A 112,021-nucleotide genomic window follows, 5' to 3' on the forward strand; every position below is an offset into this window, starting at 1 on the left:
CAGCACGTGCCGCAACAGCAGGTGCCGCAACAGCCCACTCACCAGCCGCTTCCGGCAGCTGCGCACAACTCTGCGCCCCAGGACGCGGTTCCTCAGCAGTCCGGATACCAGCAGCCGGCCCAGCAACCGCAGTACGCCCAGCAGCCGAGTGACCAGCAGTCAGCTCCGCAGCACCCGGGCTCACAGCAGGCCCCGCAACAGCAAACGCCGCATCATCAAGCCCCACAGCAGCAGGCACCACAGCAGCAGGCACCCCAACAGCAGGCACCCCAACAGCAGGCACCCCAACAGCAGGCACCCCAACAGCAGGGGCAGCCCCAGCAGGGGCAGGCGCCGGCGGTTACGGATCTTGGGGAGGCTTGGGCTCGGGTGCTTGCGGGTCTGCCGCCGAACCAGCGGGCCTGGTTGACCAACTCGCGTCCGGTCACGTTGCACGAGAGCACCGCGATCGTCGCCGTACCCGACGACTTCACCCGCGGTCAGCTCGAGACGCGCCTCCGTCCCGACCTGGAGCGGATCCTCACCGAGAGCTTCGGTCGCGACATCCGGATCGCAGTCACGGTCGACCCGTCCCTCGACCCGGAGGTCCGCGAGCAGCAGGCTCCCCAGCAACCGCAGTACACGCAGCAGCCGGTGCAGAACCCACAACAGCACCCCCAGCACGCACCACAACAGCAGCCGATGCAGCAACAACCGATGCAGCCGGCTCAACAGCAACCCGCCGTACGCGAACCGCTTCGCACAGACGGAGCGTTCCAGCCGACCATCCAGTCCGCCCTGACGGATCCGGACAACCAGTTCAGCCAGCCCCCGGCCCAAGCGCCGCAGCACTACCAGCAGCAGCCGCAACAGTCCTCGTTCGGCCAGCCGCTCGGATCGGTCGCCCCGCCGCCGAACGGCTCGACGCAGTCAGCCACCGAGGCGCAGGGGGAAGCTCGGCTCAACCCGAAGTACACCTTCGAGACCTTCGTCATCGGCAGCTCGAACCGCTTCGCCCACGCGGCCGCGGTCGCCGTCGCGGAAGCGCCGGGCAAGGCCTACAACCCACAGCTGATCTACGGCGACTCCGGTCTGGGCAAGACCCACCTGCTGCATGCGATCGGGCACTACGTCCGCAGTCTCTACACCGGCGCCCGCGTGCGGTACGTCTCCAGCGAAGAGTTCACCAACGACTTCATCAACGCGATCCGCGACGACAAGGCCTCCCAGTTCCAGCGCCGGTACCGCGATGTCGACGTACTACTGATCGACGACATCCAGTTCCTGGAAGGCAAGATCCAGACCCAGGAAGAGTTCTTCCACACCTTCAACACGCTGCACAACGCGAACAAGCAGATCGTGATCAGCTCCGACCGCGCGCCGAAACGCCTGGAGGCGCTGGAGGACCGGCTGCGGAACCGGTTCGAGTGGGGCCTGATCACCGACATCCAGCCGCCCGACCTCGAGACCCGGATCGCGATCCTGCGGAAGAAGGCCGCCACCGAGCGGCTGACGGCGCCGCCGGAGGTGCTGGAGTTCATCGCGTCGAAGGTGCAGACGAACATCCGGGAGCTCGAGGGCGCCCTGATCCGCGTCACCGCGTTCGCCAGCCTGAACCGGCAGCCGGTCGACCTGAGTCTCGCCGAGATCGTGCTGAAGGACCTGATCCCCGAAGGCAGCAAGCCCGAGGTGACCGCGAGCATGATCATGGGCCAGACCGCGTCGTACTTCGGTCTCTCGATCGACGACCTGTGCGGTTCGAGCCGCAGCCGGGTGCTCGTGACGGCCCGTCAGATCGCCATGTATCTGTGCCGCGAGCTGACCGATCTGTCGCTGCCGAAGATCGGCCAGCAGTTCGGCGGCCGCGACCACACGACGGTGATGCACGCCGAACGGAAGATCCGGCAACTGATGTCGGAACGGCGCAGCGTCTTCAATCAGGTCACCGAACTGACCAACCGGATCAAGCACCAAGCCAAGCAGCAATAACCACACAGGCTGGGGACACAGCTGTGGAAAACTGTGGGTATCGCCGTGGAAAGGTCCGGTCAGGGTGTGGATTCGCTGTGGGGACAGATTTCGCCGTCCACGGCCGTCCCCAGCACAAGCGAGCGTCGTCCACACGGCGTCCCCACCCCGAAACAGGGTCTGACCTGCGAAGTCGGAGCTTTTCCACAGTATCCACCGGTGCGAAGAACACTATGGAATCTGTAGAGAGATCGAAGGCCACAAAACGATCGAGCGGCCCGATCTGGGGAAAACCCCGATCTCGCGCCGGCTTGCCGGACCTGTCAGGCTGTTCCCGGAAGCACGAAAAGCACGACCGGTACGACGACGACGCGACCCGCCCGAAGCGCCACGTCTGGCCCGATTGGCGCACAGCACACTTGTCCGTGGCAGGATCTGCCTGGCACACAGCCGAAACAGGAGGCACCCAGCGGTGAAGTTTCGCGTCGAGCGCGACGTACTGGCCGAGTCGGTGGCCTGGGCCGCGCGCAGTTTGCCCAGTCGTCCCAGCGTCCCGATCCTTGCCGGCCTTCTGGTCGAGGCCGAGGACGGGCAGATCACCCTGTCCGGCTTCGACTACGAGACCTCGGTCCGGGTGACGGTCCCCGCGCAGGTGGCCGACGCCGGCAAGTGCCTGATCTCCGGCCGGCTCGTCGCCGACATCTCCAAGAGTCTTCCGAACCAGCCCGTGGACGTCGCGGTGGACGGCGCGAAGGCACAGGTCACCTGTGGCAGTTCGCGCTTCACGCTCCAGACGCTTCCCACAGAGGAATATCCGGCCCTTCCGGAGCTTCCGGCGGCCAGCGGCACGGTGAAGGCCGACGTCTTCGCCCAGGCCGTCTCGCAGGTCGTGACCGCGGCCGGCCGTGAGGACACGCTGCCGGTGCTGACCGGTGTCCGGGTCGAGATCGAGGGCTCCACGATCTCCTTGCTGGCCACCGACCGTTACCGGTTGGCGATCCGTGAACTGGAGTGGAACCCACAGTCCCCCGATGCCTCGGCCGCTGCGCTGATTCCGGCGCGTGTGCTGTCCGAGACGGCGAAGGCGATGACCGGCTCCGACGTGATCGTCTCGCTGGCCGCGCCCGGTACCGGTGACGGCATCGTCGGCTTCGAGGGTGAGGTGGCCGGCGGCAGTCGCCGTGCGACCACCCGGTTGCTGGACGGCGAGTTCCCGAAGGTCCGCGGCATCATCCCGACCGACGCGGCGATCGCGACCCGGGTCCGGATCGACACTGCGACCCTTGTCGAGGCCGTCAAGCGCGTCGCCCTCGTCGCCGAGCGCAACGCTCCGGTCCGGTTGACCTTCGAGGAGGACACCGTGACGCTCGACGCCGGCAGCGGTGACGAGGCGCAGGCGTCCGAGTCGCTCGAGGCGCGGGTCGTCGGCGAGCCGGTGACCGTAGGCTTCAATCCGACGTACCTGCTCGACGGTCTCGGCGCGATCGGTACGCCGGTTGCGCACCTGGCCTTCACGCAGGCCACGAAGCCGGCCGAACTGACCGGTGTGAGGGACTTCGACGGCGAACCGATCAGCGAGTTCCGCTACGTGCTGATGCCGGTCCGCCTGAACAGCTGAACACCAACAGAACAAGGGGATTCACGATGGAGCTCGGCCTTGTCGGTCTCGGCAAGATGGGCGGCAACATGCGCCAGCGGATCCGCAACGCCGGTCACACGGTGGTCGGATTCGACCACAACCAGGACATCTCCGACGCCAAGGACCTGGCCGACATGGTCGGCAAGCTGACCGCGACCGACCAGCCGAAGGTGGTCTGGGTGATGGTCCCGGTGCAGGCGATCGACCCGGTCGTCACCGAGCTGGCCGAGCTGCTCTCCCCCGGCGACATCGTCATCGACGGCGGCAACAGCCGCTGGACCGACGACACCCGTCGTGCCGCCCAGCTCGCCGAGAAGGACATCCGCTTCGTCGACTGCGGCGTCTCCGGCGGAGTGTGGGGTCTGGAGAACGGCTACGCGCTGATGTGCGGCGGTGACCAGGAGACCGTCGACATCGTGATGCCGATCTTCGAGGCATTGAAGCCCGAGGGCGACTTCGGGTTCGTGCACGCCGGCAAGGTCGGCGCCGGACACTTCTCGAAGATGGTTCACAACGGCATCGAGTACGCGATCATGCAGGCGTATGCCGAGGGCTTCGAGCTGCTCGAGGCCGCGGACATCGTGGACAACGTGCCGGAGACGTTCGAGTCGTGGCGCGAGGGCACCGTGATCCGGTCCTGGCTGCTGGACCTGATGGTCAACGCCCTCAAGGACGACACCCACCTGGACAAGATCCGCGGGTATGCCGAGGACTCCGGCGAGGGCCGGTGGACCGTCGAGGCCGCGATCGACAACGCCGTACCGGTGCCGGCCATCGCCGCGTCGCTGTTCGCCCGGTTCGCGTCCCGGCAGGACGACTCGCCGGCGATGAAGGCGATCGCCGCGATGCGCAACCAGTTCGGCGGGCACGCGGTGAAGGGCGCCGAGGCGGCCGACCCGTCGTACGCGACACCGCCGACCAAGCACTGAGGTGTACGTCACCGCCCTGGGTCTGCTCGACTTCCGGTCCTACCAGCAGGCGGAGGTCCAGCTCACTCCGGGCGTGACGTCCTTCGTCGGGCCGAACGGCCACGGCAAGACCAACCTGGTCGAGGCGATCCACTACACCGCGACCCTCGGTTCGCACCGGGTGGCGAACGACGCACCGCTGGTGCGGGCGGGCGCCACCCGGGCGATCGTGCGGACGGAGATCCGCAGCCAGTACGACCGCGACGTGGTGGTCGAGCTGGAAATCAATCCTGGGAAGGCAAACCGGGCCCGGGTCAACCGCTCGCCGGTGCCGCGGCCACGCGAAGTGCTCGGACTGCTCCGCACGGTGCTGTTCGCGCCGGAGGATCTCGCGCTGGTGAAGGGCGATCCGTCCGAGCGCCGGCGGTTCCTGGACGAACTGCTGACGCTGCGGTCACCGCGGATGGCCGGCGTACGGCAGGACTACGACCGGGTGCTGAAGCAACGGAACTCGTTGCTCCGGAGCGCATCGCAGGCCCGCCGGCAGAACCGCTCGAGTGCCGCCGAGAGCCAGTTGCGCACGCTCGAGGTCTGGGATTCGAACCTGGCACGCGCCGGGTCCGAGCTGCTGGCGACCCGCCTGGAGTTGCTGGAGGCGCTGCGCCCGTTGGTGTCCAGCGCGTACGACGCTGTTGCCCGGGGCAAGGGTGATGCGCGGCTCGAGTACAAGTCGTCCGTGCTGCTCGAGCCCGGCGTGGTGTCGCGGGAGCAGCTCGAGGAGGTGCTGCTCGCGGCGGTGCGGGACAAGCGGCAGGACGAGCTCGACCGTGGTGTGTCGCTGGTCGGCCCGCACCGCGACGACGTCGTACTGGGGCTCGGGGACTTGCCTGCGAAGGGGTATGCGAGTCACGGTGAGTCCTGGTCGTTCGCGCTCGCGCTGCGGCTGGCGTCGTACGACCTGCTGCGCGCGGACGGAGGTGAACCGGTGCTGATCCTCGACGACGTTTTCGCCGAGCTCGACTCGCAGCGCCGGGACCGGCTGGCCGAGCTGGTCGCGCCGGCCGAGCAGGTGCTGGTGACCGCGGCGGTCGGTGCGGACGTGCCCGATGAGCTGAGCGGGGCGCGCTTCGAGGTGGGTGAAGGGGTCGTTCAGCGTGCCTGAACCCCCGGATTCCTCTGAGAGCGGCTCCGAGAGCGAGCAGGTTCACGACAAGCAGGGCCTGGAGCTGGCGAAATCGCTGGCAGCCCGGCTGAAGCAGCAGGCGGCGAAGGGCGGCATCATTCCGGTCAAACGCCGCCGGCGGCCGCGGATCGGCGGCGCCCAGATCAGCAGCGCCCGCCCCGACGACCGTGACCCACAGCGGCTGACCAACACCCTCGGCCGGCTGATGCGCGACCAGGGCTGGGAGGTCGACGTCGCCGTCCACGGTGTGATGGCTCGCTGGCCGTCCATCGTCGGCCCGGAAATGGCCGAACACTGCAAGCCGGAGTCGTACGACGACACAGTGCTGACCGTCCGTACGTCGTCGACCGCGTGGAAGGTCCAGCTCGACCTGCTGGTCCCGCAACTACTCTTCCGGCTGAACGCCGAACTCGGCGAAGGGACCGTCTCCCAGGTGAAGGTCCTCGGCCCCAACACGTACACCTGGCGCAAGGGTCCCCGCACCGTCCGCGGCGGCCGCGGCCCCCGGGACACCTACGGATAACGGCCTGAATTGCTGGGAGGACCCGGCCCTCCCCTAGGATCAGGCGCGATGCGTACGCTCGTTGACGGCTTTCGCGAGATGGTCCACCTGATCGGAGATACCTTCCGGCTCTGGTGGAAGAACCTCCTGCCCATGACCACCTGGTGGCTCGCCGGCTTCGTCGGGTTCACGGTGTGCGCGCAGGGCGCGATCTGGCTGGCACAGCACCTGCACTCGAGTCTGGGCACCGGCCTGTTCGCGGTCGGCGTACTGCTGCAGATCACCGCGTCGGTCGGCATGATCCGGACCTGTGCGATGTCGCTCTACCGCTGGCGGGACGCGGCGAGCAACGAGGCCGAGGAAACGTCCGACCCGACGCAGCGTGGCCTGCTGGAGTTGCTGGCGGTGACGCTGCTGCCGTTGGTCGCGGTCTGGTCGGCGTGGGGCTTCTTCGACGAACAGGTCAGTCAACTGAGCGCGACGTTCATGGTCCAGAACGGGACGCAGCCTGGCTCGTCCTTCTTCAAGCTCGGCAATCACAACTGGCACGGGTACTTGCCCGCGCTCGCCGTACTGCTGGTGCTGCGCCGGGTGTTCCAGGCCATCGACGACCGGTGGCCGAGCCGTCCGGTGAAGTTCGCCCAGGTCTGGGCCGAGGCCTTCTTCGTGCTGCTCACGTTCGTGATCACGCCGTTCGCGATCGGCCAGGGCAAGGAGTGGTTCAAGGACCGCTCGTTCTGGTACTGGTCGCTGGACTGGTGGGACGGCTTCAAGGGTTTCTTCGAGAAGATCCACATCCCGATCCCGGCCGGCATCGAGTTCCTCTGGGGCTTCTTCTGGGAGTCCCTCTGGCCGCTGTTCAAGCTGGGCGTCGCGGAGCCGCTGACGTGGCTGGCGATCACCACCGTGGTTTTCGGTCACCGCGTGCTCTCGGGCGGCGGTGTGTTCCGGGGTACGCGGCTGGAACGCCGACTCGGCGCGCACGTCGAGCAGCAGGAGGCGCCGCAGCGGGGCCGGCTGGTCGGCCTGACCTACAAGGCCCCGGACCTGCTGCTGGCGGGCGTGCGGGAGAAGTTCTACCCCGCGATCAACGCGTTCCGCCTCCTCGTCCGGGTCGGACCGGTGTTCCTCGGCGTGGTCTGCCTCGTCTACACGTTCTGGGTGCTCGGTAACGACTGGGCGTTCGTGGTGTTCCAGCGGATGCTCGGCATCCACGGCCAGTACTGGGGCCTGATGAACCACGAGATCGCGAACCTGATCCAGCGGCTGCTGTTCGAGCCGCTGCGGATCGCGCTTCTGGCGGCCGCCTTCGACCTGTGCATCTCGGTCGGCAACGAGCGGCGCGCCGAGGCGGCGGCGATCGCCGAGGCCAAGGCGCCGCCGCCGGCCAAGCAGCCGGTTCCCGTGAACGCCTGACCGCAGCCGCGGTCAGGGAGTGATCAGGACCCGCCGGTGGACGTAAAAGTCCTCGACGGTCAGGCCGATCAGGTTCGGTACGGCGCTCTTCGGGACGATGTAGACCTTGGCGACCTTCCCCGGCTTGTCGATCGTGAACGGGTGGTCGTCGTCGCCGCAGAAGGTCGGCAGCGGGTAGCCGGTCGCCAGGGTGTCGTCCCAGGTGTTGCCCTTGCTGTCCCGCAGCAGCGCGTCACAGCTGAATCCCCGGTCGTCGAGGTGGAGTCCCTTGCGTGGCGTCACGGTGAGCGTGGCCAGCACGAAGATCGACCCGGCCGGTGCGTCGAGCTGGATCGCCTCGCCGTCCTCGTTCAGGATCGACGTGTAGGCCTTCATCGAGTCCAGTTTCCACTCGATGTCCTGGACCGTGACCGGGCCTTGGCTGACGACCTCGTCGATCCGTCCCTGGTTGTAGATCCGCTCGCCGTCGCTCAGATACGGATGGAGCACGGTGAACGTCCCCACGCCCAGCAGGGCGATCAGCAAAGCGATCTGAACGGCCAGCCGGCTCGCCCGGCTCGCGAGGTTCACGACGCCACCCGGGTGACGTCGTCGTTGACGACGTACTGGTCGACGGCGCCGTCGACCATCTGCTGGGCGATGGCCTCGGTCGGGACACCCAGGTCGACGCGGATCTCGGAGTTGTACACGTTGAAGAACATGGTGGGCTTGAGTCTCAGGGTCAGGCCCTTCAGATCGGCCGGGTTGGCCTCGAAGACGACGGTCCCGGTGCTCGCGAAGCCGGCGTCGGGAAAGTCGATTCGGCTCTCGCTGGGGTCGCTGACCTTCTGGTACACGCTGCCCCCGTCGGTGATCAGCGTCGGGGTGAACGAATCGGGGTCCTTCACGCCGCGGATCGCGTCCCATTCGACCGCCACGAAGACGCCGTTGGTGTCGAACGGCTTGTCGTCGTCACCCGCATCGGCGCTGACGATCGATTTGGCGAACTTGATCCGGATGACCTTCATCGTCGACCCGCTGCCGGCGTACGGGAGCGCCTCACCGATGGTGCCGTGGACGACCTTCAGGTTCTGGTCTTCGCCGTAGACGTGGTCGGGGCCCGCCAGTCGGGTCACCCCGCCGAGGAGGACGAACAGCAGGCCGACCAGGACGGTCGCCGGGCGGTAGAGCTTCATCGATTCTTCCCGTCGTCGACGACAACGGTCGGCTTGAGCCGTACGACGGCCGCCGCATCCTCGTTGTGCCAGTACGGCTTCTCGTTCAGTCCGAGCGAGCCGTTGTCACCCTCGTAGTGCTCCTGGAGGACCCCGATCTCGACGACGTCGGCAGTGAAGTCCGGATCGACGTCGAACTTGGTGCTGCACTCTTCCGGCGGCAGTCCGTAGACCAACTCCCAGTTCAGGCCGCCGTGGCAGTCACCGCCGTTGGACTCGATCAGGTCCTTGCCCCCGCCCGGAACGAACTTGAGCAGGCGGCCGCTCACCGACTCGCTCTTCTGTTCCTCGGTGTCGATGTTCTTCGCGGTGAAGTACACGCGCAGTGTTGTCTCGGCCTTGCTGTAGTCGGTCTTCGGCTTCCGGACGATCTCCGCCTTGGTGAAGTTGAACTCGAACCGGCCGGCCGTCACCGTCGCCGGGGCATCCAGGGTCGGGACCGTGCGGCCCTTCTTCTCCTTCCAGCCGCCGGTGGCCAGAATCACCAGGGCAGCCGCCACGATGAGGGCGATCAGCAGCAACCAGATCCGCCGGTGCCGGTGAATCACCCGGTCGGCGATCATCGCGTCGATGACCTCGTCGAGACTTTCCACGGCTGCGATCCTAAGGGGCGGTGGGTGCGCGCCGGGCACCCGTCGTCCCGGGCCGCCTCGAACGGGCCTGAGCGGTCTGGACCGGTGAGTGCCGCAACGGTCAGTGGCGAAACAGCCGGAGGCCACTGAGTGCCCGTGAGCGCTTTCTGGCCCCCCACCCGCGAGAGGGGACATGGAGATGAGGGAGAAAAGACGCCCTGAGGTGAGTTTCGGGCGGCTGGTGGCAGGTTCTGCTTCGGTCGACGGGTAGAATGGACGGAGTAGAGCGAGCCGCACCTCTGCCATCACCGTGGAGGGCGGCTCAACTGTGCCGCGATGCCTCGCGAACGCGGGGTCCGAGGAGGACAACAGCCGGTGACCGACGAGCCGACCGAGATCGACGCCAACCAGTCCGCCGACCCCATCGGCACCGCCGCAACCAGCGAGGAACTCCCCGCGTTGGTCGACGCCATCCCGTCGAACCTCGTTGAGCGCGAGTACGACGCGAGCGCGATCCAGGTGCTCGAGGGTCTGGACGCGGTGCGCAAGCGTCCGGGGATGTACATCGGGTCCACCGGTGAGCGCGGCCTGCACCACCTCGTCACCGAGGTGGTCGACAACGCCGTCGACGAGGCGATGGCCGGGTACGGCGATCGGATCGTCGTCACCCTGCTGCCCGACGGCGCGGTCAGCGTCGAGGACAACGGCCGCGGTATTCCGGTCGACATCGTCGAGTCCGAGGGCAAGCCGGCCGTCACCGTCGTACTGACGGTCCTGCACGCCGGCGGCAAGTTCGGCGGCGGTGGCTACAAGGTGTCCGGTGGTCTGCACGGCGTCGGTGTGTCCGTCGTGAACGCGCTGTCCACCCGGCTCAAGGTCGACGTGCGGTTGAAGGGCAAGCTGTACACGCAGTCCTTCACGCACGGCGTCCCGGACGAGGACCTCGCCGAGATCGGTACGTCGGAGTCGAACGGGACGACCGTGACTTTCTGGGCGGACCCGGACGTATTCGAGACCACGACGTACTCGTACGAGACGCTGGCGACCCGGTTCCGCGAGATGGCCTTCCTGAACAAGGGCCTCGAGATCGTGATCCGGGACGAGCGTCCGGACCACACCGAGGACGGCCACCCGGTCGAGCAGTCCTTCAAGGCCGAGAACGGCCTGGTCGACTACGTGAAGTACCTGACCGGCATCCGCGAGACCGTGCATCGCGACGTGATCTCGTTCGAGGCCGCGGCCAACGGCGAGAACAGCATGAGCCTCGAGGTCGCGCTGCAGTGGAGCGGCTCGTTCCAGGAGTCGGTGCACACCTTCGCGAACGCGATCAACACGCACGAAGGCGGTACCCACGAAGAGGGCTTCCGCGCCGCTCTCACCTCACTGGTCAACTCGTTCGGCGAGGACCAGGGCATGATCAAGAAGAAGGAGGACAGACTTACCGGTGACGACATCCGGGAAGGTCTGACCGCGATCATCTCGGTCAAGCTCGCCGAGCCGCAGTTCGAGGGCCAGACGAAGACCAAGCTCGGCAACACCGAGGTGAAGGGCTTCGTCCAGCGAGTCGTGAACGACCGGCTCGGCGCGTGGTTCGAGCAGAACCCGGCCGAGGGTCGCGAGATCATCCGCAAGGCGACCGCCGCGGCGAGCGCCCGGATCGCGGCCCGCAAGGCCCGCGACCTGGCCCGCAACCGCAAGGGCCTGCTGGGTGGCGGCGGCCTGCCGGGCAAGCTGGCCGACTGCCAGTCGACCAACCCGGAAGAGTGCGAGGTCTACATCGTCGAGGGTGACTCGGCGGGCGGCTCCGCGAAGGGCGGCCGGGACCCGAAGTTCCAGGCCATCCTGCCGATCCGGGGCAAGATCCTGAACGTCGAGAAGGCCCGGATCGACAAGGTCCTGCAGAACAACGAGGTCCAGGCGATCATCTCCGCGCTCGGCACCGGGATCCACGAGGACTTCGACGAGGAGAAGCTGCGGTACCACAAGATCGTGATCATGGCCGACGCCGACGTCGACGGTCAGCACATCCGGACGCTGCTGCTGACGCTGCTGTTCCGCTTCATGCGCCCGCTGATCGAGCGCGGTCACGTGTACGCCGCGCAGCCGCCGCTGTACAAGATCCGCTGGAGCAACGGGCCCGACGAGCTCGCGTACACCGACCGTGAGCGCGACGGACTGCTCGAGGCCGGCTACGAGGCGGGCAAGAAGCTGCCCAAGGAGAACCCGATCCAGCGCTACAAGGGTCTGGGCGAGATGAACGCGAACGAGCTGTGGGACACCACGATGGACCCGGCCAACCGCGTGCTGCTGCAGATCACGCTGGACGACGCGATCCGTGCCGACGAGACGTTCCAGACGCTGATGGGCGACGACATCGAGGCGCGGCGCAGTTTCATCCAGCGCAACGCCAAGGACGTCCGCTTCCTCGACATCTGATCTCGCCGCTGCTCACCGACGTACTGATCTGAACGGGACTTTTTCATGACCGAGACCCCCACCACGCCGGGCCACGACCGCGTCGAGCCCCTCGACCTGCAGACCGAGATGCAGCAGTCGTACCTCGACTACGCGATGGCGGTCATCGTCGGCCGCGCGCTGCCCGAGGTCCGTGACGGCCTGAAGCCGGTGCACCGCCGCATCCTTTATGCGATGTACGACGGCGGTTACCGGCCGGACCGCGGCTTCAACAAGTGCTCCCGCGTCGTCGGTGACGTCATGGGTCAGTACCACCCGCACGGCGACTCGGCGATCTACGACACCCTGGTCCGGCTGGCGCAGCCGTGGGTGATGCGGGCGCCGCTGATCCAGGGCCAGGGCAACTTCGGTTCGCCGGGTAACGACCCGGCGGCCGCCATGCGGTACACCGAGTGCCGGATGGCGCCGCTGGCGATGGAGATGGTCCGCGACATCGACCAGGAGACGGTCGACTTCCGGCCCAACTACGACGGCAAGTCGCAGGAGCCGGTGATCCTGCCGGCCCGCTTCCCGAACCTGCTGGTCAACGGCTCGTCCGGTATCGCGGTCGGCATGGCGACGAACATCCCGCCGCACAACCTGCGCGAGGTCGCGGCCGCCGTCGACTGGGCGCTGGAGCACCCGGACGCGACCCGCGAGGAGCTGCTCGACGCCTGCCTGCAGAACATCAAGGGCCCGGACTTCCCGAACGGCGCGCTGATCGTCGGCTACAAGGGCATCGACGACGCCTACCGCACCGGCCGGGGCTCGGTCACGATGCGCGCGGTCGTCGACATCGAGGAAGACGCCAAGGGCCGCACCAGCCTGGTCGTCACCGAGCTGCCGTACATGGTCAACCCGGACAACCTGGCGCTGAAGATCGCCGAGCTGGTGAACACCGGGAAGATGAGCGGCATCGCCGACATCCGTGACGACAGCTCGTCGCGGACCGGTCAGCGACTCGTCATCGTGCTGAAGCGGGACGCTCAGCCGCGCGTCGTACTGAACAACCTCTACAAGCACACGCCGCTGCAGGACACCTTCGGCTGCAACATGCTCGCACTCGTCGACGGCGTACCGCGCACGCTCAGCGTGGACCTGTTCATCAGCCACTGGATCGACCACCAGATCGAGGTCATCCAGCGGCGGACCCGCTTCCGCCTACGCGAGGCGGAGAAGAACGCGCACATCTACCGCGGGTACGTGAAGGCGCTGGACGCCCTCGACGAGGTGATTGCGCTGATCCGGCGTAGCCCGGATGTCGACGAGGCGCGCACCGGCCTGATCCAGCTGCTCGAGATCGACGAGATCCAGGCGCAGGCGATCCTGGACATGCAGCTGCGCCGGCTGGCGGCCCTGGAGCGGCAGAAGATCATCGAGCGGTTGCAGGAGCTCGAGGCGATCATCGCGGACCTCGAGGACATCCTGGCCAACCCGGTGCGCCAGCGGTCGATCGTCAAGGACGAGCTGGCCGAGATCGTCGACAAGTACGGCAACGAGCGGCGGACCGAGATCATCGCGGCCGATGGCGACCTGTCGGTGCAGGACCTGGTGCCGGACGAGGACGTGGTCGTCACGATCACCCGCGGCGGGTACGCGAAGCGGACCAAGACCGACCTGTACCGGACGCAGAACCGCGGCGGCAAGGGCGTCCGGGGTGCGCAGCTGCGGGCCGAGGACGAGATCAGCCACTTCTTCGCCACCACGAACCACCACTGGATGCTGTTCTTCACCACCAAGGGCCGGGTCTACCGGGCCAAGGTGTGGCAGCTTCCCGAATCCGCGCGGGACGCGAAGGGCTCGCACGTCGCCGGCCTGCTCTCGTTCCAGCCGGACGAGGAGATCGCGCAGGTCCTGACGCTGCGCGACTACGAGCAGTCCGACTACCTGGTGCTCGCGACGAAGCGGGGCCTGGTCAAGAAGACCGCGCTGCGGGACTACGACTCGGCGCGGCAGAGCGGCATCATCGCGGTCAACTTCCGCGAGGAGGACGACGAGCTGATCGGCGCCGACCTGGCCACTGCCGAGGACGACCTGCTGCTGGTGTCCCGGAAGGGCCAGTCGATCCGCTTCACCGCGAACGACGAGCAGCTGCGGCCGATGGGCCGGGCCACCTCCGGCGTCACCGGGATGAAGTTCCGGGCCGGCGACGAGGTGCTGTCGATGTCGGTGATCCGGGCGGGTGCGGACGAGGACTCGCAGTTCGTCTTCACGGTGACCGACGCCGGGTACGCGAAGCGGTCGAAGGTGTCGGAGTACCGGCAGCAGGGCCGTGGCGGTCTCGGCATCAAGGCGGTCAAGCTGAACGACGAGCGCGGCTCGCTCGTCGGCGCGATCATCGTCGTCGACGAGGACCAGGTGCTGGCGATCAAGGCCAGCGGTCAGGTCGTCCGCAGCCGGGTCGACAGCGTCCCGGTCAAGGGCCGCGACACGATGGGCGTCCGGTTCGCCGGCGTCGGCGAGTCCGACGCGGTGGTCGCGATCGCCCGGAACACCGATCTGACCGTCGTCGGGGAGGAATCGGAAGCGGCCGAGGAGGGTACTGTCGCTGAAGGTGCCCAGAATGTGGACGGATCGACAACCGAATCCACCTCTCAGAGCGTCCAGTCTGATGACGAGCGTTCGACGGATGTGGACGGCGCGGCTACCGTCGAAGGCGACGAAGCCGGCCAGGAGGGTGACTGATGACCAACCGCGCGAGGCCGACATGGCCTGAAGGTGCGGCCGACAGCTCCAAATCCCAGCGCGCCGCGCAGGGTGGGAAGCCGTCAGCTGCCCCGGCCAACCCGGCTTCCAACGGTCGTTCCAACGGCGTTCCCGGCGCCGGCGGCCAACGGACAGGTACACCGAACGGCCAGCGGCCGTCCGAGTACCGCCCGCAGGCACGCCCCGGTACGCCGGGTGTCGCGCCGGTGCGTCCGCAGCAGCCGGCCCCGAGCACGCCGGGCCGCCCCGAGCCGTGGTCGCCTCCGTCGACAACCACGCCCGCCGCCGGCACCCCGTCGTACGAGGGGAACGAGGCGAAGACCGAGTCGTTCGGTGACCGGATGAACTCGGCGCGTCAGGCCGTCCTGGACAAGGCCGCCGCGGTGAAGTCCGACAAGGCCGAGCGTGCCGAGGCCAAGCAGGAGCGGCACGCACAGAAGGACGCCAAGGCGTCGGGCCGGCCACAGACGCGCAAGGCGCGGCTGCGGATGTCCCGGATCGACCCGTGGTCGGTGATGAAGACGGCGTTCCTGCTGGCGATCGCATTCGGCATCGTGACCTGGGTCGCGGTCTTCATCGTCTGGTCCGCGATCGGCGCGGCCGGGGTGTTCGACAACATCAACTCGACCGTCCAGGAGGTCCTCGGGACGCCGGCGGGTGAACCGTTCCGGGTCGAGAACTACGTCAACACCGGCAAGGTGATGGGTTTCACCACGCTGCTCGCGTGCGCCGACGTACTGATCATCACGGCACTCGCGACCCTCGGATCGTTCCTCTACAACATCGCCGCCACGCTCCTCGGCGGCCTCGAAGTCACGCTGGCGTCGGAGGACTGACCGGGATTTTGTGCTCTGGCCGGGGCTACTGTGGGCCCGGCCGGAACCGGTTTGGGAGTAGGGCACTTGGTGCGGTAATCTCTCCCGGGTTCGACACCGCAGTACGCGGGCCTATAGCTCAGACGGTTAGAGCGCTGCCCTGATAAGGCAGAGGTCACTGGTTCAAGTCCAGTTAGGCCCACTTTTTGTTTCGAAGCCCGATCCAAGGAGTCCCAGTGCTGCGAAAGATCATGCTGGTGCTGCTGGCCGGCGTCGGCGGATACTTCGTCTACAAGAAGACCCAGCAGTCCCGCGCCGAGAAGGACCTCTGGGCCGAGGTCGCCGACCCGGTAACCCCGGGCCACTGACCACCCCAACGGGGGCGTAGCTCAACTGGCAGAGCACTGCCTTTGCAAGGCAGGGGTTAGGGGTTCAAGTCCCCTCGTCTCCACCAAGAGTCGGTTGCTCCCGAGCAACCGACTTTCGTGCGTACGGCGCCGCAGCGCTCCAGGCAAACTGTGGTCAGCCCACTGCGGTGCTACGGGCCGCTCCTCCGTCGCCGTCCCCCGCGCCGCTCCCACCCACCCCGCGCTCAGCGCGCGTCGACCGCCCCGCACCACGCGATCCCGCACCGCTCGAAGCAGCTTGTGAACCCCGGATCGCCCCGCGCCCGCCGGCCGCATCGCCGACCAGACCACCGACGTACAGGCCGCCCGAGATCGGACCCGCCAGCATCGGCGACGCCAACAAGCCCGGCAAGTCCGACGACCTAACCGTCGCCGGAGCCGATGCCGTCCTCGCCTGGCCGACGAACGGATCGCTGCACTGATCACGCGACCCCAACTGCCTGGAGCCGACGTCCTCGGCGTCTGACCGTCGGCTAGCCCCGTGTGGAGTCCGCGGCCGGGCGAGTTGGATGCAGCACCATGTGGGAGTTCTCTCTCGTGGCCAACATGATGAATGAGAACGCATTCAGATCCAGGCAGAGGTCCACGTCGTCCGGATGGATGCCCTCGTAGCCCTGCAGCACGCCGTCATTCAGTCTGGCAGCCGCAGTGGAGTTCCTCGCACGTTCGATGTACGGCGCTGCCTGAACCACCGAGGCTGTTACTCGCTCTGCGATGTACTCCGCGCACGCCAAGTCTTCCTCGGCATGGCCACCGTCACCGGTAACAACGAATGTCACCTCGTCGGGCCGATGATCAAGTAGGAAGAGGGCTGTGGCATCTGCGACGACAAAGCTCGCGCACAAGACGACGTCGGCATCGGCCACCGAGAGAGCGCCAACAGTCCCCGCCGTGGTCTTCTGAATGACCGTCCGACCTTGAAGGTCGACTGATCGCAGCAGCCCAGGGGAGTTCACTAGGTCAAAGCCCGGTAGTGGCGCACCATCCTGCAACGCCAGCCAGTCCGGATGCCGAGTCTTCAGCTCGCGAGCGGAAGCCAATGTCTCCGCAAAGACGATCCTCTGTGCACCTCGGGCGAACGCCCACGCAGCGACCGTGAATGCTCGCATCACATCGATCACGACGGCGGTCTTCGGCGCCTCGCGGATGTCATCGATACCAACGAAGGTCGAACGCACGGGCACATCATGCCTCGATATCCGGCCGCAGCAGGCCGTGCCTTCCACGTGCCCTAAGGAGAACATGCGATCGGGCTCGACCGGTCACTCATGGTGGAGCCGGTCGAGCCCGGGCTCAGCGAGCTAGCGCTCAGCCAGCGGGAGCGCCACAACCGCTTTTGCAAAGCAGGGGTTAGGGGTTCAAGTCCCCTCGTCTCCACTTTCGTGCGTACTTTGGGCAGCCCATCGCGGTGCTACGGGCGGCTCCTCCGGCGCCGTCCTCCGCGCCGCTCCCACCCACCCCGCGCTTAGCCCGCACTTGTCGAAGGAGCAGACAAGCAGTGAAGGAATCGCGCTTTACCGCCTCGTCTCGTATCTGGTCAGGAGCACGTCGCCGGGGAACGTTCGTGTCTCCACCAGGTTCAGGTTCACCCAGCTGTCCAGCGTGCTGAAGAACGGTTTGCCGCCGCCCACCAGCACCGGATGGGTGACGATCTCGTACTCGTCGATCAGCCCGGCCCGCATGGCCGCCGCAGCGAGCGTGGCGCCACCGACCCTCATCGGCTCGCCGTCGCCGGCCTTGAGTCGGGTGATCTCCGCGACAGCGTCGCCGGTGACCAGGCGGGTGTTCCAGTCGACCTTGTCGATCGTCGAGGAGAACACCACCTTCGGCGTGTCCCGCCAGTTCCGCGCGAACTCGATCTGCGCCGGGGTGGCGTCGGGCTGCTGGTCGCCGGTCGGCCAGTGGGAACTCATCGCCTCCCACAGCCTGCGCCCGTACATCAACAGCCCGATCGCCAACTCCTGCTCGAGCCACCACTGAAACAGCTCGTCGCTCGGCACGCCCCAGCCGATGTCGTCACCGGGCGCGGCGATGTAGCCGTCCAGCGTCAGGTTCATGCCGTAGACCAGTTTCCGCATGGCGCCATACCTTCCTGTCAGTCCGGAGGCCCTTCTCCGGCCGCCCGTCACCCCTACTACGAACGCCCCACTCCGGATCCGACAGTTCGGCGGTAGATATTCGTGCTCGATGCGTGCAGCCGGTCCACCCTGGCGGGTCAGTTGCGGTTCGACGCCGGGCCAACTCGACCCGTGCTGTGGTTCAGCAACTCCAAGTCCACCATCACCATTGCGACCCTGTCAGAGGCGTCGCGCCCGATTCGGATCGGATAGAACCCATCGCCCATGCCGCAGCTGATGAATACAGCGGCTGTCCCACCTGAGGCGTCGGGAATGGCTGCGAATCCGGCATCGCCGGCTTCGCCTAGAGCGGCGTCGACCCGGTCCTCGTCCTCACTGAGCAGCGCGAGCAACTCTCGCTTGGAAGCGTCGTAAAAACAGGCCGTTCCGGCGTCGACGCCGACTCCAAGGACCTTGCCATCCGCTCGCTCGTCGACCCAAGCCCACTTAACGACTGGGTTGTCGCTGATCTTGAGTGTGGCCGCCGTTACGGCACGGCGAGGTCGGTCAGTCTCCTCGGTCGAGGGCCATGCAACGACGGAGAGCAGTATCGGGTAGGTGCCCGGAGGCACCTCGGCTACCACCGGCCGAGCATCATCGAAGCTGTTGAAGTAAGCGGGATCTACGGCGACGACCCGCCCGGTGGCAAGGTCCAGATGGCAAACCTCGGCAACCTCTAGCGTGGATTCGTACCCCTCGCGCCATTGATGGCGCGCTCCCTGTTCCAGGAGTGCCTCGGCATCCAGCCACTCGTCAAAAGCCATCCGCCCACCCTCCCTAGTGGCGCCTCAAGCTACCAGGACAGTGCGCGGCCGTTCCGGACACCGAGGATCCCGCTGGGGTGATTCAGGGGGTGAGGCGGTGAGGGCGGTAGGTGTGGCCGTTTTTGGTGAGGGTCCAGCGGGTCCAGTGGTTGGGTGAGAGTCGGAAGGGGAGATGGTCCTGGAGCCACGGGATGAGCGTGGCCAGGTCGTCGTCTGTTGCTTCTGGAATGGAGAGGCGTAGGCCCATGGATCGCTTGGCTTCGATGTGCAGGCTGGTTCGCGAAATGCCGAGGCTCACGCCGGTGGGGGTCTCGAAGGCGCCAAAGGCCGTTGGACGCTGATGGGGCCAGATGTCGCCGGCGGGTGTCTTCAACCTGACTGCGCCGTCCGCGCTGAGCCAGACCGGAGCCATTCCCCACGGGTTGGTGGGTAGAGGTTCCAGTGAAGCCAGCAGGTCGAGAGCCTCGCGGATTCGGTCCTGCGGGACAGGGAAGCGGTGGCCCTTCGCCGGGAATGCCTTGCGGATCTCCCGCACCGTCTTCCGGGCAGGTTCGAGCTCCGGGGTGTGCGGCAGGTGGAAGTAGTAGGACACGTCGTCTGTGACGGTGCAGGATTCCAAGAATCCACGCCAGGACGAGAACGCGTCGTGTACCGACGTACGGCCCAGGCCATGGGCGCCGCCGGACGAGATCGGCAGGCCGTCGTAGACCACCGCTGACTGAATTTGCTGCACCGTCCGACACTACGATCCTGTCGGTCGGGGCCCATCTGCGAGGCTGCCTGGATGAGCGCACGGTTGAAAGGCAGGCGACTTCGTGCGGAGGCGGCTATCGACGGCATCACCGCCTGGGCACAATCGCAGGGCGACGTACAAGGGCTCGCCTTGGTTGGTTCGTATGCATACGGTCGACCCCGGATGGCGAGCGACGTAGACATCGTCCTGGTTACAGCGACAAGGACCGCCACATCAGCGGAATGGAGTGGGCACGTTCCATCGACCGCAGACCTCGACTGATTCGTCGCCAGGACGCCCTCCGCATGCTCTAGCGAGAATCTGCTGGCTCAGGCGGTGGTGTTCCACTCGTAGTAGTCGGGTTCAGGGTCGACTCGGAAGCGGACGGCGTTGATTGTTTTCTGGCCGTTGATCCAGGCTTTGGAGATTCTGTGGCCGCCGTCCATCAGGCGGCCGTCTGCGGACAGGATCACTGGGTAGCTGAGGTCGGCTTCCTGGATGAGGGCGGCGTGGCGGGCGACCATGCGGCAGGTGACGGGCCTCCCGCCGAACCAGCAGTCCTGGTCGAACTCCGGGATTGAGTCGATCGGTACGGATTCGACAGGAAGACCTTCGGACAACTTCCAGAGGCGTTCGGTCAGGTAGAAAGCCCGGCCGCCGGGCACGGGACGTGAGTGCTTTTCAGGCATCGGGTGATTATCACCTGTTCACCCTCTGACAGCAGGCCCTTTGCTCGTCCGCGGGTCTGTCCACAGGGTTCCTCACAGGGGTGAACAAGTCAGGACAGTGCGGCGGCCTTACGTAGGAGGATTGCGCGTTCGGGTTGGTTGGTGCACAGGCGGGCTGCTATTTCCAGTTCGGCGCGGGCCTCGGCGTGGCGGCCGAGGCGGGTCAGGAGTTCGCCGCGGACGGTTGGGACGAGGTGTGAATTGGGGAGTCGGTCCAAGGCGACCAACTCGTCGACGATGGCCAGGGCTTGGGCCGGGCCTGAGGCCATGGCTACGGCGACGGCTCGGTTGAGCTCGACCACGGGCGAGGGCGCGACCCGGCCGAGTGCTTCGTACAGCACGACGATTCGATCCCAGTCGGTCTCCTCGACCGAAGGCGCCGACGCGTGGGCGGCGGCGATCGCGGCCTGCAGGCCGTACGGGCCGAGGCCGCGGGCGGATGCCTTGACCAGCGCGGCCAGCCCACGGTGAATGGCCGACAAGTCCCACCGCCGCCGGTCCTGGTTCTCCAGCAGGATCGGCGTACCGTCCGGGCCGGTCCTGGCCGGGAAGCGCGCGGCCGTCAGCTCGAACAACGCCAGCAGGCCGTGCACCTCCGGTTCGTCCGGCTGCAGCGCGGCCAGTGTGCGGGCCAGCCGGATCGCCTCGTACGCGACGTCGGGCCGCACCAGCCGCTCGCCCGATGTGGCCGTCGATCCCTCGGTGAAGATCACGTAGAGCACGCTGAGTACGCCGCTCAATCGTTCCCGGCGTTCGTCGGCGGCCGGCAGTTCGAAGGGCACCCCGGCCGCGGCGATCGTCTTCTTGCCCCGGGTGATGCGGGCCTGCACGGTCGGCACGGGTACGAGGAACGCGCGGGCGATCTCCTCGCTGGACAGGCCGCCGACCACGCGCAGAGTCAGGGCGACCTGGGCCTCGCGGGAGAGCACCGGATGGCAGCTGATGAACATCAGGGCCAGGACGTCGTCATCGATCCGGTCCGGGTCGATCTCGTCGTCGACCACCGGTGCCGTTGCCAGCAGCGCGTACCGGTCCTTCAGGGCGGTACGGCGGCGGATCGCGTCGATCGCCCGCCGCCGGGCCGTCGCCATCAGCCAGCCGGCCGGGCTGGCCGGTGCGGAGAGTGGCCACGACACCAGTGCCTCGGCCACCGCCTCCTGAGCCGCATCCTCGGCCAACCCGAAATCACCCGTGAACCGAGTCAGCGCGGCGACGATCCGCGCCGACTCGATTCGCCAGACGGCCTCGACGCCGGCTGCATCCATCAGCTCTGGCCGTTGCTCTCGCGGTAGGCGTCTGCCTTGCCGAACTTCGCGCTGTCCTGCGGGACCTCGTCCTCGCCGGGCACCCGCCGTACCTCGATCTTGGACCCGGGCACCGCCGGAACCCGCTTGGCCCACTCGACCGCCTCCTCCTTCGAGGCGACGTCGAGCAGGAAGTAGCCCCCGAACAGTTCCTTGGTCTCGCCGTACGGACCGTCCGTGACGATCGGCGCCTCGTCGGTGAAGTGCACCACGACGCCCAGGGCCGGATCGTCCAGACCCTCGGCCGCGACGTACACCCCGGCCTTGTCCATCGCCTCGATGAACTGGCGGGTCGTGGTCATCATCTCGTCGATGTTGGCCATCATGGCCGCGTTCGACTCGTCGGTGCCCCGCATGATCAGCATGTACTGCGCCATCACGTACTCCTTGTCCGACGGGGCCGCCTCTCGGCCCTCGCACCCCCAGGTCGAACGAGCGACCCGCGGATCGACAAGAACCGGAAGAAACTTCTCGCCGTCCCGACAGCTTCCCGCCACCACTCTTGCCGATTCAAGGACAGGCTGCACAGATTTGTTGTGGGATGGTGTCGGATCGGGGCGTTGGCGTTCGTGGAGTTGGTGTGGCGGCCGTTCGGGTCGTCGCGCTGAGAGGAGACGGCAGTGGCTGAGTATCTGATCACGTTCAACGACGAGTGGGTGCCGGATCAGACGGAGGAGGACCTGCGCACCAAGAGTGCCGGTGGTAGGGCGGTGATCGCGGAGATGGAGGAGGCCGGGATCTTCATCTTCAGCAACGGCGCGCTCGACGCCTCCACTGCGATCTGCAGCGTCGAGGCGAAGGACGGGGAGCCGATCTTCAGCGACGGTCCGTACGCCGAGACCAAGGAGCACCTCGGTGGCTTCGCCGTCATCGACGTACCGGACGACGAAACGGCGCGCTACTGGGCGGGCCGCCTGGCCGTCGTACTCAACTGGCCGCAGGAGGTCCACCGCTTCCCCAACCACGAACGCAACAACCAGCCGACCGAAACCGCCTGATCGCGCGGGTGGGCGAGCCACATCCGCTCGCCCACCCCGCACGGAGGTAGGGTCACCGGAATGTCGGTCTGGAGTGTGCCTGAGCGGGTTGAGCCGCCGAACGATCCGGTCGACGAGCGGGCTGCGCTCGAGGATCGACTCGAGTTCCACCGGACCACGCTGCTGCTGAAGTGCGGTGGGCTGACGCCGGAGCAACTGGTGCTGCGGTCGGTGCCGCCGTCGGCGATGTCCCTGCTCGGCCTGGTTCGGCATCTGTCCGGAGTCGAGGCCTGGTTCCATGCGTACGACGGCCAACCGGACCACCTGTACTTCTGGGACTACGTGCCAGGGTCGAGCGACGGATTCGTCGTCGATCCCACGCGGGCCGACGACGACCTGGCCAGCTATCAAGCGAGTGTCGCCCGGTCGCGGGCCGCCGTGGCAGGTCTCGGGCTCGACGAAGTCAGTCCCGGCGAGGACTACACGCTGCGGTGGATCTACCTGCACCTGATCGAGGAGTACGCGCGCCACAACGGCCATGCGGACCTCCTCCGCGAACGCATCGACGGCGCTACGGGCGAATAGCTTTCAGCTTGTGAAGGCCCAGGAGGCCATGAGGGGGAATTCGGCCCGCCAGAACGGGTCGCCGTGGTCTCCCTCGCGTTCGGTGATGACCACGTCTGCGTCGGCGTCGCGGAGGGCGTAGGCCCAGCGGGTGGCGTTCTCCATGAACCAAGGTTCCAGCGTGCCGGCGACAAGGTACGCGCGCGGGGGCGGGCTCGGCATGACCTCCGGCGGCCGGTAGCCGCCGCCAGGTGAGGCGGCGAAGATCGAGCCGTAGATATCCGGGTGGCGAACGCCCATGGCCAGCGCGAGTTCCGCGCTCGCCGAGACGCCGCACACCGCGGTCCGTTCGGGCGGCAGGGCGACGCCGAAGCGGGATCGCACCCAGTCGCGGACGTCCTCGACGAAGAACTTCTCGTGCGCCGCGAACCGCTCCTCGTTGAACGACGGCGAGTACTCCTCGATCCGCACCATCTCGTCCGAGTCGTCCGTACGGTACGCACCGACCACCATCGTCGGCGGTACGTCGGCCTGCTCGAGGTCCCCGCCCCACGGGGCGATCAGTTGGCCGTCACCCGCGAACACGATGGCTTCCGGTGGATCCGCCGGCACGTAAACGGCCACCTGCCGCCCACCGTCGTACTCGAACGTCTCAGTGACGACCATTGATCTCACCGTTCCAGTAGGCACAGCGTCGCGAGGGCTCGTCGATCGGACACAGATCGCACGTACATGGGCCACGAGTGTTGCAAGACTGGGGGCGTGAGTGAAATGGATTTCAGTGGTTATCAGCAGGCGGCGGCGCGGACCGGTGGGGTGGTCGCGACCGATCATCCGATCGTGTACCCGACCTTGGGGCTGGTGAACGAGGCGGGCGAGGTCGCCGGCAAGGTGAAGAAGATCTTCCGCGATCGGCAGGGTGTGATCACCGACGCGGACCGGCAGGCGCTGACGCTCGAGCTCGGCGACGTGCTCTGGTACCTGTCCGAGCTGTGCACCAGGCTCGAGATCCGGCTCGAGGACGTTGCCGAGCACAACATCGCGAAGCTTGCCGACCGGGCGTCGCGCGGTGTCCTCGGCGGCGACGGAGACCTGCGCTGAGTTTCAGGGCCGGAAGCTGTCGGCTGCTGCCTGCACCTGAGCCCTTCGCTCGTCCCAGAACGCCGCGTCCGCGGCAACGGTCGTGCCGTCGCCGAGCCGACCGTCGAGTTGTTCGCGGAGGATGTCGGCATGGCCGGCGTGTTGGGACGTCTCGGCAACCATCCTGATCAGCAGCACACCCAGCGTGGTGTCACGGTGCCCGTCAGCCCAGTGCGCGACGTACCCCGGGCTGTTCAGCTCGAGCGAGGCCACGGTCGTGTCGGCGTGCGCGCACGCCTTCCGATACACGTCGACGACGTACTCCCGCGACTCGTCCGGCGTCGCCCACATGTCGATCTCGGTGAACGGGTCGTTCCGGAACCACGAGGGCTGCTCCTCCGGCGGCCGCCCGAACGCGTCACCGAGGTACCCGTACTCCAGCCCAGCCAGATGCTTGACCAACCCGAGCAGATTCGTCCCGGTCGGAGCCAAAGGCCGCCGTACGTCGTACTCCGACAACCCGTCCAACTTGTCCAGCAGCCCTCCGCGACTGACCTGCAAAACCCGCAACAGCTCAGTCTTCGGATCCATGAACCGGAGTCTAGGTCGACAGGGCTAATACTCGATCAGGCCGCCGGCTTTGACGGGTGGGACGTGGCCGGTGGGTGGGCGGGACTCGGACAAGGCGACGCCGATGTCGACCAGGGCGGCGCGGCGGAGGGTCGGGACCTCGGGGATCGGGGTCCAGACGGATTCGGCGGTCTCGCCGTTGGGTTCGGGGCGGGTGGTGCCGGCGGTGATCCGGACGGCGTAGAAGATGCCGATGTTCTGATGGTCGTCGGGCCCGGGACGACGACGTACGGCGGCCGGCACGATCCGCGAGTCGACCCCCAGCAGCCGCTCGACGACCGACTCGTATCCCGTCTCCTCGGCCACCTCCCGCGTCACGGTGTCGAACGGATCCTCACAAGGCTCGACACCACCACCCGGCAGGGTCCACCAACTCCCATCGCCGTACGGCGAGACATACCGCGCCAGCAGCACCCGCCCGTCCTCAACACACACCGCATAAGCAGCCACCCGTCGACTCATTCCGGGACCCTAACCCGGCTCAGGTGAGAAACCTCCGCTGAGACGTACCTAACGACAGGTAGTGCACCTGCGAGACGCCGTACGCGCGGACTCGGCCACGCTCAGGTGCACTACCTGACGGACTGATACCTCCTGTCCTTAACGCACACCGGAATAGGTTCCGTGGGGTTGGAGGTTGGGGCGGGTATGACAGTTGAGATCGGGGTCATTCTGCCGACGTCGTCGCCGGATCCGGCGCGGGCGATCCTCGGGGATGTGCGGGAGAGTGCGCGGTACGCCGAGGAGATCGGGCTGGACTCGGTCTGGTCGACGGACCATCTGATCGCGAGTGCGCCGATGCTGGACAGTTCCGTCGTACTGGCGACCGCGGCCGCGGTGACCGAGCGGATCACAGTCGGGTACAACGTGATGTTGCTGGCGTTGCGGCCTGTCGCGTGGGCGGCGAAGCAGATCAGCACGTTGCAGCTGGTGTCGAACAACCGGCTCGTGCTGGGAGTCGGGACCGGCAATCCCGCGCACGGTGACATCGGCTGGCGGGCGGCCGGTGTCGAGTTCGCGGACCGCGGACGGCTGACGGACGAGGCCCTCGCCGTACTCCCGGATCTCATCGCGGGCAAACCCACGACAGTAGGGACGGACCTCGACGTGACGATCGCGCCCGGGTCGCCGGTGCCGCCGATCTTCGTGGCCGGGAACGGTGTACGGGCGCATCGGCGAGCGGCGGCGTACGCCGATGGATGGGCGACGATCGCGGCCTCGCCGGCCGAGGTACGGACGAACCTGGAACGGATCAACGAACTTGCCGACGGCAAGCAGTTGAGGGCGACCGTGGTGGCACCTCAGCTCGACGGCGACCCGCTCGAGCAACTGGCCGCGTATGAGGCGGCCGGTGTCGAGCGCATCATCCTGCCGCCCACCGGTGACTGGCACGACGACTACGACCGGGCCGCCGCCCTGAAAGCGGGCTGACGAAAACTGCAGGGATTGGACCTGTCGAGGGTTCGCCTGCCTGGGGAGACTGGATCTCATGTACGTTCCTGCGCACTTCGCCCCTGACGACGAGGCCGTTCTGGAGTTGCTGGCCCACCACGGGGCGGCGGATCTGGTGACGATGACGCCCGACGGGTTGACGGCGACGATGCTCCCGTTCATCCACGATCGCGAGCGGAACGTGCTGCTCGGGCACCTGGCGCGGAACAACGAGCACTGGCGCCTGCCCGTGATCGGCGATGCGCTGGTGATCATGCGCGGGCCGGACGCCTACGTCTCCCCGACCTGGTACGCCTCCAAGCGCGACCACGGCCGCGTGGTCCCGACCTGGAACTACATCACCGCCCACTTGCACGGAACGATGACCGTGTACGACGACCCTGCCTGGGTGGAGAACGTCGTACGGCGTTTGTCGGACCATCACGAGGCGGGCCGGGCGGAGCCGTGGTCGGTGGACGATGCGCCGGCGAAGTACGTCAGCGGGCAACTGCGGGCGATCGTCGGCGTCGAGATCGGGATCAAGCGGATCGAGGCCAAGTTCAAGCTCAGCCAGAACCGTCCGTCCGCGGACGTCGACGGCGTGATCGACGGTCTCCGGGCCGATGGCGACGACCGGTCCGCCGCAGCAGTCGCCCAGCACCGCCGCGCTTGACCTTGACCTGAAGGGCAAGGCTTACGATCCCGTCATGTCTGGAATTGTCGTGGTGGGAGTAGGGCCTGGGATCGGGCTCGCGGTGGCGCGCCGGTTCGTCCGGGAGGGGATGAGCGCCGGGCTGATCGCGCGCTCGGAGGCGACGGTGAAGGCTGCGGCCGAAGAGCTCGGGAGTGCCGAGGTACTGCCGATCACGGCCGATGTGACCGACGAAGCCGGCCTCCGTACCGCGCTCGATCAGGTGGTCGAGGCGTACGGCGTACCCGAGGTGGTCGTCTACAACGCCGCACTGATCCAGCCGGACCGGATCGGCGAGCTCACCGCGCAGCAGCATCTCGACGCCTTGTCGGTGAACGTGGTCGGCGCGATCACCACCGCGGCGCAGCTCGTGCCCGCGATGGCCGAGCGCGGCAGCGGGTCGTTCCTGATCACCGGCGGCATGCCGCTGCCGAAGCCCGACTACGCGAGCCTCTCCCTCGGCAAGGCCGGCGTCCGCGCGGTCGTCACCCTCCTCCACCAGCAGTACGGCGCGGCCGGCGTCCATGCCGCGAGCGTCACCGTCAGCGGCGGAGTCTCCCCCGGCAGCGGCTGGGACCCGGACGACATCGCGAACCACTACTGGCGCCTGCACACCCAGACTCCGGCGGAATGGATCCACGAGATCGTCATCTGACCCCTTGTCGTATTGTTGAACAATCTCTACCGTGAGATCACCCGAGAGGGGGTCTCATGACGACGACTGCAACGCTCAGTCCGGCCCAGGCACGGTCGCTGTTCCGGGACGACTACAGCGGACCGACCACCGGTTGGGCCGGCGGGTACACGCAGACCAACCTGATCGCAGTCCCCGCGGACTGGGCGTACGACGTGTTGCTCTTCTGCACCCGCAACCCGCAGGCCTGCCCGGTGCTCGACGTGAGTGATCCGGGCGACCCGACGACGCGGCTTGCTCGGGGCGCGGACCTCCGGACCGATCTTCCGCAGTACCGGATCTGGCAGGACGGCGAGTTGGTGGCCGAGGTGGCGGATGCGACCGAGGTGTGGCGTGACGACCTGGTCGCGTTCTCGCTCGGGTGCAGTTTCACGTTCGAGTCTGCGCTGGCGGCTGAGGGAGTTCCGCTGCGGCACGTCGATCAAGGGCGGAACGTGGCGATGTACGTGACCGATCGCGACTGCGAGCCGGCCGGGCGGTTGCACGGTCCGCTGGTGGTGTCGATGCGCCAGATTCCGGCGGACCGGGTCGACGACGCCGTACGGATCACGCGAGCGATGCCGGCCGTGCACGGCGGGCCGGTGCACATCGGGGACCCGAGCGGGTTGGGGATCACCGACCTCGCGCGGCCGGACTTCGGCGATCCGGTCGACGCGGCCGACGGCGACGTACCGGTGTTCTGGGCGTGCGGTGTGACTCCGCAGGCGGCACTGATGGCGTCCCGGCCGCCGTACGCGATCACGCACTCGCCCGGCTACATGTTCATCACCGACCGCCGCGACAGTGACTATCGCGTTTAGAGCAGCTTGCGCCTGAAGCCCTCGGCAACGGCGGCGGCGCGGTCGGAGACGTCGAGTTTGGCGTAGATGTTGAGCAGGTGGGTCTTGACCGTCGCCTCGCTGATGAACAGGTGGCGGGCGGCCTCGCGGTTGGTGTTGCCAGCAGCAACCAACTGCAGGACCTCGAGTTCGCGTGGGCTGAGGAGGTCGGCGGCCGGCGGGGTACGGACATGGTTCATCAGCGTGCCGGCGACCGAGGGAGCCAGGACCGTCTGGCCGTCCGCGGCGGCCCGAACGGCGCGCAGCAGCTCGTCGCGCGGCGCGTCCTTGAGCAGGTACCCGGTGGCGCCGGCCTCGATCGCGGGTACGACGTACCCGTCCGTGTCGTACGTCGTCAGCACGAGGACTCGTGCCCGTACGCCGCGATCGGCCAGCTGACCGATCGCCGCGACGCCGTCGACGCCGGGCATCTGCAGGTCCATCAGGATCACGTCCGGCCGCAGCGCCTCGGCCAGCCGGATCGCCTCGGCCCCGTCGCCTGCCTCGCCGACCACCTCGAAGTCGGGATCGGCTGCGAACATCCCGCTCAGCCCGTCGCGGACGATCGGATGGTCGTCGGCGATCACCAACCGGATCATGCCGGCCGTCCCGTCAGCGGCAACGTCGCGGAGATTGCCGTACCGAAGCCGGGCTCGGACTCGATCTCGAGCGTTCCGTCCATCGCTTCGACCCGCTGCCGCATCGCGACCAGTCCAAACCCGCCTGCCTCCGAGGAGGAGATCCGGGCCGGATCGAAGCCGGCACCGTCGTCCCGGACGTCCAGCGCGACCTTCTTCTCCATGTAGGACAGCGTCACACCCACCCGGGACGCCTGCGCGTACTTCGCCACGTTCGCCAACGCCTCCTGAGTTGCCCGCAGCAGAGTTGATTCCGCCTCGGGTGTCATCACCCGCGGCGTGCCGGTAGTGGTCAGCCGTACGTCGACTCCGTGCACCGCCGACCAGCGCCGTACGACGTCTGCGATCGCCCCGCTCAACGTCGCCGACTGCAGCGGTTGTGGACGGAGCGCGTGCACCGAGCGGCGTGCCTCGGTCAGACTCTCGCGCGCCAGCCCGACCGCGGTCGACACGTGCCGGCGCCAATCGGAGCCGTTCTCGGCGGCCTGGAGTTGGGTGACGATCCCGGTCAGTCCCTGCGCGAGGGTGTCGTGGATTTCGCGGGCCATCCGCTGCCGCTCGTCGATCACGCCGGCTTCGCGGGCCTGGGTCAGTAACTGCTCGTGCAGGATCGCGTTCTCCGCGAGGCTGGCCTCGAGCCGGCGGTTGGTCTCGGTGAGCGCGTCCACGGCGTCCTTGCGCTGCTGACTCAGCACCTCGGCGCGCCTGCCGAGCCAGGCCGCCAGGCACATCCCGATCACGTTCACCCCGATCACCGCGCCCGAGCCGAGAACCCCGACCACGTCGGTCTTCGGAATGTCGTACGACTGCGCGACGCCGGCAAGCACCGCGACCGCCCCGACACCGAGCAGTTCACCGGGCCACGGCAGCAGAATGAACGTGTAGAAGTAGCCGGCCGGAGTGAGGAAGCCGAACCACGGATCCCGCACCACCAGGACCGCGAGCAGCACCACGAAGCCGGTCACGAAGATCGCCATCGCGCCGACCTCGGTCCGGTGGGCCGGGCGAAGCGTGAACATGCCGAGGATCCACAGCGCGACCAGTGCGCACAGCATCAGGTCGACGGTCAGTGACCCGGGCTGGTCGCGCTTGATCAGGATCGTGACGGCGGCGAGGCACGCGAGCAGCACATACGGCACCACGGTCAACCGCAGCGGCCAGACCTGCTCACTCATGTCACCCAGTGAACACCGAGCGAAGGTGCTTGCTGTTCACCTGCAGCGTGACCCCCAGAAGCAGCAGGCCGCAGACAGCCTGCTCGCCCTTCATCCACAGCGGGAAGGTGCCCGGCAGCGCGATGATCACCACGATCGCGACCAGCATGACCGCCGAGACGATCCGGAGCCGGAGGTAGCCCCTTCGCGAACCCCTGGCCGCGCTACGGGCGAACAGGACGGTCAGCAGGGCGCTCGCGACCACGATCGTCCCGCGGACCCAGACCGCATCGTTCACCACGGTTGCATGGTGGCGCAGGGCAACGATGGCGACGAGTGTGAGCACGCTGATCGCGAGATAACCGCCGGTCAGCAATTGCACGCTCCGCAACGCGGCCGTACTTCGCGGGTGTTCGACATTCACCGGAGGAGTCATGTGTCGACTGTCTCGTCGGGGGTCGGGTGGGCGCATCGTCCACTCGGCCCCACTCAGCTCAACCGATCGGTGGATCCGTTCGGTTGCGCCAGCGGAAGTCGCAGACGACGGCACGGTGGTCGGACGGATAGGTGCCGTCGACGGCGTCACCCGCGATGACGGCCGACTCGACGTTGACCAGCTGATCCTCGTGGCCCGGGCGGTAGAAGATGTGGTCGATCCGCTGATCGACCAGTTCCGGACCGGCCTCGAGCGGCGCGGACGGATGCGTCGACGGCAGCGTGACCGCATCGGACGCACCGTTGCCCGACGTCCAGGCGTCGATCAGTACCTCGCGCAGTGGACGCAGTACGGCGCTGTCCGCCGCCGCGTTCAGATCGCCCATCACCAGGGACGGGCACGGCCCGTCGGCGGCTGGATCGGTACCGAGGTCGGCGAGCAGCGCGGCCTGGGCGAGCCGGTCGTCGCTGAAGGTCGTCGCATGCTCCAGGCACGCCACCACGATCGGCAGCGGACCGGCCGGATGAGCGACCCGGGCACGCAGGGCGACCGGATCCCAGGACCGATGGCGGGCCGGCATCGGGATCGCCTCGTGCTCGACGATCGGCCACCGACTCAGCAGCGCGATCCCGAGTTCTACGCCGTCGTGATCGGGCGTCAGCACCGGCTCGGGGGTCCGCGGGTACGACGGCGACGCGAAGACCGCGTGGAACCCGAGCGCATCGGCGAACTCGTCCGCCTGCGTCGTGCCGTCGGCGCCCCACACCTCCTGCAGCGCGATCACGTCCGGAGTGAACCGCTCGATCGTCGCGAGGATCCCGGGCTGCCGTTCCCGCCAGCGTGGCCCGAATCGCCACCAGATGTTCCAGGTCATCGCACGAAGTTGCGGGTCAGCCACGACGTCTCCTTCCGGCTCGGGGTGCGAACCCCTGGTACCCACCACCGGCAGGCACACGATCGTTGCCCTGAGCACCTTGCTTCCGTGTCAGTTTGTGCACGGACTGTCACAGACTGTCACGACGCGTTTACGGCTGCGTGCAGATGTCCGGACAAGGCTGGCGGCGGCGGGAGCGGTCGGCCGATCGTCGATTCAGGAACACGAAGTCCAGAAGAGTTCGAGTCAGGTCGACCACGGGAGGGTCCGGACACGTGCTCGAGACTTATCGCGGAATCCCACACCTGTCGGACACCTGGCTCGTACTGACCGGCATGACCCTGCCGGTCGCCCTTTCCTCGCTCCGCCGCCCGGGCGACCTGGTCCCCCGGCTGGCCGCGTTCTGCCTGCCGGCCGCGTTCGCGCTGGTGATCGCGGCGACACTCAGCCCGACGACGCATCGCCTCGGTCAGATCGGCGAGTGCGGCACGCACCTGACCACGACCGGCGGACTGACGTCGCTCCAAGGTCTGCTCAACGTCGTGCTGTTCGTGCCGGCCGCGGTCATGCTCACGCTGGCCAGCGGCCGTCCGGGCGACGGCATCGCCGCCGGGATCGGGATGTCGGCCGCGGTCGAGGCGGTGCAGGCGCTGCTGCCGCAACTCGGCAGGTCGTGCCAGTTGCACGACCTGATCGCGAATTCGGTCGGCGCCTTCTGCGGAGTCGGCCTGGCCGCCGGCCTCCAGACGCTGATCCGGAGCCTGGTCGCGCGGCCGGGCTTCCTGGTCGTCAGCCCGGCGGTGGTCGAGCACGCCGCGATGCTCGTCGTACGGCGGCCGCGGCATCCGGCCCGGCACCGACGCGAGACCCTGGTGTCGGCCGGTCGTCCGGCGAGATATCACAGTACGAACACACAGTTATCCGGATAGTTATCCACAGGCTGTGGATAGGACCGTGGATGACCGCCTGACTACCTGGGGATATCCACAGCGAGGTCAGGGTCGCACGTCGAGGCCGAGCGTGGCCGCCACGACCATCGCCTGGGTGACGTCGATCCGGGCGTCCTTGAGGGTGACGGTCAGCGGATCGAGCGTCGACAGGTCGGAACCGCGCAGATCGGCACCGGTCAGGTCGGCCTTCTGCAGGGACGCACCGGACAGGTCGAGGTCCCGGAGCACGGCCTTCTGGGCCCGCAGACCGGTCAGATCCGCCTCGCGCATCTTCACCCCGGTGAACTCGGCGCCCTTGAGATCCGCTCCGGGCAGGCCGGTGAACGACCAGTCGCCGCCGACGACCTTCATCAGGCTGTGGGCGCAGTCGTCGAACAGACTGCCGACCATCTTGGACCGGGTGAACGTCGTGTCGAACAGCGAACACCGCACGAACGTGCAGTTCACGAACGCGGCGTCGGTGTGCGTCGACGCGTTGAACCGGACCCCGCGGAACGCGCACTCCTCGAACACCCCGGCGCGGTTCTCCACCTCGGTCAGGTCGGAGTCGATGAACAGCACCCGGCGGTACGTCTGCCCGGACGGGTCCTCGTCGTCCCAGTCCCGGATCGTCGACTCGGTCTGCGCCGCCGGACGCCCGCCCCTACGGTCAGCCATGACTCTCCCTCGCTCGATGAGCCCCCACACTGCCACGCCGTGCCGACACTGTGATGCTGACGACGGAGAACGTACGGCGGACCGACAAATAACGGCCGCACGATGGAGGGGTGACCGGAACTGAGCGGGTGATGGTGTTCGGCGCGGGAGGTTTCCTCGGCGCCAGGATCTGCGCGCTGCTCGCCGACCGGGGTATCGAGTACCGCGGACTGAGCCGGACCCGCAGCGAGCCGTACCGGCGCTGCGACCTGGCCGCGATGCACCCGTACGCGCTGGACACGCAGATCGGAATGTACAAGCCGACCGTGATCGTCAACGCCGTCGGCGCCACGTTCGGCGAGCCGGCCGATCTGGTCCGGGCGAACGTGATCGCCGTGGAGGCCCTGCTCGGCTCGGTGCGCGACCAGGCCGGCCATGCCCGGTTCGTCCAGCTCGGCTCCGCGGCGGAGTACGGCGGTGCTCCGCACGGCACCAGCCTGTCCGAGGACAGCGCGCCGCGGCCGCTCGGTCCGTACGGGATCACCAAGCTGGCCGGGTCCGAGCTCGTGCTGCGGGCGCAGCGAGCCGGCGCGGACGCCGTCGTACTGCGGATCTTCGATGCGATCGGGCCGGGAGCGCCGGACAGTACGCTCACCGGGCGGGTGATCCGGGACCTGCGGTCGCGTCAGCTGATCGAGGTCGGGTCGCTGGACGTGTGGCGCGACTTCGTCGACGTACGGGACGTGGCCGAGGCGGTACTCGCGGTCGCGCTCGCGGACGGGAAGCTGCCGCCGGTGCTGAACGTCGGGACCGGCCGGGCCACGCTCGCGCGGGACATCGCCGGGCAACTGTTCGAGCTCAGCGGTCAGCCGGCGACGATCGTCGACGACGCCGAGCAGGAGACCGCGCTCGGCGCGCCGTGGCAGCAGGCCGACCCCACCCTGATCGGGGACACGCTCGGCTGGTCCCCCAAGGTCGCCCTGGAGCAGTCCCTGGCCGACAGTTGGTCGGAGCCCGTCTAGCACAATCGGCCTGTGGAAATCCGAGCTGTTAGTGAGGCTGCTCCGGATCGGCGACCGCCGGCTGTCAACGAGGACCTCGTCCTGACCGGGCCTGACTTCGCCGTCGTGCTCGACGGTGCCACGGCTCCGGCGGGCGTCGAGTCCGGCTGCCGGCACGACGTCCCCTGGCTGGTCATGCGGCTCGCCCGCGAACTGGCCCCTCCACTTCTCACCCGATCGCCCACACCGCTTCCCGACCTGCTCGCCGAGGCGATCGCCGGCGTCCGCGCGACCCATGCTGATACCTGCGACGTCAGCAACCCAGACAGTCCGTCGTCCACTGTCTCGATGGTTCGGCTGCACCCGGACCACGTCGAGCATCTCGTCCTGGCCGACTCACCCGTCGTCCTGCGCTCACCGGACGGAAAGATCACTGTCCACAGCGACGACCGGATCGAGCGTCTCCCGGAGCGGACCCTCGAGGCCGTACGCCGGTTGCGCAACCAGCCAGGCGGCTTCTGGGCGGCGAGTACCGAGCCCCAAGCGGCGTACGAGGCAGTGGTCGGGACCACGGACCGGGCCGACATCGACGTGATCGCAATCCTGTCCGACGGCGCGTCCCGCTTCACCGAACGCTACGGGCACCCGTGGGAAGAACTGCTCGACGTACTCACGACCGACGGCCCGCGACGGCTGATCGACCTGGTGCGGGAACACGACGCCGCGGCGACCACCCCCGGCTGGAAGCGGTACGACGATGCGAGCGTCGTACTGCTTCAGGGGCCGTAGGTCGGGAAACCCTGGCCGGGATGCTGCTGGCGCGGGGCGTACTGCGGTGTCTGAGGCGGCGGCTGCACGAAGTCCTGGACCGGTGGCGGCGGAGCGAGCCGCGACTGCTGCCAGCCGCCGATCTGCAGCATCAGCAGTGACGCCGTGACCGCCGCGACGATGAGCAGGACCGTCGCGACCGTGAACCCGATGTCGACGGCCAGCGCGACCCGGACCATGTAGTCCTGCAGGTCGTAGATGTCGACGTACTGACCCTCGACGTCGCTTTCCGCCACCTCGACCAGCCGGACGATCCAGATGACGAACCCGATCACCGCGGCCGATCCGCCGCCGACGATGACGACCCAGAAGCCGCTCCAGGACACCCACCACGTGTACAGCAGGGCGCGGATCCGGCCGGATCGGGCGATCCCGGGCCGGTCCCGGGGCTCGCTGGCGCGGGCGACGTCCTCGACGACCTGCAGCGGGTACCAGAACTGCACGATCGGGCAGATCCACGCGCCGACGACCCACCCAGGCGACCGGCGGTGCGCGCCGTGGGTCGGGACGGTCGGGTTCGGGGCGAACGGCGAATAGAGGAAGTCGACGTTGTCGCGGGCGCGCCACAGCCAGACCAGGAACGCGATCCCGGTCCCGATCAGCAGGTAGCTGACCAGGTTGAGCAGCGGGCCGGTGCCGGCGATCGACTCCATGCCGCGCTCGATCTCCTCGTCGGAGAGCAGCCCGTACACGAACCGCTTGACCTCGCCGTACGACCGCCAGAGCAGCACGCACTGGATCACGGCGCAGAGAGCGGTCACCCCCATCAGCGCGATGCTGACGATCGCGAGCGCCCGCAACGGCCGGTACTGCGGCACCACCGGCATCGGCTGGTACGGCATCGGCTGGTAGGGCCCCGGCCCCTGATACGGCCCTGGTCCCTGGTACGGCTGCGTCACCTTCTACCTCCCCGCAGCCAAGTTAACCCCAAGACCGGAGTCACACCGCCGCAAAGGCCTCCCGTACGGCGGGCAGCGCGAGCTCCCGGTCCGCCGCGGACAGCCCGAGCCGCGTCCGCCGATCCAGTACGTCGTCCTCGGTCAGCGCCCCCTCGTGCCGGACGGCGAACTTCACCTCGGCGTACGTCGTCCGCAGCCCCGGCGCGATCGGGTCCTGCAACTCGGGCGGGCCCGCGATCACCTGCGGCGCCTCCACGCCGTACCGCTGGACGAACCGCGCCGGCGCCCGCACCGCGGCCAGGTGCACGCGATCGGCCGCGCCCACGAGCGGGATCCGGTGAGTCTCACATGAACGCCGTACTTCGATAGTCGACTGCGCGAGCGCCTTGTCGAGTGCGTCCTGCGCCATCCGGCGATAGGTCGTGAGCTTGCCACCGACGATCGTCACGACGCCGTCCGGGCTGGTGATGACCGCGTGCCGCCGGGAGATGTCGGCGGTCTTGTCCTCGCCGTTGTGGTGGCCTGTGTCGAGCAGCGGCCGGAGCCCGGCGTACGTGCCGAGCAGGTCTGCGCGCGTGACCGGCTGCTGCACTGCGGTGCTGATCGTGTTCAGCAGGAAGTCGATCTCCCCGTCGGTGGCATGCGGTACGTCGCTCACCGGGCCGGGCGCCTCCTCGTCGGTGAGGCCGACGTACACCCGGTCGTCGGGCGCCGGGATCGCCATCACCACGCGCCGCAGCTCCCCCGGCACGGGCACGGTCAGTACGGCGGACAGCCCGCCGAACACGGACTGCGGCAGCACGAGGTGGGTGCCGCGGCTCGGCCGGAGCTTGATGCCGGAGGCAACTTGATCCGCCCAGATCCCGGCCGCGTTGATCACCACCCGCGCATCCACCGACCGCCGGTCCCCGGTCAGTTGATCGACCAGGACCGCACCGCGGCCGGTGACCTCGGTGGCAGCGACATGGGTCAGGATGCGAGCGCCGTACTGCGCGGCCGTCCGGGCGATCGCAACGACCAGGCGGGCGTCGTCGTACAACTGCCCGTCCCAGGTGAGGAAGCCGCCGCGCATCCCCTCGGGCTTGAGCGTCGGCGCGTAGCGCAGGATCTCGGCCGAGCTGACCCGGCGGGAGTGTGGCAGGTAGTCGTCGCTGGTCCGCGCGAATGTGCGTAGTACGTCGCCGCCGAGGAAGGCCGTCCGCAGCAGCGCCGCCTGCCCGAAGCTTGCCTGCGGCAACCACGGCGCGATCTGCGGGATCGGGTGCACCAGATGCGGCGCGGTGGTCTTCATCAGGATGCCGCGCTCGACGGCGCTCTCGTACGCGATCCCGACATGACCGGACACCAGGTAGCGCAGGCCGCCGTGCACGAGCTTGGAGCTCCACCGGCTGGTCCCGAACGCCAGATCGTGCTTCTCCACCAGGGCAACGGTCAGTCCGCGCGCGGCCGCGTCCAGCGCCACGCCGGCGCCGGTCACCCCGCCGCCGACGACGAGAACGTCGACCGCCGTCAGCGAGTCGAGCTCGCGGGAGCGCCGTGCTGCATTGAGGCTCGCGTTGCCCACGCTGATCATGGCGTCAGATACCTGGTGAGCATCACCCGCAGCTCCTCGTCCAGCTTCGGATACTCCTCGTGCGAGGCCATTACCGGACCCGACACCGCCGACGCCAGCGAGACCAGGATGATCTGCCGCGCCAGCCACACCGGGTCGCCGTCGCGGATCGAGCCGTCGGCCTGCCCCTGGCGGATGCCTTCCTCAACCAGCGCGAGATGGGCGACGGTGCTGCTGCCGCGGCGCTCCAGCAGGTACGGCGTGAGGAACTCGGGGTCGAGCTCGATGATCTTGCGCATCAGCGGGTGCACGCGGGTCTTCGCGACCACCTCGACGACACCCTCGACCAGGCGCGCCCGGCCGTCCACGGCATCCGGCTGGAAGGCGGACACCAGCGCGATCGTCCACTCCCGGGTCATCAACGCGGCGACCACGGCCTGCACGTTCGGCCAGCGGCGGTACAGAGTCGCGCGGGAGACTTCGGCGTGCCGGGCGATATCGGCCATCGTCATCCGGCGCATCCCGATCGCGAGCAGCAGCTCGTACGCCGCGTCCAGGATCCGCTCCTCGCCGATCGCGTTCGCCGGCGTGGGACGGGTGCTGGTTTCCTGATCCGAGTCGCTGCTACGCTGAGACATCACACGTCAGAGTGTATCAGCGACTCTGTGATCCCGGAACTGTCCAGGGGAGGTGGGAGCCAGGGGGTTCCACCTCCCCTGGACGCTACCTCGCAGAACCACCGAAAGGGAGTCAGCGATGACCGAATCCGACCTCCCGGTGGTGCAACTCACGCCCGGCCGCTGGGGCGACCCCGCCCACCCGGTCGAACTCCCGGCAGCCGCGGCCGAGGCTCTCAAACACCTCGGCGTACGGCGACCCGCCGCCGAGGCCGTCGAACCGGCCGACCGACCAGGGCTCACGGCTGACCAGCTGTCGTTCTTGAGTCAGGTCGTAGGGAACGAGCATGTGGCCTCCGACCTGGAGTCTCGCTGGGCGCACACCCGCGGCTACTCGACGACGGACCTGCTGAGGGACCGTGCAGGCGACACCTCGGACATGCCGGATGCGGTCGTCTACCCCGCCTCACACGACGAGGTCCAGGAGCTGCTGACCGGTTGCGCTGAGCAGGGCCTCGCCGTCGTCCCATACTCCGGCGGTACGTCGGTCGTCGGCGGCCTCGCGCCGTCCCGCCGCTTCGTCACCGTGGACCTGCGACGACTCGATCAACTCGTCGAGCTCGACGAGGTTTCGCGAACGGCCAGGCTGCAGGCCGGCGTCCGCGGTCCAGCGGCTGAGGCGCTGCTGGCCGAGCGCGGCTACACGCTGGGCCACTTCCCGCAGTCCTATGAGGGCGCGTCGATCGGCGGGTACGCGGCGGCGCGGTCGAGCGGTCAATCGTCAGCCGGGTACGGCCGGTTCGACCAGATGGTGGTCGGCCTGACGCTCGCCACTCCGCGCGGCACGATCGAGCTCGGACGCGCCCCGATGTCGGCCGCCGGCCCGGACCTGCGCCAGCTCGTGCTCGGGTCGGAGGGTGCGTTCGGCATCATCACGTCGGTCGTCGTACGGATCCGGCCGCGACCGACCGAGCGGCATTTCGAGGGCTGGCGGTTCGAGAGCTTCGACCTCGGGCTGGCCGCCGTACGACGGCTCGCGCAGGACGGGCCGCTGCCGACGGTGCTGCGGCTGTCGGACGAGGTCGAGACCGCGGTGAACCTCGCCGACCCGGACGTCCTCGGCGGCGGCTCCGGTGGCGTCCTCGCGATCATCGGCTTCGACGGCCCGTACAACCAGGCGACCGCGGACGTGTTGACAGCCGCCGGCGGGACGAACCTCGGCGCGGACCCGGGCGAGACCTGGCGGGTCGGTCGCTACCGGGCGCCGTACCTCCGCGATCCCCTGCTCGACGAAGGCGCGCTCGTCGAGACCCTCGAGACAGCAGCGTTCTGGTCGCGCATCCCGGCCCTGAAGACGGCAGTCACCCAAGCGCTCGTCGGTGCTTTGGGCGCCACGCCGCCGCTGGTCCTCTGTCACATCTCCCACGTCTACGAGACCGGCGCATCGCTCTATTTCACGGTGATCTGCGCACAGTCCGACGATCCGATCGAGCAGTGGCGGACGGCGAAACACGCCGCCAACCAGGCGATCGCCGACGCCGGCGGCACGATCTCCCATCACCACGGTGTCGGCACCGACCACCGCGACGCCTACGCCACCGAGATCGGCCCCTTGGCGATCGAAACGCTGCGTGCGGTCAAGAACACCCTCGACCCCGGCAACGTCATGAACCCAGGCGTCCTGGTGCCGGAGTCCGAGAAGGGCTTGACCTCAAGTTAGCTTGAAGTATGACGGTGTCGGCATGACTCCTGAACCGTCCGACCGTCCTGTTGCTCTCGTCACCGGCGCATCCGCCGGCCTTGGGCTCGCACTCGCGCACGGGCTGGCCGATCGCGGCTGGGCGCTCGTGATCGACGCGCGCGGCGCCGAAGCGCTCAAGGACGCCGCCGACGCACTGGCTGACCGCACCGACGTCGTACCGCTGGCCGGCGATGTCACCGACCCCGACCACCGCGCCGATCTGGTGGAGGCGATCACCGAGCTCGGTCGACTCGACCTGCTCATCAACAACGCCAGCTACCTCGGGCCGAGCCCGCTGCAAGCACTGGCCGCGGCCGACCTCGACGAGCTCCGTCGCGTGTACGAGGTCGACGTACTCGCACCGATCGCACTCACACAAGCCCTGCTCCCCGCACTCACCACAGCGTCCGGTGTGCTGATCAACATCAGCTCCGACGCCGCAGTAGAGGCCTACGAGACCTGGGGTGGCTACGGCTCCGCCAAGGCTGCACTGGACCACGCGACTCGGGTCCTGGCGGCTGAGCACCCCGCACTCGCGGTCTACGCGGTTGACCCGGGTGATCTGCGTACCGCGATGCACCAGGCCGCCTTCCCTGGTGAGGACATCTCAGACCGGCCTGAGCCCGCGAGCGTCGTACCGGCGTTCCTGCAGTTGCTGGACAGCCGGCCGGCGAGTGGCAGGTACCGGGCGGCCGAGTTCGCACCTGCGGTGGCCTCATGATGGTGCACCCACACACCAGGTTCGACCTGCCGGAGGCGCTGAACGCCGGCGAACCACCGGAAGCCCGCGGCCTCTCGCGGGACCACGTGAAGCTGCTGGTCGCGGAGGGGTCGACCGTCACGCACACCCGCTTCGACCGCATCGGTGAACACCTGCGGCCCGGCGACCTGCTGCTGGTGAACACGTCCGGCACGTTGCCTGCTGCCGTCGACAGCACGTCGTACACCGTGCACTTCTCGACACCGCTCGACGACGGCACCTGGGTCGTCGAGCTACGCGACGGCGGCGCACCCATTTTCGACGGTACGGTGGGCGAGCGCGTGGAGCTGCCGGAAGGCGCATTGACGTTGCTGGCGCCGTACCAAGGCTCGAACCGCCTGTGGATCGCCAAGCCACCGGTGGCCGATGTCCTCGGGTACCTGCAGCGGCACGGGCGACCGATCACCTATAACTACGTCGGCAAGCGGTGGCCGTTGGCGTCGTACCAGACCGTCTTCGCTCGCGACCCGGGCAGTGCGGAGATGCCTAGCGCCGCCAGGCCGTTCAGCTTCGAGCTGGTGAGCCACCTGGCGTCGCAGGGCGTGCTGATCGCACCGATCCTGCTGCACTGCGGCGTGTCCTCACTGGAGAGCCACGAGCCACCTCAACCCGAGAGGTACGACGTACCCGCGCACACGGCCCGCCTCGTCAACTGGGTCAAGGCCAACGGCGGCCGGGTGATCGCAGTCGGTACCACCGCCGTACGCGCCATCGAATCAGCCACGGCCCCGGACGGCACCGTCACGCCGGCGCATGGCTGGACCGATCTGATCCTCGGTCCGGAACGCCAGCCATACGTAGTCGACGGACTCATCACAGGCTGGCACGCTCCCGAGGCCTCCCACCTACTCCTCCTCGAGTCCGTGGCCGGCCCCGACCAGGTGCAGCGCGCCTACGACGCCGCCGTCCAAGAGCACTACCTCTGGCACGAGTTCGGCGACAGCTGCCTCATCCTGCGCTGACCATCCGGCTGCAGGGATGTCAGGAGGCCTTGGCCTGCTGCTTCTGCTGGGAGATGCGGTTGGTCTGCAAGGCGGTCACCGCGTTCGGAGACTCCGGCGCGGCCGGCCGCACAACCTGATGCTCGTTACCGGGCCGGGCTCGCTTGTCCACAGCACGTGGGCTCATACCGATGTCCTAACCGTTCGGTCCCCCGTCGGGACGTCACTTGATTAGACGAGCACAAGCCCTCACCTGTCATGTCCTTTTATCCAACTGAGCAGAAATTGTGGCCTAGGCCGATTAGTTGTCTTTTGAATCTCCGGAGCCCCTAGCGAGGGTCGAAGTACTTCCAGGTCTTGCCGTGATCGGTGCTGGTGATGGCGTGGTCGCCGTTGTACTGCAGCCCGTAGACGAACTCGCCTACCGCGTTCAGCTGGCCCAGGTCGGCCGGCGGGGTCAACGGCGTACCGGCGCCGGGCCGGAGGAGTTCGCGTTGATTGCCCTGATAGAGCGCGAGCCCCGTTCCGTTGTCGAAAGCAACGGGAGACGACAGGTACGGCGCGTCCCGGGTGGCCACCGTCGTCCAGTGTTCGCCCCGGTCGGTGGACAACCGCAGCGGCACCAGGTCACCCGGCGTACCGGGCTTGCCGCCCGGGATCGCCACGATCGTCCTGCCGTCGGGGCTGACACCCAGCTGGCCACCCCTCCGGCCGGGGCTGATGACGGAGTGGCCCCAGGTCTTGCCGCGGTCGTCGGTCCAGTAGATGTTGCTGACGCCGCTGTTCCTGGCGCCGACCAGCCACCACCGTCCGGTGCTGTCGCGCTGGGGCTCGTAGGCGTTGTCGATCCCGGGGACCTTCACCTCCCGCAGGGTGCCGGTTTCCAGATTCAGCGCCCGTAGGGTGCCGTAAGCCAGCAGCACGTCGCCGTCGGCGAACTCGCTGGTCGGCGCAGCCCAGCGCAGCCTCTTCTCGACCCGGCCCTGGTTCGTCAGGCGAACCATCACGGACTGGGCCCAGGTCGGATCGCTTCCCTTCATGCTCGTCGGCATCGACAATGCCAGCGCCTCGTGACCGGTCTGCAGCACGACGTACTGGTTCTTGCGGACCGGTGCGGTGGTCCGTACTCCGTCACGGCTCAGCACCGCGGCGTAGTTCCAGGTGTTTCCCGGCTGTGGTGACGTCCACGCCGAGGCCCACCGCGTCGATGTGGCGAACGCGACACCGGCCATGCCCGACTTCTTGTCGCCGATCAGCTTCTCGGCGGCCTGGTCGACCGGGATCGACGCCGGCGTGCCGGCGGCCGGCGGCTTCTCGGTGCCGGTCACGTTCCCGAGCGGCAGTACGGCGGCCAGTACTCCGATCGTCACCGCCGCAACGACTCCCGCGCCGGTCAGGGCCTGGCGACGGTGCCGGCGGCGGACGCCGCGACGCTGCAGAGCCTCGAAGGGCAACGGCTGGACGGTCTCCTGGACCTCCCAGGCCAGTTCTTTCAGCTCAGACATGGTTGACCTCCTCGACGTCGTCAGCGAATTCGTGGACCAGCGGGGCCAGGCGGGACCTGCCCCGGGAGAGGCGAGCCTTGACCGTCCCCTCCGGTACACACAGCTGTACGGCGATCTCACTCACCGGCAGATCGACGATGTGGTGCAGCACGATCGCCTCGCGCTGCTCGTAGGGGACCCGCCGCAGGGCCTCGACCAGAGCGACCCGGTCCGCGGACAGTCCGGTCGTCGTGGTCTCGGGGACACCTGCTCGCGAGAGCAACCCGTGGAATCGGGTCGCGCGGCGGTAGCGCCGACGTACGGCGTTCAGCGCGACTGTGCGCAGCCACGCCTCCGGGTTGTCGAGCTGGGCGAGCCGTTGGGGCTTCTCGACGGCGCGGACGAACGCCTCCTGCACGGCGTCCTCGGCCTCGCCCAGATTCCCGCAGATCGCGAACAGTTGCCCGACCAGCCGCCGGTAACACCCCTCGTACAGCTCGCGCACCGTGTCGCCGTCAGCCATCACCACTCCCCAGATCGGACCCTTTGCCTGCACGAGTCCTGGCAGGAGGATCCGGTTGCATCACGAACGCATGATGTCCGAGGACCGAGGTGCGCGTGTGTCAGCGGCTGGGGCGTTCGAAGATGAGCTCCAGGCCGTCTTCTTCATCCCACTGTTCGCCGTTCTGGACGAACCCGAAGCCGGCGATGGTGGCCAGCGATGCCTGGTTGGTGGGGCTGATCGTGGCCCGGACGGTCCGTACGGCGGGTTCTGCCGCCGCACGCTCGAGGAGCGCGGTCAGGATCGCCTTGGCGAAACCCTGGCGCCGGTACGGCGGATCGACCGTGTACCCGATCTCCACCATGCCGGCCTCGTCGGGCGGACCGTGGAAACCGGCGTAGCCCACCACGATCCCGTCGGCCACGGCGAGCTTGACGAGCCACCCGAAGGTGGCGGGATCCCGGTTCAACTGATCCAGGCGGTACTGCCACAGCCACTTGGCCCTGTCAGTGAGGAACTCGTCGCCGAGCGCGAAGCCGAGCTCGGCCTGCGCCGCGGCACGGTCGTCCGCCAGCAACGCACTCAGCGCAGCCCCAGTCATCTCAACAAACCGAATCGCCGGAGCGGAGGTAGTAGTCATCCCCCACATCCTCACCCCCTGATGCTCCACCAGACGAACCATTTACCGGCGTCCGACCGGCGGGGGAAGTGGGGAGTGGGCGCCGGCAGTGGGGACTGGGAACAGGCAATAGCAGGTGCCGACCCACCATTGCCTGTCGCAAGATCCCGGATTGGGCTGAGCACCGCCCGCGGGGGGTTAGGCGGATTGTTTGTTGCGGTGGTGGTTTGCGAGTTGGAGGTAGATCCAGGCGACTGCGGCGCCTACTACGAAGCCGCCCAGGTGGCCTTGCCAGGAGACGTTGGGGATGGCGAAGGACAGGAAGGCGGTGACCGCGACGTACATGATGATCCAGGTGATGTCCTGGCCGCGGGCGCGGCTGATCACCAGGAGGGCGCCGACCAGGCCGAGGACCGCGCCGGAGGCGCCGAGGGTTGCGCCGCCGGGGGCCGACAGGAACCAGACCGCGACGCTGCCGCCCAGCGCGGACAGCAGGTAGAGGACCGTGAAGCGGAGCCGGCCGAGCATCTGCTCCAGGGGCGGACCGAGCTGCCAGAGCATGAACAGGTTCGAGAAGATGTGGAAGATCTGCACGTGGGTGAACGCCGACGTGAGCAGCCGCCACGGCTCGCTCTCGGTCAGCACCGGGACCATCACCAGGTCGCCGAGGAGCCGCGGGCTGCCGGTGCGGACCGCGATGAAGACCAGGACGTTCAGCGCCAGCAGCGTGTAGGTGACGACCTGCTGGCTGCCGGCGCGCTGGATGCCGCCCAGCGATGTGCGGGTCCGCGGAACCGAGCGGACGCCCTCGTTGAAGCAGTTCGGGCACTGGAAGCCGACGGCGGCGCTGTTCATGCACGCCGGGCAGATCGGCCGGTCGCAGCGCTGGCAGCGCACCCCGGCGGGCCGATCCGGGTGCCGGTAGCAGACGGTCTCGGTCACGCGGGTTGGGTCCTCCTGTGAAAGAGCGGGACCGGGCGCGCCCCGGTCCCGCTCCGGAAAGTCAGGCGTTCTTGCGCTCGACGACGACCTTGTTGATCACGATCGGCTCGAGTGGCCGGTCGCCGGGCGCGGTGTCGGCGGAGGCGATCGCGTCCACGACCTTCTTCGAGTCGTCGTCGACGACCTCACCGAAGATCGTGTGCTTGCGGTTCAGGTGCGGCGTCGGGACCACGGTCACGAAGAACTGCGAACCGTTGGTGCCGTGCCCGAACTGGATGCCGGCGTTCGCCATCGCGAGCAGGTACGGACGGTCGAACTGGAGCTCCGGGTGGATCTCGTCGTCGAACTGGTACCCGGGCGTGCCGGTTCCGGTGCCGAGCGGGCAGCCGCCCTGGATCATGAACCCGTCGATCACCCGGTGGAAGCCGAGGCCGTCGTAGAACGGCTTGGTGACCTGCTGCCCGGTCTCCGGGTCGGTCCACTCCTTGGTGCCCTCGGCCAGGCCGACGAAGTTGCTCACCGTCTTCGGCGCGTGGTTGGGGAACAACCTGATGACGACGTCGCCCTTGTTCGTCTGCAGGGTCGCGTACAGCTCTTCGGCCACGGGAGTCACTCCTAGTCGGATCACTACGGCTTACCCCTCGATCCTGTCATGTCACTCCAAGAACTCCGGCATCGACGCGGATGTGTACGGACAGTGCCGTGGGGGCACCGGGTTATCGGCTGGAAACGTCGTACGATGCAGATGAAGCCGGGTTTGTCCAGAGTCGTCACCAGAAAGCGTCCATGTCGCCGATGGGCGGGAGAGCTGTCCGCGGGTCGGGCGGCACCGAGGAGGGAACCGTGGGTTTGAGGAAGTCCAAGGGCCGGGTCGAGGTCGCCAAGGACCGGGTCAGGCCACTCGCCGAGTCGGCGTCGGAGAAGTTCGGACCGGCCGTCGGCCAGGTCCGTGACCACCTCGGCCCGGCTGTGGGCACCGCACGGGAGAAGGTGTCGCCGTACGCCGAGAAGGCTGTCGAGCGGGGCGCACACCTTGCTCACCAGGCGGTCGAGAAGGCCGGTCCGGTGCTCGACGACGCGCTCGCCAAGGTCGGTCCGGCCACCGAGCACGCGGCCGAGAAGGCCCGCGAGCGGCTGAACGACGACGTACTGCCGAAGGTGACCGCCGCGCTGGCGGCCATGGCAGCCGCCGCCGAACCGGTCGTCGAGGAGACCGCCCGCCGCGGCAAGGCCACCAAGGCTGCGCTGAAGGGCGAGCTCGAGGTGCCGAAGAAGAGCCACAAGCTCCGCAACGTGGTGCTGTTCCTGGGCCTCGGCGCGCTGGCCGCGGCAGCGGTGAAGAAGCTGCTGACGCCGCCGGAGCCGGCCTGGCAGTCCACGCCGACCAGCGGTCGCGACTACAGCTCCGCCCCGGCGGGTACGTCGTCGCGCCCGACAGACACCCCGTCGTCCAACGGCAAGACCGACGCCACGCCGGAGGCCGACACGACCAAGACCGACGCGTCCGGGACCGAAGGCCCGAAGACCGACGGCCAGGCGGACGGCACCAAGTCCGACGGTTCCAAGCCCGAGGCACCGAAGGCGGAGGCCAAGCCGGAAGCGGCCACGGACGAGGTGAAGGCCGCATCGAACGGCGCCACGAAGAGGACCACCAGGAAGTCGACGGGCTCGGGCGAGTCCAAGCCCAGCGACTCCTGACACCACCGCAACGGCGAAGGTCCCGAACCCCGGCTGGGGTTCGGGACCTTCGTCTGTCCGGACGTCGCCTTGCGCGTACGACGTCAGTTGACCTCTGGCTCCGGGTCGTCGGACTTCGCCATCGTGTACCGGCCTGCTGACAGCAGCTGGGTGGCGTACCGATGCGTGATGCACGGGTAGGTGCCGCCGCAGCTCAGGCAGACCGCGTCGTTGCGGTGCAGCCAGGGGACGACCTTGAGCCGCCTGGTCCAGGTCAGTGGCTCCCGATCGGGGGCGTGCATCCGGAGCGCCGTGCGGGCCGCGTGCTGGATCTCGGGGGCCGACCATTCCTCGGCGCTCTTGTCCATCAGGGCACTGAGGTCGGGGTGGAGGTGGTCAGTGGTGCGGGCTTTGTTCATTTATATGTGTCTTCCAAGGCAGGTGGGAGGACGCCTGAATCGGGTGGTGGGGTGGGTTTGCGACTAGCACTGAATCACTCGCTTCAAACGTTAGTGCCCCTGCGTGGCCACCGCGCCTCGATCAGCGCCGACCGAGTGTCAGATCTTCGTCAGGTCTCAGGTCCAGAGCGTCTCGAGGGTGACCCTGGCCTCGAGCTCGAGCAGGTGCCGTTTGGTCGGGATGCCGCCGCCGAAGCCGACCATCTTGCCGCCGGCGCCGACCACCCGGTGGCAGGGCACGACGATCGCGATCGGGTTCCGGTTGCACGCCGTACCGACGGCGCGGGCGGCACCGGCGTCGCCGACGATCTTGGCAACGTCGCCGTACGTCTGCATCTCGCCGTACGGGATCCGGGTGAGCTGGGTCCAGACCGCGCGCTCGAAGTCGGAGCCGCTGCGCACCGAGAGCGGCAGCGTGAACTCCTGGAGCTCGCCGGCGAAGTACGCCTTCAGTTGCTCGGCGGCCTCGGTCAGCAGCGGATCGGCACCGAGCGGCCGGTCGGTCGCCCCGAAGTGCAACCGGCAGAGCCCGGTCTCGTCGACCGCGAGCGTGAGGTCGCCGATCGGTGAGTCGACCACGGACCAGTGCATACGACCATCTTTCCCGCGGCCACCGACAGTTTCTGGCAGAAATGCGCCACGGAGAGGCCGCAACGTGATGTTCTCGCTCGGTCACGCCCTGTTGTGCTATGTCTGATCCATGCCGAGCCGGGCGTCGCAAGTACCGCAGGACCGGTGGTTCAGTTCCGAGCGGGCCATGGGTATCGGTGCGTCGATCCTGATCGGGGTCGTCACCGTCACCACGTGGTCGACCGCGTGGTCGGACTGGAACCTGTACCGGACCCGCAAGGTGTACGGCGGTGACCCGGACAAACTGGCCGAGGCCGACCTGATCTCCGGCTCGCTCGGGATCGTCGCCGCGCTGGCGCTGCTCGCGGCCGCGGTGGTGTTCATCGTCTGGCTGTGGCGGGTCCGCTGGAACGCGGAGATGTTCTGCCGCGGCGAGCACCGGTTCACCCGCGGCTGGGTGCTCGGGTGCTGGCTGGTCCCGGTGGTGAACCTCTGGTACCCGAAGCAGGTCGTCGACGACGTCGTCGCGGCCAGCGACCCGCGCACCGATCCGCTGACCCCGATGCTCAAGGACGTTCCGGGCACGCATCTCGTCTGGGCCTGGTGGCTGACCTGGGTGGCCGGCCTGGTCACCGGGAACATCGTGCAAAGAGGTGTTCTCGTCGGCGCGTCGGAGCTGGGAGATCTGCGGACGAACGTCATACTGTCCTCCGTCTCGGCGCTGTTCACCTCCGGCGCGGCCGTGCTCGCAGTCATCCTGATCCAGCGGATCGACGAGCTTCAGAGCAGCCGTCCGTGGGTGCCGTGGTGGGCGGTCGGGACACCGCAGAGTGGCTTCCAACCACCTGCGCGGTAAACCAAACCGTCACGCCCCGTCTTCTCCGTCGTTACCACTGGTGATGGGCGTACGAAAAGAACACGTTAAGTCGACACCCTCTGTGCTGGGGCCGACTGCCCTGGCGTACCTACTTCGTGGTATCAATGTGGCTCGGTCACGCGGGGGTAGGGCCAGGCAGATACGCCGGACAGACGACGGAGTTCCAGCAACGCGAGGGACGCGAGACGTGAGCCACCCGCAGGCATTGATGACTGCTGTCGAGGATCAGGAAGAGTGGCAGCCGCACGCGGCTGAAGAGTTCCAGCAGGTCGGGACGGTCGGCAAGATCGCGATCGGACTGCTGGGCGCATCAACGGTCACCCACCTGCTGTCCACCTGGTCCGACTGGAACACGTACTCCGTGGTGCATCGCTACCTCGGCGGCATGCCGAACGTCGACGACGCGGACCTGAACCGCGCCGACGCGATCGCCAAGGTCACAGCGATCCCGAACGTGATCGTCTCGGTCGCCGCCGCGGTCGTCTTCGTCATCTGGTTGTGGCGGGCCCGGGTCAACTCCGAGGTCTTCTCGCAGGCCGACCACCGCCGCAGCCACGGCTGGGTACTGGCCAGCTGGTTCGTCCCCGGACCCAACCTCTGGTACCCGAAACAGATCGTCGACGACGTCTGGATCGCCAGCGACCCGAAGACCCCCGTGTACACCGACGACCTGCGCCGGTTCAGGACACCGACCCTCACCTCCGTGTGGTGGGTCGCCTGGATCGGCGCTCTCGCGTTCGACGTGGTGGTCCGCCGGTTCCTGATGTGGATGGAAGCCACCGTCGGCTCGCTCCGCGGTATCGCACTGGCCGGTACGGCGTCCCTCGTGCTGACGGTCGTCTCCGCGGTCGCCGCGACGATGGTGATCCGCAAGATCAACCACATGCAGACCACGCGTGAGTGGGTGCCGTGGTGGGACCAGGGCCCGAAGCTCAGCGCCGTTCCGTCGTACGAGGTGACGCAGGTTCCGTCGTACGCGAACGACGACACCGACGAGCAGCCCGCGATCTCCGAGCCGATCGCCGCCGGGCCCGCGCTGGGTCTGGTCCGCGAGCCGCAGTTGCAGATGGCCGGTCCTTCGCAGGCCCCCGTGCAGAATCCGTTCGCCCCAACTCCGGCACCGCAGAGCTTCCCGGGCGACGGCGCTGCCGCCCCGGCCGCGTTCGCCGGCGGTCCTTCGGCCGACGACGCGCCGAAGTGGAGCCCGTTCGCCCCGGTCGCCGGGAACTGGCAGGACGACGACGCCGGACCGGCCACCGAGCAGTTCAACCCGATCGAGACCTGGCGGGACGAGAAGCCGGTCGAGCAGACGACGTACGAGGCGCCGCAGCAGAGCTGGGAGGACTACCGCAGCTCGCTCACCGCGGACGTGCTCGGTACGACGAGCAGCTGGCGTGACGAGGCTGCGCCGATGACCGTCGTACAGCCTGACCCGTACGGCTACCAGCCCGAGCCGGAACCTCAGCCGCAGCCGCAGCCGCAGCCCGCCGAGGAGCCGTGGGCGGCGCGCTACTCCGAGCCGTACTCGTACGAGTCCGACTACCTCACCTCGACGGCCTCCCCCGTGGAGGCGCAGACCGCACCCGAGCCTGAGCCCGCGCCTGTTGCGCGCGCCGGCCGCCGGGCCGCTCGGGTCGCGGTCGACAGCCCCTCGGCGATTCAGCCGGCGGTGCCGAACCACTCGCCGCACGTCTCCCAGACCGAGACGTACTCGTCGTACTCGGACCACAACGTCTACGGGCCGTCCGAGCACACGCAGCCGTCGTCGCACGTGTCCGCCTCGTCCGGGTACTACGAGCCGGCGCCGGCCCCGAGCTACCAGGAGCAGGACGACTTCCTGACCCCGTCGAAGCCGCTCCCGCCGGTGCCGTCGTACGGCCCGGAGCCGACGTACTCCTCCGGCGGGTACTCCGACCAGGAGACGTCGTACACCTCGGACTACTCCTCGTCGTACAACTCCGAGTCCTACGGTTCGAGCAACTACGACGCGTACGGCAGCAACGGCGGCTCGGAGTACACGAGCACCGAGTCCTACGAGACCTACAGCCCGAACTACGCGACCGAGTCGTACGGGTCGCAGTACTCGCCGGAGCCGGAGCCGGAGCAGACCGAGCACCAGCAGCACTCGCCGTACGCCTACGAGCAGCAGCCGACCGACCCCGAGCAGCCGCCCAGTCCCCGGACCCTGCCGCGCCGTGGCCGCTGGATCTGATCAGATAGCAGTATGCGTTTAGGTTTCGCCACCCTCGGTTGTCCCGGAGCTGCACTCGACGACGTCCTGGCACTTGCCCAGGGCAACAACTTCGTCGGTCTGGAGCTACGGGCCGCGCCGGACGAGTTCACGAACACGGGTCTGTCGGCGACGCAGCGCCGTGAGCTGCGGACCCGGATCGAGGACGCCGGCCTGGAGATCTTCGCGGTCAGCAGCTACGTGAAGCTCTGCGCGGTAGAGGAGCAGCCGCTCGAGGAACACCTCGAACTCGCCGCGGACCTCGGCGCCCGAGGTGTCCGCGTGTTCCCCGGTGACGATCCCGGTGAGGGTACGCCGGACGGCCCGAGCGCCGGTGAGATCCGCGCGCTCGACCGGGTGACGACCGCACCGAAGGACGTCCCGATCCTGCTGGAGACGCACGACTCGCACTCGACGGCCCGGCAGGTCGCCGCGTTCTGCGCGCTGCTCGACACCGACGTCCCCGGCCATAACGTGAAGGCTCTCTGGGACACGTCGCACACCTGGTCGCACGGCGAGACCCTGGCCGAGTCGTTCGCCCTGCTGCAGCCATGGCTCGAGTTGGTCCAGTTCAAGCAGGCCGACTCACAGCAGGAGTACCGCCCGGTCGCGATCGACGCCGGCGACTTCCCGATCGGCGAGCTGCTGACGGTTCTCGACGGCACCGATTACCCGCTCTCCCTCGAGTGGGAGCTCAAGTGGCACCCGCAGCTCCCGTCATTGGCGGAGACCCTGCCGGCCGTTCACGCCTGGTTGAGTGTTGGAGCCGGCGAGGTCAAGTAGCGGGCCAACGTCGGCCCGAGCCAGGCGACCACCTCGTCGTCGGGCATCGTCGCGATCGGCGGGAAGCCGAGGATGTACCGGCAGAGTGCGAAGCCGAGCACCTGACTCGCGACCAGACCTGCCCGTACGTCGGGCTGGTCGACTGCCTGGACCCGCAGCGTGGGCGCGAGCTGCGCCGCGAAGATCGAACGCATGCGCTCGACCGCGACCTCGTTGGTGACCGCGGTCCGCAGTAGCACCCGCAGTGAGTCGTCGGCCTCCCAGCGCTCCAGGAAGTGCCGCGCGAGCGCCTCCCCCAGCGATTCCAGCGGTACGTCGCCGAAGTCCGGCAACCGGATGTCGAACTCGGCTGCCGCCGCGAACAGCTTCTCCTTGCTGCCGTAGTACCGCATCACCATCGCCGGGTCGATCGCCGCGTCCGCCGCGATCGCCCGGATCGTCGCCCGCTCGTACCCGTCCGCGCCGAACCGCTCGCGGGCCGCCGCGAGGATCGCCGCCCGGGTCCGATCGGACTTCTTCTCCGCCATGTCCCCAGCATATGCCAACACCTGTTGACTTTTGCCATCCCCAGGCCTAGCGTGAAAGTCAACAGGTGTTGATAAAAGGAGCGACGATGATTCCCCAGCAGGCAGAAATCGTGGTGGTTGGTGCCGGTCCGGTCGGGCTCGCCGTGGCGGTCGGGCTCCGGCTGCACGGACATGACGTCGTGGTCGTCGATCAGCAAGCCGAGGGTGCGAACACCTCGCGGGCCTGCGTGATCCACCCGCGGACGCTGGAGGTGCTGGAGGAGCTCGGCGTCACCAAGCGGCTCGTCGACCTCGGCCTGGAGCTCGACGACTTCGCGATCCGCACCGGCGACCGCAAGCTGATCCCGGTCGGCTTCGCGGACCTGCCGACCGAGTACCCGTTCGTGACGATGATCCCCCAGCCGGTCACCGAGCAGGTGCTGCTCGAACGGCTCGAGGAGCTCGGCGGATCGGTGCTCCGTCCGTACGCCGCGACCGGCCTGACCCAGACCGCCGACGGTGCCGAGGTCACGCTCGACAGCGGCGACGTGATCAAGGCGCAGTACGTCGTGGCAGCCGACGGCATGAACAGCACGATCCGCGAACTCGCCGGCCTTCGGATGCCGGGCAACACCCTGCAGATCTCGTGCAGCCTCGTCGACGTCCGCGTCGACAGTGGCCTGCCGGTCGACGAGGTCGCCCTGTACTTCGCCTCCGCCGGACTGCTCGTCGTGGCGCCGCTGCCGGACGGAAGCTTCCGGCTCGTCGCCGAAGTGCATGACGCACCGGAGCACCCCGATCTTGGCTACGCGCAGCGGTTGCTGGCCGATCGCGGTCCGCGCAAGGCGCACCCGAAGGTCACCGAGGTCGTCTGGGGTTCGCGGTTCCGGATCCACGAGCGGGTCGCCGACGCCTACCGTGCGGGCCGCGTGCTACTGGCCGGCGACGCCGCCCACACGCACAGTCCGGCCGGCGGCCAGGGCATGAACCTCGGCCTGCGCGACGCGGTCACCCTGGCAGACGCCCTGTCGACCGCCCTGGCAGGAGACGATTCGGGCCTCGACGCCTACGCCGCGAACAGCCGTGAGGAGGCTGTCCGAGTGATCGGACTGGCGCACCGTCTGACCCGACTCGCGAACGTTCCCCGCCTGATCCGCCCGGTGCGCAACGCCGTACTCAGCCTGGTCGGTCGAGTGAGCAAGACCCAGAACGGCCTTGCCAAGCAGTTGGCCGGCTTCCCGGAGCGTTAACCCCCGGTCGACTCGCGGATCTTCAACGTGTACGGGACGGTGAGGTCGCGATGGGTGGATCCACCGTTCCCGGCGATGCGGTCGAGGAGCAGCGCGACCGCGTTGTCGGCCAGCCATTCCGTGTCCTGCGAGATCGTGGTCAGTGACGGCGAGTGGTACCGGCCGTCCTCGATGTCGTCGAAGCCCACCACGGCCACGTCCTCCGGCACCCGCAGGCCCGCCTCGGCCAGCGTCCGCAGGGCGCCCAGGGCGAGCAGGTCGTTGAAACAGAACACCGCGTCCGGCGGCTCTGGCAGCGCCAGCAGTTCCCGCATTGCCGTGGCCCCGTCGAGTCGGTGGTACCCCGACGCGGCCAACTCGAGCGCGGCGTCGTGCGGCATCCCGGCAGCTTTGAGCGCCTTGCGGTACCCCTTCCGCCGGACTGCGCCGGTGCTGGTCCCGCCGACCCCGATCGCCGCGATCCGGTGCCGGCCCAGTGAGATCAGGTGGGCGGTTGCGTCGTACGACGCCTGCACCGAGTCGACCGCGACGCGGTCGAACTGACCGCCGGCCGGTCGTTCGCCGAGCAGGACCAGCGGCTTCCCGGTGTCCGCCGAGGTGAGCTTGGCGGGGGCGGTGGCCAGCGGGGAGAAGATGATGCCGTCGATCAGCTGTCCGCGCATGCCGTCCAGGACGAAGCGCTCGGCGGAGGACTCGCCCTCGGTCTGGTCGATCAGTACGGTGATCCCGCGACGCTTGGCGGCTCGGCTGATCTCCGCTCCGAGTTCGGCGAAGTACGGCGAACCCATCTCCGGGATGGCCAGCGCGATGAAGTCCGAGCGGCCCTTGCGCAGCGACCGGGCGCTGACGTTCGGCTTGTAGTCCAGGGCGGCGATCGCGGCCTCGACCTTGGCCCGGGTGCGCGCCGTGATGTGCGGGTAGTCGTTGATCACGTTCGAGACGGTCTTCACCGACACACCGGCCCGCGCGGCCACGTCGCTCAGCCTGGTCGCCATCGGAGCACCCTCCTGTCACCGTCCCGTCGCCCGAGTGTGCCATGTCGGCAGCCCGCTCTACCCCCGCCACCGCCCTCTCCGCATTTGCCTGGCTGACCCACCAGGTGAGGGGTTTGTGACCCGAATTCAGGGTGTGGAACCCCCGACCTGATGGGTCAGCCAGCGAAATTGGTGGGTCTGCCAGTCAAATGAGGTTCGGGTGGTGAGGTCTTTACACCGATTGTCAATCGTTGTAGACATCCACGGTAATCGTTGTAACCGTTCCCCGGGAGGTCTTGTGGCGCGCCTAGTGGTGGATCCGGCGTTCGTGGTCGGGGCGCTGGACCGGCGGGTGTTCGGCTCGTTCGTCGAGCACATGGGGCGCTGCGTCTACACCGGGATCTACGAGCCGGGGCATCCCACCGCCGACGCGGACGGGTTCCGGCAGGACGTGCTCGCGCTGGTCCGCGAGCTCGGCGTGACCGCGATCCGCTACCCGGGCGGCAACTTCGTCTCGAACTACGACTGGGAGGACGGCGTCGGGCCGAAGGACGAGCGGCCGCGGCGGCTCGACCTGGCCTGGCGGGCGATCGAGCCGAACCAGTTCGGCACCGACGAGTTCGTCGCCTGGTCGCGCAAGGCCGGCGTACAACCCATCTGGGCGGTCAATCTCGGCACCCGCGGGATCCGCGAGGCCGTCGACCTGCTCGAGTACTGCAACCTCCCAGCGGGCACCGCGCTCGGCGATCGCCGGGTCGCGAACGGCAGCCCGGAGCCGCACGACATCCGGATCTGGTGCCTGGGCAACGAAATGGACGGCCCCTGGCAGATCGGCCACAAGACCGCCGAGGAGTACGCGCGGCTCGCCGAGGAGACTGCGAACGCGCTGCGGCGCGTCGATCCCGGGCTCGAACTGGTCGCCTGCGGATCGAGCAACGCCGGGATGCCGACGTTCGGCGACTGGGAACGCGTCGTCCTGGAGCGCACCTACGACCTGGTCGACCACATCAGCCTGCACGCGTACTACGAGCCGCGCGACGGCGACCAGGCGAGTTTCCTGGCGGCCGCCGAGGAGATGGACCGGATGATCTCCGCGGTGGTCGCGACCGCCGACCACGTGAAGGCGCTCAAGCGCAGCGACAAGGAGCTGACGCTGTCCTTCGACGAGTGGAACGTCTGGTACCAGCAGCACTTCCCCGGCGAGCTCGGCCTGCCGATCCGCGAGGTCGGCCCACTGATCGAGGACACCTACACCGTCGACGACGCGGTGGTCGTCGGCAGCCTGCTGATCACGTTGCTCCGGCACGCCGACCGGGTGAAGATCGCTTGCCTCGCGCAACTGGTGAACGTGATCGGCCCGATCCGTACCGAGCCCGGTGGGCGCGCGTGGCGGCAGACGATCTTCTACCCGTTCGCCCTGACCGCGCAGTACGCCGGCCCGACCGTGCTGCGGACCGCGATCACCGGAGGCCCGGAGCTCCACACCTCGGCCTTCGGCCGCGTCCCGGCCCTCTGGAGCACAGCGACGTACGACGAGAACACCGGGGAGACCGCGATCTTCGTGGTGAACCGGAGCGAGACCGACAAGATCGACCTGGAAATCCCGGTGACCGGAAGTGTGATCCGGCACCTGGCTCTCTATGACGAGGACCGGTCCGCCGTGAACACGGCGGACGATCCGGACCGGGTCCAGCCCCGGGCCGTCGACACCACCGAGGTCGCCGACGGTTTCTGCCGTGCCACCCTGCCACCCGCATCGTGGCACCTGATCCAGCTCAGCAGTTGATTCGAGAGGGGACCCCGCCCGTGCCTTCGAAACGACTCCTTGCCGCAGTCCTGACTGTGGCTGCCGTCGCAGCCGGCACCTCCGCTGCGACCGCCGCACCACCGGTGACCACGACCAACGCGATCAGCTCCAGCTTCGCCGACACCTTCGCCGACCCGTCGATCATCCAGGGCCGCGACGGCTACTGGTACGCGTACGCCACCTCCGATCCTCTGGTGGCGAACGGCCCGTTCGGCCTGATGCACATGGCCCGGACCAAGGACTTCAGCTCCTGGGAGTACCTCGGCACGGTCTTCAACGACCAGACCAAGCCGGCCTGGGCCGCGCCCGGCTCGTTCTTCTGGGCGCCGGACATCCGGTACTTCGACGGTCACTACGTCATGTACTTCACTGTCACCGACACCGCGGCCAACCCGGGTGGCGATCCCGCAATCGGCGTAGCCACCGCCCCGACCCCAGCGGGACCGTGGACCGCCACCGACGGCCCGGTCGTCGCCCCGAAACCGGACGGCAACGGCGGCTTCTTCGGCACCATCGACCCAGCGATGCTCACCGCCGCGGACGGCAAGCGGTACCTGTACTACGGAGGCTTCTACGGCGGTATCTCCGTCACCGAACTGAGCGCCGACGGCATGCACGCGGTCGGTGAGCCGACGCAGATCACGATCGGCGACCGCTACGAGGGCTCGTACGTCGTCTACCGCGACGGCTGGTACTACTTCATGGGCTCGTCGATGAACTGCTGCGCCGGCCCGACCACCGGATACTCCGTGTTCGCCGGACGCTCCCGCTCCCCGCGCGGCCCGTTCGTCGACGCCGACGGCGCCGCGCTCACCGACTCCCGGGTCGGCGGTACGACGGTCATCACGCAGAACGGCAACAAGTGGATCGGCCCCGGCCACCACGCGTTCATCACCGACGCGGCCGGACAGGACCACATCGTCTACCACGCGATCGACCGCGGTACGCCGTGGCTCACCAATCCGTTCGGGATCAACCGGCGGCCGATGCTGATCGACAAGATCGACTGGATCAACGGCTGGCCCCGCACTCGCGCCGGCCTCGGCCCGTCCGAGGGCCCGGTCCCCGCGCCGACCACCGGCTCGTCCCTCGGCATCGACTCCACCGACCCCGCGTCGGGCATCCAAGGCGCCACCAGACAACCGGGTGACTCACTCGGCGGACCGACCGCGACCATCAACGGCGGAGCCCAAACCCGAGCGGCTGCACCTGCAGGATCGCTCCGAGTAGAAGCGGATGCCCGACTCGGCACCTCCTTCACCACGGTCCTCGGCAACCAGGTGGTGGCGACTGTCGCGAACAATCGGGTGACGCTCACGGTCGGTCGCCGTACGACGTCGGCGAACCTGCCGCCCGACTTCGACCGCACCCAGTGGAACAAGCTGTCCGTGCAGGTCTCCGGATCAACCGTGACGGCTCGCCTCAACGACGCCGGCCTCGGAGATCTCTATGCGGAGGCACGGTTGGAGGTTCATGGGCTTTCGCTGAAGGCGGCGCCGGTGCGGTGGCTCGGATCGGCGGAGGTGGACAACCTGACCGTCCGCCCGGTAGCGCGACCGGTGACGAAGTTGGCCGACGTACCGCGGACCGGTGATCTGCTGTCCGGCGACGACTTCAGCGGTCCGCTCGGTGCGGACTGGTCGTGGGTCCGTCAGGACGACAAGGCGACTGTTGCCGACGGCAAGTTGTCCTGGCCGCTGGAGAACGCCGACCTGACCGGCTCGTCCAACAACGCCGGGTTGCTGCTGCACGCGACACCGGCCGGGAACAGCTGGATCGCGGAGACCAAGCTCCACCTCGACACCGGGGAGGGCGACGTCCGCAACTACCAGCAGGCCGGCATGATCGCGTACCTGAACGACAGCGACTTCGCCCGTCTCGGCAGTGTGGCGATCTGGAAGACCCGCCAGACGGAGTACGGGCGGGAGCTCGTGGCACGGCCGTCGGACGGCGCGACGTCGTACGGCGCGGCCGCGATCGGGCGCTCGGCGCCGACGTTGTGGATGCGGCTCGCGTACCACCAGAACGCCGCCGGTGAGCACGTCTACCGCGCCGGTACGTCGGTGGACGGGAAGAACTGGACCTGGGGCGCGTCGTGGGTGCTGCCGGCCGCGGCTCGCATTGGTCTGTATGCACACGGCGAGTTCACCGGCGCGAACCCGCCGCCGGTCGCCACCTTCGACTACCTGAAGTTCTACGAGAGCAGATAAATGCGATTCTCCAATCCGGTGTACGACGGCAGCTTCGCTGATCCGCAGATCATTGCGGTCGGCAACGACTACTACGCCTTCGCGACCAACGGCCCGCTGGGCAACGTGCAGACGCTGACCTCCCGTGACCTGGTGTCGTGGGAGGCGGTGGGTGACGCGCTGCCGTCGTTGCCGGATTGGACCGCTCCCGGACGGGTGTGGGCGCCGGAGATCGCGGCGCACGCGCCCGACCGGTACGTCATGTATTACACGTCGCGGGACACCGCGGCGGATCGGCAGGCCGTCGGCGTCGCGGTGGCGTCCACCCCGACAGGTCCATATGTCGACAAATCGATGAAGCCGCTGATCAGTCAGGCCGAGGAGGGCGGCTCGATCGATGCGTCGCCGTTCCAGGACTCGACCGGCCGGCGCTGGCTGTACTGGAAGAACGACGGCAACGCGATCGGCGTCGACACCTGGATCTACGTGTCCGAGCTGTCCGCGGACGGTCTCACGCTGACCGGTCCGGTGCATCGGCTGATCAAGCAGGACCTGCCGTGGGAGGGCGATCTGGTCGAGGCGCCGTACATGGTCGAGCGGAACGGGAAGTTCCACCTGTTCTACTCCGGCAACGCGTTCGACAAGGCGACGTACGCCGTCGGCCACGCCCTGTGCGAGTCACCGATCGGTCCCTGCGTGAAGACCGGCGATCCCATCCTGAAGTCGAGCCCGGATGCTGCCGGGCCGGGGCACAACATGGTGCTCGGCGACTGGTTCGTCTACCACGCGTGGGACCCCGCGCAGGTCGGCACCGACCCGAAGGGCCGCACCATGTGGCTGTCGCGGCTGACCTGGGACGGCGATCGCCCGGTCGTCGAGCCACCACGCGCCAGGAATCCGTAACTTGTCCAGCCCCTCCCGCATCAAGGTCTGTGGAAGATCGAGATCCGGGAGAGAACATGAAACGACGCAGCACCTTCGCCTGCCTGGCCGGGACGCTCGCCCTGACCGCGGCGGCCTTCGTGCCGACAGCCCACGCCGCGCCGCAGTCCGCGACCGAGGCCTGCGCGGTGGGACTCGGGTCGGTCGACGCCGCCGGTGCCCAGACCTCGTCCGGCGTGACCGCCGGTACGCCGCCGACGATGAAAGGTCCCGCAGCGGTCGACGAGCCCGTCTTCCCGCCCGGCCAGGTCCGGCTGAGTTCCGTGTGGGAGATCGAACCCAACGTCGCCGGCTTCGACCGGTCCGGCTACGTCGTGCAGGGCGATGCGCTGTACCGCTATTTCTACAACCGCAGTTTCGGCGACGACATTGTCAAGCGGATCGGCGGCGGCTGGTCGAACTTCACCGCGCTCGAGGTCTCCCACTTCGAGGACACCAAGCGCAAGATCTTCCACTGGATGGCGTACGGGCTGCGCAGCGACGGCACGCTGTTCCGCTGGAACGGCGGGTGGGGCAGGGCCCAGTCGGTGCCCGGGTTCTCGTCGGTGAAGTCGATGGCGCTGATCAGCAAGACGGCGACGTACGACACCTTCCTCGCGAACACCCGCGGCGGTGCCCTCTACACGATCCGGATCCCGGTCACGTCGCCGCTGAAGCCGATCGTGACGCGGGTGCGGACGAGTACCTGGCAGGGCTTCGAGGCGCTGGTCGCGAGCAAGTGCGGCAACTACGGCACCTTGCTGCTCGGCATCGACAAGGACACCAACAGCGGCTACCTGTACGCCGTCGGCCACGCGAACGGCGCGGCGACGGTGATCAACGCCCTGGGCAAGGTCGATGGGACCTTCCCGAATGCGCCCTACTACCGCTGGGGCGCGGTCTTCTACCTCGACCCGCTCAACGGCGACTGAGGATTTCGGTCAGGGTCGTCAGGGCGCGGTGCAGGTCGGAGGTCGACGGAGTTGCGTACCCGATCACCAGCCCTGGCGGTCCCGGGACGGTACGGCGGTACTCGGACAGCGGCGCGACCACGACGCCGGCCTCCCGGGCCGCGGCCGCGATCCGCAGATCGTCCGCGTCGTCGGGAAGCAAGAGCGTGATGTGCAGCCCCGCGTCCTGGCCGACGATCTGACCGTACGGCGACAGCACCGCGCACGTGTGGGTACGACGGTCCGCGTACATCCGGCGACCGCGGCGAACGGCCTGGTCGAGGTAGCCGTCGCGGAGCATGGCGAGCATCGCGGCCTGCATCGGCCAGCCGGGCCAGTCGCCGGAGTCGGCCCGGAACGTGGCGAGCCGATCCACCATCGCCTCGGACGCCACCAGCCAGCCCAGGCGGAGCGCGGGACTCAGCGTCTTCGACAGTGTCCCGAGGTGGACGACCCGCTCCAGATCGAGCTGCGCGAGGGCGGGCAGCGGCGCGACGTCGTACCGGAACTCGCTGTCGTAGTCGTCCTCGATCAGCAGGCTGCCGGTGCGGCGTGCCCAGCGGACCAGTTCGTTGCGTCGGGCAACGGGCAACCGGCCGCCGAGCGGGTACTGGTGCGACGGCGTGACGTAGACGGCGGCGGCCTCGGTGAGCGCGTCGACCTGCAGGCCGTCCTCGTCGACGGGGACGTCGACGATCTCGAGCCGGTGGTCGCGCGCGGCGACGACCGCGTTCAGGTAACCAGGGTCCTCGATCGCGATCCGGTCGCCGGGCTGCCGCGTGACCGTGAGCAGCAGCCGCAGCCCGTGGACGGTGCCGTTGGTGACGAGCACGTTCTCCGGTCCGCAGGCGATTCCGCGGACCCGGGCGACGTGGTCCGCCAGAGCGGCGCGCAGTGCGGGAAGCCCGGCCGCGTCGTCGTACCCGCGCGGCGGTGACTGGGTGGACACCTCCCGCCACGCTCGCCGCCAGCCCGGATCAGGCGTCGGGGCGATGTACGGGATGCCGGGGCGCAGTGTCAGGAGTTTCGCGTCGGCATCGGGCCGATGGGCTGGGCGTCGTCGTACGACGGGTTGCAACGGCACGACGTCCGTGACGAAGGTGCCGGCGCCGGTGCGCCCCTCGATCCAGCCCTCGGCATGCAGTTGGTCGTATGCCGCCTGCGTCACGGACCGCGAGACCCCGAGCTCCCGCGCGAGATCGCGCGTGGACGGCAGCCGATGACCGGCCTGGAGCCGCCCGTCCAGCACCGCCGCACGGAACTGTTCCGCGAGCTGCAGGTGCAACGGCAGTCCGGCGGCCCGGTCGATCGTCAGCGGCAGCGAGCTCTGCACGCCAACTAGGATCGCAGCATGACCATGACCGCGGAGGACGTGTCTCGTTTCGAGCAGTCCAGAGGTCGGCTGGAGGCGATCGCGTACCGGATGCTCGGTTCGGCGAGCGAGGCGGAGGACGCCGTACAGGAGACGTTCCTGCGCTGGCAGGCCACCGACACCGCCCGCATCGAGGTCCCCGAGGCGTGGCTGACGAAGGTGCTCACCAACCTCTGCCTCAACCAGCTCGCCTCCGCTCGCGCGCGGCGGGAGACGTACGTCGGCCAGTGGCTGCCCGAGCCGCTGCTCGACGGCGACCCGATGCTCGGCCCGGCGGACACCGTGGAGCAGCGCGAGTCGGTGTCGTACGCCGTACTCACGCTGATGGAGCGCCTCTCCCCGAACGAGCGGGCGGTCTACGTACTGCGGGAGGCGTTCGACTACGCGCACCGGGAGATCGCCGAGATCCTCGAGATCAGCGAATCCTCCAGCCAGCAGATCTTCCGCCGGGCCAAGCAGCATCTCGCGGACGGCCGGGCGCGCACCGACGTCGACGAGGCCGTGGCGCGGCGGATCGTGGACGAGTTCCTGGCCGCCGCCACCAGCGGCCAGACCGACTCGATCGTGCGGCTGCTCACCGCCGACGCCGTCTCGGTCGGCGACGGTGGCGGCAAGGTCCCGGCCCGGACCACCGCGGTCGAAGGCGCGCTCGCGGTCGCCCGCTTCCTGCGCGGACTGTTCAAACCGACCGATGCGAAGCGCCTGTACGTCGGCGGTCCGGCAGAGGTCTACGCCTGGCCGGCCAACAGCGAACCCGCCCTCGTGGTGGTCGTGAACGGCGAGGTCATCGGTGTCATCTGCCTCGACATCACCGCCGACGGTGTGACCGCCGTCCGCACCCAGGCGAACCCGGACAAGCTGGCGCGTGCGACCGAACTGTTCGCCGCCTCCGATCACGGGGAACCGCTGACGACCATCCTGTGACCTGCTTCACATCGCACACCTGTCATGAAACGGCGGCCTGCCCGGTTCAAGGGGAGACACCGCATCAGACAGGAGTACGGATATGAAGCACCGCATCGTAGTTCTCGGCGCCGGGTACTCCGGAGCCGTCGCCGCCGGCCGTCTCGCCGCCCGGCTGTACCGGGACGAGGTCAGCGTCACGCTCGTGAACGGCGAGACCGACTTCGTGGAGCGGGTCCGGATGCACGAGGTCGCCACCGGCCGGGACCTCAAGTTCCGTCCGTTCGAGCAGATGTACGCCGGGACCGGCGTCGAGCTGAAGTTCGCGAAGGTCACCGGGGTGGACGTCGACCGCAAGACGGTCGCGCTGGAGTCGGAGGAGCTGGAGTACGACACGCTCGTGTACGCGCTCGGCAGCCGGTGGAACCCGCAGGGCGTTCCGGGTGTCGCGGAGCACGCCTACGAGATCGCGAGTCGTCCCGGTGCACTTCGACTGCGTGAGCGTCTGGCGTCACTGACTGCCGGCCAGACCGTGACGGTTGTCGGCGGCGGCCTCACGGGCGTGGAGTTCGTGACCGAGCTCGCCGAGTCGCGACCGGATCTCGACGTGGCGTTCGCCGTCCGCGGAGAGCTGGGCGATTGGCTGTCCCCCAAGGGACGCCGGCACCTCCGGAAGGTCGTCGACCGGCTGGGCATCACCGTGCACGAGAACGCGGCGGTGACGAGGGTCGACGCGGATCAGCTGACGACGGCCGACGGTGGAACGATCCCCGCCGCGGTCACGGTGTGGACGGCCGGATTCGCCGTACACCCGATCGTGGAGGCGACGTCGCTGGAGGTCAGCGACACCGGCCGGATCGTGGTCGACGAGACCATGCGGTCCGTCTCACATCCGGACGTGTACGCCGTTGGCGACGCGGCGTACGCGATGGGCTCGAAGAACAAGCCGCTGCGGATGTCGTGCGCCTCGGGGCAGCCGATGGCGTGGCAGGCCGCCGACTCCATCGCAGCCCGGTTGACCGGCGGCAAGCTCGGGCACGCGCCGCTGTTCTACTTCAACCAGTGCATCTCGCTGGGGCGCAAGGACGGGCTGATCCAGTACGTCACCACCGACGACCGCGCCGTCAACGCGACCCTGACCGGCCGGGTGGCAGCCGTCTACAAGGAGCTGATCTGCAAGGGCGCCGCGTGGGGCACGGAGAACCCGACGATGGGCCTGCCGACGCGGCGGCGCCACGTGATCAGCCAGGCCGTCCCGCTGCACGAATGGACTAGCTGATTCGAGCCGGAATGGCCCGTGCAGCCAGTCCACTCAGAGTCGAACCTAGTTACATGACCACTACGCCGTTGCAGCCGACCGCCCGGACCTCGTTGCGTCGCTCGAAGGAACGTGCCGCCACCGAGCGGCAGGTGCTGTACGACGTACTGCTCGACGGCATGTTCTGCCACCTCGGCGTAGTGGTCGACGGCGATCCGCTCGTGCTGCCGACGGCGTACGGCGTGGACCTGGACCGCGGACCGGACGGGGAGCTGTACCTGCACGGCTCGGTCGCGGCCCGGAGCGTGGTCGCGGCTCCGCAGCAGACCGTGTGCGTCACCGTCACGCACACCGACGGTCTGGTGCTGGCCCGGTCCGCGTTCCACCACTCGGTGAACTACCGGTCCGCGGTGATCTTCGGCGTACCGCGGCTGGTCACCGACCCGGACGAGAAACTGCACGCTCTCAACCGGATCGTCGACCACCTCGTCCCCGGCCGGTCGACCGCCGTCCGCCCACCGAACCGCAAGGAGCTGGCGAAGACCTCGGTGCTGGCGCTCTCCCTCACCGAGGCCTCGGTGAAGACCCGCTCCGGACCCGCCAACGACGACGAGGAGGACCTCGACCTGCCCTACTGGACAGGCGTGATCCCCCTCCAAGTCGTCGCCGGCGCACCGGAGAACAACCCCGACTGCGACCTGCTGGTCCCCGCCCACATCCGCAGCCGGGCGAACGTCCTGGGCGCACCCTCCTAGGCCACGGTCCCCTTGTTGTAGCTGGACTGGGCCCAGAAGTACCCGACCACCGCGATCGCCACGCACCAGGCGGCGGCGAGCCAGCCGCTGCTGGAGTCCATCGGCGTCCCCAGCAGCAAATGGCGCAGGCTGTCGATGATCGGGGTGAACGGCTGGTACTCGGCGAACCAGCGGATGCCGCTCGGCATCGCCTCCAGCGGGATGAAGGTGTTGCTGAGGAACGGCAGCAACAGGCTGATCGGCAGTACGACGTTGCTCGCGCCTTCCGGCGTCTTACTGGTCAGCCCCAGCGCGATCGCGAACCAGGTCAGACCGATGGTCAACCCGATCAGCAGCACCGCCGCCAGCAGCCAGTCCCCGACCGACGCGTTCGGCCGGAACCCGATCAGGATCGCGAAGCCGACCACCAGGGCCAGGCTGACGATCGTCACGAGCACGTTGCCCAGCACGTGCCCGGTCAGCACGGCCGGCCGGAAGATCGCCATCGTCCGGAACCTGGCCACGATGCCCTCGGACATGTCCATGCAGACGGCGACCGCGGGCGACATCGTCCCGGACGCGATCGACATCAGCAGGATGCCCGGGGTCAGGAAGTCGATGTAGTCGAAGCCGTTTGCGCCCCCGCCGAGCCCGGCCGAGAACGTGTCGCCGAAGACCAGACCGAACAGCAGGATCATGATCACCGGCATCCCGAGGGCGCCGAGCGACAGGCCCGGGTACCGCTGGGCGTGCCGCAGGTTGCGGCGCAGCATGGTGCCGATGTCGGCCATCGGGCGGACGGTTGCGGTAGTGCTCATCGTGCGGTCACCTCTTCGGACCTGGGCTGACCGGTGACGGCGAAGAACACGTCGTCCAGGTCAGGGGTGTGGACAGTCAGTTCGTCGACCTCGAGCGAGGCGTCGTCGATCCGGGCCAGCAGGTCGCGCAGCGCGTGCACGCTGCCGTCGTTCGGCACCTGCAGAACCAGCGCTTCGGGATTCGGTACGGCGGTCGGCAGCACCTGACCGGCGAGCGTGAACTCCTCCGGCGACGTGAAGCGCAAGCGGATGTGCCCGCCCGGCGCGAGTCGCTTGAGTTCTTCCGCCGTACCTTGGGCGACCAGTCGCCCGTGGTCGAGGACGGCGATCCGGTCTGCGAGCTGATCGGCCTCCTCCAGGTACTGCGTGGTGAGCAGGACCGTGACGCCGCCGGCGACCAGTTCGCGGATCAACGTCCACATGCGGTGCCGGCTGCGTGGGTCGAGACCGGTCGTCGGCTCGTCCAGGAAGATGATCTGCGGGCGGCCGACCAGCGTCATGGCCAGGTCGAGCCGGCGCTTCATGCCGCCGGAGTACGTCGACGCGAGCTTCTTGCCGGCATCGGCCAGGTCGAACTGTTCGAGCAGCTCGTCCGCCCGGCGGCGGGCCTCCTGCTTGCCGAGGTGGTGCAGATCGGCCATCAGGATGAGGTTCTCGCGCCCGGTCATCAGGCCGTCGACCGCGGAGAACTGACCGGTGACGCCGATCGCGGCACGGACCGCTTCGGGCGACTGGTGCAGGTCGTGGCCGGCCACCCTGATCTCGCCGGCGTCGGCGGCGACCAGGGTGGACAGGATCTGCACCGCGGTGGTCTTGCCGGCGCCGTTCGGGCCGAGCAGGGAAAAGATGGTGCCTTCGGCAACGTTCAGGTCGATGCCGTCGAGCACGAGTTTCTCGCCGTAGGACTTGCGCAGTCCACGGACGTCGATCGCTGCTGACATGAGGGATCCTTGGGTGATTTCGGGCAGGTGTTCCTGACCCGGGGGTGGTTGACGGGTCTGCTGGAGGAGGATTTGGGCGTGCCTCACCGGCCGGACGGCCGGCAGTCGGCGTCCGGTGGTGGTGTGGGTTCAGTTAGATGTCGAGATCCTCGACCGCCGGCTGATCGGCGGCCTCCTCGACGAGTTGATAGAGGTCCTCGGGGATCAGTTCACGGAGCTCGTCGACCGTGTCCACGACATGCAGGGTGGCCTCGCCCTGCGCCATGCTCCAGGACTGGTCGGTGCTCCAGTTGCCGACCCAGGAACGCCACCCGGTGAGGAAGCGCTCGTCGTCGGCGTTCTGCTTGAACTGGCTGCGGCGGTCCGCGTGCAGGACGAACTTGCCGGTCCGGCTGCGGTAGACCTTGAAGGCCTCGTACCCGGTACTGCTCGACCGGCCGCCTTCAGCGAGCAGTACGCCGGAGAACCGTTGCTTGCGGCCGGTGCCCCGGCCCACCCGCACGGTGATCTCCTCGTACCCCTCGAACCGGCCCTCCTCCATCTCGACGTACTTGCGCAGTGCGATCGAGATCGCCGAGGACAGGTTCCCGGCCAGCTCCCCGGCCCGCTTGTACAGCGGCAGGTCGTCGTCGGACACGTAGATCGTCTTGTTCGGCATCGCTTGTCTCCTCCTACGTAGAACTATACGCACACAGGTGCGCACATGTCTACGTATATCCCTACGTAGAAGGAGGCGGCCGCGACGGGATCCGTCGCGGCCGCCTCGGGTGGCTGTCTACTTGGGTGAGTACAGCCAGGGGTGCTCGATGTCGTAGAACGTCGGCGGACCGGAGGAGAGACTGTTCATCTCGTCCATTTCCGCCTTGAGTTCCGATGGCACCTCTTTCTGCTCGCCTTCGCGGGCCTCGGCCTCGGAGGTGAAGTACATCGCCATCGTGTAGTCGCCGTCGTCGTACATGGCGACCTCACTCCCGAGGATCTCGGGCCGGAACTCGGCCCATTCGTCGCGGTGCTGACCCATCAGTTCCCGCGCGCGCTCCGGGTTGCTGCCGGCGCCCTGCATCACCTGGACGAATCCGGCGGCGTCCGGGTCGCCGTGGGTGTCGATCACCACGTCCTCCGTGTCGTGGAAGGTGGCTCCGTCGCTGAGCAGCGACGAGAACTCGTGCCACCACTTGTCCTGTGCCGGGCTCTCGCTGTTCCGCCGCGCGGCGTCGGCGGAGTCGAAACGAGCCAGCGCGATGAACTTGCCGTCCGCGGTGACACCGGCGGTGGTCCCCAGCCAGCCGGACGCCCCGGGCGCCAGTTCTTCCATCCACCGATCCATCGCCGTGTGAGCCTGCTCGGCATCGGTGACCTGCCCCTGAATGACCTGAACGAACATCTGAGAGCCCTCCCTGGTCTCGCGGATCGTTCACTGGCGATTTCGACGTTACGCCCGCCCGTTCCCGGCGTCGACGGCGTCACCCGTGACAACTCGCCGACGATTCGTAGCCCGAGCTCGGGCGAGCATCAGCAGACTCGCGAGCACACCGGTTGCGCCGAGGGCGGTCAGGCGTACGTCGGCGTTCCGCAGGCCGAACACGAGCCAGCAGGACAGCTCGCCGAGGACCAATGCCCAGGTGCCCGCCGAGATCCCGGTCGAGTGCGCGGTCCGGTACGCCGTCCACAGCGAAGGCGTCACCTGGACGATCGAGGCTGCGGCGAGCAGGGTGCCCAGTCCGATGCGGCCGCCAACCATCGCGCCGACCACGAGCAGCGCCGCCCAGCCCGCGATCCACCCGACGGCGCGTGCGTTCAGCGCACCACGGCGTACCAGCATCACCGAGAGGGTGCCGGCGAGCGACGCCGCCGCGGTGGAGGGCAGGCTCGCGGTCCAGTAGCCCGAGGCCATGAAGTAGCCGAACCACGCCGCGTTGTTGATGCTCGTCAGCGTCGCCCAGGACCAGGAGACGCCGGCCGTGTCGCCGGTCCGGCGCAGCTTGAGGAGCTGCGGAAGGTACTGCGGGATGCCGAACGCGGCGGCGATGACGGGCAGGAGGTCGAGCATGGCGCAAGATTACTGCCGAATCATCGACAGATTCGTGCGAATTCATGCCAGTCAACGGCTCTGAGGAATAAGATGTTTGCCGTGGATGCCATTGATCGCAATATCCTTGCCGTGCTCCAGGAAGACGGCCGGCTGACCGTCACCGAACTTGCGCAGCGGGTCGGGTTGAGTGCCGCGCCGTGTCATCGGCGGTTGCGGGAGCTCGAGCGGGCCGGGGTGATCCGCGGATACCGCGCGGTCGTCGACGGAGCGGCCGTCGGGCACGGGTTCGAGGTGCTGCTGGCGGTGACGATGGACCGGGAGGAATCGGTCGCCGGGTTCGAGGCCGGGCTGGCCGAGATTGCCGAGGTGGTGCAGGCCGAGCGGCTGTTCGGGGAGCCGGACTACTTCGTCAGGGTCGTGACCGCGGACATCGCCGCGTTCCAGAAACTGCGCGACGAGCGGCTGGCGCGACTGCCGGGGGTGCAGCGGCTGACGTCCACCATCGTGATGAAGAAGGTCGTGGACAACCGGCCGCTGCCGACGTGAACGGTGTGGAAACTCGTCGGCTCAAACCTGAGTTATCCACAGATTTGAGCCAGTTTTGACCACATTCAGTGGAGAACCATCACTGAACCTGGGGATAACTCCAACGAATCGGTGTGCACAACTGGGGATACCGGTGTGGATAACTCCGGCACTCCACCTCATGTGACGCACAGGTGGGTGGCCTGGTCAGACCCACTGGGTGGAGACGACGAAGCCGACCGCGATCAGGCCCATGCCGATCAGCAGGTTCCAGTTGTTGAGGTCCTTCATCACCGGGATGTCCTGGCCGGCCACGTAGAAGACGACCAGCCAGGCGAGTCCGAGCAGCCAGCACGCCAGCATCAGCGGCGCGACCCACACGCGACTGGTGGTACGCGGCTTCTTCGGGGTCTTCTCGGCCTTGACCTTCTCGGTCTTCTTCTTGGGGCGACTGCTCGACTCGGGCACGACTGAACTCCTTGTAAGGACGGACGCATAAGCTGACCGCGAGGACCTGGTAGGGGTCCGGTCCGGGTTAGCGTAGTGCAGAGAGCAATATGGAGATCACGGGTGCGTAGGTTGAGGCGGATTTCGCTGTGGCGTGCGGTCGCGCCGCTGGCGCTGCTGTGCGCCGGTCTGCTGTTCGCGACCAGCGCGACCAACGCCCGGGGCACCGACCTCCGGCCCAGCCGTAACACTACGCTCGCGGGCCTCGTGGAGGAACAGAGCCGGCGCAGCGCCAGCCTGGTCCGGCAGCACGCGGCCCTGACCCAGGACATCGAGAAGCTCCAGGAGCAGCAGGGCTCGATCGACCCCGCGCTGGCCAAGCAGCTCAAGGACCTGTCCGACGCCGTCGGCACCACGCCGGTCACCGGGCCGGGGCTGACCGTGACGCTCAAGGACGCGCCGTCCCAGGTCGTCAAGGACAACCCGGACGTCGACGCCGACTGGCTGGTGATCCACCAGCAGGACATCCAGGCGGTGGTGAACGCGCTCTGGGCCGGCGGCGCGGACGCGATCTCGATCCAGAACCACCGGGTCATCTCCACCACCGGGATCAAGTGCGTCGGCAACTCCGTCGTACTGCACGGCGTCCCGTACCTCCCGCCGTACAAGATCACCGCGATCGGGGACCGGCGGAAGTTGCAGAAGGCGCTCGACGACTCGCAGTACATCGAGAACCTGCAGGACTACGTCGTGAAGTTCCAGCTCGGGTACGACGTGAAGAACGAGTCGTCGATCTCGATGCCGGCGTACGAGGGCACCCTGGATCTGCAGAGCGCGACGGTCCCCGGGTTCCCGCGGACTCCCTCGACAAGCCCGACCGCCAGCGGGCGATAATGGACCGCATGCCGCGGATCCTTGTCGTCGACAACTACGACTCCTTCGTCTACAACCTGGTGCAGTACCTGCAGCAACTGCAGGCCGACACCACCGTGCTGCGCAACGACGAGGTCACCCCTGAGCAGGCCGGTGAGTACGACGGCGTGCTGCTCTCCCCCGGTCCCGGTACGCCGGAAGAGGCCGGCGCCTGCGTCGACATCGTGAAGGAGAAGGGCCGCGAGGTCCCGATCTTCGGTGTGTGCCTCGGCCTGCAGGCGATCGGCGTCGCGTACGGCGGGGTCGTCGGCCGCGCGGACGAGTTGCTGCACGGCAAGACCAGCCAGGTGTTCCACGACGGCGCCGGCGTACTGTCCGGGCTCCCGTCGCCGTTCACCGCGACCCGGTACCACTCGCTGGCGATCGCGCAGGACAGCGTGCCGGACGAGCTGCAGGTGACCGCGCGGACCGAGGCCGGCGTGATCATGGCGGCCCGGCACCGTGACTTCGCGGTCGAGGGCGTGCAGTTCCACCCGGAGTCGGTGCTGACCGAGGGCGGCCACCGGATGCTCGCCAACTGGCTCGAGATCTGCGGCGACCCGGACGCGGTCGCCCGCTCCGCCGGCCTGGCCCCGGTCGTCAGTTAGTCCGTAGAACTGAAGAACCCCCGGAGCGCGACGCGCTCCGGGGGTTCTGTCGTCTCAGCCGCCAGGGATCGTGATGGCGGGGCTCGTCGGTGTCGACGGCGGTGGTGTCTCCGACTCGGTCGGAGTGCTCGGCGGTGGCGTCTCTTCCTGCAGTTTGTTCACCGTCAGCGTGATCAGCGTGCCCTTCGCCGCCTTGCTGCCGGCCTTCACGGACTGCTTGAGGACGGTCCCCTCTGCCTGGTTCTGGTCGTTGCCGAACGTCTGCCCGACCCGGAAGCCGGCCTGCTCCAGCGTCAGCTTCGCGTCGTCGAACGTCTGAGTGACCACATTCGGTACGTCGACGTCGGTCTTGCCGGTGGAGACGGTCAGCGTGAACTCCTGACCTGACGGATACTTCCCGGTCGGGTCCGGGCTGACCGCGAGCACGATGCCCTTCTTCTGGTCGCTGTCCTGCTCGATCGTCTTGTCCTTGACCTTGAAGTTCGCGGACGTGCCTTCGAGCGCCTTGCGGGCCGCGGACTCCGACTTGCCGATCACATCCGGCACCGGGAACGCACTTCGCCCGGACGAGAACACCACGGTGACCGTCGAGCCCTGCTCGGCCTCGGTCCCCGCCGGCGGGGTCTGCCGGATCGCGGAGCCGCGACCGACCGTGTCGCTGGTTTCGGACGGTCCCTGCGCGAACTTCAGGCCCTTGTCGGCGAGCAACGCGGTCGCGTCGGCGACCGACTTGCCGCTGACGTCCGGCACGGCAACCTTCGCCACCGGGGTGGCAGTCGTCCCGCCGCCGCCGGCGTTGTTGTCCTTGTTCATGTTCGAGAACAGCGCGTACGCGCCGACCGCGACCGCGACGATCGCGAGGCCGAGCAGGAAGTAGGCCAGGCCGCGGTTGCGGCGGGACCGGGCGTCCTGCGCCTCGTCCAGGTCGTCGCCGCCGGGCGGGAGCAGGTCGTTCGCCGAGGTCTGCTGGTACTGCTGGGTCGCGGCCGCCGCCACCGCGGTCGGCGCCATCGACCGGGTCTCGGCGACTGCCGCCATCGGCGCGGTCACCTGCTGGCCGGCCAGCACCCGGTGGATGTCGGCGCGCATCTCGGACGCGCTCTGGTACCGCTCCTCGCGGCTCTTCGCCAGCGCCTTCAGGACGACCGCGTCGACCTCCGGCGGGATGTCCGGGTCGAACGAGGACGGCGGCAGCGGCTGTTCACGGACGTGCTGGTAGGCCACCGACACCGGCGACTCACCGACGAACGGCGGGCGGCCGGTGAGCAGTTCGTACAGCAGGCAGCCGGTCGAGTACAGGTCGGAGCGGGCGTCCACGGTCTCGCCGCGGGCCTGCTCCGGGGACAGGTACTGCGCGGTGCCGATCACGGCCGCGGTCTGGGTCATCGTGGAGGACGTGTCGGCGACCGCACGGGCGATACCGAAGTCCATCACCTTGACCTGGCCCTGCGGGGTCAGCATCACGTTCCCGGGCTTGATGTCGCGGTGCACGATGCCGGCCCGGTGGCTGTAGTCGAGCGCCTCGAGCACACCGGAGGTGATCTCCAGCGCCCGCTCCGGCATGATCTTGCGGCCCTCGCGGATCAGGTCCCGCAGCGTCTTGCCGGTCACCAGCTCCATCACGATGTACGGAATGGTGACGCCGGAGCCGTTCGGGTCCGGCTCCTCGCCGGTGTCGTACACCGACACGATCGTCGGGTGGTTCAGTGACGCGGCCGACTGGGCCTCGCGCCGGAACCGCGCCTGGAAGGTGGCGTCACTCGCGAGGTCGACGCGCAGCCGCTTGATCGCGACGCTCCGGCCGAGCCGGTTGTCGAGGCCCTTGCGGACCTCCGCCATGCCGCCGCGGCCGAGCGGTTCGCCTTCTTCGTACCGGCCGCCGACGAGACGTGCCTGCGATGTCATGACTCAGCCTTCCAACCTGTCTGCGGTAAATCAGTCAACTTGCCCACGGTAGCGGCCGCCACACGCGGATCCCCGTTGGAAAGACGCGCTGTCATCGCATCATTCCGTATGGTGCTCATCGGATGCTCATTGGCCCAGCACCGCCTCCATCACCTTCTTGGCGATCGGAGCCGCCAAGGTGCCGCCCGCGATGTCGTTGCGCGCGATGTTCGCGTCCTCGATCAAGACCGCCACGGCCACCTTCGGGTCGTTGGCCGGCGCGAACGCGGTGAACCACGCGAACGGCGGGCGGTCCTTCGAGGTCTGCGCCGTACCTGTCTTGCCGGCCACCTGGACTCCGTCGATCCGTCCCGGCTTGCCGGTGCCGTTGTTGACGACGTCGACCATCATCGCGGTCAGCTGGGCCGCGACCTGCGGGGTGACCGCCTGGTGCAGCGACTCCGGCTTGGTCTCCGAGACCGTCTTCAGGTCCGGGGTCTTCACGTTCTGGACCAGGTACGGCTTCATCACCTCGCCCTTGTTCGCGATCCCGGCCGCCACCATCGCCATCTGCAGCGGGGTGGCGCGGACGTCGAACTGGCCGATCGCGGACTGCGCGGTCTGCGGTTCGTTCGGGTCGCCGGGGAACTGGCTGGTGGCCACGCTCGGCAGCTCGGTCAGCGGCCGGGCGCCGAAGCCGAACTTCGCGGCCTGCTCGTTGAGCGCGTCCGCGCCGAGGGCCATGCCGACGGTGCCGAACGCGGTGTTGCAGGAGTAGCGCAGCGCGATCGTCAGCGTCGCGCTGTTGCTGCCGCCGCAGTTCTTGCCGTCCTCGTTGACCAGCGGGACCGTGGTCTGCGGGAGCGGCAGCTCGGCCGGCGAGTTCACCTTGCTCTCCGGCGTGTACTTGCCGCTGGACAGCGCGGCCGCCGCGGTGACCAGCTTGAAGGTCGACCCGGGCGGGTACAGCTCCTGCACCGCGCGGTTCGACAGCGGCTTGTCCTTGTCGGCGTTCAGGTTCTTCCAGGCCGAGCCGACCTTCTCGGTGTCGTGCGAGGCGAGCAGGTTCGGGTCGTACGACGGCCGGCTGGCCATCGCCAGGATCCGCCCGGTCTTCGGCTCGATCGCGACCACCGCACCGGTCTTCCCGGCCAGGCCGTTGTACGCCGCCTGCTGGGCCGCGGCGTTCAGGGTCAGGGTCACGCTGCCGCCTTGCTGCGGGCGGTTGCTGATCACGTCGATGATCCGGCGGAACGCCATCGAGGGGTCCGAGCCGTTCAGCTCGGCGTTCATCGTCAGCTCGATACCGCCGCGACCGAACAGGTACGAGTAGAACCCGGTCACGGGCGCGTAGACCTGGCCTCCCGCGTACGTCCGCTGGTACTTGAACCGGTCTCCGGACGGCTTGCTCTGCGCGACCGGCGTACTGCCGATCAGGATCGGGCCGCGGTTGACCGAGAACTGCGAGTCGCGGACCCGGTTGTTGTCGTTACGGCCGTTGATCTCGTTCGCCCGGAAAGCCTGCAGGTACGTCGAGTTCGCCATCAGCGCGAGCATCAGGATGATCGCCGCCACGGCCAGTCGCCGGATCGCTGAGTTCATGCCTTCTGCACCGCCATCGCGATCGTTTCGTCGGAAACCGGGGCGGCCGGGGTCTGCGGCCGTCGGGCCTGGTCGCTGATCCGCAGCAGCAGCGCGATGATTGCCCAGTTGGCGACCAGCGACGTACCGCCGAGCGCCATGAACGGGGTGGCCAGACCGGTCAGCGGGATCAGCCCGGTGACGCCGCCGACGATCACGAACACCTGCAGCGCGAACGACATCGCCAGACCGGTCGCGATCAGCTTGCCGAAGATGTCCCGGCAGCCGAGCGCGGTCCGCAGGCCGCGCTCGATGATGAGGGTGTAGACCAGCAGGATCGCGATCAGCCCGGTCAGCCCGAGCTCCTCGGCGAACGACGAGATGATCATGTCGCTGTTGGCGTACAGAGTGGCCTCCGGGTGGCCCTGGCCGAGACCGCGGCCGAGGATGCCGCCCCAGGCCTGACCCATCAGCCCGAGCTTCACCTGGCCGCCGTCGATCGCCCACGGGTTCAGCCAGTCGGTGACGCGGCGGTGCACGTGGCCGAACGTCATGTACGCGAAGTACGCGCCGCCGACGAACAGCAGGCCGCCGATGATCAGCCAGCCGGCCCGCTCGGTCGACACGTACAGCAGGAACAGGAACAGGCCGAAGAACAGCAGCGACGAGCCGAGGTCGCTCTCGAACACCAGGACGCCGAGGCTGACCGCCCAGGCGATCCCGATCGGGCCGAGGTCGCGGGCCCGCGGCAGGTCGAGCCCGAGGAAGCGGTGCCCGGCCAGCGTCAGGACGTCGCGTTTCACCACCAGGTAGCCGGCGAAGAACACGACCAGACAGATCTTGGCGAACTCACCGGGCTGGAAGGACATGCCGGCGAGCCGGATCCAGATCCGGGCGCCGTTGAGGTTCACGCCGAGGCCGGGGATCAGCGGCAGCACGAGCAGCAGCAGACCGACCAGGCCGGCGGTGTAGGTGAGCGCCTGCAACCGACGGTGATCTCTGATCACGAGGATGACGACCAGGAACAACACGATGCCGACCGCGGTCCAGGTGATCTGCTGCGGCGCAGCGGGCGCCTTCGGGACCTTTCCCTTCGCCTCGGCGACGATGGCCAGGCCGAGGTCGATCCGGTGGATCATCGCGACGCCGAGGCCGTTCAGCAGCACGGCGCAGGGCAGTAGCACCGGGTCGGCGTACGGCGCCCGGTAGCGGAGCGCGAGGTGGGCGATCAGGGCGAGCAGCCCGATCCCGGCCGCGTAGTACCCGGTGCTGGCCGGTACGGCGTTCTGCACGGTGATGCCGATGTTCACGTAGGCGCCGACCGAGACCGCGATCGCGATCACGAGCAGCAGCAACTCCACCCCACGCCGGGTCCGCGGGATGATCTGGATGACCGAAGTTGATGCGATGCTCATCGGACCCCGTCGCAGTCGTCGGGGTCGACCGGCGTGCTCGGCGACGTCGTACCGGTCGGGGCCGTCGACGCGGGCGGCGAGGAAACCGGAGGCTTCGAGACCGGAGGTGTCGAGACCGCGGGCTTCGAGACGGGCGGGGTCGACGGCTTCGGCGTCGGGGACGGGGTCGGCTTCACCCTGGCGGCGCACTCGGCAGCGGTGTGCTGCAGCTCTGCGACGATCGAGCGGGCGCCGGCCAGGTTGTCCGCCTGGATGTTGGCCTCGACCTGCTGACGGCTGTACGTCGGGAGCTTGTCGACCTGCAGCGCCTGCCGCTCGTACACCTTCGACAGTGTCAAGCCGGGGAGATCCGCCTCGACGCCCTTGAAGATCGCCACGTAGTCGCCGTCGGTGCCGACGTAGTACTGCTTCTGGGTCCAGCTGTACGCGAACCAGCCGCCGCCGCCGATCAGGCCGAGGACGACGAGCAGTACGGCGATCCGCCGCAGCCACGCGAACCGCTTCGGCGGGCGCGGCGCATACCGCAGTTCCTCCGGGTCGAGCGCACCGCCGTGACCACCGCCGCCGTGACCGTCACCAGCGGCAGTGCGGACCGCGACCGTCGGCTCGCCGCGCCCGGTGCTGCCTTGCGCCAGCTCGGCGGCGGCACCGACCAGTTGCGGCTGGACGCCACTCGCGGGCTCGGTCTCGACGACGTCCGCGACGAGGACGGTGACGTTGTCGTTCGAGCCCGCCTCCAGCGCGTGCGTGATCAGGTCGACGACGACCGAGTCCGGCGTACCGGAGGCCATCGAGGCCGCGATCACCTCGTCGCTCACGTAGTCGGGCAGGCCGTCGCTGCACAGCATCAGCCGGTCGCCGGCCTGGACGTCGAGCATCTCCAGGTCGGGGTCGGAGTCCGGGCGGCCGTCGAGGACACGCAGGATCAGGTTCCGGTGCGGGTGGGTGAAGGCCTCCTCCTGGGAGATCCGGCCCTCGTCGACCAGCGACTGCACGAAGGTGTGGTCGTGGCTCAGCTGGTACAGCTGCCCGTCCCGCAGCCGGTACGCGCGGGAGTCGCCCAGATGGGCCAGGCCGAGCCGCTTGCCGTCGAACATCAGCGCGGTGACCGTCGAGCCCATGCCTTCGCGCTCGGGGTCCTCCTCGACCAGCTCGGACAGGCGCTCGTTGGCCCGGTGCACCGCGCCGGCCAGCGCCTCGATCATGTCTTCGCCGGTGATGTCGGCGGTGTCCAGCCGCCGCATCACCTGGACCGCCGCCGCGCTGGCCACCTCACCGGCTGCCGCACCGCCCATCCCGTCGGCGAGCAGCAGCAGGTGCGGACCGGCGTACGCCGAGTCCTCGTTGTTGCGGCGTACTCGTCCGACGTCGGAGAGGGTTGCGTAGTCGAGCGACAGGGTCATCGAGGCAGGCCTACTTCGCGATGTTCAGCGTCGTCCGGCCGATCCGGATCGAACCGCCGATCTCGGCCGGGACCGGGCGGGTGACCCGCTGGCCGTCCAGGTACGTGCCGTTGGTGGAGCCGAGGTCCTCGACCCACCACTGGCCCTCGGACAGGAACAGCCGGGCGTGCCGGGTGGAGGAGTAGTCGTCGTCGAGCCGGATCTGGCAGTCCGACCCGCGTCCGATGATCACCGGCTCGTCACCCAGTGAGGCACCGACCCCGGCCTGCGGGCCGTCCGCGATCGTCACCGATCCGGGCAGACCCTTGCGCTTCTTGACCGGCTTCGAGGGCTTCGGCGTACGGGAGTTCTGCGGTACGACGGCAGCCGCGGCCCGGCTGTCCACCTTCGCGCCGAACAGGTCGGACCTGATCACGGACAGCACCGCGAGGACGAACATCCACAACAGGGCCAGGAACCCCAGTTTGATCAGGGTCAGGGTCAGTTCCGACATGGAAGGTCAGTCACCACCCGCTGCTCGGCGGCTGGGCCATCGGCTCGTCCGCGAGACGCAGCGTCATGGTCGTGTTGCCGATCCGGACCGTCGAGCCGTCCACCAGTTCGGCCTCGGTGGTCCGGCGGCCGTTCACCAGCGTGCCGTTGGTGGAGCCGAGGTCGACCATCACCACCCGGATCCCGCCCGGGCCTTCCGGCATCAGGCGGATCTCGGCGTGCCGCCGGGAGACGCCCGGGTCGTTGATCTGGATGTCGGCGTCGGTGCCGCGGCCGAGCACCACGCCGGGCGGGTTCACCGGGCGGCGGCGGCCGTTCACCTCGAGCATCACCTGCGGGTGCCCGCGGCGCGGCGCCTGCTGCGGCGGCGGCTGCTGGAACTGCTGCGCTGGCGGCGGCGGGGTCTGCACGACCGGCTCGTTCGGCGGCACGTAGGGCTCCTGCTGATAGGGCTGGGGCTCGTAGGGCGGGCGCCGCTGGGGCGTCCCGACCGTGGCGCTGACCACCCGGAACTTACCGGTCGGGAGATCATCCTGCTGGACCAGCTCGATGTCGATGGGCCCGGAGAAGGTGTAGCGCTGGATGTCGGCGTGGTCCCGCAGCTCGTTGGCGAGCTCGTGGTTGAGGGTCCGGCCGTACGCGTTCAGCCGCTCGAAGTCGTCCGGACCGAGCTCGATGGTGAAGTGGTTCGGCACCAGCCGGCGGTCCCGGGACAGGATCCGCGCGGTGTTGTCGATCTCACGCTTGAGCGCGGCGGCCAGTTCGATCGGCTCGACGTCACCCTTGAAAGCGCGCGCGAAGACACCGCTCACAATGCCTTCCAGGCGTCGCTCGAAGCGCTGTAGCGGTCGCACGCCTCCTCCTCCACGGTCGGTACGCCAACAGATGTCCACCGGTCAGGCGGACACACCGGGTACGACGATCGATCGTATCGGGAGGTTCGACCGAACCCGCAATGTGAAGCACCGGCAGAACCCGTGCTACTGTTCCTTCTCGTCGCCAGGAGATGTATCAGGCGGCTGCGCGCGGGTGGCGGAATAGGCAGACGCGCACGGTTCAGGTCCGTGTGCCCGAAAGGGCGTGGGGGTTCAACTCCCCCCTCGCGCACAACAAAGTCCCGGTCGACCAGACCGGGACTTTTGCGTTCTCCGGCCAGCTCTCGTCCTTTCGGAGGATCCAGAACTCATCTCCACGAGTCTGTGGCCGATGTACGTTATTCTGTACATCGTGAAGACGATGAGTTTTACCGAGACGCGCGCGAACCTGGCCGCGGCCCTCGACGCGGTCGAGAACGACGCGGAGGAGTTGGTGATCACCCGCGCCGGGCACGAGCCCGTCGTCGTCGTCACGCTGGCGGAGTACGAATCGCTGAAGGAGACCGACTATCTGATGCGGTCTCCGGCCAACGCGAGGCGGTTGCGCGAGGCGATCGAGCAGGACCGGGCGGGTGACGGGAAGGTGCGCGAACTGGCCGACCCCGACGCCGCCGGTGACAGAGGAACGGCGGGCGGCGCAGCGTGAAGGTCGTCTTCCTCGACCGCGGTTGGGAGGACTATCTGTGGTGGCAAGCCAACGATCGGAAGCTCCTCAAACGGATCAACCAGTTGATCGAGGACATCGACCGCAATGGCCATGAAGGCATCGGCAAGCCGGAGCCGCTACGGCACGAGTTCGCCGGTTACTGGTCGAGGCGCATCAATACGGAGCACCGTCTCGTCTACCGGATCGCTGACGACGGAATCCACATCATCGCCTGCAGCTATCACTACGGCCCCTGACGATCCGGCGGGCTTACCTACTACCTGCGCGAGGAAGCGCGTTCCGGGCGGGTCGGTCGCGGTAGTCGCAGGGTAGGCGCGCCGCGGTGTCGCGCGGTCGGGGCGATGGTGCGGTGGTTGCGGAGCATCCAGATTGCTACGGCGGTTGCGGCGATCAGGCCGGCGACGCCGGCGTAGTCGGTGAAGCTCATCATGCGTTCTCTTCTCCAGGGCGGGCGGCTGGCGAGTTCCGCGGGTGTCTGACCGGAAGGTGACGGGAGTTCGCCTGCTTCGTGATGACACAACCGTGCCGTGGCTGATGAGTGCCAGATGGAAAATGCTCGCTTCCACGTTGGAATGCCTGCTTAGGTGGTGCCCGGGAGGTGGGGCGGATGCAGGACGGAATGTTGCTGGACGAACGGGAAGAACAGGCGTACCGACTGCTCGTCGGGCTGTCGGCGGCCAAGGCGGCCGACCTGGCCGAGGTCGCCAAGTTCACGCAGCCGGAGGCCGACGAAGTGCTGCAGCGGTTGCAGGCCAAGGGGCTGGTGACGGCGCAGGCGGCCGACGATCCGGTGTTCCGGCCGTTGCCGCCGGACGTCGCTTTCGGTACGACGCTGCTGCGCCGCCAGGAGTCGCTCGAGGCGGCCCGCAAGACGGTGAGCGCACTCAGCGAGGAGTTCAGGGCCAGCGTCAGCCGGCGCGACGCGCACCACCTGGTCGAGGTGATCGTCGGCGCCGCCACGCTCCGCGAGCGGCTGCGGGACCTGCAGAACTCGGCCCGCGAGGAGATCCTCTGGTTCTGCCGCGCGAACCCGCTGGCGATGCAGGGCGCCGAGAACACCGAGGAGTACGGCGCTTTGTCCCGCGGCGTCCGGTACCGCGCGATCTACGAGCGCGCACTGATCGAGACACCCGGTGAGCTCGACTCGATCGCCGAAGGTGTCAGCTGGGGCGAGGAGGCCCGGGTCGTGCCGACACTGCCGGTCCGGATCGCGATCGTGGACCGGTCGACGGCGATCTGCCCTCTGGTCCGTGACGACGAGCAGAGCATCGGAGAGCCGTCCGCCGCGATCATCAGCCGCGGCCAGCTTCTAGACGCGTTGCTGGCGCTCTTCGAGAGCTACTGGGAGTTGGCGACACCCGTGCGCCTCCACTCCGAGGAGAAGCACGAAGACGAGGGTCTGGACGACGCCGAGCGGCTCCTGCTCTCCCTGCTCGTAGGCGGCGTACCGGACAAGTCCATCGCCAACCAGTTGGGTATCAGCCGCCGTACGGTTCAGCGCCGTCTCGACCGCCTCATGGCGCTGGCCGGTGTGGACACCCGCACCGGCCTGGCCTTCCAAGCCGCAAAACGCGACTGGCTCTAGCCAGGCCGGTGCGCTGCCGTACTACTTGACGCCGTACGCGCGGATCACCGTCTGGGTGACCTTCGTGCCGTTCGGGCCGGTTGCCGCGACCTTGAGCGAGACGGTGTCGTGGGCGTTGGGGACGACGGCCAGGTAGTGGCCGGCGGCACCGAGTACCACGAGGCGCTGCCAGGTCTTGCCCTCGTCGAACGAGGACCAGGCCTGCAGTCCGGTCGCCCGGGGCGACTCGAAGCCGACTACGTGCGTCCGGGCGCTCACCCGGCCGGTCAGGTCGACCGGGACCTTGTAGTCCACCTGCTGCAGTGCGAGCGGCGTTGCCTTGTCGTCCGCCTGCTTGGCCGAGCGGAACTCCCAGGAGGTCTGCGTGCGCGTCCCCCAGTTCCACTCGCCTTCGGAGTCGATGCGCTCGGTGGACACGTCCAGCTTGTACGCCGCGTTGTCGCTGGAGGTGATCACGTCCTCCCACGCGTCCGGAAGCTCGGCCACGACCTGACCGTTGCGGGACAGTGTCGCCGAGTCCTTCGTGGCCTCACCGATCGTGTAGTGCCCGGCTGCGTCCACGAACGACGGGATGCGGAGCGAGAGCCGGTCACCTGTGCGCGTGGACTGGATGTCCGGCGCAGCCGCGGGACGTACGACCGGACCGAACCACGTTTCGTCCGACGACCCGGTCCGGTAGCTACGCGGTACGGACGTCATACCGCCGGCCAGCGGATTCATGATGTCCCACGTGTACAGGTGGTGCACCCGGTGCTGCCAGAGCGAGTCACCCGACGTCACCCACTCCTCCCGGACCTTCGGCGTCTCGACGAACCGCTGGGAGTCGTTCCACGAGTACTCCTGCCACGGACGCCACCCGAACCGCTGCTCCTTGGCCCAGTTGAACCCGCCGTTGTCGGCGTACCGCGTGGTGATGCGGGCGCTGTTCGCCGCCGTCACCTTGTAGACGATCTGCGCCGGGATGAACCCGGTCGAGACCTGCTGTACGTCGTACAGGTACGGGCTGGACGTGGTGATCGTCAGGTCGATGGTCGCGTGGCCCTGACGCGCCCGGGCGATCAGCTTCTGACCGTCCTTGTACGTCGTCACCATGGCGGGGATCGGCTCGCGGTCGCCGACCGGACGCCAGACCGTCCAGGCGGACCAGTCGGCGGGCCGGACCAGGATGACCGCGGCGGCACCGGCCTTCGCGGCTGCTGCGATCTGGTCCTGCTCGCTGCCGTTGCCCCAACCGTCCTCGCTGGAGTCCAGCACCGCCAGCGCGCCCTTGACGCCCTGCAGCGAGGAGTCGGCGTACACCAGTGGGAACCGCCTCTTGCCCTCGTACGACGGCGACTGGTGCAGCAGGTTGATGTCGAGCGGACCGGACACTCCGGGGACCGACGCCTGGACCAGCGGCGCGACCAGCTGCCAGCGGGACGAGAACTCGAAGCTGCCGTCCTTGACCGGCTTCGTCGGGGTCACGTTGACCTGCTGGACGGTGCTGAAGTGCATCACGCCGTGGCTGATCGACCGCCCGTTGCCGTACTCGCGGTGCACGTAGTAGCTGAGCACTGCCTGCTGCTCCGACGGCTTCGGCGTCTCGATCTTGATCGGAACCGCCTTCCGCGCGTCGATGACGATCTCGGTGTCCTTGCTGACCACGATGTTCGGGTCGGTGAAGAGGCTGACCTGCTCGTCCTGCGGATCGTAGTTCTCCACCAGCGAGTGCAGCAGGTACGTGCCCTCCTCGACCTCGGCGGTGAACGTCTCGCCGTCTCCGATCCACGCCAGTACGTCGGACCGCGAGTTGTCCCCGTACAGCGAGATCACCGGGACGCCGGTGGGCTGACCGTCCAGGCCGACCGCTCGCAGCGTGACCTTGTGCTTCGGGCCGGACCGGAGCGCGCCGACCGCGGTGTGCGTGACGACGCCGTCGGGGCCGGTGGCAACGATCCAGCCGCTGTACTGGCCGCGGCCGAGCTTGGCCGGGTCCAGGGTGAGCGGTACGTCAGCGGTGCCGTTGGCCGGGACCGTGACGGTCGCGGGCAGACCGAAACCGTCGGTTTCCGGCTGCTTGTCGTCGAGGTTCGTCACCTGGACGGACAGGTTCAGCGTGACCGCGCTGCCGGAGTCGTTCCGGTAGGTGATGGTCCGCGTGCCCGCCTCCGCCGTCTGTACGCCGAAGTCCGCGACGCCGCTGGCGGTCACCTTCTGCGCGACGGCCCGGGTCAGGTCGACCCGACCGGCGCCCTGTGCGTACACGGTCTGCTCCGGCTGGGTCTTCGCGGTGCTGACCAGCGCGTTCTTCAGTTGGTCGGCCTTCCAGTCCGGGTGCTGCTGCGCGAGCAGGGCCGCTGCACCGGCGACGTGCGGCGTCGCCATCGACGTACCGGAGGCTGCCGTGTAGAGCTCGTCGACCGGGTCGCCCATGACCGTGCCCGTCGCGCGGGCCGCGATGATGCCGACGCCGGGGGCGGTGATCTCCGGCTTCAGGCCCGCGTCACCGAGCCGCGGTCCGCGACTGGAGAAGTCGGCGAGCTTGTCCTCGCGGTCCACGGCTCCGACCGTCAGCGCGGACGCCGCGGCGCCCGGCGTGCCGACCGTCTCGTCCTGGCCCTCGTTGCCGGCCGCAACCACGAACAGCGTGCCGGTCTGCGCGGTGATGTCGTTGACCGCCTGGCTGAGCGGGTCGGTGCCGTCGGTGGCCTCGCCGCCGAGGCTCATGTTCACGACCTTCGCGCCCTCGGACGCGGCCCACTCCATCCCGGCGATGATCCAGGAGTCGTACCCGTACCCGTCGTCGCCGAGCACCTTGCCAACGAGCAGGTCGGCCTTCGGCGCCACACCCTTCCGGGTGCCGCCGGCTCCCGCGCCGGTGCCGGCGATGGTCGCGGCGACGTGCGTGCCGTGGCCGAAGTGGTCCTCGGTGCCGCTCGGGCTGCCGGAGAAGTCCTGGCTCTCCTTGACCTTGCCGTCCAGGTCCGGGTGCGTCGCGTCGACACCGGTGTCCAGCACGGCGACCTGGACTCCGGAGCCCTCGTACCCGGCCTTCCACGCGTCCGGCGCACCGATCTGCGGGACGCTCTTGTCGAGCACCGGACGGACCTTGCCGTCGAGCCAGATCTTGGTGACGCCGCTGTTCAGCGAGCGGGTGCCGACGCCGGGCTTCAGAGACTTCCACAGCTCCGGCAGTTGGTCCTTCGCGGCGGTCAGGGCGCGGCCGCCGATCGACGGGAGCTGTCGCGTCGTCGTCGTACCGGCGAGGTTCTGCGCCGACCGGACGCCAGGGGTGTCCTTGACGATGAGCGGGAGGCTCGCGGCGGTGCCGTACCCGTCGGCGATCAGCTCGTCGACGTCGAACAGGTCCACGTCCAGGACGCCGCTCGACACGAACGGTACGGCGTCGCTCGGCAGCACGCGGAGTCCGCCGTCGGCCTCGATCGTGTGGAACGAGACGCCTTCGCGGCCGGCCGCCGGGCGGACCGTGGCGGCCTTCTTGCCGGCACCGGCATCCGTCAGTTCGACGACGTCACCGGTGATCAGCGTGATCGAGGACGTCTTGATCGCTGTGGATCCCGTGGGAGTGGCAGCGGCGGACGGGATCACCGTCGCCGCACCGAGAGCAAGCACCGCCGCGGTGGTGAGCGCGGCGGCACGTCGGGGGGAGGACATAGGCGGAATTCTCCTTCGAGAGGTTTGGGGCAGGCACACCTCTTCTTCAGTGAGAGTTTGCAATCAGGTCACAGCAATCCGCCCTGTCCACCACTGCCGTCCCTGCGACATGGCGCAATGAGGACAGCAACCGGCACCATTCAGTGCATGACACAACAGCTGGTACGCCGGTGGGCCTGGGTGGGGACGTTTCTGATCGGAGCGGGGCTGTATCTGGCCGTGCTGGCGGTGCTGACCGATACCGGGAATCCGAATCTGTTCCCGACGATGATCCTGCTCGGGGCACTCGTCGTACCGCTGACCTTCGTGACGTTCGCCGCCGGCCGGTCCGGGCGCTGGCTGATCGACGGGCCGACGCTCGGCGGTTGCCTGCTGTTCGGCGGGGTGGTCGGGGTCGTTGTCGCGGGCCTGCTCGAGTACGACGCGATGCGCCGGCTCGGGACGCTGCCGATGGTCGGTGTCGGGTTGATCGAGGAGGCGGCCAAGCTCGTCGTACCGGCGATCCTCGTGGTGTTCTTCGGGCACCGGTACCGGACGTCGATCGGGCGCGGGATCGTCATCGGGGTCGCGGTCGGCACCGGGTTCGCCGTACTGGAGACGATGGGCTACGCGTTCGTCGCGCTGCTGCAGTCGAACGGGAACGTCGGCGCGGCCGAGCAGACGCTGTTCATCCGCGGCCTGCTCTCACCGGCGGGGCACGCGGCCTGGACCGGTCTGACCTGCTGGGGCCTGTGGCGGTTCGTGCTCGAGCCGACCCGCAAGCGGTTCGCAGGCTTCCTCGGAATGTACGCACTGGCCGTCGCGCTGCACTCCACCTGGGACGGTATCGGCGGCCGCATCACCTACGCCGTCGTCGGCGCGATCTCGATCGGCCTCCTGCTCTACGGTCTCAAGCGCGCCCAGCGCGCCGAGGTCCCGGCTCCAGCGTGAGCGCGGTCGCTCGCCCCTTGCGGATCTCTCGCTCCGCGCTGTACCAGCTGCTCGGTCAAGCCCGGAAGGAACCGCATGCCGACCCTGCCTGATTTCCGCCTGGAGACGTACTTCGCGCGCTGGGAGTTCAGCGCGCGCTACCACCTGACCGCGTCGGACGCGCAGACGCTGCCGATGTCCGAACTGCTGGCGATGGCCGACGACGACGGTCGCGAGCGGTGGGAGTCGCTGGCCCTCGGCTACACGGAAACCCGCGGTCTGCCGGCGCTGCGCGAAGCGATCGCGTCGACGTACGCCGAGGTCGAGCCCGAAGACGTCCTGTGCTTCGCAGGCGCCGAAGAGGCGATCTATCTGGCGATGCGCACCCTCCTCGACCCCACGGACCACGCCGTCGTCCTCACCCCCAACTACCAGGCAGCAGAAACCATCCCACTGTCCGTCTGTGACGTGACTGGGGTATCACTGCAGTCCGGTGAAGGTTGGGCACTCGACGTCGACGCGACAGCAGCTGCCCTACGCCCCAACACCCGGCTCGTGTCGGTCAACTTCCCCAACAACCCGACAGGTGCACTCCCCTCACCGGACGCCTGGTCGCGACTAGTCCAGCTGTGCGACGAGCGGGGCATCATCTTGTTCTCCGACGAGGTCTACCGCGGCCTCGAAGCGGATCCTTTGCCCCAGGCAACAGATCTTTCGGGTACGGCGATCTCTCTCAACGTGATGTCCAAGGCGTACGGGCTGCCGGGCCTGCGGATCGGGTGGGTCGCCTGCCGCGACCGTGCCGTCCTGGATCGGCTCGAACGGGCGAAGCACTACACGACGATCTGCAACGCGGGGCCGAGTGAGGTCCTCGCGTTGATCGCACTGCGCGCCCGGGACCGAATCCTGGAGCGCAACCGGGGCATAGCCGCGCGGAATCTGCCGCTGTTCGGCGAGTTCTTCGGGCGGTACCCGGAGCTGTTCGAGTTCACCGCACCGGACGGCGGATGCGTTTGTTATCCGCGCTACCTCGGCGCTGACGGTGTCGAATCCATGTGTAGTGAGCTGGTCGAGCAGACCGGCGTACTGCTGCTGCCGGCAAGCATCTACTCGTCCGCGCTGACCGCGACGCCGACGGATCGCTTCCGGGTCGGGCTCGGTCGGAGCGGGCCGGACGAAGCTCTGGCGGTCTGGTCCGACTGGCTGGAAAAGCGGCGGTGAACGTTGGCTGCTCAGCTGATGCGGGTCCAGGTCGGGCCGTCGGCGGTGTCGGTGACCTGAACGCCCAGCTCGGTCAGCTCCGCACGCAGGGCGTCGGCGCGGGCCCAGTCCCGAGCGGCCCGAGCGGCCTCGCGGTCCGCGACCAGTTGATCGACCGCAGCCTCGTCGAGCTCCGGCAGCCCGGTCGCAACCGGCTCGACGTCAGCCGGGGTGAGCTGGCCGAAGGGCAGCCCGAGTACGGCGGCGCACGCGGCCACGACCGCCCGCTGACCCGCCTCGGACAGCGCCTGATCGCGCAGCGACTCCTGCAGCAACGCGAGGACGCGCGGTGTGTTGAGGTCCGAGCTGATCGCGTCGTCGATCTGGTCGATCACGGCGATGGCCGCCGCGTCGTCACCGGCCGCCGCGCGAGCCTCGTCCGCTGTGGTCACGGACGGCAGCTCACCGAGTGACGACGTACGGCGGACCAACCGGCGCAGTGTGGACTGGGCGCTGTCGAGTCCGGCCATGGTGAACTCGAGCTGAGCGCGATAGTGACCACCGAGCAGGAACAGCCGATACGCGAGCGGATGGAATCCCTGCTCGGCCAGGTCGCTGACGGTCAGGATGTGACCGGCCGACTTCGAGATCTTCGCCGAGCCGAGCTGCAGGAACTCGTTGTGCAGCCAGAACTTGACCCACGGCTGCCCGTCGCCGAGGTACGCCTCGCTCTGGGCGATCTCGTTGACGTGGTGCAACTGCCGGTGGTCCACGCCGCCGGTGTGGATGTCGAAGTGCTCGCCGAGCAGCAGTATGCTCATCACCGAGCACTCGAGATGCCAGCCGGGTGCTCCCCAGCCCCACGGCGAGTTCCAGCGCATCGCCCGCAGCTGCCCCGGAGCCTCCGCGCGCCACAGCGCGAAGTCGGTCTTCGCCCTACGGCCGGGCACCTCCTCGACACGCGCGCCCTCGAGCTGACCGCTGACGTCGATCAGACCGAGCTGCCCGTACGTCGGATCCTTCGACGTGTCGAAGTACAGTCCGGACTCGATCTCGTAGGTGAAGCCGCGCTCGACGAGGCGTTCCGCGAACGCGATCATCTGCTCGACGTACTGGGTGGCACGCGGATAGTGGTGTGCGGGCAGGATGTTCAGCGCGGTCAGGTCGGCGAAGAACGCCTCGGTGTACATCGCCGCGATCTCCTCGACCGACCGGCGTTCCCGGGCGGCCGCGACCTCGAGCTTGTCCTCGCCGAGCTCGGCCTCCGCGACCGCGTGACCGACGTCGGTGATGTTGATGACGTGCTCGACCTGCAGGCCCTTCCAGAGCAGGGCCCGGCGCAAGGTGTCCGCGAACGTGTACGCCCGCAGGTTGCCGATGTGCGCGTAGCTGTAGACCGTCGGGCCACAGCTGTACAGCCGCACGATGCCGTCTGTGCCGGGGGTGAAGTCCTCGACCCGGCGTCCGAGTGAATTGAAAAGTCGCAACGGCACGGTCACCCGCGCGATGCTACCGGTCGGAGTGTGAGATGGCTCCGGCGAAGGCATGGACAATGCGTGCTGAAGTGAGTACGGTCCGTAAACGGCGTCCGTCCCACGCCGACCTCGACGGTGAGGTGCCGCCCGCCAGTGGCGCCTCGCTGGTGTGTGGGCAGAGCGGGCTGCGGCTGTGCGTCTCGGCCTGATGGGGGCCCATTCACCCAGGTGGGGTGGTGAGCGGCACTCACCCGTTCACCGCCCCACCGGTTCAACTCTTCATCAAGTGTTTGCATGCCGGATGTTCGGCGGCTCGGCATCCTGGGCAGACTGACCTGCGTCCGGTCCCCAACCGCCCCTGGGAGTAGCCGTGTCCCGACTCTTGCGTCCGGCGCTGCTCGTCACCGCCGTACTGGCCCTGCTCGGATTCGGCATCACGCCGGCCGGTGCCGCCACCTCGATCACGGTCGCCACGGCGATCGGCCGCCAAGACGGTTCGACCGCTTCGGTCACCGGGTACGTGGTCGGCCAGCCGACCGCCACCAGCACCGTTGTGCGCAGCAACTTCCCGAACGACTACGCGCTGGCGCTCGCCGATTCGGCGTCCCAGACCAGTACGTCGTCGATGCTCTACGTCCAGATCCCGGCCGCGTTCCGCGCGTCGTACGGACTGCAGAGCAACCCGAGCCTGCTCGGCAAGCAGATCACCGTCACCGGCACGCTGGCGGCGTACTTCTCGCATCCCGGCCTGAAGAACGCGACAGCCTTCACCGGCGGTGGTGGCACGGACCCGGGCCCGGATCCGGGTGACTACTACGCCGGCGCCGAGGGCAAGACCGGGGCGGCGCTGAAGTCCGCGCTGCACACGATCATCTCGAGCCAGACCAAGCTCACCTACGACCAGGTCTGGGACGCGCTGAAGGTCACCGACCAGGACCCGAACAACAGCAGCAACGTCATCGAGATCTATTCCGGTCGCTCGATCAGCAAGACCCTCAACGGCGGCGACGCCGACGACTGGAACCGCGAGCACGTCTGGGCCAAGTCGCACGGCGACTTCGGGACCGCGACCGGCCCGGGCACCGACGTCCACCACCTCCGCCCCGAGGACGTGACGGTGAACTCGGCCCGCGGCAACCTCGACTTCGACAACGGCGGTACGTCGGTCGCCCAGTGCTCCGGCTGTACGGCGGACTCGGATTCGTTCGCGCCCCGTGCGGCGGTCCGCGGTGACGTCGCGCGGATGATCTTCTACATGGCCGTGCGCTACGAGGGCGACGACGGGTTCGCGAACCTCGAGCTGAACGACTCCGTCAGCAACGGCACCGCGCCGTACATCGGCAAGGTCTCGGTGCTGAAGGCCTGGGCCGCGGCCGACCCGCCGGACGCCTTCGAGAAGAACCGCAACGAAGTCATCTACAGCCAGTTCCAGCACAACCGGAACCCGTTCATCGATCACCCGGAGTGGGTCGCGTCGATCTGGCCGTAGGGGTCAGCGGTTCTGCTGAACGTCTTGTTTCGCGCCGAGGGCGGGCCGGTGGTCTACGGTGCGCCCTCGGTTCGTCGTGAGCTGCGCCTGGGGCCTGACCGGTGCTGCGATGCCGGACAGCGCAGTAGATGTGCCGAGCCGGGTCTGTACCCAGTCCTGGAAGCCTGGGTCGGTGACGTGGATCCGGAAGTCGGTGCGGGTCAGCAAGCCGCGTGAGATCAGCGTCTTGGACGCGTTGTCGAGGTCCCAGCGATCCGGACTGTCGGTCCGGGACGGGATCGGTACGCCGTGGGTCCCGTGCGCCGCGGTCTTCGCCAGCAACGCCATCTCGTGGTTCGAGCAGTTGGCCCAGGCGGCGGCGTACAGCGACTGGGATCGCGTGTTCAGCCGAGAGGCCGCTGTCACGGCGATCTCGGTGGTGATGGTGTTCTGGCCGGGCTGAACGAGCTCGAGGGCCGCGCCGGCCAGCGTCCGCAGCCTGCTCGGGTGGCCCTGTGCGCCCTCCACCAGTTTGTCCACAGCACCCGGCTCACACCGGATACCGGCCTTGGACAGCGGCCGGACAAGTGCCTTGCGCATCTCATCAGTGTTCATCGGCACCAGTTCGCGGACGTCGAGCTTCAGCTCGGTCTCCGTCCCGGAGCGGCCACCCGATGCCGACAGCAGCCGGGACTCCATCTGGTTGCCGCCCGCTGCGATCAGGAAGGCCGGCTTCCGGTTCTCGTGCAGGGTGGCCGACAGCCCGGTCAGGGCGACGAGGTCGGTGTCCGACGCGGCATCGAGGTTGTCGACCATCAGCAGGATCGGCTCGCGGCGTGGCCCGGCCATCTTGCCGAGCTGTTCGCCGAGCTCGCTCAAGGTGCGACCGACCGAGTCCTTCGTGACGCCTTCCCAGGCCCGGTGGACGCCGATCTTCGGCCCGGGCGCGAGACCGGCGCGGAGCTGCGCGGTGTTCATCGAGTTCTTGGTCCGGACGGCCATCCGGTTCAGGATCTCTTTCAGCTCCTTGACCTGGTCGGCCGGATACCGCCGCTTGAAGGTGTCCAGCTCGTTCTGAACGGCGCGAATGATCCTGGACTCCACCGACTCGCGGCGCGAGGCGCTGAAGCGGATCGAGATCCAGCCTTCCCGGTCGGCCAGCGCCTTGGTCCGGGTCAACTCGTGACTGGTCCCGATTCCGGGAGGGCCGGTGAACAGCACCGTTGTTCCGATCGGGAGTGCCTGTTCGAGCGAGATCGGCCGGCCGTTCTTGTCCTTGCGGTCGATCTGCTCGACGAGCTGACCGGACGCGCCGAACACCCTGTTGACCGCGGCGCGGTCCCCGGCCAGATGTACCGGCGCCAGGTTGGCAGCGGGCCGGCCGGCTTCCGGGCTGCGGGCGGGCGCCGGTGTCTGGTCGAGGTGTGTGTTGACCCAGTCCCGCAACCCCTTGTCGGGGATCGTCACGAGTTGGCCGTCGTGCTCGCGGAGCATTCCGCGGGCGACGAGTTCCTGGCGTGCCCTGTCGACCTGCTGCCACTCGTCCGGCAGATCGGGACGGGTCTGGGGCGGCATGTACAGACCGTTCGTTCCCTGCGCCGCGACTCTGGCGAGGAGGTCCTTCTGGGCGTGCGTGGTCTCCGGCTGGTTCCACCTGCTCTGGTAGCTGTGTTCCGAGTCCGTCCAGACTTTGACGGTCGCCGCTTCCGCGGCCGCCGCCGTGATCCCGCGCTCCGGGTCCCGCATCGCGACAGCGGCCAGGGCGAACTTCCGCAGCTGGCTCGGGTTGCCGTTGGCGGCCCGGACCAGTACGTCGATGCCGTCGTGCTCGTACGGGATGTCCGCGGCGTCGAGCGGTTCGGTCAGGGACACCGCGAGATCCGCGTCGGACAGTGGCTCGAGCTCGCGGACACTGAACTGGTTGGTGATCGTGGTGGCGATGCCGGACATCCGCCGGGACGCGTGCATCAGCGAACTCGTCGACTTCGTGCCGCCGGCGACGACCAGCCACACCGGGCGATCCATTTCCTCGAGATGGATCGCCAGGTCGTTGACGCCTGCCTGGTCGTGCTCCGACGCCGCGTCGATCTTGTCGATCAGCAGCAGGATCGGCTCGTTCTCGTGGCCGGCGATCCGGCCGAGTTCGTCGGCGAAGTCGTTCAGTGTGGTGCCGAGCTTGTCGTGCGCGGTGGTGTCCTTCTCGCGCTTACCGACGAACTCGACCGGGACGGGGCCGCCACCGAGCCGCGCTTCCCAGCCCCATCGGGTGTTGCGGCCGCTCTCGGTCAGGTCACGAACCGTCCTGCTGAGGCCACGTACCCGGCGCTTGCCGAACCGGTCCTGCAGGTCTTCGAGCTTCTTCCGGAACGCGGTGGTGAGGTGGTGCTCGAGCGGTATGTTCTCGGACGCGGTCACCCTGATCGTGGTCCAGCCGTGCAGTTCGGCCAGATCTTCCACCCGGTTCAGCTCGGTGGTCTTGCCCATGCCGGGCGCGCCCTGGAAGAGGATCGCTCTGCTCTCCGGCAGCACGCCGCTCAACGAGAGCGGCGTACCGAGCTGGTCCGTGCGCGTGATCAAGTACGCCGGTCGCCCGTCGGCTCCGAAGACCTGGCTCATTGGGACAGCGTGCGGACCGTAGCGGTCCCCGACACGGTCGGTGAGTTACCTAGCGGTTAACACTGGCCTCCTGGAAGTTGAATCCCGGGTCGGCGGCAACCGGTCTACAGACCGCGACCCGATCGCGCACACCTGAGCCGAAATGCTTGGAAGCGGCCTGTACCGCTGTCACCCTCAGTGCATGAGAACCGGACGAGTGCTCGCTGCGCTGCTCGCGGCACCGCTGCTGCTGGCCGTCTTCCCGGCGGTGGCGGCCCAGGCCGCGCCCGACCCCGACCTCAAGATCGACTCGATCACGCTGAACAAGACCAGCGTCGCGGTCAGCGGACTCAACACCGTGCCGGTCACGGTGACGGTGAAGGGAACGTACGGCGCCGACGCCGGCACGCCGGTGAACGTGATCCTCGAGCGGACCGGCGGCACCGGCCAGGAGCGGACGCTGTTCTCCACGAACCTGCCGCGGCTCGCGAACGGCACCTGGAGCGGACCGCTGCAGGTCCCGTCGACGGCGAACGGCACGTTCAAGGTGACCGGCGTACTGACCGGGCCGTTCTTCCCGGGCAGCGGGAGCATGACGGACCCGACGGCGTACGCCGGTCCTTCGCTCGCGGTCACCGGGACGCACCAGCCGAAGATCACCGCGTCGGTGTCCCCGAAGGTGGTGCCGTTCGGCTCCGGCTTCTCGATCACGTGGGCGGTCACCGACGCGCAGACCGGCAAGCCGTACGGCAGCAAGGTCCGCGTCGTCCTCGGGACCGACAACACCTGCGCCGAGTACTTCGGCCCGGGGTACACGAATCTCACCAACACGAGCGGTGTGGTGACCAAGTCCTACCCGGCCTCGGACGCCCAATGGGTGAACTGCCTGCTGCTGCCGGGTAACCCGTCGTCGATCGGCGGACTGGGACTCGGCGTCGCACGGCCCGGCATCGTGACCGCCACGCCGTCGAAGACCAGCGCACCGGTCGGCACGATCGTCCCGGTGAACGGCGTCGTCCAGGGGGCGCCGTCCGCGTGCAAGGTGTATCTGCAGCGGCTGTACGGCGCCACGCAGTGGAAGACGGTCAGCCCCGCGGGCAGCATCCGGTCCTACAGCGGAAAGTTCACGCTGAACGCGCAACCGGCGTACAAGGGTCTGATCCCGTACCGCGTCTACTTCCCGAAGTGCTACAACTACCAGGCCGGCGTCAGCAAGGTCTTCTACATCCGAGGGCTGTAATCAGCCGAAGATCACGGCGGTGGTGACGCCGAAGGTGGTGCCGTTCAACCAGCCGTACTCGATCAGGTGGGCGGTCACCGACGCGCAGACCGGCAAGCCGTACGGCAGCCGGGTCAGGGTCGCACTGAAGACCAACAGCGGTTGCGTCGAGTACTTCGGTCCCGGCTACACGCACCTGACCGACACCAACGGCGTCGTGACGAAGTCGTACCCGGGCGTGTCGATCACACCCATCACCTGCCTGCTGCTGCCGGGCAATCCGGCCGAGAACGGGTGGCTCTCGTTCGTCCCGGCCCGGCCGGCGGTCGTGTCCGCGGCACCGTCGAAGGCGAGCGCACCGGTCGGCACGATCGTTCCGGTCAACGGTTCGGTCAGGGGCGGTCCGTACAAGTGCCCGGTCCACCTGCAGCGGCTGTACGGCGCGTCGCAGTGGCGGACCGTCGGCTCCGGCGCGGTCCGGGCGTCCGGTCGCTTCACGCTCAACGCGCAACCGGCGTACAAGGGCCTGATCCCGTACCGCGTCCACTTCCCGGCGTGCCGGCCGTACGTCGCGGGCGTCAGCAAGACCTTCTCCATCCGCGGAGCCTGATCCTCGTTGGGCGGGTGAGTTAGGCTGAGTTAGGTTGACCTAACTTATCCGCCCGAGAGGACCGTGGTCGAGTGACCAGCCCCGCACCCCGCCGTAACCGCGTCTGCAAGCGCGCCGTCGTCCTGAGGACCGAGCGGATCACCCCGCACATGATCCGGGTCGTGTTCACCTCCGACGACTTCGCCGACAACGGCTTCACCGACCACTACGTGAAGCTGCTGTTCTGCAAGGACGGCGTCGAGTACCCCGAGCCGCTGGACATGGGCCTGGTGCGGGAGACGTATCCGGCCGAGCACTGGCCGACCATGCGGACCTACACCGTCCGCGGCTGGGACGAGGCGACGCGGGAACTGACCATCGACTTCGTCCACCACGGTGACGAGGGCATCGCCGGTCCGTGGGCGGCGTCGGCGCAGCCGGGCGACGTGCTGTGGTTCAACGGTCCCGGCGGAGCGTACGCGCCGGACGAGGCAGCCGACTGGCATCTGCTCGTCGGTGACGAGAGCGCGCTGCCGGCGATCGGCGCCGCGGTCGAGCAGTTGCCGCCGGGTGCGCGCGCGACCGTCCTCATCGAGGTGGCGGACGAGACCGAGGAGCAGAAGTTCGGCGGCCCGGGCGAGGCCGACGTGCAGTGGTTCCACCGCTCGGCCTCCGACGGTGAACGCGGCGACGGTCTGGTCGCAGCCGTCGAGGCCCTCGATTTCCCGGAAGGTACGCCGCACGTGTTCGTGCACGGCGAGGCCGGATTCGTGTTCCGGATCCGCAAGAACCTGTTCCAGGACCGTGGACTCAGCCGGGACAACGTCTCGCTGTCCGGCTACTGGCGACTCGGCAAGAACGAGGACGGCTGGCAGGCGGAAAAGGCCGAGACCGCCCGCCGGTAACGCTCCTAGAGCCCTCGGATGTAGAACACCCGGCTGACGCCCACAAGGTACCTGCCGCACTTCGGGAAGTAGACCCGGTACGGGATCAGACCCTTGTACGCCGGTTGCGCGCTCACCGTGTAGCGCCCACTCTGGCGCGTCTTGGCGGTGCTGACACCGCGCCACTGCGAAGCGCCGTACAAGCGCTGCAGCAGGACCGGGCAGAAGGCCGCCGGCCCGAGCACGCTGCCGTTGACCGGCACGATCGTGCCGACGGTCGCGCTCGTCTTCGACGGCACGGCCGACACGACGCCGGGCCGGATGACCGCGAGACCGAGACCGGTGATGTCGAGCGGGGTGCTCTTGATCCGCAGGCAATTGATCGACTCGCCGGCACTGGACGGGTACGAGTACGAGACCAGGCCGCCTGTCGTCGTCAGCACGTTGGCCCCGCCGGCTTCCTCGGCGCACTGGTTGTCGACGCCGAGCAGGGCCCGGACGCGAGTGCCGTAGGGCTTACCGGTCGTCCGGTCGGTGATCGCCCAGGTGATCGTGTAGTTCGGGCCGAACGGCACCACCGCGGGTGTCACCTTCGCGGTGACCTTCGGCTGATGCGTGCCGGTGATGGTCAGCGTCGGGCCGTCGACCGGTGTCGGGTCGGGCAGCATCCCGCCTGCCTGCCAGGTGAAGTAGGGGCCGTACGAGACGCCGTACACCTTGTAGGTCCCGTTCGCGGTGGACGGGATGTGCACCGGGCCGGACCAGACCCCGTTCTGCACCGTGCCGGAGGTGCGCGGCAGGTCGGTCGAGAGCAGCTGGCTCATCGGGCCGGTCCCACTGATCCGCTTGATGTACACGAGCAGCACCAGGTTGTTGTCGTCCGGATTGGCCGTGTCGTACTTCGCCGCGACGGTCAGCTTCACCGGGACGGTGTTCAGCCCCGACACCGCGATCGTCGTCCGGTCAGCTGTGACGCTCGTGACCGTCAATTTGGGGTCCACCGCAGCGTCAGCTGCCGTGATCCCGGTCCCCACCACTGCCGACGCCACCAGCGCCGCAACCACTCTGTGCCCCCACATGTAAGCAGCGTGGCACTCCGCGGCGAAGCTGACTAGACCTCAACTACCTCGGCGTTCGGTGAGTACGTCGATCAGCGTGCCGGCCTGATTCGTGGGGAGAACCCAGTCCTCGCCGTTCGCCTGCAGGATCACGGCCGGGCCCTGGCTGGCAACTGCGTGGGTCACGGCGATCGGGAAGCGTAGCCGCTCCGAGCCGGAGAGCGAGAACTCGTACGTGCCGGTGATCGCGGTCAGCGGATAGGTGCGGAACTGGTGTGCGGCGCGTGGGACCGGGTGCGACTGGACGGTGACCGAGTCCGCGCCGACGAGGACGGCGGCGAGCGGGATGCCACGGAGCCGGAAGACCAGTTCGTACGGCGTACCGGCGAGCTCGGGGTCGAACGGGACCAGCAGCGCGCGGTCGGCGGCGCGCGCCAGAGCCAGGCCGGCGACGATCCCGAGGATCAGGCCGGGCAGCGCGAGGATCGCCGGCCACCAGACCCCGACCGCCAACGGGAACAGGGTCACCGTCAGACCGGTCAGACCGCCGAACAACCCGGCGACGCCCAGCCACCACCGCGGCTGGTACCGATGCCGCCGCCGCAGCACGAACCCGATCACCAGCATCCCGATCGGCACGACACAGCCGATCCACGCCGCCGGCGTACCCGTCGACGCGATCGCCGCGACGACCACCAGCAGCACCGCCGGGATCCCCAGGTAAATCCCCGCCACGATCCGCTGCACCCGCCGAAGCCTGCTCTCCACGGGAGAACCCAAGCACATCCCTGCCGACGCACCTACTGTCCGGGCGTCAGCCCCGCTCGGTCGACTGCCCGGACCGGCCGCGCGTCGTACTCCGGCGCTGGCTGCCGGCAGCGCCCTGTGACTTCGTGGTCCGTGCCGCCGCCTCGGTCGGATCGAGCCCGGCGACCCGCCGGGCCTCCTTCAAATCCGACGAGATCATGGTCCTGGTCGGTCCGCCCGGTCGTGGCTCGGCGATGTGCTTGAACACCGGCACCATCATGTCGGGCACCGGTTCGTACTTGCCGAGATCCGGGTCGGTCAGCATCGACCGCTGGTTCCATACGTCGGGCGGGCACTTGGTGAAGTCGAGCTGGTAGTTGGACAGCTCCGATACCTGCTGCATGAACACCTTGGCCGCGCGCCCGTTGCCCTCCCGGTGCGGATGGGCCTGGTTCACGTAGGCGTGCACCTCCGCCGCCTTCTGCGCGAACTGGTCCAGGTCCATCGACGCCCAGTCGGCGGACTCGATCATTGTGGCGGCATCGTCCAGGTAGCGGGCGATCTGACCCAGAGGTGCGAACCCGCCCGGACCACTCTTGCTCAGCTCGACCGTACGGCGCTGGCCGGCCCACTCGTAGACGTCCTGGAAGAGATGCGCGTGGATCGCCTGCACGTGCTGAGCGTCGTACGTCCGCGGGATCTCCACCTCGCCGGACTCCAGTTCGCGTTGGCGGTCCGCCACCGCGGTGTACTCCATGTCCTTCAGCAGGTCTTTGTCACGCTGGCCGAACTTGTTCTGCAGTGTCTCGTGGTGGGGCGGCGGGTACACATAGGGGTCTTGTGCCATCGCTCAGCCCTGGTCCGCGGCGCGGCGGCGGGCGGCGGCCTGGGCGCGGCGCAGGTACTCGTCCTTGTCGATGACACCGCGGGCGCGGTCGGCGAGATTCTCGACGTCCTCGCGGTTCGGCTCCCAGCCTTCGTGCCACGCATTGGCGAGGGACTGCAGAACGGCACGGCGTTGCACGTCGTCGAGCGGGGCGAACAGCTCGGGCCAGCGGTCCTCGATATCCAGCTCCTCGGCCATGCCTCCAGTCTACGAAAATCCAGGCGCATCCCCCGTGAATCACCTACTGTGCCGAGGGTGATCGAGATTCCCGCGAAGCTCGTCCGGAACCACAGTGCGAAGGCCTCCGACTGGTTGGCCGGGCTGCCCGCGGCGGTCGAGCGGTACGTCGATGAGTGGCAGCTGACCGTGTCCGGCGACCCCTTGAGCGGCGAGGCGTCGCTCATCCTCCCCGTCGTACGGCGTGACGGCACCGAGGCGATGCTCAAGCTGCAGAGCGTCAACGACGAGTCCGAGAGTGAGGCGCTCGCGCTGCGGACGTGGAATCACGACGACGTCGTCGAGGTGTACGAGGACGACCCGGAGACGTCGACGCTGCTGCTGGAACGGCTCGAACCGCGAACCCTCGACGACCTGCCGGACGACGTCGAGGCGACCCGGATCCTCGCCGAGCTCCTCAACCACCTGAGCGCCGTACCCGCCCCGCCCGGCATCCGCCACCTCTCGGACATTGCCGCCGGGATGATCGAGGACGCGCCCCGCGTGATCCCGATGCTCGCGGACCCGGCCGAACAGGCGTTGGCCTGGAGGTATGTCGCGCAGGTGACCGAGCTGCTGCCGGAACCGGGTGATCGCCTGCTGCACTGGGACCTGCACTACTACAACGTGATGGCGGCCAAGCGGCAGCCGTGGTTGGTGATCGACCCGAAGCCGCTGGCCGGCGACCCGGCGTTCGAGCTCATGCCGGCGGTGTGGAACCGGTGGGACGATCTGGTGGCGACCGGCGACCTCTCGCAGGCGATCCGCGACCGGTTCGACCTGATGCTCGAGGTGACCGGCATCGACCGGGATCGCGCGCTCGGGTGGACGGCAGGGCGGATCCTGCAGAACGTGCTGTGGTTCACCGCCGACGGCGCTACCCGGATCGAAGCGGAGTTGAAGGCGGTGTCCGATGCCCTCTACGTGTGATTACATGATTACGTGACTACCCCGACGCTGTACGAATGGGCCGGTGGGCACGAGGCGCTGCGCCGGCTGACCGAGGTGTTCTACGACAAGGTGCTCGAGGACCCGATCCTCGCACCGGTCTTCGCGCACATGAGCGAGAACCACCGTGAGCACGTGGCGATCTGGCTCGGCGAGGTGTTCCGCGGCCACAGCCGCTACACCGACGAGCTCGGCGGCTACCCGGCGATGCTGTCGCACCACCTGAACCTCGGCCTGACCGAGGAACAGCGGTCGCGCTGGGCCGCCCTGATCGCGAGCAGCGCCGACCCCGCCGGCCTCCCGGACGACCCGGAGTTCCGCTCGGCCTTCGTCGCGTACGTCGAGTGGGGCACACGGATCGCCCTGGCCAACTCCCAGCCCGGCGCAACCCCGCCCCCGAAGGCCCCGGTCCCGCACTGGGGCTGGGGCGAGGCCCCGCCGTACCAACCCTGACAGGCGTCGGCGGTCTTCTGGTTGGGTAGAGTCCCGGTTCACGTTGTGTCTGCCGGCGGGGATGCGAGGGTTTACCTGTGACCGCTCAGCTCGAATACCCCGACATTCAGGATTCTGATGCGCTGCTGTCCGTGCAGGGCCTGTGGAAAGTGTTCGGGCCGAAGGCCCAGCGGGTTCCGCGCCGGCCGGAGCTCGCGGCCCTCGACCGAACCGAGCTGTACGCGAAGACCGGCTGTACGGCGGCCGTCCGCGACCTGAGCTTCGACGTCGCGCCCGGTGAGGTGTTCGTGGTGATGGGGCTGTCCGGTTCGGGCAAGTCGACGCTGGTCCGCTGTCTCACCCGCTTGATCGAGCCGACCGCCGGTGGCCTGTTCTTCGAGGGCGAGGATCTGCGCGCGGCCGACGAGAAACGGCTGCGCGCGCTGCGGCGGAGCAAGTTCTCGATGGTGTTCCAGCACTTCGGGCTGCTGCCGCACCGCAAGGTGATCGACAACGTCTCGTACGGCCTGGAGATCCGCGGCGAGAGCAAACCGGACCGGCGGCGCCGTGCCCAGGAGGTCATCGACCTGGTCGGCCTGGCCGGCAACGAGCACCTGTACCCCGAGCAGCTGTCCGGCGGCATGCAGCAGCGGGTCGGCCTGGCGCGGGCGCTCGCCAACGATCCCGACGTACTCCTCTTCGACGAGCCGTTCTCCGCGCTCGACCCGCTGATCCGGCGCGAGATGCAGACCGAGGTCGTGCGGCTGCACCGCGAGGTCGGCAAGACGATGGTGTTCATCACCCATGACCTGTCCGAGGCCCTGAAGCTGGGCGACCGGATCCTGTTGATGCGCGACGGCGCCGCGGTCCAGCTCGGCACCGGCGACGAGCTGGTCGGTGCGCCGGCCGACGACTACGTGCGCGAGTTCGTCCGCGACGTCCAGCGGGCCGACGTACTCACCCTGCGATGGATCGCCCGGCGACCGCGCGACGGCGAGCCGTTGGACGGACCCGAGCTCGGTCCGGACGTCCTGGTCCGCGAGGCGACCCGCCTCGTGCTGGAGGCCGACCGGCCGGTCAAGGTCGTCTCGAACGGCACGCTGCTCGGTGTGATCGGTGACGAGGAGATCCTCGCCGTCGTCGCGGACAACTGATGGCCGCCATCACCAGTGACGTGGAGGTCGAGGTACGTCGGCCGCGGCGCAGCGTGGTCGTCGGCGTGCTGCTCGTCGTGTGGGTCGCGGCGTACTTCGTCCTGCGCGGGATCGACACGCTCGTCCTCGGCGGGCAGGAGACCACCCCGCTGCATCGCTGGCTGACCGATCACCGCGACGACGTCGGCCAGGGCAACGTGTTCTTCGAGGCGATCCGGATCGTCGTCGACCACTTCGTCGTACTGCTGCAGAACGTCATCTCGCAGCCGTCGTTCGACCGCCCGGTCCCGGTGATCGGGTGGCTCGGGGTGGTCGCGATCTCGGCGTACTGCGCGTGGGCGTTCGGCAACTGGAAGGTCGCCGTACTGACCGCCGCCGGGCTCGGCTTCGTCGGGTTGCAGGGGTTGTGGCAGGAGAGCATGGACACGCTCGCGTTGACCGTCGCGGCCGTGTTGCTGTCGTTGCTGTTCGCGATCCCGCTCGGCATCTGGGCCGGCCTGTCGAACCGCGCGTTCCGGGTGGCGACGCTGGTGCTCGACCTGATGCAGACGCTGCCGACGTTCGTGTACCTCGCGCCGTTGACGCTGTTCTTCGCGATCGGGCCGGCCGCGGCGACGATCGCCACGCTCATCTATGCGGCGCCGCCCGCGGTCCGGCTGACCGCGCACGCGATCCGCTCGGTGCCGCCGGAGAGCGTCGAGGCGGCGCGCTCGCTCGGCTCGACCCGCGGCCAGACGTTGCTGAAGGTACTGCTGCCGATGTCGCGATCGACCGTTGTCGTCGGCATCAACCAGACGATCATGGCCGCGCTCTCGATGGTGACCGTCGCCGCGCTGATCGACGCACCGGGCCTCGGCCAGACCGTGCTGAAGGCGCTGCAGACGCTCGACGTCGGCGTCGCGTTCAACGCCGGGCTGGCGATCGTGGTGATCGCGATCGTTCTCGACCGGGTCACGACGGCAGCGGGCGACCGGCCTTGGCGTACGGCGAGTTTGCGGCGGAAGGTCCTGCTCGGCGCAGGAGCGCTCGCGGTGCTCGTCGCGGTCTGGTTCTCCCGCACCTACGTGTGGGCGGCAGAGTTCCCGTCGGACGCAAACGTGGGCTCGCGGATCGCTGTGGTCGCCACGGACGTGACCAATTGGGTGCAGGATGTTTTCGGCGGGTTCACGTACGGCGTGCGGGACGCGGTCACCATCGGACTGCTCAACCCGCTCGAAGCGCTCCTGACCGGGTCGCCTTGGTGGCTCGTCAGCGCGGTCGTCGTCGCGTTGGCCGCCGTACTCGGAGGTTGGCGAGGCGCCGTACCCGCGGCCGTGTGCCTCGTGTTGCTGGTGGCAACCGGCGTGTGGCAGGACAGCATGGTCACGCTGGCCTCGACGTTGCTCGCGACGGTCGTGGTCGTGGCCGTCGGGCTCGCGCTCGGTGTGTGGTCCGGGCGGAACCGTCGGGTCGACACCTGGATCCGGCCGGTGCTGGACGCGGGCCAGACGATGCCGCCGTTCGTGTATCTCGTGCCGTTCCTCGCCTTGTTCGGGACGAGTCGGTTCACCGCGATCGCGGCCGCGGTGGTGTTCGCCGTACCGGTGACCACCAAGATCGTTGCGGACGGCATCAAGGCGGTGCCGGTCGCGACCGTCGAGGCGGCGAACTCGGTCGGATCGAGCGCCTGGCAGGTGATCAGCAAGGTGCAGCTGCCGGTGGCGCGGCGGGCGATCACACTCGCGGTCAACCAGGGGCTGATCTACGTGTTGTCGATGGTGGTCGTCGGCGGACTGGTCGGAGCGGGCGCGTTGGGGTACGACGTGGCCGCCGGCTTCGCGCAGAGCGAGCTGTACGGCAAGGGGCTGGCCGCCGGGCTGGCGATCGTGCTGCTCGGCGTCATGCTCGACCGCATCACGCAGGCGGCGGCCCGCCGTACTCAGAACTTCCAAAACAGAGGAGACATGCGGTGAAGAAACTCCGGTACGCCGGTGTGCTGACGGCGGTCGCGCTCGCCCTGACGACGACGGCCGGGTGCGGTGGGGAGAAGGTCGGCGCGGAGAAGCCGGCCGCCGGGGGGAAGGACTGCGGCACGTTCAACCTGACCGTGAGCCCGTGGGTCGGGTACGAGGCGAACGCCGCCGTCGTGGCGTACGTCGCGACCAAGGAGCTCGGCTGCAAGGTGGTGAAGAAGAACCTCAAGGAGGAGATCGCCTGGCAGGGCTTCTCCACCGGCGAGGTGGACGTGAACCTGGAGAACTGGGGTCACGAGGACCTGAAGAAGAAGTACATCACCACCGACAAGGTCGCGGTCGAGGCCGGTTCCACCGGGGTCAAGGGCGTGATCGGCTGGTACGTGCCGCCGTGGATGGCCGCCAAGTACCCGGACATCACCGACTGGAAGAACCTCAACAAGTACGCCGCTGTGTTCAAGACGTCGGAGTCCGGCGGCAAGGGGCAGTTGCTCGACGGCGACCCGTCGTACGTGACGAACGACGAGGCGCTGGTGAAGAACCTGGCGCTGAACTACAAGGTCGTGCAGAGCGGCAGCGAGACCGCGCTGATCCAGGCGTTCCGGGACGCGGAGAAGAACAAGCGGCCGCTGCTCGCGTACTTCTACGAGCCGCAGTGGTTCTTCAACGAGGTCAAGCTGGTGAAGATCGACCTGCCCGCGTACAAGGCCGGCTGCGACGCGGTCCCGGCGAAGATCGCCTGCGACTACCCGCCGTACGACCTGGACAAGATCGTCTCGAAGAAGTTCGCCGACTCCGGCAGCCCGGCGTACGACCTGGTCAAGAACTTCCAGTGGACCAACGAGGACCAGAACACCGTCGCCCGCATGATCGCCGTGGACAAGCTCACTCCCGACCAGGCCGCCGAGAAGTGGGTCAAGGACAACCAGTCCAAGGTCAACGCCTGGCTCGGGAAGTAGCTCTCTCTACATCGAACTGTTCGCCTGGCGGCAGCGGGGCGCCGATCTGCTGACGTAGCGCTGCTGCTTCGGCGAGCAGCTCGAGGGCGCGACCGGGGTTCTCGGTCGCGCCCGCCAGGCCTTCGAGCGCGAGGGCAACCGCCCGTTGGTCGCCGATCTGTTGCGCGAGTTCGAGGCCGCGCGCGTGCAGGGTGCGGGCTGTTGCGTAGTCGCCGCGTTGTTCGGCGATGTAGCCGAGTTGGTTCGTGATGAAGGCGATGCCGGGGGTGCCGCCGATCCGGGTCAGCCAGTCGAGCCATTTGGTGAAGTACCGCTCGGCGTCGTCGAGGCGGCCCTGGCGACGGGCGGTCAGGCCGAGACCGACCTCGGCGTACTCCTCGGCCGACTTGTTGGACTGCTCGACCGCCAACTGCCGGGCCCGCTCGTGCAGTTCGTCGGCCCGTGCGTAGTCGCCGGTCAGCAGCGCGATCCGGCCCAGGCCTGCGGTCCGGAACGAGACCTCCGTCCACAGCCCGAGATCCTCCGCGTGCCGGATCGCATCCTCCAGGTACGCCGTGGCGGTCGGATAGTCACCGCTGATCTCGGCGGCCACGATCAGCGCGTACGTCGCTTGCAGCCGTCCCCAGTCGTCGTCGAGGGCGTCGAACAGCTCGAGGCTGCGCAGGCTGTCCCGGCGCATGGCGCCCAGATCCGCGCGCACGATGTTCAGCTGCGACCGGGTGCTCAGCGCCGCCGCGAGACCCCAGCGGTCGCCGCGCTCGGTGAACGCCTCGATCGCCCGGTCGATCCGGGTGAACAGCACCTCCGCGTCGCCGTACGCCCAGCGGGTCATGGTCAGGAACCAGAGTGCGTGCGGGTCGTCGCCGACGGCTCGCAACGCTGCCTCACCGGCTTCTGCGACATCCGTGCCCTGGGCGTCGGTCGCGGCCATGCCCGCCAGCCAGACCATGGCCTGTGCACGGAGCGCCGGTTCCTGGTCGGGTAGTGCGAGGGCGGCGGTGAGCGTACGGCGTGCTTCGCCGAGCCGGCCGCGCAGGTACCGGTACCAGGCGAGCGCTGTCGCGAGCTCGAGTGAGGGCGGGGCGGCCCGGAAGTTCGCCGCCTCCTGGTCGAGCCGCCGAAGCCACTTCCGCTGGCCGGGCCCGTGCAGATCGGCTCGTCGCGCGAGCGCGAGGTAGTAGGCCGAGTGCCGGTTCCGGACGACTGTCTCCTCGCCGGCCTCGCGCAGCCGTTCCAGACTGTAGGCAGCGACCGACTCGAGCAGTCGGTACCGACCGTCGCTCGCCACCACCAGCGACTTGTCGACCAGCGCCAGCAGGTGGTGCTCTGGCAGAGCGCTCACCTCGACCGCAGCCTCCGCTGAGAACGTGCCGGCCTGGACCGCGAGTCTCCGGAGCATCTGGCGCTCCTGCTCGTCCAGGAGGTCCCAGCTCCAGTCGATGGTGGCCCGCAGCGTGCGCTGGCGTTCCGGACCACCCTTGCCACCGGTCAGCAACCGGAAGCGGTCGTCCAGACGCTCGGCGAGTCCCTGGACACCCAGTGCGCGCACACGGGTCGCCGCCAGCTCCAGTGCGAGCGGAATGCCGTCGAGCCGTTCGCAGATCGCGGTCACGTCGTCGGTGACACCGGCCCGGGCCCGGAACAGCTCTCCCGCGGCTGCTGCCGTCAGGGGCGGTACGTCGAGGACTCGTTCACCAGTTAGACCCAGTGGCTCCCGGCTGGTCGCGAGTACGCGTAGACCGGGAGCTGCTGCGAGCAAACGCCGTACCAGGTCTGCCAGGTCGAGGTGCTCGCAGTTGTCGAGGATCAGCAGGAGCTGCCTGCTGCTGAGTGAATCGAGCAGCCGCGGCAGGAGGTCGGTTGACTCGTCGCGGAGACCTACCGCGGTGGCCACCGCGTCCAGTACGTCGTCCTGCTGCAGCGGAGCGAGCTCGACCAGACGCGCGTTGGTCGCGCCGCGGCCGAGCTCCAACGCCAGACGCGTCTTACCGACTCCACCGGGACCGACCAGCGTCAGCAAACGGTTCGCAGCGAGCTGCTCTTGTGCGTCGGCCAGGGTCGCGTCCCGGCCGATCAGATGGTTCAGCGGCTCCGGGAGCGAAGTCGGGCGGCGGAGCTCGTGGCGCAGGATCGCCTGGTGCAGCTCCTGCAGCTCCGGCCCGGGGTCGGCGCCGAGCTCGTCGGCCAATGCCTTGCGAAGCTCGGCGTACCGGTCGAGCGCCTCGTGCTGGCGTCCTGCTCGGTAGAGCGCCTTGAGGTGTACAGCGTGCAGTCGCTCGTCGAGCGGGCGCTGCTGGACCAGTGCGGTCGTGTGCTGCAGTACGTCGTCACCGCGGTCGGACAGCTGCTCGATCGCGGTCAGGTAGAGGTCCTCCAGGTGCTCGCGGGTCGCTCGGGCGAACTCGTGGTCGGCGTACGGCTGTCCACGCCACAGTGCGAGCGCTTCCGGTAGCTGGCCCACCCGCACGTGCTGCTCGAAGATGTTGCTGTCGACAACGTCTGCGGCCAGCGTGTAGCCGGCCGGGCCGTACTGGACGAGGCTGCGCGCGCCAGGCTCGGCACGGTCCAGTGTGCTGCGCAGCTGGGAGACGCGGGCCTGCAGCGTGCCGGTCGCGTTGCGAGGCGGCCGGGTGCCCCACAGGTCGTCGATCAACCGGTCCGCGCTGACCGGCCGGCCCTGGTTCGCCAGCAGATCGAGGAGCAGCGTCCGGACCTTCGTGTCGGGTACGGCGACCGGTTCGCCGATGTCCGTCCGCACGAGCAGCGGACCGAGCACCCCGAAGTACATACCCGTAGTAAACCCGTAGCGCGTTCTTCGAGCATCGGGTGCATGAGTTCACGTGAAGCAGTGACAGTGATCGGGCTCGGTTCGATGGGGTCCACGATGGCCAGGACGTTCGTCGCCGCCGGCCATCCGACCACCGTCTGGAACCGGACGCCCGGCAAGGCGGACGGTCTGGGAGCGGTACCGGCGGCGACCGCGGCCGAGGCGGTGGCCGCGAGCAAGGTTGTGGTGATCAGTCAGGTCGACTACGGCGCGATGTTCGAGTCGCTGGCCGACGCGGACCTGCGGGGGCGGGTTCTGTTCAACCTCAGCTCGGACAGCCCGGACCGGTTGCGGAAGGCGACCGAATGGGTGGCCGGGCGCGGCGGGACGCTGGTGACCGGCGGCATCATGGTGCCACCGCCGGGGATCGGGCAGCCCGGTTCGTACGTGTTCTACGCCGGCTCTGAGCAAGCTGTCGCCGCACACCAGGCGACGCTCGAGGTGCTGGGCCGCGTCGACCACGTCGGCACCGACCCCGGGCAGGCGATGCTCTACTACCAGGCCATGCTGAACATCTTCTGGACCACGTTGATCAGCTACTTCTACTCGGCGACGCTGGTCGGCAGCGCCGAAAAGCTACGCCCGTACGCCGCGACGATGCTCACCGACCTCACCGAGGACGGGCCGATGGGCTTCCTCCGCATCCTGACCGCGGAACTGGAATCCGGTGAACACCCCGGGGCGGAGAACAACCTTCACATGCAGGCCGTCGGAGCCGAGCACGCCGTACAGGCATTCACCGAGGCAGGCCTCGACGTGACTGTGCCAGGTGCGGTGGCCGCACTCTTCGCCCGCGCCGACGCCGCAGGGTACGGCGCCGACGGCCTCAGCGCGCTGGTCGAAATGGTCCGAAAGCCCAGCTAGGCGGTGGTGGTCAGCTTGCATTGGCCGTCGACGCAGTCGCGTCGGAGTTTGCCGCGGGAGATTGTTTCGAGTAGGCCGATGACCCAACAGGTGGGGCAGCCGCGGAAGGCGAGGAGGGTCACGGGCAGGAGCAGGAGGCTGGCCGGCCCTACTGCCGGCAGTAGGGCGAACGCGGCGATCAGGCTGCCGAAGCCGAGTGCGCCCCGGAGCAGGTGGCGGGGCAGTGAGGTGCTGGCGAAGGTCATGTGGGGGCTCCCAGGGATTCGCGCACGGTGCTGCGGGCGCGGTGCAGGCGGGACTTCATAGCGGGAACGGTGAGGCCGAGGGCCTTGGCGACCATCGGGCCGCTGTAGCCCTGGACGTCGCGGAGGATCAGGACGCTGCGCTGGTCGGCAGGCAGTTGCGCGATGGCTGCGGCAACTGCCTGCGCCTCCAGTTGGCGCAGTACCTCGTCCTCCGCCGAAGGTGCTGTTTCCGGTGCCAGTTGCTGGTCCCGGAGTACGGCGCGCGCTCGGCGGAGGCACTCGTTGCGGATGATGCGGAACATCCACGACGTGAGGGCGCTCGTCGCGCGCAACATGCCGATCTTGCGGTACAGGATGATCAGGGCCTCCTGTGCCGCGTCCTCGGCGTCCTCCGGCGTCGCGCACAGCGTCCGGGCGAACCGCCGTACGGTTGGATGCGAGTCCGCGACGAGCGCGGTGAGGGCGTTGACATCGCCGTCCTGGGCGGCGCGGATCAGTTGTTCGTCGAGGTCAGCCACGGGCCCTCCGGCGCAGTACGACGACGCTGCAGGTGCCGAGCAGTAGCAAAACGGCGGCCAGAACTCCAACAACGGGGGCCGCGACGATCAGGGTGACGGTCATGGTGAGCTCCTTCATCGGATGCGATTTCGGGAGTAAGAGTCAGCGGCCGGGCGAAAGGATTCACGGCTGAAGTGGGGTTGAGCTTGTACACACGGGCTGGGGGCAACTATCACGATCTTGGCGGGCAACGCCGATGACACGCCGGATTTCGGACAAAACCGGGTAAGTTCTGTCCCATGATCATCGTGACAGCTGCACTGAAGGGCGGGGTCGGTAAGACAACCACGTCGGTGTACTTGGCCGCGCTGGCATCTTCCAACCGTCGCACAGCCACTCTGATCGACGCCGATCCGCAGGGTAGCGCCGCGGACTGGATCGCGGAGTCCGACGACGAGCACCTGAACCGGATCGAGATCGCGGAGGCGCCGACCGAGCGCCTGCTGAGCAAGGCGGTGGACAAGGTTCCGCCGGAGGGTATCGGCATCGTCGACATGCCGCCGTCCCACGAGCGGATGCTGAACAAGGCGCTCGAACGGGCCCGGATCGTGATCCTTCCGACGCGGGTCGGCGGCGTCGAGACGCCTCGGGTCAAGGCGGTGCTGGAACTGGTCCCCGACCACATCCCGGTCGGCCTGGTGATCTGCTCGGCGCGGACCTACACGCGGTCGTACCAGGAAGCCATGCAGCAGTACGCGCAGGAGAACATCCCGGTCTGGGGCACCATCCCCGAGCGGGTCTCCATCACCGCCGGGCCGACCGGACCGCTCGCGGCCGACGGCCTCGAGTCCTACAAGAAGGTCTGGCGCAAGATCCTGGCCGCGGCCCGCAGTTAGGTCCTAGGCGCCACGCTCGAGGGGTGGCTCGCCGCGGACGTACGAACGGATGACCGTGGCGGCCGCCCCGCGCGCCCAGTCGTCGAAGGTGTGGGAGCGGAGCATCAGCCGGCAGTCCCCGGCCGCTCCGAACGCGTGCTCCGCGAACGCGAGCCGCATCCGCTCCTCGTACAGGTCGTACTCGGCGACGCCCTCGCCGGCGATCATCACCAACTCCGGCCCGACCAGGTTCACCATCGCGGCCAGCGCGGCGCCGATCACCTCACCGGCCCGGTCGAACGCCTCGCGCGCGTGGGCGTTGCCCTCGTGCGCCAACTTGATCGCACCGGCCAGATCCAGGTCCGCCTGTCCGGTGGTCTCCCGCGTCCGCGTCAGGATCGCGTCCGACGACGCCACAGTCTCCACGCAACCACGGCGGCCGCAGGTGCACACCAGGTCGCCCGGCGCGAGCGGCAGGTGGCCGAGCTCGCCCGAGACGCCGTACGCGCCGGACACCACCTCTCCGTTGACGTACAGCCCGCACCCGATGCCGGAGCCGATCGTCACGACGGCGAACGAGTCCGCGTTCACGCCGGCCCCGAACCAGTGCTCGGCCACGGTCAGCGCGCGGACGTCGTTCGACACGACGATCGGCACGCGGACCAGTTTGCCGAGCAGCTCCGCGACCGGGACGCCGCGCCAGCCCATCAGCGGTGAATCCCGCACCACGCCGTGAGCCGCGTCGACATCACCCGACACCGCGATCCCGATCCCGGCGAGCGGACCGGCCACCGCCGTACCGGACTTGAGGGCGGCGATCAGCGCCTTCACGTGCCCGGCGAGCTGCTCGATCACCGCCTCCGGGTCGGTGCTGTCCAGCTCGTCGTGCCGCACGTTGAGAATGCCCGCGGTGAAGTCGGTGGTGACTCCGATCAGGCTCGTCGGCGTGACCTTGACCCCGATCACCGAGACGCTGCTCGGTACGACGGTCAACGGGCTCACCGGCCGTCCGATCCCGAGCTGGCCGTCGCCGTCGGCCGGGGCCGCCTGGTCGGTGACGAAACCGGTCTCGATCAGCGGCGCGACCGCCTTCGTCACGGCCGCCTGCGACAGCCCGGTCCGGCGCGCGATCTCCACCCGCGGGATCGGCCCCTGGGTCAGGATCTTGGTCAACACCTCGACTCCCGCTGGAGTGGCCAACGGGAGTGGACGATGAGGACGCAGCGGCACGAGAACAACCTACCGGCGCGTCATACCTCCGCGCCGGTTTCTGTCAGTGTTGGTGAGGCGAGGGCCCAGCGGATGGTTCGGGTCAGGCCTTCTCCTGCCGCCCGTACGACGGTCTGCTCGGCCAGTGGGAGGTACGGAAGCCGTAGCGGCAGTCTGGTCCACCGCGGGAGCAGCCCGACCGCAGCAGCCGTCAGTACGCCGTACGCGGGTCGCGCGGCCCACGGCACAGGCGGGTGGATCAGCATGAAGCGGGCCGCCTGGCGTGCTTCCGTCGTACCGCGTAGCTCGGGCTGGTACTGCTTCAGCAAGTCTTGCAGCTCGGCCACCCTGGTCGGCGGGTCGATCACCCCGAGTTTGCCCGCCACGAGCGCCGCCTCCTCGACGTACTGGTCCTGCTCCGCCGCGGTGAGCGGATGCGCGCCGTACCGCTGGTGTGCGGCGAGGAAGCTGTCCACCTCGGCCACGTGCACCCACTTGAGCAGGTGCGGGTCCGACGCCCGGTACTTCACCCCGTCCGGACTGGTCCCGCGGACGCGCTCGTGCACGGACCTGACGTGTGCGATCGCCTCCTCGGCGTCCGGGATCGCGCCGTACGTCGTGATCGCCAGGAAGTAGCTGGTACGCCGCAGACGCCCCCACGGATCGCCCCGGTACCCCGAGTGCGCCGCCACGGCAGCCATCGCCAGCGGGTGCAACGACTGCAGCAGCAACGCCCGCAGTCCCCCGGTGAACATCGACGCATCCCCATGCACCCGCCGGATCGGGCTCTCCGGCGCGAACCAGCGCGGACCGGGTGTGTTGTGCACTCGCCCACGCTCAGCCTGCGGATCCGGACCCGCAACCTTCGTCAGAATCATCCGCGCGAGCCCATCGCGCAACGGGCTCAACTGGCCAGCCATACGACCAGTGTCCCCACAACACAACTACTGGACCACGTCGACGAAGATGGGGTTGGTGTAGAGCCAGGTGTCGAGCCACGGGTCGCCGTCGTTGTCCGGGTGCTGAATCGGGCCCGCGGGGTCGATCCGGCTGCCCAGGTACCCAGGCCCGCTCCGCCTCCCGTCGCTGCCGCGCACCCGGACGTAGTGCGACCGCTCCGCGCGTCCCAGTGGGATGCGGACCTCGTACGTCCCGGACTTCCGCCGTACGTCGACCTGCTCGACCACCCTTGTGTCAGGAGCCTTCCAGCTGTCCCGGTCCGCGCTCGGACCGGTCACCACACCGCGGATGACGTCTACGTGCGCCAGCTTCGGCAGTAGGCCGTGGTAGTTCGGGCGGGATGCACTGGTCACGGTGACGCGCAGTTCGAGCCGCTGCGACCTCGGGACGCGCAGCCGCCCGCCCAGCGTCGCACCACGCTGCCGTGAACCCACAGGTGCAAGTCGTACGTCGATACCATCCACAAGCTGCCCGTGGTCCACCCAGACGCGTCCGGCCCGCAGAGCGGCCATCACCTCGAGGTAGCCGTACCTGGTGACGCCGACATGCGTCCTGCTGAACTGACCGGGCCAGAAGTCACTGCCCGGCTGCGGTACGCCGGAGTCCGTCGGCGACGGCTTCCAGCCGAGGCTGTCGAAATTCTGCCCTGCCGGGAACTCCCCGTCCTTCCAGGTGTCCCAGATGGTCCGGTGGTTGTCGCTGTTGGAGGTGATCGAGAACAGCCGGCCTTCGGCGAGCATGCTGTCCCACAGCCCGCCGACGGTCGCGGTCGCCCAGTCGAAGCCGCCGTACGTCCGGTACGCGTCGGCCGGGTATCCGAGGTAGCTGCCGGTGCCTGGTGCGTTGACGTACTCACCGCGCTGCGCGTGCGTCGACCCGCGGTACGCGACCCACGCCGGGTCTGCATCGCCCTGCGAACCAGGTGCGCCTTCCATCCCGATGCAGACACCGCTGTCCCGCCAGGCGCGCAGTTCGTGCGGCGCGTCGATGCCGAGGCGCATCGGGTGGTTGGCGAGCACCAGTACGTCGTCGACGTACCGCGCCTGCTTCTGCGCGGCCAGCCACTGCAGGGCCTTGACCGCGTGCAGTTCGTTCTCCGGTGTGTCGGCAGAGCGCCCCGTCAGCTTGCCGTCGTACTCGCGCTCGAACTGCTGGAGCAACGAGACGTTGTTGACTCCGGGGGCAACCAGGACGGTGCCGTGCTCGGCGGCGGGGATGTACCACTCGAGTCCCTGGAAGATCAGCATGCGCGGGTTCTCAGCACGAGCCTTCAGAACCTCGGCGTTCTCGGCCGCCGCACCCTTGTCGGCATGCCCGAAGTTGCTGTGCTCGGTGAATGCCATCCAATCCAGCCCGTACTGCGCACCACGCTGCGCGAGCTGGCTGAAGTCGTACTTCGCGTCATGGCTGTACCTGCTGTGGACGTGATGGTCACCCGCCAGATAGACGAGCTCAGGCTCACTGTCCGAGTACGCCGTACCCGCAGCCGGCTCCTGCGACGTCACAGCGGCCGCCGCGAACCCTGCCCCGAGCAACCCGGCTCCGCGCATCAGGGTCCGCCGCGACACCGCCTGCGGATCCAGCTCCTGCTCGGGAATCTTCGGATCCGCCCACTCCGGCACCTGTTGCGTCATGACGCGCAACCTTGCTGGTCCTGACAAACCAGGTCAAGGCTCCGGGTGACTG

The 112,021-nt window shown here is 68.4% G+C and carries 116 protein-coding genes and 3 tRNA genes (2 of these 119 only partly in view); 59 read left to right on the forward strand and 60 right to left on the reverse strand.

The genetic code is table 11. The annotated features are described in order from the left end of the window. Nucleotides 1-42: the 5' portion of a hypothetical protein gene (locus EV137_RS40590; protein ID WP_166679917.1), read on the reverse strand. It extends 387 nt beyond the left edge of the window; the window shows 42 of its 429 coding nt (coding positions 1-42); its start codon is at nt 40-42; its stop codon lies beyond the left edge, outside the window. A gap of 327 nt (nt 43-369) precedes the next feature. Between EV137_RS40590 and dnaA the strand changes: the two genes are divergently transcribed. From dnaA to EV137_RS17200, 6 genes are all read left to right on the forward strand, one after another. Then, on the forward strand, nt 370-1,968 hold the full coding sequence (gene dnaA / locus EV137_RS17175) for a chromosomal replication initiator protein DnaA (RefSeq protein WP_134130824.1): 1,599 nt from the start codon (nt 370-372) through the stop codon (nt 1,966-1,968). 451 nt (nt 1,969-2,419) lie between these two features. Then, a complete protein-coding gene (dnaN, locus tag EV137_RS17180) occupies nt 2,420-3,565 on the forward strand; it encodes a DNA polymerase III subunit beta (RefSeq protein ID WP_133996546.1) in 1,146 nt (381 codons plus the stop codon). A 26-nt stretch (nt 3,566-3,591) separates the two neighbouring features. Further along, on the forward strand, nt 3,592-4,515 hold the full coding sequence (gene gnd, locus EV137_RS17185) for a phosphogluconate dehydrogenase (NAD(+)-dependent, decarboxylating) (RefSeq protein ID WP_133996549.1): 924 nt from the start codon (nt 3,592-3,594) through the stop codon (nt 4,513-4,515). A gap of 1 nt (nt 4,516) precedes the next feature. After that, entirely contained in the window at nt 4,517-5,656 is a 1,140-nt protein-coding gene (gene recF / locus EV137_RS17190; protein WP_133783829.1) for a DNA replication/repair protein RecF, read from the forward strand. Further along, nucleotides 5,649-6,200 carry a DciA family protein gene (locus tag EV137_RS17195; RefSeq protein ID WP_134129971.1) on the forward strand — a complete coding sequence of 184 codons (552 nt, stop codon included), beginning with the start codon at nt 5,649-5,651 and terminating at the stop codon, nt 6,198-6,200. Before recF ends, EV137_RS17195 begins: the two co-directional genes overlap by 8 nt. Nucleotides 6,201-6,248: 48 nt before the next feature. Next, nucleotides 6,249-7,595, forward strand: a complete 1,347-nt coding sequence (locus EV137_RS17200; RefSeq protein ID WP_133996558.1) for a hypothetical protein — start codon at nt 6,249-6,251, stop codon at nt 7,593-7,595. 12 nt (nt 7,596-7,607) lie between these two features. Here the strand turns inward: EV137_RS17200 and EV137_RS17205 are convergent, their stop codons facing one another. Genes EV137_RS17205 through EV137_RS17215 form a run of 3 tightly spaced genes read right to left on the reverse strand, consistent with a single transcriptional unit; the run spans nt 7,608 to nt 9,402 of the window. Then, nucleotides 7,608-8,165 carry a hypothetical protein gene (locus EV137_RS17205; protein ID WP_134129972.1) on the reverse strand — a complete coding sequence of 186 codons (558 nt, stop codon included), beginning with the start codon at nt 8,163-8,165 and terminating at the stop codon, nt 7,608-7,610. Then, the gene (locus tag EV137_RS17210) at nt 8,162-8,770 is read right to left on the reverse strand and encodes a hypothetical protein (RefSeq protein ID WP_134129973.1); all 609 of its coding nucleotides are present in this window, start codon (nt 8,768-8,770) and stop codon (nt 8,162-8,164) included. The genes EV137_RS17205 and EV137_RS17210 overlap by 4 nt, the downstream gene beginning before the upstream one ends. Then, complete coding sequence (locus EV137_RS17215) at nt 8,767-9,402, reverse strand: hypothetical protein (RefSeq protein WP_133996568.1); 636 nt, start codon at nt 9,400-9,402, stop codon at nt 8,767-8,769. Before EV137_RS17215 ends, EV137_RS17210 begins: the two co-directional genes overlap by 4 nt. 354 nt (nt 9,403-9,756) lie before the next feature. Here EV137_RS17215 and gyrB point away from each other — a divergent pair, with 354 nt between their 5' ends. The 6 genes from gyrB (at nt 9,757) to EV137_RS17240 (ending at nt 15,810) form a co-directional block, all read left to right on the forward strand. Continuing rightward, a complete protein-coding gene (gene gyrB / locus EV137_RS17220) occupies nt 9,757-11,817 on the forward strand; it encodes a DNA topoisomerase (ATP-hydrolyzing) subunit B (protein ID WP_238175382.1) in 2,061 nt (686 codons plus the stop codon). Between the two features lie 108 nt (nt 11,818-11,925). Then, nucleotides 11,926-14,520, forward strand: a complete 2,595-nt coding sequence (gyrA, locus tag EV137_RS17225; protein ID WP_375372037.1) for a DNA gyrase subunit A — start codon at nt 11,926-11,928, stop codon at nt 14,518-14,520. Continuing rightward, nucleotides 14,520-15,377: a DUF3566 domain-containing protein gene (locus tag EV137_RS41445; protein WP_134129975.1), complete on the forward strand. Its 858-nt coding sequence runs from the start codon at nt 14,520-14,522 to the stop codon at nt 15,375-15,377. Before gyrA ends, EV137_RS41445 begins: the two co-directional genes overlap by 1 nt. Before the next feature lie 107 nt (nt 15,378-15,484). Beyond that, nucleotides 15,485-15,558, forward strand: a tRNA-Ile gene (locus tag EV137_RS17235). Between the two features lie 34 nt (nt 15,559-15,592). Then, on the forward strand, nt 15,593-15,724 hold the full coding sequence (locus EV137_RS41450; RefSeq protein ID WP_238175383.1) for a DLW-39 family protein: 132 nt from the start codon (nt 15,593-15,595) through the stop codon (nt 15,722-15,724). 10 nt (nt 15,725-15,734) lie between these two features. Next, nucleotides 15,735-15,810, forward strand: a tRNA-Ala gene (locus EV137_RS17240). Between the two features lie 426 nt (nt 15,811-16,236). Here EV137_RS17240 and EV137_RS17245 read toward each other — a convergent pair. The 4 genes from EV137_RS17245 to EV137_RS17260 form a co-directional block, all read right to left on the reverse strand. Beyond that, complete coding sequence (locus EV137_RS17245) at nt 16,237-16,941, reverse strand: 2-phosphosulfolactate phosphatase (protein ID WP_202871024.1); 705 nt, start codon at nt 16,939-16,941, stop codon at nt 16,237-16,239. A gap of 336 nt (nt 16,942-17,277) precedes the next feature. Next, the gene (locus EV137_RS17250; RefSeq protein ID WP_134129977.1) at nt 17,278-17,841 is read right to left on the reverse strand and encodes a dihydrofolate reductase family protein; all 564 of its coding nucleotides are present in this window, start codon (nt 17,839-17,841) and stop codon (nt 17,278-17,280) included. A 137-nt stretch (nt 17,842-17,978) separates the two neighbouring features. Then, complete coding sequence (locus EV137_RS17255) at nt 17,979-18,644, reverse strand: DUF4241 domain-containing protein (RefSeq protein WP_134129978.1); 666 nt, start codon at nt 18,642-18,644, stop codon at nt 17,979-17,981. An 82-nt stretch (nt 18,645-18,726) separates the two neighbouring features. Next, on the reverse strand, nt 18,727-19,377 hold the full coding sequence (locus tag EV137_RS17260; RefSeq protein WP_134129979.1) for a hypothetical protein: 651 nt from the start codon (nt 19,375-19,377) through the stop codon (nt 18,727-18,729). A 51-nt stretch (nt 19,378-19,428) separates the two neighbouring features. Between EV137_RS17260 and EV137_RS42010 the strand changes: the two genes are divergently transcribed. Next, the gene (locus tag EV137_RS42010) at nt 19,429-19,659 is read left to right on the forward strand and encodes a nucleotidyltransferase domain-containing protein (RefSeq protein ID WP_134129980.1); all 231 of its coding nucleotides are present in this window, start codon (nt 19,429-19,431) and stop codon (nt 19,657-19,659) included. Between the two features lie 47 nt (nt 19,660-19,706). On the opposite strand, the gene EV137_RS17270 is transcribed toward EV137_RS42010, so the two are convergent. The 3 genes from EV137_RS17270 to EV137_RS17280 form a co-directional block, all read right to left on the reverse strand. Continuing rightward, nucleotides 19,707-20,066: a hypothetical protein gene (locus EV137_RS17270; RefSeq protein ID WP_134129981.1), complete on the reverse strand. Its 360-nt coding sequence runs from the start codon at nt 20,064-20,066 to the stop codon at nt 19,707-19,709. A gap of 89 nt (nt 20,067-20,155) precedes the next feature. Beyond that, nucleotides 20,156-21,370 (reverse strand): RNA polymerase sigma factor, encoded by a 1,215-nt coding sequence (locus EV137_RS17275; RefSeq protein ID WP_134129982.1) that lies wholly within the window; start codon nt 21,368-21,370, stop codon nt 20,156-20,158. After that, nucleotides 21,370-21,786, reverse strand: coding sequence for a YciI family protein (locus EV137_RS17280; protein WP_134129983.1), 417 nt, complete (start codon nt 21,784-21,786; stop codon nt 21,370-21,372). Before EV137_RS17280 ends, EV137_RS17275 begins: the two co-directional genes overlap by 1 nt. A 243-nt stretch (nt 21,787-22,029) precedes the next feature. Between EV137_RS17280 and EV137_RS17285 the strand changes: the two genes are divergently transcribed. After that, nucleotides 22,030-22,407 (forward strand): YciI family protein, encoded by a 378-nt coding sequence (locus EV137_RS17285; RefSeq protein WP_134129984.1) that lies wholly within the window; start codon nt 22,030-22,032, stop codon nt 22,405-22,407. Between the two features lie 60 nt (nt 22,408-22,467). Beyond that, entirely contained in the window at nt 22,468-22,971 is a 504-nt protein-coding gene (locus EV137_RS17290) for a DinB family protein (protein ID WP_134129985.1), read from the forward strand. 3 nt (nt 22,972-22,974) lie between these two features. On the opposite strand, the gene EV137_RS17295 is transcribed toward EV137_RS17290, so the two are convergent. Then, nucleotides 22,975-23,616 (reverse strand): alpha/beta hydrolase, encoded by a 642-nt coding sequence (locus EV137_RS17295; protein ID WP_134129986.1) that lies wholly within the window; start codon nt 23,614-23,616, stop codon nt 22,975-22,977. Between the two features lie 105 nt (nt 23,617-23,721). Here EV137_RS17295 and EV137_RS17300 point away from each other — a divergent pair, with 105 nt between their 5' ends. Continuing rightward, nucleotides 23,722-24,051, forward strand: a complete 330-nt coding sequence (locus EV137_RS17300; protein WP_134130825.1) for a nucleoside triphosphate pyrophosphohydrolase family protein — start codon at nt 23,722-23,724, stop codon at nt 24,049-24,051. A gap of 3 nt (nt 24,052-24,054) precedes the next feature. Here the strand turns inward: EV137_RS17300 and EV137_RS17305 are convergent, their stop codons facing one another. Both EV137_RS17305 and EV137_RS17310 read right to left on the reverse strand, forming a co-directional pair. Next, complete coding sequence (locus EV137_RS17305; protein WP_134129987.1) at nt 24,055-24,621, reverse strand: DinB family protein; 567 nt, start codon at nt 24,619-24,621, stop codon at nt 24,055-24,057. A 24-nt stretch (nt 24,622-24,645) separates the two neighbouring features. Continuing rightward, nucleotides 24,646-25,122 carry an NUDIX hydrolase gene (locus EV137_RS17310; protein WP_133996607.1) on the reverse strand — a complete coding sequence of 159 codons (477 nt, stop codon included), beginning with the start codon at nt 25,120-25,122 and terminating at the stop codon, nt 24,646-24,648. A gap of 186 nt (nt 25,123-25,308) precedes the next feature. On the opposite strand from EV137_RS17310, the gene EV137_RS17315 reads away from it, so the two are divergent. From EV137_RS17315 to EV137_RS17330, 4 genes are read left to right on the forward strand one after another with little or no spacing between them, the layout of a single operon-like run. Then, entirely contained in the window at nt 25,309-26,091 is a 783-nt protein-coding gene (locus tag EV137_RS17315) for an LLM class flavin-dependent oxidoreductase (RefSeq protein WP_133996610.1), read from the forward strand. Between the two features lie 58 nt (nt 26,092-26,149). After that, nucleotides 26,150-26,764 (forward strand): FMN-binding negative transcriptional regulator, encoded by a 615-nt coding sequence (locus EV137_RS17320; protein ID WP_134129988.1) that lies wholly within the window; start codon nt 26,150-26,152, stop codon nt 26,762-26,764. A 34-nt stretch (nt 26,765-26,798) separates the two neighbouring features. After that, complete coding sequence (locus EV137_RS17325) at nt 26,799-27,437, forward strand: SDR family oxidoreductase (RefSeq protein WP_134129989.1); 639 nt, start codon at nt 26,799-26,801, stop codon at nt 27,435-27,437. Nucleotides 27,438-27,493: 56 nt separating this feature from the next. After that, on the forward strand, nt 27,494-28,276 hold the full coding sequence (locus EV137_RS17330) for a putative hydro-lyase (RefSeq protein WP_134129990.1): 783 nt from the start codon (nt 27,494-27,496) through the stop codon (nt 28,274-28,276). Here the strand turns inward: EV137_RS17330 and EV137_RS17335 are convergent. Genes EV137_RS17335 through EV137_RS17350 form a run of 4 tightly spaced genes read right to left on the reverse strand, consistent with a single transcriptional unit; the run spans nt 28,273 to nt 31,420 of the window. Then, nucleotides 28,273-28,893 carry a response regulator gene (locus tag EV137_RS17335; RefSeq protein WP_134129991.1) on the reverse strand — a complete coding sequence of 207 codons (621 nt, stop codon included), beginning with the start codon at nt 28,891-28,893 and terminating at the stop codon, nt 28,273-28,275. The two genes, EV137_RS17330 and EV137_RS17335, sit on opposite strands and share 4 nt — an antisense overlap. Then, on the reverse strand, nt 28,890-30,107 hold the full coding sequence (locus tag EV137_RS17340) for a sensor histidine kinase (protein WP_134129992.1): 1,218 nt from the start codon (nt 30,105-30,107) through the stop codon (nt 28,890-28,892). Before EV137_RS17340 ends, EV137_RS17335 begins: the two co-directional genes overlap by 4 nt. A gap of 1 nt (nt 30,108) precedes the next feature. Further along, nucleotides 30,109-30,522 (reverse strand): hypothetical protein, encoded by a 414-nt coding sequence (locus tag EV137_RS17345; RefSeq protein WP_134129993.1) that lies wholly within the window; start codon nt 30,520-30,522, stop codon nt 30,109-30,111. A gap of 58 nt (nt 30,523-30,580) precedes the next feature. Further along, nucleotides 30,581-31,420, reverse strand: a complete 840-nt coding sequence (locus EV137_RS17350; protein ID WP_133996631.1) for an endonuclease/exonuclease/phosphatase family protein — start codon at nt 31,418-31,420, stop codon at nt 30,581-30,583. Nucleotides 31,421-31,671: 251 nt separating this feature from the next. Between EV137_RS17350 and EV137_RS17355 the strand changes: the two genes are divergently transcribed. Next, entirely contained in the window at nt 31,672-32,325 is a 654-nt protein-coding gene (locus EV137_RS17355) for a VanZ family protein (RefSeq protein ID WP_134129994.1), read from the forward strand. Nucleotides 32,326-32,391: 66 nt separating this feature from the next. On the opposite strand, the gene EV137_RS17360 is transcribed toward EV137_RS17355, so the two are convergent. Beyond that, entirely contained in the window at nt 32,392-33,003 is a 612-nt protein-coding gene (locus EV137_RS17360; RefSeq protein WP_134129995.1) for a pentapeptide repeat-containing protein, read from the reverse strand. Nucleotides 33,004-33,113: 110 nt separating this feature from the next. Between EV137_RS17360 and EV137_RS17365 the strand changes: the two genes are divergently transcribed. Next, nucleotides 33,114-34,004: an NAD-dependent epimerase/dehydratase family protein gene (locus EV137_RS17365; protein ID WP_238175384.1), complete on the forward strand. Its 891-nt coding sequence runs from the start codon at nt 33,114-33,116 to the stop codon at nt 34,002-34,004. Nucleotides 34,005-34,016: 12 nt separating this feature from the next. Continuing rightward, nucleotides 34,017-34,772: a protein phosphatase 2C domain-containing protein gene (locus EV137_RS17370; protein ID WP_134129996.1), complete on the forward strand. Its 756-nt coding sequence runs from the start codon at nt 34,017-34,019 to the stop codon at nt 34,770-34,772. Here EV137_RS17370 and EV137_RS17375 read toward each other — a convergent pair. From EV137_RS17375 to EV137_RS17385, 3 genes are read right to left on the reverse strand one after another with little or no spacing between them, the layout of a single operon-like run. Continuing rightward, the gene (locus EV137_RS17375) at nt 34,760-35,710 is read right to left on the reverse strand and encodes a DUF4328 domain-containing protein (RefSeq protein WP_134129997.1); all 951 of its coding nucleotides are present in this window, start codon (nt 35,708-35,710) and stop codon (nt 34,760-34,762) included. The two genes, EV137_RS17370 and EV137_RS17375, sit on opposite strands and share 13 nt — an antisense overlap. 40 nt (nt 35,711-35,750) lie before the next feature. Beyond that, nucleotides 35,751-37,283: a glycerol-3-phosphate dehydrogenase/oxidase gene (locus tag EV137_RS17380; RefSeq protein ID WP_133996645.1), complete on the reverse strand. Its 1,533-nt coding sequence runs from the start codon at nt 37,281-37,283 to the stop codon at nt 35,751-35,753. Further along, complete coding sequence (locus EV137_RS17385; RefSeq protein ID WP_133996647.1) at nt 37,280-37,900, reverse strand: TetR/AcrR family transcriptional regulator; 621 nt, start codon at nt 37,898-37,900, stop codon at nt 37,280-37,282. Before EV137_RS17385 ends, EV137_RS17380 begins: the two co-directional genes overlap by 4 nt. A 118-nt stretch (nt 37,901-38,018) precedes the next feature. Here EV137_RS17385 and EV137_RS17390 point away from each other — a divergent pair, with 118 nt between their 5' ends. The 3 genes from EV137_RS17390 to EV137_RS17400 are packed head-to-tail and all read left to right on the forward strand — an operon-like array spanning nt 38,019 to nt 41,342. After that, nucleotides 38,019-39,599: an FAD-binding oxidoreductase gene (locus EV137_RS17390; protein ID WP_134129998.1), complete on the forward strand. Its 1,581-nt coding sequence runs from the start codon at nt 38,019-38,021 to the stop codon at nt 39,597-39,599. 22 nt (nt 39,600-39,621) lie between these two features. Further along, a complete protein-coding gene (locus EV137_RS17395; protein WP_134129999.1) occupies nt 39,622-40,341 on the forward strand; it encodes an SDR family NAD(P)-dependent oxidoreductase in 720 nt (239 codons plus the stop codon). Further along, the gene (locus tag EV137_RS17400) at nt 40,338-41,342 is read left to right on the forward strand and encodes an S-adenosylmethionine:tRNA ribosyltransferase-isomerase (protein WP_134130000.1); all 1,005 of its coding nucleotides are present in this window, start codon (nt 40,338-40,340) and stop codon (nt 41,340-41,342) included. The genes EV137_RS17395 and EV137_RS17400 overlap by 4 nt, the downstream gene beginning before the upstream one ends. 19 nt (nt 41,343-41,361) lie before the next feature. Here EV137_RS17400 and EV137_RS40595 read toward each other — a convergent pair whose 3' ends face one another. The 6 genes from EV137_RS40595 to EV137_RS17425 form a co-directional block, all read right to left on the reverse strand. Beyond that, on the reverse strand, nt 41,362-41,508 hold the full coding sequence (locus tag EV137_RS40595; protein WP_166658537.1) for a hypothetical protein: 147 nt from the start codon (nt 41,506-41,508) through the stop codon (nt 41,362-41,364). 142 nt (nt 41,509-41,650) lie between these two features. After that, entirely contained in the window at nt 41,651-42,826 is a 1,176-nt protein-coding gene (locus tag EV137_RS17405) for a beta propeller repeat protein (RefSeq protein WP_134130001.1), read from the reverse strand. Continuing rightward, the gene (locus EV137_RS17410; protein ID WP_133996661.1) at nt 42,819-43,328 is read right to left on the reverse strand and encodes an RNA polymerase sigma factor; all 510 of its coding nucleotides are present in this window, start codon (nt 43,326-43,328) and stop codon (nt 42,819-42,821) included. Before EV137_RS17410 ends, EV137_RS17405 begins: the two co-directional genes overlap by 8 nt. 100 nt (nt 43,329-43,428) lie before the next feature. After that, on the reverse strand, nt 43,429-43,908 hold the full coding sequence (locus EV137_RS17415) for a GNAT family N-acetyltransferase (protein WP_238175385.1): 480 nt from the start codon (nt 43,906-43,908) through the stop codon (nt 43,429-43,431). 216 nt (nt 43,909-44,124) lie between these two features. After that, nucleotides 44,125-44,868 (reverse strand): rhomboid family intramembrane serine protease, encoded by a 744-nt coding sequence (locus EV137_RS17420; protein ID WP_133996667.1) that lies wholly within the window; start codon nt 44,866-44,868, stop codon nt 44,125-44,127. Nucleotides 44,869-44,929: 61 nt separating this feature from the next. Continuing rightward, the gene (locus tag EV137_RS17425; RefSeq protein WP_133783753.1) at nt 44,930-45,472 is read right to left on the reverse strand and encodes a peptidylprolyl isomerase; all 543 of its coding nucleotides are present in this window, start codon (nt 45,470-45,472) and stop codon (nt 44,930-44,932) included. A 239-nt stretch (nt 45,473-45,711) separates the two neighbouring features. On the opposite strand from EV137_RS17425, the gene EV137_RS17430 reads away from it, so the two are divergent. Beyond that, nucleotides 45,712-46,566 (forward strand): hypothetical protein, encoded by an 855-nt coding sequence (locus EV137_RS17430; RefSeq protein ID WP_133996670.1) that lies wholly within the window; start codon nt 45,712-45,714, stop codon nt 46,564-46,566. An 83-nt stretch (nt 46,567-46,649) separates the two neighbouring features. Here the strand turns inward: EV137_RS17430 and EV137_RS17435 are convergent, their stop codons facing one another. Both EV137_RS17435 and EV137_RS17440 read right to left on the reverse strand, forming a co-directional pair. Then, nucleotides 46,650-46,964 carry a hypothetical protein gene (locus EV137_RS17435; protein WP_133996673.1) on the reverse strand — a complete coding sequence of 105 codons (315 nt, stop codon included), beginning with the start codon at nt 46,962-46,964 and terminating at the stop codon, nt 46,650-46,652. Between the two features lie 156 nt (nt 46,965-47,120). Next, nucleotides 47,121-47,594, reverse strand: coding sequence for a methylated-DNA--[protein]-cysteine S-methyltransferase (locus tag EV137_RS17440; RefSeq protein WP_133996676.1), 474 nt, complete (start codon nt 47,592-47,594; stop codon nt 47,121-47,123). Between the two features lie 166 nt (nt 47,595-47,760). Between EV137_RS17440 and EV137_RS17445 the strand changes: the two genes are divergently transcribed. The 3 genes from EV137_RS17445 (at nt 47,761) to EV137_RS17455 (ending at nt 51,463) form a co-directional block, all read left to right on the forward strand. Beyond that, nucleotides 47,761-48,429: a DUF4328 domain-containing protein gene (locus EV137_RS17445; protein ID WP_238175386.1), complete on the forward strand. Its 669-nt coding sequence runs from the start codon at nt 47,761-47,763 to the stop codon at nt 48,427-48,429. 229 nt (nt 48,430-48,658) lie between these two features. Beyond that, nucleotides 48,659-50,662, forward strand: a complete 2,004-nt coding sequence (locus EV137_RS17450; RefSeq protein ID WP_238175387.1) for a DUF4328 domain-containing protein — start codon at nt 48,659-48,661, stop codon at nt 50,660-50,662. 12 nt (nt 50,663-50,674) lie between these two features. Beyond that, entirely contained in the window at nt 50,675-51,463 is a 789-nt protein-coding gene (locus EV137_RS17455; protein ID WP_134130004.1) for a sugar phosphate isomerase/epimerase family protein, read from the forward strand. Here EV137_RS17455 and EV137_RS17460 read toward each other — a convergent pair. Next, on the reverse strand, nt 51,424-51,990 hold the full coding sequence (locus EV137_RS17460) for a TetR/AcrR family transcriptional regulator (RefSeq protein WP_134130005.1): 567 nt from the start codon (nt 51,988-51,990) through the stop codon (nt 51,424-51,426). The two genes, EV137_RS17455 and EV137_RS17460, sit on opposite strands and share 40 nt — an antisense overlap. Nucleotides 51,991-52,076: 86 nt before the next feature. On the opposite strand from EV137_RS17460, the gene EV137_RS17465 reads away from it, so the two are divergent. Then, the gene (locus tag EV137_RS17465; protein WP_134130006.1) at nt 52,077-53,219 is read left to right on the forward strand and encodes an FAD-dependent oxidoreductase; all 1,143 of its coding nucleotides are present in this window, start codon (nt 52,077-52,079) and stop codon (nt 53,217-53,219) included. Here EV137_RS17465 and EV137_RS17470 read toward each other — a convergent pair. Continuing rightward, complete coding sequence (locus tag EV137_RS17470; RefSeq protein WP_134130007.1) at nt 53,216-54,214, reverse strand: LacI family DNA-binding transcriptional regulator; 999 nt, start codon at nt 54,212-54,214, stop codon at nt 53,216-53,218. The two genes, EV137_RS17465 and EV137_RS17470, sit on opposite strands and share 4 nt — an antisense overlap. A 277-nt stretch (nt 54,215-54,491) precedes the next feature. Here EV137_RS17470 and arfA point away from each other — a divergent pair, with 277 nt between their 5' ends. From arfA to EV137_RS17490, 4 genes are read left to right on the forward strand one after another with little or no spacing between them, the layout of a single operon-like run. Next, nucleotides 54,492-55,979 carry an arabinosylfuranosidase ArfA gene (gene arfA / locus EV137_RS17475; protein WP_134130008.1) on the forward strand — a complete coding sequence of 496 codons (1,488 nt, stop codon included), beginning with the start codon at nt 54,492-54,494 and terminating at the stop codon, nt 55,977-55,979. 20 nt (nt 55,980-55,999) lie between these two features. Then, a complete protein-coding gene (locus EV137_RS17480) occupies nt 56,000-58,210 on the forward strand; it encodes a family 43 glycosylhydrolase (RefSeq protein ID WP_238175388.1) in 2,211 nt (736 codons plus the stop codon). Beyond that, nucleotides 58,211-59,092, forward strand: coding sequence for a glycoside hydrolase family 43 protein (locus EV137_RS17485; RefSeq protein WP_134130009.1), 882 nt, complete (start codon nt 58,211-58,213; stop codon nt 59,090-59,092). Nucleotides 59,093-59,148: 56 nt separating this feature from the next. Next, nucleotides 59,149-60,042, forward strand: a complete 894-nt coding sequence (locus tag EV137_RS17490) for a hypothetical protein (RefSeq protein ID WP_238175389.1) — start codon at nt 59,149-59,151, stop codon at nt 60,040-60,042. Here the strand turns inward: EV137_RS17490 and pdxR are convergent. Then, entirely contained in the window at nt 60,029-61,393 is a 1,365-nt protein-coding gene (gene pdxR, locus EV137_RS17495; protein ID WP_134130010.1) for a MocR-like pyridoxine biosynthesis transcription factor PdxR, read from the reverse strand. The two genes, EV137_RS17490 and pdxR, sit on opposite strands and share 14 nt — an antisense overlap. Before the next feature lie 18 nt (nt 61,394-61,411). Here pdxR and EV137_RS17500 point away from each other — a divergent pair, with 18 nt between their 5' ends. The 3 genes from EV137_RS17500 to EV137_RS17510 all read left to right on the forward strand — a co-directional run bounded on the left by EV137_RS17500 (nt 61,412) and on the right by EV137_RS17510 (nt 64,348). Next, nucleotides 61,412-62,356: an RNA polymerase sigma-70 factor gene (locus EV137_RS17500; RefSeq protein ID WP_134130011.1), complete on the forward strand. Its 945-nt coding sequence runs from the start codon at nt 61,412-61,414 to the stop codon at nt 62,354-62,356. 82 nt (nt 62,357-62,438) lie between these two features. Beyond that, the gene (locus tag EV137_RS17505; RefSeq protein WP_134130012.1) at nt 62,439-63,614 is read left to right on the forward strand and encodes an NAD(P)/FAD-dependent oxidoreductase; all 1,176 of its coding nucleotides are present in this window, start codon (nt 62,439-62,441) and stop codon (nt 63,612-63,614) included. A gap of 53 nt (nt 63,615-63,667) precedes the next feature. Then, complete coding sequence (locus EV137_RS17510) at nt 63,668-64,348, forward strand: pyridoxamine 5'-phosphate oxidase family protein (protein ID WP_134130013.1); 681 nt, start codon at nt 63,668-63,670, stop codon at nt 64,346-64,348. Here the strand turns inward: EV137_RS17510 and EV137_RS17515 are convergent. The 5 genes from EV137_RS17515 to EV137_RS17535 form a co-directional block, all read right to left on the reverse strand. Further along, nucleotides 64,345-65,145: an ABC transporter permease gene (locus EV137_RS17515; RefSeq protein WP_133996716.1), complete on the reverse strand. Its 801-nt coding sequence runs from the start codon at nt 65,143-65,145 to the stop codon at nt 64,345-64,347. The genes EV137_RS17510 and EV137_RS17515 overlap by 4 nt on opposite strands. Continuing rightward, nucleotides 65,142-66,086, reverse strand: coding sequence for an ATP-binding cassette domain-containing protein (locus EV137_RS17520; RefSeq protein WP_134130014.1), 945 nt, complete (start codon nt 66,084-66,086; stop codon nt 65,142-65,144). Before EV137_RS17520 ends, EV137_RS17515 begins: the two co-directional genes overlap by 4 nt. Before the next feature lie 133 nt (nt 66,087-66,219). Beyond that, on the reverse strand, nt 66,220-66,744 hold the full coding sequence (locus EV137_RS17525; protein WP_133996722.1) for an EXLDI protein: 525 nt from the start codon (nt 66,742-66,744) through the stop codon (nt 66,220-66,222). Nucleotides 66,745-66,861: 117 nt separating this feature from the next. After that, nucleotides 66,862-67,470, reverse strand: coding sequence for a hypothetical protein (locus EV137_RS17530; protein WP_134130015.1), 609 nt, complete (start codon nt 67,468-67,470; stop codon nt 66,862-66,864). Between the two features lie 48 nt (nt 67,471-67,518). After that, the gene (locus EV137_RS17535; RefSeq protein WP_134130016.1) at nt 67,519-68,136 is read right to left on the reverse strand and encodes a hypothetical protein; all 618 of its coding nucleotides are present in this window, start codon (nt 68,134-68,136) and stop codon (nt 67,519-67,521) included. A gap of 72 nt (nt 68,137-68,208) precedes the next feature. On the opposite strand from EV137_RS17535, the gene EV137_RS17540 reads away from it, so the two are divergent. Next, entirely contained in the window at nt 68,209-68,664 is a 456-nt protein-coding gene (locus EV137_RS17540) for an Lrp/AsnC family transcriptional regulator (RefSeq protein WP_238175390.1), read from the forward strand. 186 nt (nt 68,665-68,850) lie between these two features. On the opposite strand, the gene EV137_RS17545 is transcribed toward EV137_RS17540, so the two are convergent. Continuing rightward, entirely contained in the window at nt 68,851-69,111 is a 261-nt protein-coding gene (locus tag EV137_RS17545) for a cell division protein CrgA (RefSeq protein WP_133783707.1), read from the reverse strand. Nucleotides 69,112-69,213: 102 nt separating this feature from the next. Here EV137_RS17545 and EV137_RS17550 point away from each other — a divergent pair, with 102 nt between their 5' ends. Then, nucleotides 69,214-69,984 carry a DUF881 domain-containing protein gene (locus EV137_RS17550; RefSeq protein ID WP_134130017.1) on the forward strand — a complete coding sequence of 257 codons (771 nt, stop codon included), beginning with the start codon at nt 69,214-69,216 and terminating at the stop codon, nt 69,982-69,984. Between the two features lie 8 nt (nt 69,985-69,992). Then, nucleotides 69,993-70,610 (forward strand): aminodeoxychorismate/anthranilate synthase component II, encoded by a 618-nt coding sequence (locus tag EV137_RS17555; RefSeq protein ID WP_133996737.1) that lies wholly within the window; start codon nt 69,993-69,995, stop codon nt 70,608-70,610. Nucleotides 70,611-70,664: 54 nt separating this feature from the next. Here EV137_RS17555 and pknB read toward each other — a convergent pair whose 3' ends face one another. The 6 genes from pknB to EV137_RS17585 form a co-directional block, all read right to left on the reverse strand. After that, on the reverse strand, nt 70,665-72,515 hold the full coding sequence (gene pknB / locus EV137_RS17560) for a Stk1 family PASTA domain-containing Ser/Thr kinase (protein ID WP_133996740.1): 1,851 nt from the start codon (nt 72,513-72,515) through the stop codon (nt 70,665-70,667). Nucleotides 72,516-72,641: 126 nt separating this feature from the next. Next, a complete protein-coding gene (locus EV137_RS17565) occupies nt 72,642-74,096 on the reverse strand; it encodes a peptidoglycan D,D-transpeptidase FtsI family protein (RefSeq protein WP_133996743.1) in 1,455 nt (484 codons plus the stop codon). Further along, nucleotides 74,093-75,490 (reverse strand): FtsW/RodA/SpoVE family cell cycle protein, encoded by a 1,398-nt coding sequence (locus tag EV137_RS17570; RefSeq protein ID WP_133996746.1) that lies wholly within the window; start codon nt 75,488-75,490, stop codon nt 74,093-74,095. Before EV137_RS17570 ends, EV137_RS17565 begins: the two co-directional genes overlap by 4 nt. After that, a complete protein-coding gene (locus tag EV137_RS17575) occupies nt 75,487-76,893 on the reverse strand; it encodes a PP2C family protein-serine/threonine phosphatase (RefSeq protein WP_134130018.1) in 1,407 nt (468 codons plus the stop codon). The genes EV137_RS17570 and EV137_RS17575 overlap by 4 nt, the downstream gene beginning before the upstream one ends. A gap of 10 nt (nt 76,894-76,903) precedes the next feature. Beyond that, complete coding sequence (locus EV137_RS17580) at nt 76,904-77,386, reverse strand: FHA domain-containing protein FhaB/FipA (protein ID WP_133996753.1); 483 nt, start codon at nt 77,384-77,386, stop codon at nt 76,904-76,906. Nucleotides 77,387-77,396: 10 nt separating this feature from the next. Next, the gene (locus tag EV137_RS17585; protein ID WP_134130019.1) at nt 77,397-78,239 is read right to left on the reverse strand and encodes an FHA domain-containing protein; all 843 of its coding nucleotides are present in this window, start codon (nt 78,237-78,239) and stop codon (nt 77,397-77,399) included. Between the two features lie 169 nt (nt 78,240-78,408). On the opposite strand from EV137_RS17585, the gene EV137_RS17590 reads away from it, so the two are divergent. From EV137_RS17590 to EV137_RS17600, 3 genes are all read left to right on the forward strand, one after another. Next, nucleotides 78,409-78,492: transfer RNA gene (locus EV137_RS17590), tRNA-Leu, on the forward strand. 99 nt (nt 78,493-78,591) lie between these two features. Next, complete coding sequence (locus EV137_RS17595) at nt 78,592-78,906, forward strand: type II toxin-antitoxin system Phd/YefM family antitoxin (RefSeq protein WP_238175391.1); 315 nt, start codon at nt 78,592-78,594, stop codon at nt 78,904-78,906. After that, nucleotides 78,903-79,163 carry a Txe/YoeB family addiction module toxin gene (locus EV137_RS17600; protein WP_134130020.1) on the forward strand — a complete coding sequence of 87 codons (261 nt, stop codon included), beginning with the start codon at nt 78,903-78,905 and terminating at the stop codon, nt 79,161-79,163. Before EV137_RS17595 ends, EV137_RS17600 begins: the two co-directional genes overlap by 4 nt. Before the next feature lie 20 nt (nt 79,164-79,183). Here EV137_RS17600 and EV137_RS40600 read toward each other — a convergent pair whose 3' ends face one another. After that, on the reverse strand, nt 79,184-79,357 hold the full coding sequence (locus tag EV137_RS40600) for a hypothetical protein (RefSeq protein WP_166679918.1): 174 nt from the start codon (nt 79,355-79,357) through the stop codon (nt 79,184-79,186). A 177-nt stretch (nt 79,358-79,534) separates the two neighbouring features. On the opposite strand from EV137_RS40600, the gene EV137_RS17605 reads away from it, so the two are divergent. After that, a complete protein-coding gene (locus EV137_RS17605) occupies nt 79,535-80,512 on the forward strand; it encodes a helix-turn-helix domain-containing protein (protein ID WP_134130021.1) in 978 nt (325 codons plus the stop codon). 21 nt (nt 80,513-80,533) lie between these two features. Here the strand turns inward: EV137_RS17605 and EV137_RS17610 are convergent, their stop codons facing one another. Next, complete coding sequence (locus tag EV137_RS17610) at nt 80,534-84,166, reverse strand: S8 family serine peptidase (RefSeq protein ID WP_134130022.1); 3,633 nt, start codon at nt 84,164-84,166, stop codon at nt 80,534-80,536. A gap of 147 nt (nt 84,167-84,313) precedes the next feature. On the opposite strand from EV137_RS17610, the gene EV137_RS17615 reads away from it, so the two are divergent. Together EV137_RS17615 and EV137_RS17620 are read left to right on the forward strand one after the other, a co-directional pair. Continuing rightward, nucleotides 84,314-85,096: a PrsW family intramembrane metalloprotease gene (locus EV137_RS17615; RefSeq protein WP_133996769.1), complete on the forward strand. Its 783-nt coding sequence runs from the start codon at nt 84,314-84,316 to the stop codon at nt 85,094-85,096. 75 nt (nt 85,097-85,171) lie between these two features. Then, nucleotides 85,172-86,296, forward strand: a complete 1,125-nt coding sequence (locus EV137_RS17620) for an aminotransferase class I/II-fold pyridoxal phosphate-dependent enzyme (protein ID WP_134130023.1) — start codon at nt 85,172-85,174, stop codon at nt 86,294-86,296. An 11-nt stretch (nt 86,297-86,307) separates the two neighbouring features. On the opposite strand, the gene cysS is transcribed toward EV137_RS17620, so the two are convergent. After that, the gene (gene cysS, locus EV137_RS17625; RefSeq protein WP_202871026.1) at nt 86,308-87,774 is read right to left on the reverse strand and encodes a cysteine--tRNA ligase; all 1,467 of its coding nucleotides are present in this window, start codon (nt 87,772-87,774) and stop codon (nt 86,308-86,310) included. Between the two features lie 53 nt (nt 87,775-87,827). Between cysS and EV137_RS41775 the strand changes: the two genes are divergently transcribed. Together EV137_RS41775 and EV137_RS17630 are read left to right on the forward strand one after the other, a co-directional pair. Further along, nucleotides 87,828-87,959, forward strand: coding sequence for a hypothetical protein (locus EV137_RS41775; protein ID WP_255517806.1), 132 nt, complete (start codon nt 87,828-87,830; stop codon nt 87,957-87,959). Between the two features lie 161 nt (nt 87,960-88,120). Then, the gene (locus EV137_RS17630; protein ID WP_238175392.1) at nt 88,121-89,239 is read left to right on the forward strand and encodes an endonuclease; all 1,119 of its coding nucleotides are present in this window, start codon (nt 88,121-88,123) and stop codon (nt 89,237-89,239) included. Nucleotides 89,240-89,242: 3 nt separating this feature from the next. Here EV137_RS17630 and EV137_RS17635 read toward each other — a convergent pair whose 3' ends face one another. Continuing rightward, the gene (locus EV137_RS17635; RefSeq protein ID WP_134130025.1) at nt 89,243-91,834 is read right to left on the reverse strand and encodes a P-loop NTPase family protein; all 2,592 of its coding nucleotides are present in this window, start codon (nt 91,832-91,834) and stop codon (nt 89,243-89,245) included. 181 nt (nt 91,835-92,015) lie between these two features. Here EV137_RS17635 and EV137_RS17640 point away from each other — a divergent pair, with 181 nt between their 5' ends. The 3 genes from EV137_RS17640 to EV137_RS17650 all read left to right on the forward strand — a co-directional run bounded on the left by EV137_RS17640 (nt 92,016) and on the right by EV137_RS17650 (nt 94,526). Next, the gene (locus tag EV137_RS17640) at nt 92,016-93,053 is read left to right on the forward strand and encodes a hypothetical protein (RefSeq protein WP_134130026.1); all 1,038 of its coding nucleotides are present in this window, start codon (nt 92,016-92,018) and stop codon (nt 93,051-93,053) included. A gap of 19 nt (nt 93,054-93,072) precedes the next feature. Then, entirely contained in the window at nt 93,073-93,642 is a 570-nt protein-coding gene (locus EV137_RS17645; protein WP_134130027.1) for a hypothetical protein, read from the forward strand. 71 nt (nt 93,643-93,713) lie between these two features. After that, nucleotides 93,714-94,526, forward strand: coding sequence for a siderophore-interacting protein (locus tag EV137_RS17650; RefSeq protein ID WP_133996787.1), 813 nt, complete (start codon nt 93,714-93,716; stop codon nt 94,524-94,526). 5 nt (nt 94,527-94,531) lie between these two features. Here EV137_RS17650 and EV137_RS17655 read toward each other — a convergent pair whose 3' ends face one another. Genes EV137_RS17655 through EV137_RS17670 form a run of 4 tightly spaced genes read right to left on the reverse strand, consistent with a single transcriptional unit; the run spans nt 94,532 to nt 97,394 of the window. Beyond that, nucleotides 94,532-95,584 (reverse strand): hypothetical protein, encoded by a 1,053-nt coding sequence (locus EV137_RS17655; RefSeq protein WP_134130028.1) that lies wholly within the window; start codon nt 95,582-95,584, stop codon nt 94,532-94,534. Between the two features lie 39 nt (nt 95,585-95,623). Beyond that, nucleotides 95,624-96,331 carry a hypothetical protein gene (locus tag EV137_RS17660; RefSeq protein ID WP_134130029.1) on the reverse strand — a complete coding sequence of 236 codons (708 nt, stop codon included), beginning with the start codon at nt 96,329-96,331 and terminating at the stop codon, nt 95,624-95,626. Nucleotides 96,332-96,377: 46 nt separating this feature from the next. Next, the gene (locus EV137_RS17665; protein WP_134130030.1) at nt 96,378-97,157 is read right to left on the reverse strand and encodes a Fic/DOC family protein; all 780 of its coding nucleotides are present in this window, start codon (nt 97,155-97,157) and stop codon (nt 96,378-96,380) included. A 3-nt stretch (nt 97,158-97,160) separates the two neighbouring features. Continuing rightward, nucleotides 97,161-97,394, reverse strand: a complete 234-nt coding sequence (locus EV137_RS17670) for an antitoxin VbhA family protein (protein ID WP_133996799.1) — start codon at nt 97,392-97,394, stop codon at nt 97,161-97,163. A gap of 27 nt (nt 97,395-97,421) precedes the next feature. Between EV137_RS17670 and EV137_RS17675 the strand changes: the two genes are divergently transcribed. The 5 genes from EV137_RS17675 to EV137_RS17695 all read left to right on the forward strand — a co-directional run bounded on the left by EV137_RS17675 (nt 97,422) and on the right by EV137_RS17695 (nt 102,857). Next, nucleotides 97,422-98,342 (forward strand): aminoglycoside phosphotransferase family protein, encoded by a 921-nt coding sequence (locus tag EV137_RS17675; RefSeq protein ID WP_375372038.1) that lies wholly within the window; start codon nt 97,422-97,424, stop codon nt 98,340-98,342. Nucleotides 98,343-98,354: 12 nt separating this feature from the next. Then, nucleotides 98,355-98,813 carry a group II truncated hemoglobin gene (locus EV137_RS17680; protein ID WP_133783664.1) on the forward strand — a complete coding sequence of 153 codons (459 nt, stop codon included), beginning with the start codon at nt 98,355-98,357 and terminating at the stop codon, nt 98,811-98,813. A gap of 77 nt (nt 98,814-98,890) precedes the next feature. Next, a complete protein-coding gene (locus EV137_RS17685) occupies nt 98,891-99,946 on the forward strand; it encodes a quaternary amine ABC transporter ATP-binding protein (RefSeq protein WP_134130031.1) in 1,056 nt (351 codons plus the stop codon). Then, a complete protein-coding gene (locus EV137_RS17690; protein WP_134130032.1) occupies nt 99,946-101,898 on the forward strand; it encodes an ABC transporter permease subunit in 1,953 nt (650 codons plus the stop codon). Before EV137_RS17685 ends, EV137_RS17690 begins: the two co-directional genes overlap by 1 nt. Beyond that, nucleotides 101,895-102,857, forward strand: a complete 963-nt coding sequence (locus EV137_RS17695) for an ABC transporter substrate-binding protein (protein WP_133996808.1) — start codon at nt 101,895-101,897, stop codon at nt 102,855-102,857. The genes EV137_RS17690 and EV137_RS17695 overlap by 4 nt, the downstream gene beginning before the upstream one ends. On the opposite strand, the gene EV137_RS17700 is transcribed toward EV137_RS17695, so the two are convergent. Next, nucleotides 102,835-105,645: an AfsR/SARP family transcriptional regulator gene (locus EV137_RS17700; RefSeq protein ID WP_134130033.1), complete on the reverse strand. Its 2,811-nt coding sequence runs from the start codon at nt 105,643-105,645 to the stop codon at nt 102,835-102,837. The two genes, EV137_RS17695 and EV137_RS17700, sit on opposite strands and share 23 nt — an antisense overlap. Before the next feature lie 42 nt (nt 105,646-105,687). Here EV137_RS17700 and EV137_RS17705 point away from each other — a divergent pair, with 42 nt between their 5' ends. Continuing rightward, nucleotides 105,688-106,548 (forward strand): imine reductase family protein, encoded by an 861-nt coding sequence (locus EV137_RS17705; RefSeq protein WP_134130034.1) that lies wholly within the window; start codon nt 105,688-105,690, stop codon nt 106,546-106,548. Here EV137_RS17705 and EV137_RS17710 read toward each other — a convergent pair. Continuing rightward, entirely contained in the window at nt 106,545-106,793 is a 249-nt protein-coding gene (locus tag EV137_RS17710; protein WP_133996818.1) for a hypothetical protein, read from the reverse strand. The two genes, EV137_RS17705 and EV137_RS17710, sit on opposite strands and share 4 nt — an antisense overlap. Continuing rightward, complete coding sequence (locus EV137_RS17715; protein ID WP_133996821.1) at nt 106,790-107,311, reverse strand: RNA polymerase sigma factor; 522 nt, start codon at nt 107,309-107,311, stop codon at nt 106,790-106,792. Before EV137_RS17715 ends, EV137_RS17710 begins: the two co-directional genes overlap by 4 nt. Before the next feature lie 279 nt (nt 107,312-107,590). Here EV137_RS17715 and EV137_RS17720 point away from each other — a divergent pair, with 279 nt between their 5' ends. Beyond that, the gene (locus EV137_RS17720; RefSeq protein ID WP_134130035.1) at nt 107,591-108,187 is read left to right on the forward strand and encodes a ParA family protein; all 597 of its coding nucleotides are present in this window, start codon (nt 107,591-107,593) and stop codon (nt 108,185-108,187) included. A 3-nt stretch (nt 108,188-108,190) separates the two neighbouring features. Here EV137_RS17720 and EV137_RS17725 read toward each other — a convergent pair whose 3' ends face one another. From EV137_RS17725 to EV137_RS17740, 4 genes are all read right to left on the reverse strand, one after another. Beyond that, nucleotides 108,191-109,342 carry an ROK family protein gene (locus EV137_RS17725; protein ID WP_238175394.1) on the reverse strand — a complete coding sequence of 384 codons (1,152 nt, stop codon included), beginning with the start codon at nt 109,340-109,342 and terminating at the stop codon, nt 108,191-108,193. 74 nt (nt 109,343-109,416) lie between these two features. Then, the gene (locus EV137_RS17730) at nt 109,417-110,295 is read right to left on the reverse strand and encodes an oxygenase MpaB family protein (RefSeq protein ID WP_134130037.1); all 879 of its coding nucleotides are present in this window, start codon (nt 110,293-110,295) and stop codon (nt 109,417-109,419) included. A 24-nt stretch (nt 110,296-110,319) separates the two neighbouring features. After that, on the reverse strand, nt 110,320-111,969 hold the full coding sequence (locus EV137_RS17735; RefSeq protein ID WP_134130038.1) for a PHP domain-containing protein: 1,650 nt from the start codon (nt 111,967-111,969) through the stop codon (nt 110,320-110,322). A 33-nt stretch (nt 111,970-112,002) separates the two neighbouring features. After that, a protein-coding gene (locus EV137_RS17740) for a GNAT family N-acetyltransferase (RefSeq protein ID WP_134130039.1) crosses the window boundary here: on the reverse strand, nt 112,003-112,021 show its end. 533 nt of this gene lie beyond the right edge of the window; the window shows 19 of its 552 coding nt (coding positions 534-552); the start codon falls outside the window, past its right edge — the gene reads right to left on this strand; its stop codon occupies nt 112,003-112,005.

It is taken from the genome of Kribbella pratensis, assembly GCF_004366075.1.
Lineage (GTDB): Bacteria > Actinomycetota > Actinomycetes > Propionibacteriales > Kribbellaceae > Kribbella > Kribbella pratensis.

Bases quoted from the DNA above. Each gene is read 5' to 3' on its own strand.
- EV137_RS17340 (WP_134129992.1), bottom strand. From the start codon at position 30,107: ATGAGTGAGCAGGTCTGGCCGCTGCGGTTGACCGTGGTGCCGTATGTG.
- EV137_RS17280 (WP_134129983.1), bottom strand. From the start codon at position 21,786: ATGGCGCAGTACATGCTGATCATGCGGGGCACCGACGAGTCGAACGCG.
- EV137_RS17395 (WP_134129999.1), top strand. From the start codon at position 39,622: ATGACTCCTGAACCGTCCGACCGTCCTGTTGCTCTCGTCACCGGCGCA.
- EV137_RS40595 (WP_166658537.1), bottom strand. From the start codon at position 41,508: ATGAGCCCACGTGCTGTGGACAAGCGAGCCCGGCCCGGTAACGAGCAT.
- EV137_RS17210 (WP_134129973.1), bottom strand. From the start codon at position 8,770: ATGAAGCTCTACCGCCCGGCGACCGTCCTGGTCGGCCTGCTGTTCGTC.
- gnd (WP_133996549.1), top strand. From the start codon at position 3,592: ATGGAGCTCGGCCTTGTCGGTCTCGGCAAGATGGGCGGCAACATGCGC.
- EV137_RS17510 (WP_134130013.1), top strand. From the start codon at position 63,668: ATGACCACTACGCCGTTGCAGCCGACCGCCCGGACCTCGTTGCGTCGC.
- EV137_RS17275 (WP_134129982.1), bottom strand. From the start codon at position 21,370: ATGGATGCAGCCGGCGTCGAGGCCGTCTGGCGAATCGAGTCGGCGCGG.
- EV137_RS17310 (WP_133996607.1), bottom strand. From the start codon at position 25,122: ATGAGTCGACGGGTGGCTGCTTATGCGGTGTGTGTTGAGGACGGGCGG.
- EV137_RS17250 (WP_134129977.1), bottom strand. From the start codon at position 17,841: ATGCGGAAACTGGTCTACGGCATGAACCTGACGCTGGACGGCTACATC.
- EV137_RS17570 (WP_133996746.1), bottom strand. From the start codon at position 75,490: ATGAGCATCGCATCAACTTCGGTCATCCAGATCATCCCGCGGACCCGG.
- EV137_RS17720 (WP_134130035.1), top strand. From the start codon at position 107,591: ATGATCATCGTGACAGCTGCACTGAAGGGCGGGGTCGGTAAGACAACC.
- EV137_RS17735 (WP_134130038.1), bottom strand. From the start codon at position 111,969: ATGACGCAACAGGTGCCGGAGTGGGCGGATCCGAAGATTCCCGAGCAG.
- EV137_RS17415 (WP_238175385.1), bottom strand. From the start codon at position 43,908: ATGACTGGGGCTGCGCTGAGTGCGTTGCTGGCGGACGACCGTGCCGCG.
- EV137_RS17635 (WP_134130025.1), bottom strand. From the start codon at position 91,834: ATGAGCCAGGTCTTCGGAGCCGACGGGCGACCGGCGTACTTGATCACG.
- EV137_RS17605 (WP_134130021.1), top strand. From the start codon at position 79,535: ATGCAGGACGGAATGTTGCTGGACGAACGGGAAGAACAGGCGTACCGA.
- EV137_RS17565 (WP_133996743.1), bottom strand. From the start codon at position 74,096: ATGAACTCAGCGATCCGGCGACTGGCCGTGGCGGCGATCATCCTGATG.
- EV137_RS17490 (WP_238175389.1), top strand. From the start codon at position 59,149: ATGAAACGACGCAGCACCTTCGCCTGCCTGGCCGGGACGCTCGCCCTG.
- EV137_RS17525 (WP_133996722.1), bottom strand. From the start codon at position 66,744: ATGCCGAACAAGACGATCTACGTGTCCGACGACGACCTGCCGCTGTAC.
- EV137_RS42010 (WP_134129980.1), top strand. From the start codon at position 19,429: ATGAGCGCACGGTTGAAAGGCAGGCGACTTCGTGCGGAGGCGGCTATC.
- EV137_RS17325 (WP_134129989.1), top strand. From the start codon at position 26,799: ATGTCTGGAATTGTCGTGGTGGGAGTAGGGCCTGGGATCGGGCTCGCG.
- EV137_RS17530 (WP_134130015.1), bottom strand. From the start codon at position 67,470: ATGTTCGTTCAGGTCATTCAGGGGCAGGTCACCGATGCCGAGCAGGCT.
- EV137_RS17580 (WP_133996753.1), bottom strand. From the start codon at position 77,386: ATGTCGGAACTGACCCTGACCCTGATCAAACTGGGGTTCCTGGCCCTG.
- EV137_RS17595 (WP_238175391.1), top strand. From the start codon at position 78,592: ATGTACGTTATTCTGTACATCGTGAAGACGATGAGTTTTACCGAGACG.
- EV137_RS40600 (WP_166679918.1), bottom strand. From the start codon at position 79,357: ATGATGAGCTTCACCGACTACGCCGGCGTCGCCGGCCTGATCGCCGCA.
- EV137_RS41775 (WP_255517806.1), top strand. From the start codon at position 87,828: ATGCGTGCTGAAGTGAGTACGGTCCGTAAACGGCGTCCGTCCCACGCC.
- EV137_RS17300 (WP_134130825.1), top strand. From the start codon at position 23,722: ATGGATTTCAGTGGTTATCAGCAGGCGGCGGCGCGGACCGGTGGGGTG.
- EV137_RS17435 (WP_133996673.1), bottom strand. From the start codon at position 46,964: ATGAACAAAGCCCGCACCACTGACCACCTCCACCCCGACCTCAGTGCC.
- EV137_RS17445 (WP_238175386.1), top strand. From the start codon at position 47,761: ATGGGTATCGGTGCGTCGATCCTGATCGGGGTCGTCACCGTCACCACG.
- EV137_RS17390 (WP_134129998.1), top strand. From the start codon at position 38,019: ATGACCGAATCCGACCTCCCGGTGGTGCAACTCACGCCCGGCCGCTGG.
- EV137_RS17385 (WP_133996647.1), bottom strand. From the start codon at position 37,900: ATGTCTCAGCGTAGCAGCGACTCGGATCAGGAAACCAGCACCCGTCCC.
- EV137_RS17655 (WP_134130028.1), bottom strand. From the start codon at position 95,584: ATGTGGGGGCACAGAGTGGTTGCGGCGCTGGTGGCGTCGGCAGTGGTG.
- EV137_RS17460 (WP_134130005.1), bottom strand. From the start codon at position 51,990: ATGGCGGAGAAGAAGTCCGATCGGACCCGGGCGGCGATCCTCGCGGCG.
- EV137_RS17290 (WP_134129985.1), top strand. From the start codon at position 22,468: ATGTCGGTCTGGAGTGTGCCTGAGCGGGTTGAGCCGCCGAACGATCCG.
- EV137_RS17405 (WP_134130001.1), bottom strand. From the start codon at position 42,826: ATGTCTGAGCTGAAAGAACTGGCCTGGGAGGTCCAGGAGACCGTCCAG.
- EV137_RS17665 (WP_134130030.1), bottom strand. From the start codon at position 97,157: ATGGCACAAGACCCCTATGTGTACCCGCCGCCCCACCACGAGACACTG.
- EV137_RS17320 (WP_134129988.1), top strand. From the start codon at position 26,150: ATGTACGTTCCTGCGCACTTCGCCCCTGACGACGAGGCCGTTCTGGAG.
- gyrA (WP_375372037.1), top strand. From the start codon at position 11,926: ATGCAGCAGTCGTACCTCGACTACGCGATGGCGGTCATCGTCGGCCGC.
- EV137_RS17535 (WP_134130016.1), bottom strand. From the start codon at position 68,136: ATGCTCGACCTCCTGCCCGTCATCGCCGCCGCGTTCGGCATCCCGCAG.
- EV137_RS17330 (WP_134129990.1), top strand. From the start codon at position 27,494: ATGACGACGACTGCAACGCTCAGTCCGGCCCAGGCACGGTCGCTGTTC.
- EV137_RS17520 (WP_134130014.1), bottom strand. From the start codon at position 66,086: ATGTCAGCAGCGATCGACGTCCGTGGACTGCGCAAGTCCTACGGCGAG.
- EV137_RS17305 (WP_134129987.1), bottom strand. From the start codon at position 24,621: ATGGATCCGAAGACTGAGCTGTTGCGGGTTTTGCAGGTCAGTCGCGGA.
- EV137_RS17500 (WP_134130011.1), top strand. From the start codon at position 61,412: ATGACCATGACCGCGGAGGACGTGTCTCGTTTCGAGCAGTCCAGAGGT.
- EV137_RS17640 (WP_134130026.1), top strand. From the start codon at position 92,016: ATGAGAACCGGACGAGTGCTCGCTGCGCTGCTCGCGGCACCGCTGCTG.
- EV137_RS17465 (WP_134130006.1), top strand. From the start codon at position 52,077: ATGATTCCCCAGCAGGCAGAAATCGTGGTGGTTGGTGCCGGTCCGGTC.
- EV137_RS17450 (WP_238175387.1), top strand. From the start codon at position 48,659: ATGACTGCTGTCGAGGATCAGGAAGAGTGGCAGCCGCACGCGGCTGAA.
- EV137_RS17400 (WP_134130000.1), top strand. From the start codon at position 40,338: ATGATGGTGCACCCACACACCAGGTTCGACCTGCCGGAGGCGCTGAAC.
- EV137_RS17200 (WP_133996558.1), top strand. From the start codon at position 6,249: ATGCGTACGCTCGTTGACGGCTTTCGCGAGATGGTCCACCTGATCGGA.
- EV137_RS17700 (WP_134130033.1), bottom strand. From the start codon at position 105,645: ATGTACTTCGGGGTGCTCGGTCCGCTGCTCGTGCGGACGGACATCGGC.
- EV137_RS41445 (WP_134129975.1), top strand. From the start codon at position 14,520: ATGACCAACCGCGCGAGGCCGACATGGCCTGAAGGTGCGGCCGACAGC.
- EV137_RS17620 (WP_134130023.1), top strand. From the start codon at position 85,172: ATGCCGACCCTGCCTGATTTCCGCCTGGAGACGTACTTCGCGCGCTGG.
- EV137_RS17360 (WP_134129995.1), bottom strand. From the start codon at position 33,003: ATGGCTGACCGTAGGGGCGGGCGTCCGGCGGCGCAGACCGAGTCGACG.
- EV137_RS17270 (WP_134129981.1), bottom strand. From the start codon at position 20,066: ATGCCTGAAAAGCACTCACGTCCCGTGCCCGGCGGCCGGGCTTTCTAC.
- EV137_RS17575 (WP_134130018.1), bottom strand. From the start codon at position 76,893: ATGACCCTGTCGCTCGACTACGCAACCCTCTCCGACGTCGGACGAGTA.
- EV137_RS17410 (WP_133996661.1), bottom strand. From the start codon at position 43,328: ATGGCTGACGGCGACACGGTGCGCGAGCTGTACGAGGGGTGTTACCGG.
- EV137_RS17730 (WP_134130037.1), bottom strand. From the start codon at position 110,295: ATGGCTGGCCAGTTGAGCCCGTTGCGCGATGGGCTCGCGCGGATGATT.
- EV137_RS17255 (WP_134129978.1), bottom strand. From the start codon at position 18,644: ATGGCTTTTGACGAGTGGCTGGATGCCGAGGCACTCCTGGAACAGGGA.
- EV137_RS17315 (WP_133996610.1), top strand. From the start codon at position 25,309: ATGACAGTTGAGATCGGGGTCATTCTGCCGACGTCGTCGCCGGATCCG.
- EV137_RS17485 (WP_134130009.1), top strand. From the start codon at position 58,211: ATGCGATTCTCCAATCCGGTGTACGACGGCAGCTTCGCTGATCCGCAG.
- EV137_RS17670 (WP_133996799.1), bottom strand. From the start codon at position 97,394: ATGGCCGAGGAGCTGGATATCGAGGACCGCTGGCCCGAGCTGTTCGCC.
- EV137_RS17345 (WP_134129993.1), bottom strand. From the start codon at position 30,522: ATGACTCCTCCGGTGAATGTCGAACACCCGCGAAGTACGGCCGCGTTG.
- EV137_RS17540 (WP_238175390.1), top strand. From the start codon at position 68,209: ATGTTTGCCGTGGATGCCATTGATCGCAATATCCTTGCCGTGCTCCAG.
- EV137_RS17610 (WP_134130022.1), bottom strand. From the start codon at position 84,166: ATGTCCTCCCCCCGACGTGCCGCCGCGCTCACCACCGCGGCGGTGCTT.
- EV137_RS17555 (WP_133996737.1), top strand. From the start codon at position 69,993: ATGCCGCGGATCCTTGTCGTCGACAACTACGACTCCTTCGTCTACAAC.
- EV137_RS17615 (WP_133996769.1), top strand. From the start codon at position 84,314: ATGACACAACAGCTGGTACGCCGGTGGGCCTGGGTGGGGACGTTTCTG.
- EV137_RS17705 (WP_134130034.1), top strand. From the start codon at position 105,688: ATGAGTTCACGTGAAGCAGTGACAGTGATCGGGCTCGGTTCGATGGGG.
- EV137_RS17505 (WP_134130012.1), top strand. From the start codon at position 62,439: ATGAAGCACCGCATCGTAGTTCTCGGCGCCGGGTACTCCGGAGCCGTC.
- EV137_RS17335 (WP_134129991.1), bottom strand. From the start codon at position 28,893: ATGATCCGGTTGGTGATCGCCGACGACCATCCGATCGTCCGCGACGGG.
- EV137_RS17690 (WP_134130032.1), top strand. From the start codon at position 99,946: ATGGCCGCCATCACCAGTGACGTGGAGGTCGAGGTACGTCGGCCGCGG.
- pknB (WP_133996740.1), bottom strand. From the start codon at position 72,515: ATGACATCGCAGGCACGTCTCGTCGGCGGCCGGTACGAAGAAGGCGAA.
- EV137_RS17470 (WP_134130007.1), bottom strand. From the start codon at position 54,214: ATGGCGACCAGGCTGAGCGACGTGGCCGCGCGGGCCGGTGTGTCGGTG.
- EV137_RS17295 (WP_134129986.1), bottom strand. From the start codon at position 23,616: ATGGTCGTCACTGAGACGTTCGAGTACGACGGTGGGCGGCAGGTGGCC.
- EV137_RS17455 (WP_134130004.1), top strand. From the start codon at position 50,675: ATGCGTTTAGGTTTCGCCACCCTCGGTTGTCCCGGAGCTGCACTCGAC.
- EV137_RS17710 (WP_133996818.1), bottom strand. From the start codon at position 106,793: ATGACCTTCGCCAGCACCTCACTGCCCCGCCACCTGCTCCGGGGCGCA.
- EV137_RS17440 (WP_133996676.1), bottom strand. From the start codon at position 47,594: ATGCACTGGTCCGTGGTCGACTCACCGATCGGCGACCTCACGCTCGCG.
- EV137_RS17380 (WP_133996645.1), bottom strand. From the start codon at position 37,283: ATGATCAGCGTGGGCAACGCGAGCCTCAATGCAGCACGGCGCTCCCGC.
- EV137_RS17515 (WP_133996716.1), bottom strand. From the start codon at position 65,145: ATGAGCACTACCGCAACCGTCCGCCCGATGGCCGACATCGGCACCATG.